This is a genomic window from Kineobactrum sediminis (genome assembly GCF_002868715.1).
In the GTDB taxonomy this organism is placed as follows: domain Bacteria; phylum Pseudomonadota; class Gammaproteobacteria; order Pseudomonadales; family Halieaceae; genus Kineobactrum; species Kineobactrum sediminis.
Genome location: NZ_PKLZ01000001.1, coordinates 287,432 through 402,774, shown reverse-complemented (window position 1 = coordinate 402,774; position 115,343 = coordinate 287,432). Strand labels below are relative to the sequence as shown.

Annotated in this window: 102 protein-coding genes and 1 tRNA gene (2 of these 103 running past the window's edge); 66 read left to right on the top strand and 37 right to left on the bottom strand. The window is 59.0% G+C overall.

The window, feature by feature from the left end; translation table 11 throughout:
• Positions 1-601 carry the 5' portion of a GNAT family N-acyltransferase gene (locus CWI75_RS01785; protein WP_101519743.1) on the bottom strand. It extends 38 nt beyond the left edge of the window, so only the first 601 of its 639 coding nucleotides appear in the window; its start codon is at positions 599-601; the stop codon falls past the left edge of the window.
• A gap of 385 nt (positions 602-986) precedes the next feature.
• Here CWI75_RS01785 and CWI75_RS01780 point away from each other — a divergent pair, with 385 nt between their 5' ends.
• From CWI75_RS01780 to CWI75_RS01730, 11 genes are all read left to right on the top strand, one after another.
• Positions 987-3,323: a TonB-dependent receptor gene (locus tag CWI75_RS01780; protein ID WP_101519742.1), complete on the top strand. Its 2,337-nt coding sequence runs from the start codon at positions 987-989 to the stop codon at positions 3,321-3,323.
• Positions 3,324-3,445: 122 nt separating this feature from the next.
• The gene (locus CWI75_RS01775) at positions 3,446-4,978 is read left to right on the top strand and encodes a flavin-containing monooxygenase (protein ID WP_101519741.1); all 1,533 of its coding nucleotides are present in this window, start codon (positions 3,446-3,448) and stop codon (positions 4,976-4,978) included.
• The gene (locus tag CWI75_RS01770; protein WP_101519740.1) at positions 4,962-6,575 is read left to right on the top strand and encodes a phytoene desaturase family protein; all 1,614 of its coding nucleotides are present in this window, start codon (positions 4,962-4,964) and stop codon (positions 6,573-6,575) included. Before CWI75_RS01775 ends, CWI75_RS01770 begins: the two co-directional genes overlap by 17 nt.
• A gap of 9 nt (positions 6,576-6,584) precedes the next feature.
• The gene (locus CWI75_RS01765; RefSeq protein WP_101519739.1) at positions 6,585-7,154 is read left to right on the top strand and encodes a carboxymuconolactone decarboxylase family protein; all 570 of its coding nucleotides are present in this window, start codon (positions 6,585-6,587) and stop codon (positions 7,152-7,154) included.
• A 40-nt stretch (positions 7,155-7,194) separates the two neighbouring features.
• Complete coding sequence (locus CWI75_RS01760; protein WP_101519738.1) at positions 7,195-7,998, top strand: SDR family oxidoreductase; 804 nt, start codon at positions 7,195-7,197, stop codon at positions 7,996-7,998.
• A 101-nt stretch (positions 7,999-8,099) separates the two neighbouring features.
• Positions 8,100-9,086, top strand: a complete 987-nt coding sequence (locus CWI75_RS01755) for an AraC family transcriptional regulator (RefSeq protein ID WP_101519737.1) — start codon at positions 8,100-8,102, stop codon at positions 9,084-9,086.
• Positions 9,087-9,261: 175 nt separating this feature from the next.
• Positions 9,262-9,783, top strand: coding sequence for a 5-(carboxyamino)imidazole ribonucleotide mutase (gene purE, locus CWI75_RS01750; RefSeq protein WP_101519736.1), 522 nt, complete (start codon positions 9,262-9,264; stop codon positions 9,781-9,783).
• On the top strand, positions 9,780-10,886 hold the full coding sequence (locus CWI75_RS01745; protein ID WP_101519735.1) for a 5-(carboxyamino)imidazole ribonucleotide synthase: 1,107 nt from the start codon (positions 9,780-9,782) through the stop codon (positions 10,884-10,886). The genes purE and CWI75_RS01745 overlap by 4 nt, the downstream gene beginning before the upstream one ends.
• Positions 10,879-11,826: a sodium-dependent bicarbonate transport family permease gene (locus tag CWI75_RS01740; protein ID WP_101519734.1), complete on the top strand. Its 948-nt coding sequence runs from the start codon at positions 10,879-10,881 to the stop codon at positions 11,824-11,826. The genes CWI75_RS01745 and CWI75_RS01740 overlap by 8 nt, the downstream gene beginning before the upstream one ends.
• A gap of 2 nt (positions 11,827-11,828) precedes the next feature.
• The gene (locus tag CWI75_RS01735; protein ID WP_101519733.1) at positions 11,829-12,131 is read left to right on the top strand and encodes a P-II family nitrogen regulator; all 303 of its coding nucleotides are present in this window, start codon (positions 11,829-11,831) and stop codon (positions 12,129-12,131) included.
• Between the two features lie 113 nt (positions 12,132-12,244).
• Positions 12,245-12,562, top strand: coding sequence for a YqcC family protein (locus tag CWI75_RS01730; protein WP_101519732.1), 318 nt, complete (start codon positions 12,245-12,247; stop codon positions 12,560-12,562).
• 81 nt (positions 12,563-12,643) lie between these two features.
• Here the strand turns inward: CWI75_RS01730 and fadA are convergent, their stop codons facing one another.
• The 10 genes from fadA to CWI75_RS01680 all read right to left on the bottom strand — a co-directional run bounded on the left by fadA (position 12,644) and on the right by CWI75_RS01680 (position 26,459).
• Complete coding sequence (fadA, locus tag CWI75_RS01725; RefSeq protein WP_101519731.1) at positions 12,644-13,819, bottom strand: acetyl-CoA C-acyltransferase FadA; 1,176 nt, start codon at positions 13,817-13,819, stop codon at positions 12,644-12,646.
• A gap of 35 nt (positions 13,820-13,854) precedes the next feature.
• Positions 13,855-16,002: a fatty acid oxidation complex subunit alpha FadB gene (gene fadB / locus CWI75_RS01720; RefSeq protein WP_101519730.1), complete on the bottom strand. Its 2,148-nt coding sequence runs from the start codon at positions 16,000-16,002 to the stop codon at positions 13,855-13,857.
• A 136-nt stretch (positions 16,003-16,138) separates the two neighbouring features.
• Positions 16,139-18,031 carry an SLC13 family permease gene (locus tag CWI75_RS01715; RefSeq protein WP_101519729.1) on the bottom strand — a complete coding sequence of 631 codons (1,893 nt, stop codon included), beginning with the start codon at positions 18,029-18,031 and terminating at the stop codon, positions 16,139-16,141.
• Entirely contained in the window at positions 18,031-18,951 is a 921-nt protein-coding gene (locus CWI75_RS01710; RefSeq protein ID WP_162299964.1) for a PA2778 family cysteine peptidase, read from the bottom strand. The genes CWI75_RS01715 and CWI75_RS01710 overlap by 1 nt, the downstream gene beginning before the upstream one ends.
• A 61-nt stretch (positions 18,952-19,012) precedes the next feature.
• Positions 19,013-19,384 carry a PA2779 family protein gene (locus CWI75_RS01705; protein WP_101519727.1) on the bottom strand — a complete coding sequence of 124 codons (372 nt, stop codon included), beginning with the start codon at positions 19,382-19,384 and terminating at the stop codon, positions 19,013-19,015.
• Between the two features lie 191 nt (positions 19,385-19,575).
• A complete protein-coding gene (locus CWI75_RS01700) occupies positions 19,576-19,770 on the bottom strand; it encodes a hypothetical protein (protein ID WP_101519726.1) in 195 nt (64 codons plus the stop codon).
• 69 nt (positions 19,771-19,839) lie between these two features.
• Positions 19,840-21,087 (bottom strand): ribonucleotide-diphosphate reductase subunit beta, encoded by a 1,248-nt coding sequence (locus CWI75_RS01695; RefSeq protein WP_101519725.1) that lies wholly within the window; start codon positions 21,085-21,087, stop codon positions 19,840-19,842.
• Between the two features lie 61 nt (positions 21,088-21,148).
• Positions 21,149-24,034, bottom strand: coding sequence for a ribonucleoside-diphosphate reductase subunit alpha (locus tag CWI75_RS01690; protein ID WP_101519724.1), 2,886 nt, complete (start codon positions 24,032-24,034; stop codon positions 21,149-21,151).
• A gap of 308 nt (positions 24,035-24,342) precedes the next feature.
• Complete coding sequence (argF, locus tag CWI75_RS01685; protein ID WP_101519723.1) at positions 24,343-25,260, bottom strand: ornithine carbamoyltransferase; 918 nt, start codon at positions 25,258-25,260, stop codon at positions 24,343-24,345.
• A gap of 32 nt (positions 25,261-25,292) precedes the next feature.
• A complete protein-coding gene (locus CWI75_RS01680; protein WP_241521036.1) occupies positions 25,293-26,459 on the bottom strand; it encodes an aspartate aminotransferase family protein in 1,167 nt (388 codons plus the stop codon).
• 224 nt (positions 26,460-26,683) lie between these two features.
• Between CWI75_RS01680 and grxD the strand changes: the two genes are divergently transcribed.
• The gene (gene grxD / locus CWI75_RS01675) at positions 26,684-27,013 is read left to right on the top strand and encodes a Grx4 family monothiol glutaredoxin (protein WP_101519722.1); all 330 of its coding nucleotides are present in this window, start codon (positions 26,684-26,686) and stop codon (positions 27,011-27,013) included.
• Between the two features lie 38 nt (positions 27,014-27,051).
• Here the strand turns inward: grxD and CWI75_RS01670 are convergent, their stop codons facing one another.
• Complete coding sequence (locus CWI75_RS01670; protein WP_101519721.1) at positions 27,052-27,693, bottom strand: 2-hydroxychromene-2-carboxylate isomerase; 642 nt, start codon at positions 27,691-27,693, stop codon at positions 27,052-27,054.
• A 90-nt stretch (positions 27,694-27,783) separates the two neighbouring features.
• Here CWI75_RS01670 and CWI75_RS01665 point away from each other — a divergent pair, with 90 nt between their 5' ends.
• The 11 genes from CWI75_RS01665 to lipB all read left to right on the top strand — a co-directional run bounded on the left by CWI75_RS01665 (position 27,784) and on the right by lipB (position 37,670).
• On the top strand, positions 27,784-29,037 hold the full coding sequence (locus CWI75_RS01665) for a glutamate-5-semialdehyde dehydrogenase (RefSeq protein ID WP_101519720.1): 1,254 nt from the start codon (positions 27,784-27,786) through the stop codon (positions 29,035-29,037).
• The gene (gene nadD, locus CWI75_RS01660) at positions 29,034-29,702 is read left to right on the top strand and encodes a nicotinate-nucleotide adenylyltransferase (RefSeq protein WP_101519719.1); all 669 of its coding nucleotides are present in this window, start codon (positions 29,034-29,036) and stop codon (positions 29,700-29,702) included. The genes CWI75_RS01665 and nadD overlap by 4 nt, the downstream gene beginning before the upstream one ends.
• 28 nt (positions 29,703-29,730) lie before the next feature.
• Positions 29,731-30,066 (top strand): ribosome silencing factor, encoded by a 336-nt coding sequence (rsfS, locus tag CWI75_RS01655; protein WP_101519718.1) that lies wholly within the window; start codon positions 29,731-29,733, stop codon positions 30,064-30,066.
• The gene (gene rlmH, locus CWI75_RS01650; RefSeq protein ID WP_101519717.1) at positions 30,066-30,536 is read left to right on the top strand and encodes a 23S rRNA (pseudouridine(1915)-N(3))-methyltransferase RlmH; all 471 of its coding nucleotides are present in this window, start codon (positions 30,066-30,068) and stop codon (positions 30,534-30,536) included. Before rsfS ends, rlmH begins: the two co-directional genes overlap by 1 nt.
• Positions 30,537-30,572: 36 nt before the next feature.
• The gene (gene mrdA / locus CWI75_RS01645; protein ID WP_101519716.1) at positions 30,573-32,420 is read left to right on the top strand and encodes a penicillin-binding protein 2; all 1,848 of its coding nucleotides are present in this window, start codon (positions 30,573-30,575) and stop codon (positions 32,418-32,420) included.
• Positions 32,413-33,552: a rod shape-determining protein RodA gene (gene rodA, locus CWI75_RS01640; protein ID WP_101519715.1), complete on the top strand. Its 1,140-nt coding sequence runs from the start codon at positions 32,413-32,415 to the stop codon at positions 33,550-33,552. The genes mrdA and rodA overlap by 8 nt, the downstream gene beginning before the upstream one ends.
• An 18-nt stretch (positions 33,553-33,570) precedes the next feature.
• Positions 33,571-34,698 (top strand): lytic murein transglycosylase B, encoded by a 1,128-nt coding sequence (gene mltB / locus CWI75_RS01635; RefSeq protein ID WP_101519714.1) that lies wholly within the window; start codon positions 33,571-33,573, stop codon positions 34,696-34,698.
• Positions 34,695-35,504: a septal ring lytic transglycosylase RlpA family protein gene (locus CWI75_RS01630; RefSeq protein ID WP_101519713.1), complete on the top strand. Its 810-nt coding sequence runs from the start codon at positions 34,695-34,697 to the stop codon at positions 35,502-35,504. The genes mltB and CWI75_RS01630 overlap by 4 nt, the downstream gene beginning before the upstream one ends.
• A 70-nt stretch (positions 35,505-35,574) precedes the next feature.
• Positions 35,575-36,756, top strand: a complete 1,182-nt coding sequence (locus tag CWI75_RS01625; protein ID WP_101519712.1) for a D-alanyl-D-alanine carboxypeptidase family protein — start codon at positions 35,575-35,577, stop codon at positions 36,754-36,756.
• Between the two features lie 13 nt (positions 36,757-36,769).
• A complete protein-coding gene (locus CWI75_RS01620; RefSeq protein ID WP_101519711.1) occupies positions 36,770-37,039 on the top strand; it encodes a YbeD family protein in 270 nt (89 codons plus the stop codon).
• 4 nt (positions 37,040-37,043) lie between these two features.
• Positions 37,044-37,670 (top strand): lipoyl(octanoyl) transferase LipB, encoded by a 627-nt coding sequence (gene lipB, locus CWI75_RS01615; protein ID WP_101519710.1) that lies wholly within the window; start codon positions 37,044-37,046, stop codon positions 37,668-37,670.
• Positions 37,671-37,755: 85 nt separating this feature from the next.
• Here the strand turns inward: lipB and CWI75_RS01610 are convergent, their stop codons facing one another.
• Positions 37,756-38,286, bottom strand: a complete 531-nt coding sequence (locus CWI75_RS01610; protein ID WP_241521035.1) for a response regulator transcription factor — start codon at positions 38,284-38,286, stop codon at positions 37,756-37,758.
• Positions 38,279-39,655, bottom strand: a complete 1,377-nt coding sequence (locus CWI75_RS01605) for an ATP-binding protein (protein ID WP_146003526.1) — start codon at positions 39,653-39,655, stop codon at positions 38,279-38,281. The genes CWI75_RS01610 and CWI75_RS01605 overlap by 8 nt, the downstream gene beginning before the upstream one ends.
• A 161-nt stretch (positions 39,656-39,816) precedes the next feature.
• Between CWI75_RS01605 and malQ the strand changes: the two genes are divergently transcribed.
• From malQ to CWI75_RS01570, 7 genes are read left to right on the top strand one after another with little or no spacing between them, the layout of a single operon-like run.
• The gene (gene malQ / locus CWI75_RS01600) at positions 39,817-41,880 is read left to right on the top strand and encodes a 4-alpha-glucanotransferase (RefSeq protein ID WP_101519707.1); all 2,064 of its coding nucleotides are present in this window, start codon (positions 39,817-39,819) and stop codon (positions 41,878-41,880) included.
• The gene (gene glgB / locus CWI75_RS01595) at positions 41,877-44,132 is read left to right on the top strand and encodes a 1,4-alpha-glucan branching protein GlgB (protein ID WP_101519706.1); all 2,256 of its coding nucleotides are present in this window, start codon (positions 41,877-41,879) and stop codon (positions 44,130-44,132) included. Before malQ ends, glgB begins: the two co-directional genes overlap by 4 nt.
• Positions 44,129-46,246 (top strand): glycogen debranching protein GlgX, encoded by a 2,118-nt coding sequence (gene glgX / locus CWI75_RS01590; protein WP_101519705.1) that lies wholly within the window; start codon positions 44,129-44,131, stop codon positions 46,244-46,246. Before glgB ends, glgX begins: the two co-directional genes overlap by 4 nt.
• Before the next feature lie 21 nt (positions 46,247-46,267).
• Positions 46,268-48,721, top strand: a complete 2,454-nt coding sequence (locus CWI75_RS01585; protein ID WP_101519704.1) for a glycogen/starch/alpha-glucan phosphorylase — start codon at positions 46,268-46,270, stop codon at positions 48,719-48,721.
• Positions 48,722-48,762: 41 nt separating this feature from the next.
• Positions 48,763-50,031 (top strand): glucose-1-phosphate adenylyltransferase, encoded by a 1,269-nt coding sequence (gene glgC / locus CWI75_RS01580; protein WP_101519703.1) that lies wholly within the window; start codon positions 48,763-48,765, stop codon positions 50,029-50,031.
• A 15-nt stretch (positions 50,032-50,046) separates the two neighbouring features.
• The gene (locus tag CWI75_RS01575) at positions 50,047-51,681 is read left to right on the top strand and encodes an alpha-D-glucose phosphate-specific phosphoglucomutase (RefSeq protein ID WP_101519702.1); all 1,635 of its coding nucleotides are present in this window, start codon (positions 50,047-50,049) and stop codon (positions 51,679-51,681) included.
• Positions 51,682-51,706: 25 nt separating this feature from the next.
• Complete coding sequence (locus tag CWI75_RS01570) at positions 51,707-53,254, top strand: glycogen synthase (RefSeq protein WP_206604605.1); 1,548 nt, start codon at positions 51,707-51,709, stop codon at positions 53,252-53,254.
• Here CWI75_RS01570 and CWI75_RS01565 read toward each other — a convergent pair.
• Together CWI75_RS01565 and CWI75_RS01560 are read right to left on the bottom strand one after the other, a co-directional pair.
• On the bottom strand, positions 53,224-56,271 hold the full coding sequence (locus tag CWI75_RS01565; RefSeq protein ID WP_101519701.1) for an efflux RND transporter permease subunit: 3,048 nt from the start codon (positions 56,269-56,271) through the stop codon (positions 53,224-53,226). The genes CWI75_RS01570 and CWI75_RS01565 overlap by 31 nt on opposite strands.
• Complete coding sequence (locus CWI75_RS01560; protein ID WP_162299963.1) at positions 56,271-57,329, bottom strand: efflux RND transporter periplasmic adaptor subunit; 1,059 nt, start codon at positions 57,327-57,329, stop codon at positions 56,271-56,273. Before CWI75_RS01560 ends, CWI75_RS01565 begins: the two co-directional genes overlap by 1 nt.
• Before the next feature lie 285 nt (positions 57,330-57,614).
• Here CWI75_RS01560 and CWI75_RS01555 point away from each other — a divergent pair, with 285 nt between their 5' ends.
• A complete protein-coding gene (locus tag CWI75_RS01555; protein ID WP_101519699.1) occupies positions 57,615-59,198 on the top strand; it encodes a peptide chain release factor 3 in 1,584 nt (527 codons plus the stop codon).
• 10 nt (positions 59,199-59,208) lie between these two features.
• Here the strand turns inward: CWI75_RS01555 and CWI75_RS01550 are convergent, their stop codons facing one another.
• From CWI75_RS01550 to CWI75_RS01530, 5 genes are all read right to left on the bottom strand, one after another.
• Positions 59,209-59,694, bottom strand: coding sequence for a glutathione peroxidase (locus tag CWI75_RS01550; RefSeq protein ID WP_101519698.1), 486 nt, complete (start codon positions 59,692-59,694; stop codon positions 59,209-59,211).
• Between the two features lie 16 nt (positions 59,695-59,710).
• Positions 59,711-60,898, bottom strand: a complete 1,188-nt coding sequence (locus tag CWI75_RS01545) for a fatty acid desaturase (RefSeq protein WP_101519697.1) — start codon at positions 60,896-60,898, stop codon at positions 59,711-59,713.
• Between the two features lie 71 nt (positions 60,899-60,969).
• Entirely contained in the window at positions 60,970-61,812 is an 843-nt protein-coding gene (locus tag CWI75_RS01540; protein ID WP_101519696.1) for an endonuclease/exonuclease/phosphatase family protein, read from the bottom strand.
• Between the two features lie 135 nt (positions 61,813-61,947).
• On the bottom strand, positions 61,948-63,291 hold the full coding sequence (locus tag CWI75_RS01535; protein WP_101519695.1) for a glutamine synthetase family protein: 1,344 nt from the start codon (positions 63,289-63,291) through the stop codon (positions 61,948-61,950).
• Positions 63,292-63,379: 88 nt separating this feature from the next.
• On the bottom strand, positions 63,380-64,228 hold the full coding sequence (locus tag CWI75_RS01530) for a response regulator transcription factor (RefSeq protein ID WP_101519694.1): 849 nt from the start codon (positions 64,226-64,228) through the stop codon (positions 63,380-63,382).
• A 191-nt stretch (positions 64,229-64,419) separates the two neighbouring features.
• On the opposite strand from CWI75_RS01530, the gene CWI75_RS01525 reads away from it, so the two are divergent.
• Entirely contained in the window at positions 64,420-65,520 is a 1,101-nt protein-coding gene (locus CWI75_RS01525; protein ID WP_101519693.1) for an AraC family transcriptional regulator, read from the top strand.
• On the opposite strand, the gene CWI75_RS01520 is transcribed toward CWI75_RS01525, so the two are convergent.
• Positions 65,461-66,093 (bottom strand): lytic transglycosylase domain-containing protein, encoded by a 633-nt coding sequence (locus CWI75_RS01520; protein ID WP_101519692.1) that lies wholly within the window; start codon positions 66,091-66,093, stop codon positions 65,461-65,463. The two genes, CWI75_RS01525 and CWI75_RS01520, sit on opposite strands and share 60 nt — an antisense overlap.
• Positions 66,094-66,098: 5 nt before the next feature.
• On the bottom strand, positions 66,099-67,811 hold the full coding sequence (locus CWI75_RS01515; RefSeq protein ID WP_101520084.1) for a proline--tRNA ligase: 1,713 nt from the start codon (positions 67,809-67,811) through the stop codon (positions 66,099-66,101).
• 299 nt (positions 67,812-68,110) lie between these two features.
• Between CWI75_RS01515 and CWI75_RS01510 the strand changes: the two genes are divergently transcribed.
• From CWI75_RS01510 to CWI75_RS01420, 19 genes are all read left to right on the top strand, one after another.
• Complete coding sequence (locus CWI75_RS01510) at positions 68,111-68,527, top strand: HU family DNA-binding protein (RefSeq protein WP_101519691.1); 417 nt, start codon at positions 68,111-68,113, stop codon at positions 68,525-68,527.
• A gap of 197 nt (positions 68,528-68,724) precedes the next feature.
• Positions 68,725-69,042, top strand: a complete 318-nt coding sequence (locus tag CWI75_RS01505) for an FmdB family zinc ribbon protein (RefSeq protein ID WP_101519690.1) — start codon at positions 68,725-68,727, stop codon at positions 69,040-69,042.
• Positions 69,043-69,089: 47 nt separating this feature from the next.
• The gene (gene aspS / locus CWI75_RS01500; protein ID WP_101519689.1) at positions 69,090-70,871 is read left to right on the top strand and encodes an aspartate--tRNA ligase; all 1,782 of its coding nucleotides are present in this window, start codon (positions 69,090-69,092) and stop codon (positions 70,869-70,871) included.
• 101 nt (positions 70,872-70,972) lie between these two features.
• Complete coding sequence (ruvC, locus tag CWI75_RS01495; protein ID WP_101519688.1) at positions 70,973-71,491, top strand: crossover junction endodeoxyribonuclease RuvC; 519 nt, start codon at positions 70,973-70,975, stop codon at positions 71,489-71,491.
• A 49-nt stretch (positions 71,492-71,540) separates the two neighbouring features.
• Positions 71,541-72,158: a Holliday junction branch migration protein RuvA gene (gene ruvA / locus CWI75_RS01490; RefSeq protein WP_101519687.1), complete on the top strand. Its 618-nt coding sequence runs from the start codon at positions 71,541-71,543 to the stop codon at positions 72,156-72,158.
• Complete coding sequence (ruvB, locus tag CWI75_RS01485; protein ID WP_101519686.1) at positions 72,158-73,210, top strand: Holliday junction branch migration DNA helicase RuvB; 1,053 nt, start codon at positions 72,158-72,160, stop codon at positions 73,208-73,210. The genes ruvA and ruvB overlap by 1 nt, the downstream gene beginning before the upstream one ends.
• On the top strand, positions 73,207-73,656 hold the full coding sequence (ybgC, locus tag CWI75_RS01480) for a tol-pal system-associated acyl-CoA thioesterase (RefSeq protein ID WP_101519685.1): 450 nt from the start codon (positions 73,207-73,209) through the stop codon (positions 73,654-73,656). The genes ruvB and ybgC overlap by 4 nt, the downstream gene beginning before the upstream one ends.
• Entirely contained in the window at positions 73,641-74,351 is a 711-nt protein-coding gene (gene tolQ, locus CWI75_RS01475; RefSeq protein WP_101519684.1) for a protein TolQ, read from the top strand. The genes ybgC and tolQ overlap by 16 nt, the downstream gene beginning before the upstream one ends.
• A gap of 38 nt (positions 74,352-74,389) precedes the next feature.
• Entirely contained in the window at positions 74,390-74,782 is a 393-nt protein-coding gene (gene tolR / locus CWI75_RS01470; RefSeq protein WP_101519683.1) for a protein TolR, read from the top strand.
• Positions 74,779-75,552: a cell envelope integrity TolA family protein gene (locus tag CWI75_RS01465; protein WP_206604603.1), complete on the top strand. Its 774-nt coding sequence runs from the start codon at positions 74,779-74,781 to the stop codon at positions 75,550-75,552. The genes tolR and CWI75_RS01465 overlap by 4 nt, the downstream gene beginning before the upstream one ends.
• Positions 75,553-75,560: 8 nt before the next feature.
• The gene (tolB, locus tag CWI75_RS01460; RefSeq protein WP_101520082.1) at positions 75,561-76,850 is read left to right on the top strand and encodes a Tol-Pal system beta propeller repeat protein TolB; all 1,290 of its coding nucleotides are present in this window, start codon (positions 75,561-75,563) and stop codon (positions 76,848-76,850) included.
• A gap of 54 nt (positions 76,851-76,904) precedes the next feature.
• Positions 76,905-77,438: a peptidoglycan-associated lipoprotein Pal gene (gene pal / locus CWI75_RS01455; protein ID WP_101519682.1), complete on the top strand. Its 534-nt coding sequence runs from the start codon at positions 76,905-76,907 to the stop codon at positions 77,436-77,438.
• Between the two features lie 14 nt (positions 77,439-77,452).
• On the top strand, positions 77,453-78,379 hold the full coding sequence (gene ybgF / locus CWI75_RS01450; RefSeq protein WP_101519681.1) for a tol-pal system protein YbgF: 927 nt from the start codon (positions 77,453-77,455) through the stop codon (positions 78,377-78,379).
• 25 nt (positions 78,380-78,404) lie between these two features.
• Positions 78,405-79,097 carry a 7-carboxy-7-deazaguanine synthase QueE gene (queE, locus tag CWI75_RS01445; RefSeq protein WP_101519680.1) on the top strand — a complete coding sequence of 231 codons (693 nt, stop codon included), beginning with the start codon at positions 78,405-78,407 and terminating at the stop codon, positions 79,095-79,097.
• A complete protein-coding gene (queC, locus tag CWI75_RS01440; protein WP_101519679.1) occupies positions 79,081-79,782 on the top strand; it encodes a 7-cyano-7-deazaguanine synthase QueC in 702 nt (233 codons plus the stop codon). The genes queE and queC overlap by 17 nt, the downstream gene beginning before the upstream one ends.
• A 76-nt stretch (positions 79,783-79,858) precedes the next feature.
• A tRNA-Lys gene (locus CWI75_RS01435) sits at positions 79,859-79,934 on the top strand.
• Between the two features lie 211 nt (positions 79,935-80,145).
• On the top strand, positions 80,146-81,153 hold the full coding sequence (locus tag CWI75_RS01430) for a hypothetical protein (protein ID WP_146003525.1): 1,008 nt from the start codon (positions 80,146-80,148) through the stop codon (positions 81,151-81,153).
• 21 nt (positions 81,154-81,174) lie between these two features.
• Positions 81,175-81,765, top strand: coding sequence for a retropepsin-like aspartic protease family protein (locus CWI75_RS01425; protein WP_241521034.1), 591 nt, complete (start codon positions 81,175-81,177; stop codon positions 81,763-81,765).
• A 131-nt stretch (positions 81,766-81,896) separates the two neighbouring features.
• Positions 81,897-83,057 carry a DUF6607 family protein gene (locus CWI75_RS01420; protein WP_101519676.1) on the top strand — a complete coding sequence of 387 codons (1,161 nt, stop codon included), beginning with the start codon at positions 81,897-81,899 and terminating at the stop codon, positions 83,055-83,057.
• A 42-nt stretch (positions 83,058-83,099) separates the two neighbouring features.
• On the opposite strand, the gene CWI75_RS01415 is transcribed toward CWI75_RS01420, so the two are convergent.
• Positions 83,100-83,603 (bottom strand): LEA/WHy family protein, encoded by a 504-nt coding sequence (locus CWI75_RS01415; RefSeq protein WP_175580180.1) that lies wholly within the window; start codon positions 83,601-83,603, stop codon positions 83,100-83,102.
• A 145-nt stretch (positions 83,604-83,748) separates the two neighbouring features.
• Between CWI75_RS01415 and CWI75_RS01410 the strand changes: the two genes are divergently transcribed.
• Positions 83,749-84,129: an acyl-CoA thioesterase gene (locus CWI75_RS01410; protein WP_101519675.1), complete on the top strand. Its 381-nt coding sequence runs from the start codon at positions 83,749-83,751 to the stop codon at positions 84,127-84,129.
• Between the two features lie 110 nt (positions 84,130-84,239).
• On the opposite strand, the gene CWI75_RS01405 is transcribed toward CWI75_RS01410, so the two are convergent.
• Positions 84,240-84,938 (bottom strand): SDR family oxidoreductase, encoded by a 699-nt coding sequence (locus CWI75_RS01405; RefSeq protein WP_101519674.1) that lies wholly within the window; start codon positions 84,936-84,938, stop codon positions 84,240-84,242.
• Between the two features lie 220 nt (positions 84,939-85,158).
• Between CWI75_RS01405 and CWI75_RS01400 the strand changes: the two genes are divergently transcribed.
• Positions 85,159-85,740 (top strand): YtfJ family protein, encoded by a 582-nt coding sequence (locus CWI75_RS01400; protein WP_162299962.1) that lies wholly within the window; start codon positions 85,159-85,161, stop codon positions 85,738-85,740.
• A gap of 31 nt (positions 85,741-85,771) precedes the next feature.
• On the opposite strand, the gene CWI75_RS01395 is transcribed toward CWI75_RS01400, so the two are convergent.
• Entirely contained in the window at positions 85,772-87,217 is a 1,446-nt protein-coding gene (locus CWI75_RS01395) for a dynamin family protein (RefSeq protein WP_101519672.1), read from the bottom strand.
• 185 nt (positions 87,218-87,402) lie between these two features.
• On the opposite strand from CWI75_RS01395, the gene CWI75_RS01390 reads away from it, so the two are divergent.
• The 3 genes from CWI75_RS01390 to CWI75_RS01380 all read left to right on the top strand — a co-directional run bounded on the left by CWI75_RS01390 (position 87,403) and on the right by CWI75_RS01380 (position 90,389).
• Positions 87,403-89,022: a BCCT family transporter gene (locus CWI75_RS01390; protein ID WP_101519671.1), complete on the top strand. Its 1,620-nt coding sequence runs from the start codon at positions 87,403-87,405 to the stop codon at positions 89,020-89,022.
• Complete coding sequence (locus tag CWI75_RS01385) at positions 88,994-89,449, top strand: universal stress protein (RefSeq protein ID WP_101519670.1); 456 nt, start codon at positions 88,994-88,996, stop codon at positions 89,447-89,449. The genes CWI75_RS01390 and CWI75_RS01385 overlap by 29 nt, the downstream gene beginning before the upstream one ends.
• Before the next feature lie 97 nt (positions 89,450-89,546).
• On the top strand, positions 89,547-90,389 hold the full coding sequence (locus tag CWI75_RS01380) for an SDR family NAD(P)-dependent oxidoreductase (protein WP_101519669.1): 843 nt from the start codon (positions 89,547-89,549) through the stop codon (positions 90,387-90,389).
• Here the strand turns inward: CWI75_RS01380 and CWI75_RS01375 are convergent.
• The 9 genes from CWI75_RS01375 to CWI75_RS01335 form a co-directional block, all read right to left on the bottom strand.
• Positions 90,386-90,802 carry a nuclear transport factor 2 family protein gene (locus CWI75_RS01375; RefSeq protein WP_101519668.1) on the bottom strand — a complete coding sequence of 139 codons (417 nt, stop codon included), beginning with the start codon at positions 90,800-90,802 and terminating at the stop codon, positions 90,386-90,388. The two genes, CWI75_RS01380 and CWI75_RS01375, sit on opposite strands and share 4 nt — an antisense overlap.
• Positions 90,799-91,707 carry an NAD-dependent epimerase/dehydratase family protein gene (locus tag CWI75_RS01370; RefSeq protein WP_101519667.1) on the bottom strand — a complete coding sequence of 303 codons (909 nt, stop codon included), beginning with the start codon at positions 91,705-91,707 and terminating at the stop codon, positions 90,799-90,801. The genes CWI75_RS01375 and CWI75_RS01370 overlap by 4 nt, the downstream gene beginning before the upstream one ends.
• A 247-nt stretch (positions 91,708-91,954) precedes the next feature.
• A complete protein-coding gene (locus CWI75_RS01365; RefSeq protein ID WP_206604601.1) occupies positions 91,955-93,214 on the bottom strand; it encodes a cytochrome P450 in 1,260 nt (419 codons plus the stop codon).
• A gap of 38 nt (positions 93,215-93,252) precedes the next feature.
• On the bottom strand, positions 93,253-94,155 hold the full coding sequence (locus CWI75_RS01360) for an MBL fold metallo-hydrolase (protein ID WP_101519666.1): 903 nt from the start codon (positions 94,153-94,155) through the stop codon (positions 93,253-93,255).
• Between the two features lie 49 nt (positions 94,156-94,204).
• On the bottom strand, positions 94,205-95,269 hold the full coding sequence (locus CWI75_RS01355) for an LLM class flavin-dependent oxidoreductase (RefSeq protein ID WP_101519665.1): 1,065 nt from the start codon (positions 95,267-95,269) through the stop codon (positions 94,205-94,207).
• A 61-nt stretch (positions 95,270-95,330) separates the two neighbouring features.
• Positions 95,331-97,529 (bottom strand): TonB-dependent receptor, encoded by a 2,199-nt coding sequence (locus CWI75_RS01350; RefSeq protein ID WP_101519664.1) that lies wholly within the window; start codon positions 97,527-97,529, stop codon positions 95,331-95,333.
• Positions 97,530-97,603: 74 nt separating this feature from the next.
• On the bottom strand, positions 97,604-99,217 hold the full coding sequence (locus tag CWI75_RS01345; protein ID WP_101519663.1) for an AMP-binding protein: 1,614 nt from the start codon (positions 99,215-99,217) through the stop codon (positions 97,604-97,606).
• A 23-nt stretch (positions 99,218-99,240) separates the two neighbouring features.
• Positions 99,241-99,903 (bottom strand): TetR/AcrR family transcriptional regulator, encoded by a 663-nt coding sequence (locus tag CWI75_RS01340; RefSeq protein WP_101519662.1) that lies wholly within the window; start codon positions 99,901-99,903, stop codon positions 99,241-99,243.
• Positions 99,904-99,933: 30 nt separating this feature from the next.
• Positions 99,934-101,109 carry an iron-containing alcohol dehydrogenase gene (locus CWI75_RS01335; protein WP_101519661.1) on the bottom strand — a complete coding sequence of 392 codons (1,176 nt, stop codon included), beginning with the start codon at positions 101,107-101,109 and terminating at the stop codon, positions 99,934-99,936.
• Positions 101,110-101,265: 156 nt separating this feature from the next.
• Between CWI75_RS01335 and CWI75_RS01330 the strand changes: the two genes are divergently transcribed.
• From CWI75_RS01330 to CWI75_RS01315, 4 genes are read left to right on the top strand one after another with little or no spacing between them, the layout of a single operon-like run.
• A complete protein-coding gene (locus CWI75_RS01330) occupies positions 101,266-102,900 on the top strand; it encodes an acyl-CoA mutase large subunit family protein (protein WP_101519660.1) in 1,635 nt (544 codons plus the stop codon).
• 12 nt (positions 102,901-102,912) lie between these two features.
• On the top strand, positions 102,913-103,299 hold the full coding sequence (locus CWI75_RS01325; protein ID WP_101519659.1) for a cobalamin B12-binding domain-containing protein: 387 nt from the start codon (positions 102,913-102,915) through the stop codon (positions 103,297-103,299).
• A 34-nt stretch (positions 103,300-103,333) separates the two neighbouring features.
• On the top strand, positions 103,334-104,296 hold the full coding sequence (meaB, locus tag CWI75_RS01320; protein ID WP_101519658.1) for a methylmalonyl Co-A mutase-associated GTPase MeaB: 963 nt from the start codon (positions 103,334-103,336) through the stop codon (positions 104,294-104,296).
• Between the two features lie 35 nt (positions 104,297-104,331).
• Positions 104,332-105,132, top strand: a complete 801-nt coding sequence (locus CWI75_RS01315; RefSeq protein ID WP_101519657.1) for an enoyl-CoA hydratase/isomerase family protein — start codon at positions 104,332-104,334, stop codon at positions 105,130-105,132.
• 20 nt (positions 105,133-105,152) lie between these two features.
• On the opposite strand, the gene CWI75_RS01310 is transcribed toward CWI75_RS01315, so the two are convergent.
• Together CWI75_RS01310 and CWI75_RS01305 are read right to left on the bottom strand one after the other, a co-directional pair.
• Complete coding sequence (locus CWI75_RS01310; RefSeq protein WP_101520079.1) at positions 105,153-106,073, bottom strand: cation diffusion facilitator family transporter; 921 nt, start codon at positions 106,071-106,073, stop codon at positions 105,153-105,155.
• A 64-nt stretch (positions 106,074-106,137) separates the two neighbouring features.
• Entirely contained in the window at positions 106,138-107,463 is a 1,326-nt protein-coding gene (locus CWI75_RS01305) for a sigma-54 interaction domain-containing protein (RefSeq protein WP_101519656.1), read from the bottom strand.
• Between the two features lie 235 nt (positions 107,464-107,698).
• On the opposite strand from CWI75_RS01305, the gene CWI75_RS01300 reads away from it, so the two are divergent.
• From CWI75_RS01300 to CWI75_RS01275, 6 genes are all read left to right on the top strand, one after another.
• The gene (locus CWI75_RS01300) at positions 107,699-109,051 is read left to right on the top strand and encodes a cytochrome ubiquinol oxidase subunit I (RefSeq protein WP_101519655.1); all 1,353 of its coding nucleotides are present in this window, start codon (positions 107,699-107,701) and stop codon (positions 109,049-109,051) included.
• A gap of 2 nt (positions 109,052-109,053) precedes the next feature.
• A complete protein-coding gene (locus CWI75_RS01295) occupies positions 109,054-110,046 on the top strand; it encodes a cytochrome d ubiquinol oxidase subunit II (protein ID WP_101519654.1) in 993 nt (330 codons plus the stop codon).
• A gap of 13 nt (positions 110,047-110,059) precedes the next feature.
• On the top strand, positions 110,060-110,956 hold the full coding sequence (locus tag CWI75_RS01290; protein WP_101519653.1) for an MBL fold metallo-hydrolase: 897 nt from the start codon (positions 110,060-110,062) through the stop codon (positions 110,954-110,956).
• Between the two features lie 31 nt (positions 110,957-110,987).
• Positions 110,988-112,658, top strand: coding sequence for a bifunctional protein tyrosine phosphatase family protein/NAD(P)/FAD-dependent oxidoreductase (locus CWI75_RS01285; RefSeq protein WP_101519652.1), 1,671 nt, complete (start codon positions 110,988-110,990; stop codon positions 112,656-112,658).
• 4 nt (positions 112,659-112,662) lie between these two features.
• Positions 112,663-114,417, top strand: a complete 1,755-nt coding sequence (locus CWI75_RS01280) for a SulP family inorganic anion transporter (protein WP_101519651.1) — start codon at positions 112,663-112,665, stop codon at positions 114,415-114,417.
• Positions 114,418-114,517: 100 nt separating this feature from the next.
• On the top strand, positions 114,518-115,343 hold the 5' portion of the coding sequence (locus CWI75_RS01275) for an SDR family NAD(P)-dependent oxidoreductase (RefSeq protein ID WP_101519650.1). 65 nt of this gene lie beyond the right edge of the window; 826 of the gene's 891 nt are visible here — the first part of the coding sequence; its start codon is at positions 114,518-114,520; its stop codon lies off the right edge, out of view.

Here is a 115,343-nt window from a genome sequence, read left to right as displayed (position 1 = left end):
TGCACCGCGCCAGCCGGTAGTCCAGCGCCTCCAGATCCAGCAGATAGGGGGCGACTGGCCCGCAGTAGTCAACCTCGGGGCCAATGCGCTCGAATGTGACTCCAATCCGGGCAAGCATGCGCAGCAGGGGACGCTCCATGGCAGCATACCAGTAACGAATGCCGTGCTCCCGGCTATAGCGGTACATCGCACGGTAGACCGCCATCACCACGGTGCCGGTGCCACCTCCCCCGGGTGGGGTTCGGTAGCCCTGATTGAGCACGAGGCGGGACACTTCGCCCGCCGCAGTTGCGGGAGGCAGGGCCACTTCGTCGAATAGTGGGCAGTGTTGTTGGTAGGGCAGCCCGCCCTCTTGCCCCGGACATACCAGGCGGATCGCCGCTGCCACTTTGCCGTCCTGGTCGAATGCGGCGAAATGAACCGAATGGGCATCATAGGCGTCGCACTCGGCGTTATCCGGGTAGTTTTCGGCTGTGAGGAACCCGCGTTCCTCACAGTAAACCCGATAACGGAGGCGGTATATCGCCTGCAGATCCTGGGGTTCGGTGATAACAACAGTGCTAAACCAACTTGAAAACTGAAGGGTGCGAGGATAAGTCATATCACAAACTGTTCTCTACGGGGCTAATCCCGCTGCTTGAATTGGATGAAATGGGACCGCCGCATCCTGCTCAGGCCAGGACCGACAATAAAGGATCGCAGCGATCACTGCTAGCCGCTGCCAGATTTTTTTACACCCGACACCACTGCCAGGCCGCAACCAGTGGACAGACGCTGAAGAAACCGGCAACCCAAGGGTGTGCTGCACAAACGAGTATGTTTCTCGACACAGGTAAGTAGAGGGATTGCCCCTCCCTGCGCCCAAAAATCCGCAGTGACTGCACATTGCCTGCAGTAACTGAATAGTAGCGCCGCATTAATCCTGCCAATAATTGACCCAAGACAAAAATCATAACCATAAAAACCTAAGTCAACCGGGGGCAAACATGGTCCACTGTAAATCAGTAGCGTTCGCGGCACTGCCGTTATTAATATTTCCGAGTGCCTTACCTGCCTATGGGCAACAAGACCGAACATCGGCGTTGCTGGAAGAAGTGGTAGTTACCGCACGTAAACGTGAAGAAGGACTGCAGGATGCGCCAATCGCCATCTCGGCGTTTTCCGGAGACACACTCGAATATCGTGGTGTTACCAATATCGGGGAGATTGCCAGCTATACACCCAACCTGACATTCCAGAACAACCCGAGCTTCAGCGGCTCCAGTAATTCCGCGGCCGTTTATATTCGGGGTGTGGGCCAGAAGGAATTTCTGCCCACTACAGAGCCGGGAGTGGGCATTTATGTGGATGGGGTTTATATCGCCCGGTCCGTGGGTGCGATTCTGGACCTCGTCGATGTCGAGCAGGTGGAGGTGCTTCGCGGCCCGCAGGGCACGCTATTTGGGCGCAACACGATCGGTGGCGCAATCAGCCTGACCACCCGCAAGCCGGGACCCGAATTTCGCGGCAGCGCGTCCGTGACCGTGGGCGACGATAATCGCGCCGATCTCTCGGCGAGTATTGATATTCCGCTCAGTGACACACTGTATTCCATGTTGAGCGTGGCCAGCTTCAGCCGTGACGGCTATGTGACGCGGGAAGACGGTGTGGATCTGGGCGACGACGATACCCTGACAGGACGATTCGCCCTGCGTTGGCTGCCCTCCGCAAATCTCACAGTAGACCTTGCAGTGGACGCAACCCGGGATCGCGAGAACGGTCCCGCATTTACCCTGGTCGGCATTAACCATGGCAGTCCGATTGACCCGGACACGCCTCCCATGGCAGTCATTCACAATGTCGGCGCCAACCTCGCGGCTGGTGGTCCGCCGGTTCCTTGCGCAACACCCGATATGCCGCTGAACCTGGCCGTGCCGGGTTGCTACGATAACCGGTATATTCAGGGTGATGACTACAACGCAGGCACCGCTCCCGCGTTTTCGGAACTGGATCTGTGGGGCGCGAGTGCCAATATAAGCTGGGGCCTCAGTGAAAGCCTGGAGTTGCGTTCGATCACGGCATTTCGCGACCTGGACAGCCAGTTCTCCCGTGACGGGGATCACTCACCACTAGTGATATCCCAGTTCTTCGATGATCTGCAGCAGGAACAGTTCAGCCAGGAGTTTCAGCTGTTGGGTGAAACGCAAGCGCTGAACTGGATTCTTGGCGGCTACTATTTCAAGGAGGAAGGCGACAACATCAATCTGCTCGATTTCTCGATTTCAAGCTTCCGCAGTGGTGGTGCCTTCGACAATGAAGCCCGGGCCGCTTATGGCCAGCTCACCTATGACTTTGCCGTAAAATGGAGTGCTACGCTCGGCCTGCGTTATACAGAGGAGGAAAAGAGTTTCCTACCTGACCAGCAAATCATCAGCAATCCATTTGCCGGCAGCGGGCATCCCCTGCTCGATGCGCCGTTCATGCAGGCGGGTACGCGCGTGCTTCCCTTCGTGGAGAAGGAGATCGAAATCACCGAGACCACACCCATGGTGAGCCTCGCCTATCAGGCGAGCGACGACCTGATGATTTACGGGAGTTACTCGAAAGGTTTCAAATCAGGTGGGTTCACCCAGCGGGTGTTTCCTCCCATAGTGGCGGGGTTTACCGCTCCCGCCGGGACGCCGGATAGCGATCTTATTCCCACGTTTTTCCCCGAGTTTGTCGAGGTCTACGAACTGGGTATCAAATATGCTTCCGCCGACAATCGCTTTACCGTGAATGGCGCACTTTTTCATACAGATTATAAAGACCTGCAGGTCCAGGTCTTCACCAGTGTCGCGCCGGTCACTGAAAATGCGGGCAGTGCCAGTATTGACGGCTTTGAGCTGGAGGCCAAGCTGATACCCGGCAGGGGATGGTTGTTCGACGTGGGAGTGGGCTACATCGATGCCTCATACGATGAACTCGATGAAGCCACCGCTTTGTTCTCCAGGGACAATGCGTTTGAGCGGGTTCCTGAATGGACCATGAATATGGGCGCCTCCCGGGAATTCGGCCTTGATAGCGGGGCGGCCATTATCGCCCGCGGCAATGTCTCCTATCAGTCCCGGACCTATAACGACACCTTCAACTCTCCCGTCATCGCACAGGATGGTTACTCGGTACTCGATGCCAGTATCAGCTGGGTGAGCCCCGTCGACAAACACCGTGTCACATTCGGTGTAAAAAACCTGACCGACGAGGATTACTTTGTCACCGGGGTTGCCGGCGATGCCTTTCAGTCGCAAGAGGTTGTCGTAGCCCGGCCAGCTCAATGGTACCTGACCTACAAGATCGAGTTTTGAGTAGCAGCAAGGCTTGTCTTGCGCGTTGAGGGCCGTAACCGATGTACACGAACAGACCCGGCGCGAATACCTGAACCCGGTCGTTGTAACGGCAAACCACCGACCTGCGGAGATGTAAAAAAATGTCGATTAAAACCATATGTATCGTAGGTGCGGGATTCGGTGGGCTGAGTGCCGCCAGGGTCTTCGGCGCCATGGGATATGAGGTAACCATTTACGAGAAGGAAGCTGAAGTTGGGGGAGTCTGGTCGGCGTCCCGGCGCTACCCCGGCCTGACCACACAGAATCCGCGTTCGACATATGCGCTCTCGGATTATCCGATGCCGTCGGATTATCCCGAGTGGCCCAGTGGAGAGCAGGTGCAAGCCTATATGCATTCTTATGCAGTGTTCTTTGGTTTTCTTGACCGCATTCACCTGAATTCCGAAGTTACCGATGCGAGCTTTGAAGAGGGGGACATGCGCTGGGCAATCACCGTGCGGACAGCGAACCCAGCGGGTGGGGAGCAGTTCACAACAACGTATTTCGACTATCTGATCATTGCCAACGGCATATTCTCCGTTCCCATGGTTCCGGATTACCCCGGAGCAGAGGAGTTCGAGGCGGAGGGTGGACGGGTTTTGCATACCAGCCAGTTCAATGACAAACAAGCGGCCAGGGACAAACATGTTCTGGTGGTGGGCTATGGTAAATCCTCCTGCGACGTCGCCAATGCAATCGCTGATTCGACGGCGGCTACAACAGTAGTGGCACGCAACCTGATCTGGAAACTGCCAAAGCACCTGGCGAATGTGCTCAATTTCAAGCACCTCTTTCTGACCCGGCTGAGCGAAGCGCTCTTTCGGTATATTCGCCTGCGTGGCTTCGAGCGGTTCCTGCACGGCATCGGCAACCCGCTGCGCCGTGGCATGCTCGGTTCCATGGAGTGGGTTATTGAGCGGCAATTGCATCTTCGGCGGCTCGGCCTGCATCCCAACAAGCCCCTGGAAAGTATTGCGCGCTCAACGGTCAGCCTGGTCACCGACGGCTTCTATGAAAAGATAGAGTCGGGAGAGATAGGGATAAGGAAAAACGCGCAAATCACCAGGCTGGAACCGGGCAAGGCCATCCTCGATAGTGGCGAGACGATTCCTGCTGACCTGGTGATATGTGGCACCGGCTGGCGCCAGGTCTGTCCCTTTCTGGATGAGGCCATCATGCAGAAAGTCACCGACAGTGAGGGTAACTTCAGGCTCTACCGCTCTGTGCTCCCCATCGGTGTTCCACGATTGGCGTTCAATGGTTATAACTCCTCTTTCTTCAGCCAGTTGAACTGCGAAATTGCCGCCCTGTGGCTGGCGGACTACCTGAACGGCGGCATCGAGCTGCCCTCGCTGGAAGCGCAGAATGACTATGCCGACCGCAAGCTTGCCTGGATGGAGGCGAGAACCGACGGCAAACACTCCAAGGGTACCAATATCATTCCCTTCTCGATTCACCATATCGACGAGCTTCTCGACGATATGGATATAAACCTGGGTGTCCTGACACGTGTAAAGCAATGGTTTCGCGCGCTGGATCCCAGTGACTATGCACATATACTGCCCGGGCTGCAGAAGAAGTATGCGAGGCAAGCCGCCGTACCCGTCGAGCTCGGTTATGAAAAAGGCGTATGATTTTGTTCTCGTCGGCAGCGGGATAAATTCCCTCTGCTGCGCTGCGCTCCTGGCGAAGGCCGGCCATTCGGTTTGCGTACTCGAACGCAACGACTACCTGGGCGGATGTATCAAGACAGCGGAGATCACCGAGGAAGGATTCCGTCATGATGTCCTGTCGGGCTGGCATCCTCTATTTGTGACCTCCCCCAGCTACCAGGCACTGGGCGCAGATCTGGCGCGTCATGGCCTTGTTTATCTTAATACCGAAAAACCCACCGCGGTGGCGACCCCCGCCGGGGAGTCACTGGTTCTCAGCACCTGCCGCGAACAAAACATCGCCGTACTCAATGCACTTTGTGAGGGTGACGGCGACAGATATGCGCAAACCATGGCGGAAATGGAGCGCGACGCCGAACTTACTTTCAGCTTGCTAAGCAGTGAAATCTTCAGTTTCGCGACGCTTCGACTGCTGTGGCGGGAGTGGCGTGCCCGCGGCCTGGCAGGGCTCAATCTGTATGCAGGCGAAGCGATGGCGTCTAGCAGGGACTGGTTGGGACGCTATTTCAGGTCCGGTTTGGTCAGGTCATTGCTGGCGCCATGGATATTGCACACGGGGCTGGGACCCGAGGCCAATTTCTCCGGCGCCATGAGCCGGGTAATCACCTTTAGCCTCGAATCCGCAGGTATGCCGGTGGTCAAGGGCGGCAGCGATAACCTGGTACGGGCATTCCGCGGCCTGATTGAGGAGTACGGTGGTGAACTGCATGCTAACACTGACGTTCGGCGAGTTATGGTCGAAAACCGCCGAGCGCAGGGTGTGGAGTGCCTGCACAGGCAGTTCGGGAGTATTGAGGGGCCCCAGACCGTCAAAATAGAGGCCCGCAAGGCGGTTATAGGTAGCGTCACTCCACAGCAGTTGTATTTTTCTTTGCTGGAGCCCGAATGGGTGCCGGAAGCCGTGCGAGAACAGGCGGGGCACTTCCGCTTCGGCAACGCCTGTATGCAGATTCATCTGGCGCTGGACAGCATGCCGCAGTGGCGCGACCCTCAACTCGACGATGTGGCCATGGTGCACTTGTGCAGCGGGCTGGATGCGGTTTCCCTGGCCGTAACCCAGGCCGAGTGCGGCCTGCTGCCGGCAGAGCCGACGATCGTTGTGGGGCAGCCCACGGTCCTGGATCCTTCCCGGGCTCCTGAAGGTAAGGCCATTCTCTGGATTCAGCTGCAGGAGCTACCTTCGATTATACGCGGAGATGCAGCCGGGCAGATTGAGACGCCGGAGGACGGCCAGTGGACGCGGGAGATCGCGGAGCGTTATGCAGACAGGGTCGTGGCACGTATCAGCGAGCATATCCCCGGGCTTGAGGGCAATATACGCGGCAGGGTTGTGCTGTCACCACACGATCTCGAAAGCATTAATGCCAATCTTGTTGGCGGGGATCCCTACTCAGGGCACTGTGGTATGCAGCAGTTTTTGCTCTGGCGTCCATTGAGGGCATTGAAAAATCACGAAACACCGGTGCGGAACCTGTACCACATCGGTGCTTCTACCCATCCCGGTCCGGGACTGGCAGGGAATTCGGGTTATATGGTTGCCCGTGGATTATTATCTTGAGGAGTTTGTATGGCGCTTTTGAAACTGCATGAACAGAGTTCGATTTCTGATCCCGAAATCTTGGGGATATCCGAATGGGTCACGGAAATGGAAGGGAAAGTGCCCAACCATTTCCTGTTGGAGTTGAATTTCCCCGAATTCATGAAGGCCAAGCTCGGCGCTACCAAAGTCCTGTGGGAGTCGGGTGAGTTATCACCGGAGACTATCCAGCACATCGGCATTCTGGTTTCCCGCGCCAACGGCTGCGCCTATTGCACGGGGGCCTTCTGCACGATATTGGGCCACGGGCTCAATGCATCGGAAGCCTACGTGCAGGAGCTGGCGGCCGAGGGCATCTCTGCGGTCGGGGAAGTGAAAATCAAGGTCATGCTTGATTTCGCGCTGAAGGTAAATGACGAGCCGCGTTCCATCGATCAGGCAGATATTGATGCCTTGAAAGCCAGCGGCCTGACTGACAAAGGTGTATTGCAACTGGTGCACCTGGTCAGCGATTTTGCTTCTTACAACCGCCTTAATCTGGCACTCAAAACCGACTACGACTACGAGAATTTTGGACCGCAGGCTGGCCAGTCGGATTGACGGCCCGGCATTTGACTGAAGACTTATCGGGAGAAGTATTATGGGAAGACTGGACAATAAGGTGGCGATTATTACCGGCGGTGCCGCCTCCATAGGCAAGGCGATAACCAGCAAGTTACACGCGGAGGGGGCAAGGGTTGTGATTGCGGCACGCAGTGGGGACAAGGGTGAAGCACTGGCGACACAGCTTGGGGAAAGAGCCCTGTATGTGCAAACGGATATTACCCGGGATGACGATCTGCGGCACCTGGTCGCACGCGCCGTGGAGCACTTCGGCGCCCTGCATATCCTGGTGAACAATGCCTGTGTCTACGGCGATGATGGCGCGGAAACCACGCGGGACACCTGGCTTTCCACGCTCAACACCAATGTGATATCCGCTGCAATACTGGGAGAGACCGCGCTTGAGCACCTCGCCGCCGCACGCGGCAACATTGTGAATATCGGGTCGATTTCCGGACAATTTCCCCACATTGGTCGCTGGGCCTATCCCGTATCCAAGGCGGCCCTGCGGCATCTTTCGAGGACGCAGGCCGTGGAATACGCGGCTCGCGGTGTACGGGTAAACTCAGTGACTATCGGGCATTGCTGGTCGGACCCCTTTGAAGGTTTGACCGGGGACAACCGGGCACACGCCGATAAAGTGTCCACACCCTACAACCTGATGGGCCGGGTATCGAACGCGGAGGAGGTCGCCGCCGTAGTCTCTTTTGTTGCATCAGAGGAAGCTTCCTACATGACTGGAGGAGATGTACCCGTAGATGGTGGCTACGGGGCCATGGGACCAGAGCAACACTACCCCCTCATGCCGTTGTTGATGGAGGGGGACAGCGGTCACCAGTAGCGAGAGCAGCAAGCGTCCTCCGGCGCAAATATTTTATATTTGAAGTAACCAGATATCTGTGATATCACGACAACCAGGCGGCGCGAGGAAAGGGTACGGCGGTGGAAGAGATTGCAGACCAGACCCGGTTGATCCGAAGACCTGAATACAGGCTATTTCAGACCTCTGATCTGGATGAGGCCCGGTCCCGGGTCAGCCAGGTGTACTGTGACCATAGACTTTCCTCGCGATCTGGGAAGGTGGATGCCTTCTTGTATCATATGCCCTTCCGAGGCATCAGCTTTAACTATATGCAGTACGGCACTGAGAGCTGTATAGAGCCGGGCTATCTGAAGGACTTCTATCTCATCCAGCTGCCACTGCAAGGACGGGCGCACATCGAGAGCGGCGGCCAGGTCATAGAATCCGACCCCTCCCGCGCCTCGGTCATCAATCCCTCGGCTTTCACCAAAATGGTCTGGAGTCACGACTGCCGACAGTTTACGGTGCAGATTACCAAGGACAGGCTGGAGAGAATCGCCGCCTCATGTCTCGGTATGCCCGTGCAGGGTGCTCTTGTATTTGACACGGCCATGGAGAACGGCAACGCGCAACACGCCTCCTGGTGGCGGCACCTGTTATCGTTTATTTGCGAATACAGCCAGGAATGCAGTTTTTACCGCAATACCGAAATCCTGGAAACCGAGCTGGACAATATCATCAGGGCGCTTCTCTACTCATTGAATCACAATTATACCGCTCCGCTGTTGAACGATACGCAGACGGTGCGACCGCGTCATGTCAGGCTGGCGATGGATTACATCCATGGTCATATCTCGGAGAACCTGTCCATGGAGACGCTGGTGGAACTCACGGGCGTCAGCGAGCGTCGCCTGTACGAAGGGTTCAGGCAGTTCCAGAATATTTCCCCAATGCGCTATGTGCAGCAAACGCGGTTGCAGGCGGTTCGTAGTGCACTACAGACCTGCCGTGATACCAGTGTTACACAAATAGCCACCGAATACGGTTTTACCCAACTTGGGCGTTTCGCGGCTCTATACCGTCAGGTGTACGGCGAATTGCCCTCTGAGACTGTTGCACGCAGGTAGGGAGGAGGGCGGGATCTACGCAACCTCTAACCGAGAGGGGATGCCTGGGTAAAGTTACCTCAGGTATTGCCGATGAAAATTGATACTAAAATCGAATTTATCTTATCGAGGGTTTTAGGTAGGATGCTCTCCGCTATGACTTTGCCACCACCGTGGCCTGATGCGAGATTCAACCATGTCTGATAGCTCTGCCCCGCAAGCGCCACCGCTGGTCGCCATTATCATGGGCTCCCGGTCCGACTGGGAGACCATGCAGGGCGCCGCCGATACATTGACCAGCCTGCAGTTGCCCTTCGAGGTGGAGGTGGTGTCCGCTCATCGTACCCCGGATAAACTGTTTGCCTATGCCGACGCGGCCGAGGAGCGGGGGCTGCGGGTAATTATCGCCGGTGCCGGCGGCGCCGCGCATCTGCCGGGGATGATGGCCGCCAAAACCCTGCTCCCGGTATTGGGAGTGCCGGTGCAGTCCAAGACCCTGAACGGCATGGATTCGCTGTTGTCGATTGTGCAAATGCCCGCGGGAATACCCGTGGGTACGCTGGCTATCGGGGCTGCGGGCGCGGTCAATGCTGCGTTGCTGGCCGCTGCCATACTGGCGGGTAATGATCCGGCCCTGCGTGAACGCCTGCGGGATTTTCGTGAGCAGCAATCCAACAGGGTGTTGGCCGGACCCGACCCCCGGTTACCGCTATCATGAGGATAGGAATACTGGGTGGCGGCCAGCTGGCGCGTATGCTGGCGCTGGCGGGGACCCCGCTGGGCATGCGCTTTATGTTCCTGGCACCCGAAGCCGATGCGTGTGCCGCCAGCCTGGGTACCCATCTGCAGGCACCCTTTACTGACCAGGATGCGTGGGCGACACTTGCCACCGGGGCTGATCGGGTCACCTGTGAGCTGGAGCACGTGCCGCTCCCTACCCTGCAATATTTCCATCAGCGTGGCCTGCTGGCACCCAGTGACGAAGCGGTTGCCATCGCCCAGGAGCGCCTGCACGAGAAAGAATTGCTGAATAGGCTGGAGCTGCCAACGGCGCAATATGCCGCGGTGGATTCCGCGGCGGACATGGCCTCTGCACTGGCGATCACCGGTCTGCCTGCGATACTCAAAACCCGGCGCATGGGATACGACGGCAAAGGGCAGGCGATGATACGCGAACCCGGCGAGGCGCTTGCCGCGTGGCACAGTCTGGGAGAGGTGCCCGCCATTCTGGAATCCGTCGTACCGTTCGAGCGCGAATTATCCATTATCGGGGTGCGCGGTCGCGACGGCGTTTGCCGCTTCTGGCCGCTATCGGAGAACCGCCACCGCAACGGTATTCTGCGCCTGTCACTGTGCCGGCCAGGCAATCCCCTGCAGGCCCTGGCCGAGAAGTATTGTGAACGCCTGCTGGTCGCGCTGGATTATGTGGGTGTCCTGGCCCTGGAGCTGTTCCAGTGTGGCGATGAGCTGTTTGCCAACGAATACGCCCCGAGAGTCCACAACAGTGGGCACTGGACGATTGAAGGGGCGGTAACCTCGCAGTTTGAAAATCACCTGCGCGCAGTCGCCGGCCTGCCTTTGGGCTGCACCGAGGCCCGGGGACACAGTGCCATGGTGAATTTTATCGGCAACATGCCCGATTCAAGGCAGCTGCTGGACATCCCGGGATTACATTTGCACAGTTATGGCAAGTCAGCCGCGCCCGGTCGCAAACTGGGCCATGCCACCCTGTGTGGCGCTACCGCCGAGCAACTGGCTAAAAACACTGAGCGCCTGATCGAACTCGCCGATGCCGCCGAAGGAGCGCCCCCACATGCTTGATCCGGTAGTTCTGTTTTTCCTGCTCGGCGTTACTGCCGGGGTCCTGAAATCCGAACTGCGTTTGCCGGTACAGGTGTACGAGCTGCTCAGTATCCTGTTGCTGCTGGCGATTGGTATGAAGGGTGGCATCGAGCTGGCGAGGCAGCCTTTTTTTGAGCTGGTGCCACAGATGCTGGCGGTCATTGCCCTGGGCTTTGTACTGCCATTTCTGGTGTATCCCATACTCATGGGCCCCGGCCGCATGCCCCGGGCGGACGCGGCTTCTATTGCGGCCCACTATGGTTCGGTGAGTGTCGGTACCTTCGCCGTTGTCGTTGCCTACCTGGCTGCGCGGGATATCGCCTACGAGGCCTACATGCCACTGTTTGTCGTGCTGCTTGAGGTGCCCGCCATCCTGGTGGGTATTGCAATGGCAAAGGGGCTGCGGGGTACCACGGGCTGGAAAGCCTCTACCCACGAGGTGTTGCTGGGCAAGAGTATTGTACTGTTGGTGGGGGGGCTGCTGATCGGCTGGCTGGTGGGTGAGGAGGGCATCAAGCCCCTTGAACCGCTGTTTTTCCATCCATTCCAGGGCTTGCTGGCGCTATTCCTGCTGGAGATGGGATTGGTCACTGCCAGCCATCTGGGCAGCTTGCGTCGCTACGGCCTTTTTCTGCTGGCCTTTGGCGTAGTTACACCAATAGTGTTCGCCACTATCGGTGTGGTGCTGGGGTGGCTGCTGGGCTTGTCCATGGGTGGCGCCGTCGTGCTGGCCACCCTCGCGGCCAGTGCTTCGTATATCGCGGTGCCCGCGGCCATGCGTATTTCAGTGCCCGAGGCCAATCCGGCACTGTCCCTGGCGGCATCGCTTGGGGTGACTTTCCCCTTTAATGTGATTCTCGGTATTCCGCTGTATCATGCGCTGAGTGAACAGTTTTACCGTTATACCGGAGCATCCTGAGCATGCACAGGCACCGTCGTCGCCTCCTGACCATTGTTACCGAATCCGCTATCGAGTCCAGGCTTACCAAGGATCTTGATCGTTGGGGCGCCCACGGTTACACCATCACCGACGCCCGGGGCAAAGGTGCCCGTGGCATTCGTGAAGGTAACTGGGAGGGCAATCGCAATATCCGCATAGAAGTGGTGTGCGATGAAGATACCGCGCGGCATATTGCCGACCACTTGCGCGAAGACTACTACGATCATTACGCCATGATCCTTTACCACAGCGATGTTGAAATCATGCGACCGGAGAAGTTTTAACGGTGATGACAGCCGTTTACCCAGGTACGGTTGTAATTTTCCCCACGGCATGAGTTTATTGCCACTTTGGGTGCAGCTTCCCGCGCAGGGGCTGCCGCCAGCCGGAGACTCCCATGCGCACCGCCATAGCCACCACCCTTATTGACATAGAAGCCGAGCTGCGCCGCCTGTCCCTGTGGGACAAGGTGCCGCCTTCAAGCGAGGCGCTGGCATCCGTAGAGCCGTTCTGCATCGACACCCTCACCCTGCCCCAGTGGCTGCAGTTTGTCTTTTTGCCCACCCTGTACGAAATGCTGGAAACGGACGCTCCACTACCCGAGCGGTGCGCAATAGCACCCATGGCCGAAGAGTATTTCAGTGGTTCGGAGTTGGCCGTTAGCGGTCTGCTTGAGACATTGCGACGCATTGATACTCTATTGACCCGGGAGTGACGGCGCAAATGAGGCGCCGGCGTTATGGCCCGGCCGCTGTGGCCGGGCCATAAAACCGTTAACCGGGATTCAAGGTCCTGCTTACAGGCGCTCTACGACCGTGGTAATACCCTGGCCCAGGCCGATGCACATGGTAGCTACACCCAGGGTCAGGTCCCGGTCCTGCATGACGGTCAGCAATGAGCCGGTAATGCGGGTGCCGGAACAGCCGAAGGGGTGGCCCAGGGCAATGGCACCCCCGTGGACATTGACCTTGTCTTCCATGTCATCCAGCAGGTCAAGGTCCTTGAGCACCGGCAGCGCCTGTGCGGCAAAGGCCTCGTTCAACTCCACCATCTCGATATCACGGATGCCCAGGCCGAGCTTCTGCAGCGCCTTTCTGGTTGAGGGTACCGGGCCGTAGCCCATGATTGACGGGTCAACCCCCGCCAGGGCCATACCCCTGATCCGGGCAATCGGGGTCATGCCCAGTGCCTGTGCCCGCTCCGCAGACATTACCAGCATGGCGGAGGCCCCGTCCGACAGTTGCGACGAGGTACCCGCCGTTACCGTGCCTCCCTTGGGATTGAACACCGGCTTCAGGGCAGCCAGGCCCTCCAGGGTGGTTTCCGGGCGGATGGTTTCGTCACGGCTGATCAGGGCCAGGGCGCCCGCCTCGTCATGGCCCTCAATGGGGATGATTTCCCGCTCGAACTTGCCCTCAATGGTAGCCTTGTGCGCCAACTGGTGAGAGCGGTAGCCGAGCTGGTCCTGCTGTTCCCGGCCGATACCATGCATCAGCGCCAGATACTCGGCAGTCATGCCCATCATCCCGGCGGCCTTGGCCACATTCAGGCCCAGTTTGGGATTGGGATCCACCGATTCCGTCATCGGCAGGTGGCCCAAATGCTCCACGCCACCCACCAGGTAGACATCCCCCAGCCCGGCCATGATATTGGCCGCGGCCGTATGCAGAGCCGACATGGATGATCCGCACAGGCGATTAACGGTCTGGGCGGGAATGGTGAACGGCAGCTGTGCCCGCAGCACCAGGTTGCGGGCGATGTTGAAGCCCTGTTCCTCACGCTGCAATACGCAGCCCCAGATCAGGTCGTCAATTTCGTTCACGTCCAGCTTGTCGTTGCGAGCCAGCAGGCCCTTGATTACGCCGACGGAAATATCATCGGCGCGGACGTGGCGGAAGCACCCGTTCTTGGATTTACCCATGGCGCTACGGGCGAAGTCAACGATAACGGCGTCTCTTGGATTCAGACTCACGATAATTCTCCTTTGTTTACCAGGACGTTCCGGCCCTAATAGTAGGTTGCGCCAGAGGCCAGTTTGGCCCGCATGCCTTCCGTTATTTCATAGACCTTGCCCAGGTCGGCATACTTGTCCGACATGGCCGCAATGTAGTCCAGGCCCACTGTATCCATCCAGCGGAAGACGCCGCCGCGGAAAGGGGGAAAACCAAGGCCGTAGAGCAAGGCCAGGTCGGCTTCCGCGGGGGTGCCGACAATACCTTCCTCCAGGCAGCGGGCCATTTCCGTGGCCATTGGCAGCATCATGCGGGCCACAATATCTTCATCCGCGAACTCGGTACGCTCGCCGACCACCGGTTCCATCAGTTTGTAAGTCTCTTCGCTGACGGTTTTCTGTGGCTTGCCGCGCTTGTCCGGCACATAGGCATAGAAGCCCTTACCGTTTTTCTGGCCGTAACGCTGGTTTTCGAACATGACTTCCGGCGCCGACTTGAAATCCAGCTGCATCCGGTCTGGAAAGCCCTCTGCCATGACCGCACTGGCGTGGACGCCGGTATCAATGCCAACCACATCCATCAGGTAGGCGGGTCCCATAGGCCAGCCCCACCGCTCCATGACCTTGTCGACCGCCTGGAAGTCGGCGCCGTCGCGCAGCAACTTCGAAAAGCCGTCGAAGTAGGGGAACAACACCCGGTTAACCAGAAACCCGGGGCAATCCTTTACCACCACGGCTTTCTTGCCCATCTTGTTGGCATAGGCCACTGTGCGCGCTACGGCGTGGTCCGAGGTTTTTTCGCCGCGAATGACTTCCACCAGGGGCATGGCATGCACGGGGTTGAAGAAGTGCATGCCGCAGAAATTCTCCGGACGCGACAGGGCCTCGGCCAGCGAGGTGATGGAGATGGTCGAGGTATTGGAAGCAAGGATAGTGTCATCGCTGATGTGCTTTTCCGTTTCCGCCAGCACTGCGTGCTTGACCTTGGCGTTCTCCACCACCGCTTCCACCACGATATCAACGGCATCAAAACCGCTGTAGGTGAGGGTTGGATCAATACTGTTGAGTACCGCGCCCATCTCGGTGGCACTCATCCGGCCCCGGTCAACCCGTTTGGCCAATAGCTTGTTGGCCTCTTTCAGGCCGAGGTCGAGACCCTCCTGGTTAATGTCTTTCATCAGGATGGGCACGCCCTTGTAGGCGGACTGGTAGGCAATACCACCACCCATGATCCCGGCGCCCAGTACGGCAGCCCTGGCAACCTTGCGGTCCGCTTTCTTTTCCCAGTCCCGGGCTTTCTTGCCCAGCAGCTGGTCCGCCAGGAACACCCCTACCAGGGCCGCAGCCACCGGTGTGGTAGCCAGTTCAGCAAAACCCTGGGCCTCCACCTGCAACGCTTCTTCAAGACCCATGCCGCGCGCCTGTTCGATCACATCAACCGCTTTCACCGGCGCCGGGTAGTTTCTTCCTGCCTGCTGCTGCACCATCGACTTCATGGTGAAGAAGGCCATGGTGGCCTCGGTATCATTCAGCGGCAGGGGGCTGCTCTTCGCCTGGCGTCGGGCACTGTAGTCCAGCGTACCGGCAACGGCATTGTTCAACGTCGCCAGCGCCACCGCGCGCAGCTGTTCAGGCTCTGCAACGGCATCTACCGCACCCACTTTCATTGCTTTGTCGGCGCGCTGCTCCTGGGCAGTAGCAATCCAGGTGGCGGCTTCATCCACCCCGATAATCCGGGGCAGGCGCACTGTGCCCCCCCATCCCGGTAAAATGCCCAGTTTGGTTTCCGGCAAGCCGACTTTGGCTGCGGTGCTCATTACCCGGAAGTCACAGGCCAGGCACAGCTCGAAGCCGCCCCCCAGGGCAAAGCCGTTGATGGCGACGCAACTGGGAAAGGGCAGGTTTTGCAGACGATTCAGGTTGGCGTTATTGGCGCTGGTAAAGCCCTTGATCTCGTCTGCACCGGCGTCAAAAAGGCCGGTGAATTCGGTGATGTCAGCGCCGACGATGAAGACCGGTTTGCCGCTGGTGACCAGCAGGCCTTTTATGCCTGTTTCTCCCTCCAGCTTGTCCAGTGCGGCGGCGAGGCTGCTGACCGTGGCCTGGTCGAATTTGTTGACGGATTCGCCTTTCAGGTTGAAATTTAGCTCAGCGATGTCGCCGTCAAGGCGGTCAATAGTAAGCGCGTCACTTTGGTAGATCATGTCGCTGTCCTGTGTCAGTGGATCGGGAGGTACCGTTTGGTGCTGCCTGGAACAGTATAGCCGGGCGCGTAGTGTAACGGCGGAACGGGTCGGCGTGAACCGCCTTGAAAGCGCCTCTGCTGATTGCCCCGGGCCCCTAAAGGGGCCACACCACAAGCAACAGGGGCACACTTATGCCCACCACGAGCAATTCCAGGGGCAGGCCGAGACGCCAGTAATCACCAAAACGGAAGCCGCCGGGCCCCAGAATGAGGGTGTTGTTCTGGTGGCCGATTGGCGTGAGGAAAGCGCAGGAGGCCCCTATGGCAACCGCCATCAGGAACGAGTCGGGATTGACCCCGAGGGCGGCGGCAGTACCCAGCGCAATGGGGCACATAACCGCGGCGGTGGCCGCGTTGTTCATCAGGTCCGAAAGAAACATGGTGACCACCAGGATCAAGGTCAGTACCACCACCGCATGGCCCTGGGCGACGGTGGTGAGCAGAAAATGTGCGATCAGGTCGGCGGTACCGGTACTTGCCATGGTGCCCGCCACCGGTATCAGGGCGGCCAGCAAGACAATTACCGGCCAGTCGATGGCTTCGTACACGGTGCGCGGCGGTACTGTGCGCGTCACCATTGATGCCAGTACCCCGAACGCGAACGAAATCGCCGCCGGCAACAGCCCGAAAGCCGCGCCTCCGACCGCCAGCGCCATGATCACACTCGCCATCAGCGCCTTGCGCGGATTCGGAATGCGCAGCTCTCTTTCCGCCAGTGGTACGCAGCCTGAGTCAGTGGCAAATTCCGCGATTGCGGGTGTGGGGCCCTGCATCAGCAAAAGGTCTCCCGGGCGAATTTTCAGGGTGCGTAGCCGGCTTCTGGTGCGTCGGCCTTCCCGGGAAATGGCCAGCAGGTTAAGTCCGTAGCGGCTGCGCAGCTGAATATCACTGGCGGAACTCCCGGCGATCAGGGCGGCTGGCAGTACCACCAGCTCTACCAGTACGATTTCCTCGTCACCACTGGGCTCCTCTTCTTTGTCGTCGTCCTGTACGGAGTCCGGCTCAGCGGAATCCTGTGCCGTATTTCTCTGTGCCTGGATCGTTTCGGGCGTCTCGGGCTGTGCAGATTCCTCATCCGCTTCAGAGGAGGTGGGCTTAACCGATTCCTCCAGTTTCAGCCCCAGCCGCGACAATACATCCACCAGGGCATCAACCTCAGCCTCAATGACCAGAATGTCACCTTCGCGCACCCTGCGTGTGGGGTGGGGCGCAGTAAGCCTGACCTCGTTGCGTACCAGGCCCACAACCTGTGCGCCGGCCTCATCAAGCTCGGATTCCACGGCGCGCAGGGTCATACCCGCTGCCTTGCTGCGTGCGGATACCCGCGCCTCGGTCAGGTAGGCGCCCGTTTCAAAATCCGAAGGGCCCTGTTGTTTGCGCGCCGGGACCAGGCGCCAGCCAACCAGTACCACGAACAATACCCCGACAACCGCCACCGAAAGTCCCACCGGGGCGAAGTCGAACATGGCAAAACCGCTGCCCCCGGTTGCCTCCGCGCGATAACCAGCGACAATCAGGTTCGGCGGGGTACCTATCATGGTAGTCATGCCGCCGAGAATGGTACCGAATGCAAGAGGCATCAATATACGCCCGGGCGGCAGCTCAAAGCGCTTTGACATCTGCATGGCAACCGGCATGAGTAGTGCCATTGCGCCCACATTATTCATGAACCCCGACAGTGCGGCCCCAAGGCCCACCAGTGCGGTCAGGCTCAGCACCATGCCACCCTTTGCGGGTAATACGTACCGGGCGAGAACATCCACCGCGCCGGAGCTCTGCAAACCCCGGCTCAGTACCAGGACGCAGGCGACAGTGATAACCGCCGGGTGGCCAAAGCCGGCAAAGGCATTGGCGGGATCGATAAGCCCGCCAAGCACACAGGCCAGCAGGGCACCAAGGGCAACCATATCGTGGCGCCACCGTCCCCAGAAAAACATCATTACTGTGGCGAGAAGGATCCCGAGTATAAGGATCTGCTCGGTCGTCATCAGCGCGGTGCCGTGTCGGTGAGACTCAGGCAGGAATCGGGGTCGGCGGCTGCTGTTACAGTTTGTCGGCGTGTTATGTCTGCTGCTGTACTGCCCAGGGTGGCGGCAATGGCCGGCGGTAAATTCGCTGTTGTCGCCAGGGCGGGGGCGATGATGGCCTGCGCTGCATGCGGGCACCCGGCATGCAGCAGCAAATCGGCAAAGTTATTGCGCGCGGCAAGGTGCGCCGGGTTGTGTTCCAGCAGCCGATTATACAGGTGAGCCGCCGAGGGCAATGCGTCTGCCTGGCGGCGTGCATTAGCGGTACCGAAGACAATGTCGGGGTGGTCGGGCCAGCGCGCCAGCGCTCCTTCCCAGGCCTGCAGGGTAGTGTCGGGCGCAAGCAAGGGTTCATTTCTGGCGATCTCTATCGCCGCACTGTCGGCACTGATGCTGGCCGGCAGTTGGCCGGGTGGTAAAATGGCCATGGCCCAGTAGGCGCCCCTTCGCCAGCTGGCCATAAAGCGGGTGTAGGACTCCCACCGACGCTCTTGCGTGCCGGAGCGCAGCAGTACCCGCTGTCGTTGCGGATCGTAGCCGACAACCACCGCATAGTGCCACTGAGGCAGGGCGCTGATAGCAAGGTTCTGTAAGACCAGCACCGGATGACCCGCAGCCAGTTCGGTGAACAGGGCCTGGGGCGTTGCTGTCAGGATAAACGGTAGACGTTGCGCCCGTCGGCTTGCCGCCACCAGCTCCAGTTGCAGGCTACCTTCGCGGCCAGGCAGGTAAACCTGCCGGTTGAGTTCATCGGTGGTGATGGTCACGCCGCTCCAGGAGAGCACGGTAGCCAGTGCGGCGGGGCCGCACTGGTAGTCTTCCTGGGCAAAAAAGGGTACTGCGGACAGCTCTGTCGCCGGTATGTCAGGCGCAGGCGGCAATGTGGCAGTACACCCCGCCAGCAGGGCGAGGGCTAGCCAGAGAAATGGTCTCAGACGACTGCTACAGACCGGAGAACACGTTGGTAACGTCAAGAAGTTCCAGGACAATCAATACCACCAACACCACACCAAGAACACCGAGTATACCGCCGGCAGGCAGTTCGTCCATGTGTTGGGCCAGCATGGTGAGTTCCGCCGGGGACAACGCCGCCGCTCTTGCCATGGCATCTGCCGGGCTGACGCCCAATGTCACCAGTTGTTGCTGTACTACGTCGCGTGCGAACAGTGACTCAACTTTCGCCAGCTGCTGTTGGCGTTCGGTCTGGACAAAGTGATCGCTGTTGCTGATAACGGCGGCATGGGCAGTACCCACGGTGCTGACAATGGTAAAGACCAGGACTTGCAGGAAAATCAAAACTCGCGAAGTAAACATGGAATACTCTCTTTAATTATCGGATGTTTGGCAGAAACTACAGGCGCTTCCTGCCACTTGGACAAAAAGCTGACCAGTCCGCGATAGGGCTAACAGGAGTCTACAGGCGAAGTCATTGCTTGGGAAGCGAGTAGCCCGTGGGAATACGGCATTTATGCTGTATTCCCAGGGCGGTACCGAAGCGACCGGAGTTAGTGGAGTATCCGATTGCCGCGCATTTCTGCTTGCAGTTCATCCTGTTTGCCGGCCGCGAGCGCATCCTGCTGCTGAACGTGGGTGCGCAGGCGCCCGACAACACTGTTCATGACATCGATGGTCTGGCTGATCTGGTCCAGGGCCATGAGTACCGTTTCGGTATCTTTGGCGTCTTTTTCATGATTATCCATAGTAGTGCCTCCTGGTACTCCCTCGGGTGCTCGCCCCAACCGCAGCGTAGCGGCGAGGATTGTTATGATTTAATCCCAGTTCAGCGCGCCCCCGGTCTGGTACTCGATAACGCGTGTCTCGAAGAAGTTCTTTTCCTTGCGCAGATCCATGATTTCAGACATCCAGGGGAAAGGGTTCTGGACCCCGGGGAACTGCTCCGGCAGGCCAAGCTGCGACAGGCGGCGATTGGCAATAAACTGCAGATATTCTTCCATCATTGATGCGTTCATCCCGAGCACTCCGCGCGGCATCGTGTCTCGTGCGTATTCGATTTCAAGCTGGGTGCCCTCCAGAATCATCAGGATCGCTTCCTGCTGGAATTTGTCGGTCCAGAGGTGGGGGTTTTCCAGTTTGATCTGGTTGATGACATCAATGCCAAAATTGAGGTGCATGGACTCGTCTCGCAGAATGTACTGGAACTGCTCGGCGACCCCGGTCATTTTGTTGCGGCGGCCCATGGACAAAATCTGGGTAAAGCCGCAGTAGAAGAAGATACCTTCGGTGACAGCGTAGAAAGCGATCAGGTTGCGCAGCAGGATCTGGTCGTTGACGGTGGTGCCGGTGTTGAAGGTGGGGTCTGAAATCTCATGAGTCTGGCTCATGCTCCAGGCGGCTTTTTTGGCGACCGAGGGCACTTCCCGGTACATGTTGAACACAGCGCCCTCGTCCATACCCAGGGATTCAATGCAATACTGGTAAGCATGGGTGTGAATGGCTTCTTCGAAGGCCTGGCGCAGCAGGTACTGGCGGCATTCCGGGTTGGTGATCAAGCGGTAGATGGCCAGTACCAGATTGTTGGCTACCAGGGAGTCGGCCGTGGAAAAATAGCCGAGACTGCGCATGATGATTCGGCGCTCGTCGTCGGACAGGCCTTCCGGATTTTTCCAGGTAGCGACATCCGCGGTCATGTTGATTTCCTGGGGCATCCAGTGATTGGCGCACCCGTCCAGGTACTTCTGCCAGGCCCAGTCATACTTGAAGGGCACCAGCTGGTTGAGGTCGGCACGGCAATTGATCATTGCCTTTTCATCCACCGAAACCCGTGCGGCGCCCATCTCCAGTTCTTCGATGCCCGCGGCAATGTCCAGTGCCGCCAGAGCCCTGGCCGCTGCGGCGATGTTCTCCGCGGTTTCCGCTTCAACCGGCGCGTGTGCTGCCATGGCGGCGGCGGGTGCAGGCTCTGCCGCGACGGCAGGTGCGGCTGCAACAGGTTTCTCGACCGGCGGCGGGGCGGTGCTGGCGGTATCGTCGTTGTGGTAATCATCCCAACTTAACATGATGTCTTGTCCCTTTACTTGCTGTGGTCCTGATGCTGATCGGTGTGGTGTGGCGTTCCGCCTACTGGCAGGCCTCACAGTCCGGGTCATCCAGAGAGCAGGCCGCGGGCACCGGCGCGGGGCCTGCCGGCTGTTGCCCTCCCGAGGACACCTTGTTCAGGTTACCGGTACTGATGGTTGATTTCTCCGTGCCGGTGGCAGCCAGTGAACGCAGGTAATAAGTGGTTTTAAGCCCACTGTACCAGGCCATCCGGTACGTAATGTCCAGCTTCTTGCCGCTGGCGTTATTGATGTACAGGTTCAGTGACTGGGCCTGGTCTATCCATTTCTGGCGCCTGCTGGCCGCTTCCACCAGCCAGCGCGGCTCTACCTCAAAGGCGGTGGCGTAGATGGCCTTGAGGTCCTGCGGCACCCGATCGATTGCCTGCACACTGCCATCGTAGTACTTGAGGTCATTGACCATTACCCCGTCCCAAAGGCCGCGGTCCTTGAGGTCGTTGACCAGATAGGGGTTAACAACGGTGAACTCGCCGGACAGGTTCGACTTGACGTACAGGTTCTGGTAGGTCGGCTCAATGGACTGGGACACACCGGTGATGTTGGCAATGGTCGCGGTGGGTGCAATGGCCATGATATTCGAGTTGCGCATGCCCCGGGTTTTCACCAGCGCGCGCAGACCCGGCCAGTCCAGCGTTTCGCTCTTGTCTACCTGGATATAATCGGCACCGCGTTGTTGTATCAGGATATCCAGGGAATCGATGGGGAAAATGCCCTGGCTCCACAGTGACCCTTCGTAGCTGGAATAGCTGCCGCGCTCCGCGGCCAGTGCACTGGAGGCATCGATGGCGTAGTAGCTGATGGCTTCCATTGAACGATCGGCAAAGGCGACCGCCTGGTCGGAGCTGTAGGCGATGTGCTGCTTGTACAGTGCATCCTGGAAGCCCATCAGGCCCAGGCCTACTGGCCGATGACGGAAATTGGAGCGCTCCGCCTGGGGCACCGAGTAGTAATTGATGTCGATAACGTTGTCGAGCATGCGCACCGCAGTGCGGACCGTCTTTTGCAGTTTGTCGAGGTTGAGGCCGTTTTCGTCGACGTGCTGGGGCAGGTTGATGGAGCCCAGGTTGCACACTGCGATTTCATCGGCACTGGTGTTGAGGGTGATTTCGGTGCACAGGTTGGACGAGTGCACCACACCCACATGCTGCTGCGGAGAACGCAGGTTGCAGGGGTCCTTGAAGGTCATCCATGGATGGCCGGTCTCGAACAGCATTGCCAGCATCTTGCGCCAGAGGTTCTGTGCCCGAACGGTTTTGTGCACCTTCAACTCGCCGCAGCGGGCCTTTTCTTCGTAAAAGGCATAGCGCTCTTCAAAGGCACTGCCGTAGAGGTCGTGCAGATCGGGTACGTCATTGGGCGAGAACAGCGTCCATTCACCGTCGTCAAACACCCGCTTCATGAACAGGTCGGGGACCCAGTTGGCGGTATTCATGTCATGGGTGCGACGGCGATCATCGCCCGTGTTCTTGCGCAACTCGACAAATTCCTCGATATCCATGTGCCAGGTTTCGAGGTAGGCGCATACGGCGCCCTTGCGCTTGCCACCCTGGTTTACGGCGACCGCGGTATCGTTTACGACCTTGAGGAAGGGCACCACCCCCTGGGATTTGCCATTAGTGCCCTTGATATAGGCACCCAGGGCACGTACCGGGGTCCAGTCGTTGCCAAGGCCACCGGCGAACTTGGACAGCATGGCGTTGTCCTGGATGGCACCGTAAATACCGTAAAGGTCATCCGGCACCGTGGTCAGGTAGCAGGAGGACAACTGCGGACGTAGCGTGCCCGCGTTGAACAGGGTTGGGGTGGAACTCATGTAATCAAAGGACGACAGCAGCTCATAAAACTCAATGGCGCGTGCATTGCGATCATCTTCCTGGTTCGCCAGGCCCATCGCCACGCGCATGAAAAACAGCTGGGGCAGTTCAATGCGGACATCATTGCTGTGGATAAAGTAGCGATCGTACAGGGTTTGCAGCCCGAGATAAGTGAACTGCAGGTCGCGGTCGGGCAGCAGTGCCTGGCCCAGCCGGTCCATATCATAGGCGCGCAGGGCCGGGTCCAGCAATTCGAGTTCAATGCCGCGCTCGATGTAGGCGGGCAGGGCGCGCGCGTAGAGTTCGGTCATGTCTGCCTGGGTGGCCAGGTGGGCGATCCCGAGGAACCCCAGTGCTTCTGCCCGCAGGTTATCGCATAACAGGCGTGCAGCGACGTAGGTATAATTGGGCTCTTTTTCGATCATGGTACGGGCGGTGATCACCAGCGAGGTGCTGAGTTCGGCCGCCGTAACGCCGTCGTACAGATTGCGCAGTGCCTCGTCGAGAATCTGGCTGGCACTGACATCGGAGAGGTTGGCGCAGGCTTCGGTAACAATGGTGTGCAGACGCTCCAGGTCCAACAGTGCCCGGCTGCCATCGGGCTGGACGACGGTGATCTGTCCGGCCGCTTCCTGGGTGGCGGGGGATAACGCCTTTCTGGCGGCCCGCTTGCGGGCCTGCTCCTCACGGTAAATGACATAGTCGCGGGCAATTTTGTGCTCACCGGCGCGCATCAGGGACAGCTCTACCTGGTCCTGGATGTCCTCGATATGAAGGGTGCCGCCCGAGGGCATGCGGCGGCGGAAAGTGTTCGCGACCTGGTCGGTCAGTTTGGCCACGGTTTCATGAATGCGACTTGAGGCAGCGGCAGTACCGCCCTCCACAGCCAGGAAGGCCTTGGTGATGGCGACCGAGATATTGCTTTCCTCGAAGGGCACAACGGTACCGTTACGTTTGATGACGCGCAGCTTGCCGGGCGCGGTGGCGGCAATGTTGCCGCTGACCGGGTAATCTTCCGCATGTGACCCAGTGACTGCTGCGCCACTGACGGGCTGGGTAGTGTCTGCTTGCATGTGTGCTCCGTTGAAGTAGCGCTGATGGGCTTATTGTTGTGGGAAACCCCATATATGGGGGTGCCAACCGCTGTTGGGCACAAGATAATGCGATGAGAGGGGCATTGCAAGGGCGAAAGGCTGGGTTTATGTTGTGGATAACTTGTGCGTAGAGTGTCAGGTCTGCAGGCACTTACCCTGCAGCCCGCAGCTAGCCTAACTCGTTGGTAAAAGGCCGTCGGCAAAGACCGGATCAGGTCTCTATCGATTTATTTCTCATAAAAAGAGGGCCCTATATAGGGTCTGGTTATTAAGACTTGGCGCGCTCTTCAAGCGCGCTGGTTCAGCAGCAGAAACTCCATCAGTGCCTTCTGGGCGTGCAGGCGATTCTCGGCCTCATCCCAGATGATGCTATCGGCTGCATCCATCAACCCGGCGCTGATTTCCTCACCGCGATGAGCCGGCAGGCAGTGCATGTACAGCGAATTCTCTGCGGTGTGTCGCATCAGCTCGGCATTCACCTGGTAAGGCGCAAACTGGCGTGCCCGGGTTTTCTGCTCCGCTTCCTGGCCCATGGAGGCCCAGACGTCCGTTACCACCAGGTCGACGCCGCGAACACCCGCTATCGGGTCGTGGGTCAGTGTCACCCTGTCGCGATTGGCTTCCAGCAATGCCGTCCCGGGCTCGAACCCCGGGGGGCAGGCAATGCGCAGCTTAAAATCAAACTGACGGGCGGCATTGATATAGGACTGGCACATGTTGTTGCCATCACCTACCCAGCAGGCGGTTTTCCCCGCCATGGGGCCGCGGTGCTCCTGCCAGGTCTGCATATCCGCCAGTAGCTGGCACGGGTGATAGTCATCGGTGAGGGCATTGATCACCGGCACCGAGGAGTACTCGGCAAAGCGCTCCACAATATCGTGGCCGAAGGTGCGAATCATGACGATATCGACCATGGAGGAGATTACCCTGGCGCTGTCCTCAATGGGTTCACCGCGTCCAAGCTGGGTGTCCTGGGGAGACAGGAACATGGCGTGACCGCCCAGCTGGGCCATGCCGGCCTCAAATGAGACCCGGGTGCGGGTTGACGACTTGGCGAAAATCATCCCCAGCACTTTGCCGGGGAATTCGCGCTGATCCTGTCCGGCGCGATGCGCCTTTTTCATCTCGCTGGCGCGGGCAAGCAGGGCCTGCAGTTCAGCGGGAGTAAAATCCAGTAGGGTCAAAAAGTGCCGGGGTGAGGCCATGTTCGGTTCCTGCCAAGCGGTAATCGGGGGTGTCAGTCGAATTCCCGGATCAGGGTGATAAGGCCTGAGGCCAGTTCATCGAGTTCCGGGTCACTGATGGTCAGCGGCGGCAGCAGGCGAATCGTATTGGCCGCGGTGACATTGATCAGCAGGCCCGCCTGCAGGGCTTTGGCGACCAGTTCGCCGCAGTCGCGTCGCAACTGGATGCCGATCATCAGGCCGCGCCCGCGGATTTCCACCAGCCCGGGGTGGCCGGCCAGTCCTTCCTCAAGTTGTTGGCGCAGATAGGCGCCCGCCGCCGTGGCGCGGGGCGCAAGCTGTTCGCCGGTAATGGTATTAACGACTGCCAGGCCCGCGGCACAGGCCAGTGGGTTGCCGCCATAGGTTGAGCCGTGGTGGCCGGCGGTAAATACCTCGGCGGCCGGGCCGCGGGCGAGACACGCGCCAATGGGTACGCCGTTCGCGAGACCTTTGGCTGTGGTGATGATGTCCGGTGTCAACTCCATACCCTGGCAGGCAAAATAATGACCGCTGCGACCGTTGCCACACTGCACCTCGTCAAGCATCAGTAGCCACTGGTGCTGGTCACACAGGGCCCGCAGACCGTGCATGAATGCGGGGTCTGCAACGCGGATGCCGCCTTCACCCTGGATCGGCTCTACCAGCACCGCGACCACATCGGGATTGTTGCGAGCTATTTGCTGCACCGCGGCCAGGTCGTTGAAGGGCGCGCGAATGAAGCCGCTGACCAGTGGTTCAAATCCCGCCTGGATCTTGCGGTTACCGGTGGCGCTCAGGGTCGCCAGGGTGCGTCCGTGGAAGGCGCCTTCAAACACAATAATGGCGGGCTTTTTACGGCCTCGCTGATGCCCGTACAGGCGAGCAAGCTTGATCGCGGCCTCGTTGGCCTCGGCGCCGGAGTTGCCGAAAAATACCCGGTCCATTCCGGCTACCCGGGTCAGTGCTTCAGCCAGCGCATCCTGGGTGGCGATATGGTAGAGATTGGAAGTGTGGAGCAGGCGCCCGGCCTGCTCCTGGATGGCAGCGGTAACCGTCGGATGGGCGTGGCCGAGATTGGTTACGCTGATGCCCGATAGTGCATCCAGATAGCGCCGCCCCGCGGTGTCGTACAAATAAGTGCCCTCCCCGTGACTGAAAGTCACGGGCAACCTGGCATAGGTTTGCATCAATGCCGACACGGTCACGCTCCCTGTAAAACGCAAAAAGGCAGCGGTAGCTGCCTGATAAGGGGTGAATAATAGCGGTATCGGGGGTGCTTGGCAATGACTCTCCCCAGACATCGGCCGTGTCTATGGCAGCTTGTCGCGGGCCAGTGCCAAACCTGCGTTTTACACAGAAATCAGTTAAACTTACAGGTTCATTTACGGTCTCACCACCATCGACAATACAGGCTGGAAACACAATGGACACTATCGAGACGATCAAAGAGCAAATTGCGGGCAACGACATCCTCTTGTACATGAAGGGTTCGCCCAACCAGCCACAGTGTGGCTTCTCCGCGCAGACGGTGCAGGCGCTCATGGCCTGTGGCGAGCGCTTTGCCTATGTGGATATTCTGAGTAACCCGGATATCAGGGCAAGCCTTCCCAAATACGCCAATTGGCCGACCTTTCCCCAGCTGTGGGTCAAGGGTGAGTTGATCGGTGGCTGCGATATCATTATGGAAATGGCGGAAAGCGGTGAACTGCAAACCCTGGTGAAGGAAGCGGCGGCGACCCAAAGCGCGAGTTAATGCAGGTTGCCGTTGAGAGTATCAGCGGGATTCGTACATTATGAAGTCTTTCCCTGGTTGGCCAGCAATTGCTGCAGGCGGTGTTCCACCACTGGCAAGCGGTCATTGCCGAAATACAGGTCATCGTCATTGATGAACAGGGTCGGTGAACCATAGCCGCCCCTGGCAACCAGTTCGTCGGTGTTTTCGCGCAGGCGGGCTTTGAAGGCGGGGTCGCCAGTTGCCGCCACCAGGGCAGTGGCGTCGAGGCCAAGGTCAGTGGCAAGGGCGGCCAGTACGGTGGGGTCTGAAATATCCCGGTTATCTCCCCAGTAGGCGGTAAACACGGCCTTGGACCAGGCCACCAGCTTGCCTTGCTCCGCGGCGTAGAGGGCACCGCGCATGGCGTATGCGGAATTGACGGGGAACACGTCCGGGTGGTTGATCCGCAGGCCGCAGAGGTCCGCCCAGTCCTTCAGGTCTTTCTGGTAGTGGGCCAGGCGCCGGGGATTTGCGAACATTTTTTCCCGCGCGGCATACAATTCACGATTAACGGCATTGAATACGCCGCCCACCAGGATGGGTCGCCAGATAATGGGCACCTGCAGCCGGCTGGCAAGGGGCACTATTCTGGAGAAGGCGAGATAGGTCCAGGGGCTGGAGCAATCGTAAAAGAATTCGAGTTTGGGTGTGATGCTCATGAAGCCTCCGTTCTTTTTGCGTTGCAGCTTAGCACATGCGCCCCGGGCTTCAGGTATAATCCCGCGTTGCGAGAACGTCAGGCAGGTTGAATGAGTATTGAGCAGTACATGCGGGGTGTGGGCCAGGGTGCCCGGATCGCAGCGCGGCAAGTGGCGGCATCGTCGACTGCCCAGCGCAATGCTGCCCTGTTGGCGGTGGCAGCGGCCCTGGACGAATCCCGCGCGCAGCTTGCCGCCGCGAACGCGGATGATCTTGCCCGCGGTCGTGAGAGCGGCCTGGACCCGGCCTTGCTGGACCGGCTGGAGCTTACCCCCGTGCGAATCGACGCCATGCTCGAGGGCTTGCGCCAGGTGGCGGCGTTACCCGACCCCGTCGGTAGCATCAGTGACGTTAATACCATGCCCAGTGGCATCCGGGTCGGGCACATGCGAGTGCCTTTGGGTGTTATAGGCATCATCTATGAATCGCGCCCGAATGTAACGGTCGAGGCTGCGAGCCTGTGTTTGAAATCCGGTAATGCGACTATCCTCCGCGGCGGCTCCGAGGCGCTGGCCTCCAATTGCGCCATAGCCTCCTGCATTTCCCGGGGCCTGGAGGCCTCGGGCCTGCCGGCTACGGCGGTCCAGGTGGTCGACACCGCCGACCGGGAGGCGGTCGGCGCACTGATTACCATGGCCGAGTTTGTTGATGTCATCGTTCCCCGGGGCGGCAAAAGCCTCATTGAGCGAGTCAGCCGCGAAGCCAGGGTGCCGGTGATCAAGCATCTCGATGGTGTCTGTCATGTTTATATCGATGCGGGTGCCGATCACCGGATGGCACTGGAAATCGCCATCAATGCCAAGACCCATCGCTATGGCACCTGTAATACGATGGAGACCCTGCTGGTGGCCGCAGCTGAAACGGCGCTGTTGCCCGAGCTGGCGACTGCGCTGCGTGCCGCCGGCGTTGAACTGCGCGGCTGCGAGCGCTGTCGCACGGTTGTGCCGGATATGCTTCCGGCGGTGGAGCAGGACTGGTTTGAAGAATATCTCGCGCCGGTGCTCGCGGTGCGCGTCGTCGAGGGCCTCGACGAGGCCATGGACCATATCAACCACTACGGCTCCCGACACACTGACAGTATTGTCACCCGGGATCATGCCAATGCGATGCGTTTCCTGCGAGAGGTGGATTCAAGCTCCGTCATGATCAACGCCTCGACCCGCTTTGCCGATGGTTTCGAGTATGGACTGGGCGCGGAGATCGGTATCTCCACAGACAAGCTGCATGCCCGCGGCCCGGTTGGGCTGGAGGGGCTGACATCACGTAAATACGTGGTTTTCGGCGAGGGGCAGGTCCGCCGTTGACCGTCACTACCCCGACAGACCGGCCGATTGCCATATTTGGTGGTACCTTCAACCCGATTCATCATGGCCATTTGCGTTCCGCGATCGAGCTGGTTGAGCTGCTCGGGCTTGAGCGCCTGCACCTGATGCCCAGCGCACTGCCGCCGCACCGGGAGGCGCCTGGCTGCCCGGCCGAACGCAGGGCCGATATGGTGGCGCTGGCAGTCGCCGGCGAATCCCACCTGGTGTGTGATCGTCGGGAGCTGGCCCGCAGCGGCCCCTCGTGGAGTATCGACAGCCTGGTGGAGCTGCGCGCCGAATATGGCGCCGCTCGCAGCTTGTGCCTGGTGATGGGCTGCGATGCGGTGCTCGGGCTGGAAAGTTGGCACCGCTGGCAGGAATTGCTGGATTTCGCACATATCGTTGTCATTGCCCGCCCGGGATGGCAGTTTCCCGAAAGTGGTACTATCGCCGACTGGCAGCGGCAACATCGGCTGGCGGACGCCGCCAGCCTGGGCCAGGCGCCAGCGGGAGGTGTTTTGCTGCTGGAATTGCGGCAGCTCGCCATTTCCTCAACCGAGATACGCGATCTACGCCGGGCGGGCCGCTCGTCCCGTTACCTGCTGCCTGATCCCGTGCTCGATTATATTGAAAAATTTCAGCTCTATACCGATGCTGATCATTAACCCCAAGACCCGGAGAGATTAAACCTGGATGGAAGCTGACGCTCTGAAACAACTGGTCATCGATGCTCTTGATGATCTCAAGGCGGTAGACACCGTCACCCTGGACGTCACCGAGTTGACTGACGTCATGGATTACCTGGTTATTACCAGTGGCACCTCCAGCCGACACGTAAAATCGCTGGCGAACAATGTCTGCATGGAAGCGAAGAAGCAGGGCATGCGGCCATTGGGCGTTGAGGGCGATGATACCGGCGAGTGGGTGCTGGTGGATTTTGGCGATATCGTGGTTCACGTGATGCTACCGGAAACCCGGGCTTTTTATGATCTGGAGCGGCTTTGGGTTGATGTTCGCCCGGAGGCCTGATGCGACTGACGGTCATCACTGTAGGTGGCAAAATGCCCGGCTGGGTAAAAGAGGGCGTGGCGGAATACGGCAAGCGCCTGCCCAGGGATCTGCGGCTGGAGTGGCGCGAATTATCATTGGCTCGCCGTGGTAGCGACAGCAAACCGGAACAGCTGCGCGCCCGGGAAGGAGAGCAGATAATCAGGGCGGTGCCCTCGGGTGACCGGGTGGTTGCCCTGGACGTGCAAGGCGATAGCTGGAGCACTCCGCAGCTGGCACGTGAACTGACGGCCTGGCAGATGTCCGGGGCGAATGTCAGTCTGCTGATCGGTGGTCCGGATGGACTTTCCCCGGAATGCCTTGCCCTGGCAGAGCGCCGCTGGTCTCTGAGTGCACTCACCTTGCCGCACCCTCTGGTGCGGATTCTTCTTGCCGAGCAGCTCTACAGGGCTTGGACAATCACGGTCAACCACCCGTATCATCGCGCCTAGGCGTTACGGGCAGTTACCAATCGGGCACAGCTCAACATGGCACAGCATATTCCTTTCAGAGACCCCGGCCAGGCAATCGGGATCTATGGCGCCCGCACCCTGGTCGCGGTGCTTATCGTGCTGTCCCTGCTGGCCATCATCCTGCTGCGCTACTACGACCTGCAGATTAATGACTATGAAACCTATCGCACCCAGTCGGAACGCAACCGGGTTCAGCTACAGCCGCTGCCGCCCAAACGCGGCCTGATCTACGACCGCAACGGTGTATTACTGGCAGATAATCGCCCCAGCCACATTCTGTCCATCGTGCGCGAACGGGTAACTGACCTGGAGGGAACCCTGGCGGAGCTGCAGGCACTGGTGCCGATCTCTGGAGCGGATCTGGAAAATTTCCAACAGAAGCTGCAGCGGCGCAGGCCCTACGAACCGGTACCCTTGCGATTTCGCCTCACCGAGGAAGAAAGAGCACTGCTGGCGGTGAACCGGCATCGACTGCCTGGTGTCACAGTAGATGCGCAGCTGGTCCGTCACTATCCGCACGGGGAACTGTTTGCGCACGCCATTGGCTATGTTGGCCGCATCAATGAGCAGGAGTCACAACAGCTGGACGAGCGTAATTACCGGGGTACCTTCCATGTAGGGAAAGTTGGCGTGGAGAACTTCTACGAAAACATGCTGCATGGCGAAGTGGGCTACCAGAACGTGGAAACCAACGCCCACGGTCGTGTACTGCGGGTGCTGGAGCGCCACGACCCGGTTCCCGGGGCCGATGTTACCCTGCATCTGGATTTTGACCTGCAGAAGACTGCGTTTGAGGCACTGGGTGAACAGCGCGGTGCCGTCGTGGCGATCGACCCCAAAACCGGTGGTGTGCTGGCGCTGGTGTCGACGCCGGGCTTTGATGCGAACCTCTTTGCCAATGGGATTAGCGGCGCAGACTACAGCCTGCTGCGGGATTCACCGGATATGCCGCTGTTTAACCGCGCGGTACAGGGGCAGTATCCACCGGGATCCACCATCAAACCGATGATGGCGATGGCGGGCCTGGGTTCCGGCCTGGTAACGACGGAGACCACGGTGCCGGACCCGGGCTGGTACCGTTTGCCGGGTAATTCCCGGCGCTACCGCGACTGGATCCTGAAAATCCGTGGCACCGGGCATGCCCCGCACGTGGCGCTGGAGATGGCGATAGCGGAATCCTGCGATACCTATTTTTACGACCTGGCCCGCCGTCTCACCATCGACGGCATGCACGAGTATTTACAGCATTATGGCCTTGGTGAGCGCACCGGCCTGGATACCACCAACGAGCGCCCGGGTGTACTGCCATCGACCGATTGGAAGCGCGATGCCATGGGCCAGCCCTGGTACCCCGGCGAAACCCTGAGTGCCGGTATCGGCCAGGGTTACATGTTGGCGACCCCCATGCAGCTGGCCGTCGCCACTGCGGTGTTGGCAACCCGGGGAGAACAGAGAGTACCGCGCCTGCTGCGGTCGATCGCGGGTGAGGCGCAGTCGCCACCATTGGTGACCACCATGGCTGCCAACGACGAGCACTGGACCGCGGTTCACCAGGCCATGCGTGCCGTAGTGCATAGTCCCAGGGGTACCGCCCGCAAAATCGGCCAGGGTATGCCTTATGAAATCGCCAGCAAAACCGGCACTTCGCAGGTTATCGGTATCGCCCAGAATGCGGTGTATATTGAGGAAGAGGTGGCGGAGCGGCACCGTAATCACGGCCTGTTTATCGCGTTTGCACCTTACGAAGCACCTGTTATTGCGGTAGCGGTGATCATTGAAAACGGCGGTGGTGCCTCGGCGGCATCGCCGGTCGCCCGCAAGGTGCTTGATTCCTGGTTGCTGCGGAGCCCTGCCGATGGGTGATTATGTCCGCCAGCTTCCAGAGGCCAGTGCCGACCTCGCCCGGCGCCCCAGCCTGGCACTGCGGCTACACATTGACGTACCGCTGTTATTGCTGCTGCTGATGCTGACCTGTTTCGGGCTGATCGTTCTGTACAGCGCATCCGGAACGCAGCTGGGCGCGGTGGTGCGCCAGGGACAATATTTCGTGGTGGGTTATGTGGCCATGATCGTGGCGGCACAGATAGATTTACAGCGCTATCAACGCTGGGCGCCGTGGTTTTACCTGCTGGGCGTTGGTTTGTTGCTGGCGGTAATGTTTGTCGGCGTCGGCGCCAAGGGCGCCCAGCGCTGGCTTGATATTGGCGGCTTTCGTTTCCAGCCCTCGGAGATCCTGAAGCTGGTCATGCCGCTGGCAGTGGCATGGTACCTGGCCTCGAGAGCGCTTCCGCCACGATTCAGTTCGGTGGCTGCCTGCCTGGCGCTTATTGCTTTACCCTCGGCACTGATCCTGTCGCAGCCGGACCTGGGTACCGCCCTGTTGATCGCGGCCAGTGGTCTTTTCGTGGTGTTCATGGCCGGCCTGAGCTGGCGCTACATCGGCGGTGTAGTGGTGGCCGTCTTTTTATCCGCATGGCCGGCATGGATATATGTGCTCAAGGACTACCAGAAGCAGCGTATCCTGACCCTGCTCAATCCGGAAAGTGACAAGCTGGGTGCCGGCTGGAACATCATCCAGTCGAAAACCGCCATTGGCTCCGGCGGCTGGGAGGGCAAGGGCTGGCTCAATGGTACCCAGTCGCAACTGGATTTCCTGCCGGAGAGCCATACTGATTTTATTATCGCGGTGCTGGCGGAAGAATTCGGCCTCCGGGGTGTGCTGGCGCTGATGGGTATTTATCTGCTGATCATCCTGCGGGGTTTCTGGATCGGCTTCACCGCCAGTACGATCTTTGGCCGCATGGTTGCCGGTAGCCTCACGCTGACTTTTTTCGTGTATGTCTTTGTTAATATGGGCATGGTTGCGGGACTGCTGCCTGTGGTCGGTGTGCCCCTGCCATTGGTCAGTGCAGGTGGCACTTCGGTGGTAACATTAATGGCCGGGTTTGGTTTGCTGATGGCAGCAAGTACCGAACAACGCGGCTTGCTGCACTAGGCCGGAGGCTGCAAACGCATGAGTAATTCACATGGGAACCCTAAGGGAGCGCCGTTAAAGTGGAGTCTGGCGTTACTGGGCTTATGGTCTGCGCTGGCGACGGGTTCGGTGAGCTATGGTGATCATCCCGCTGCGCTTGCGCTGGTTGAGCAGCTGGTTGAGGAAGAAACGACGGAGCCGGGCTTTGACCGTGATTATCTGCTGGAGATCATGGCCTCAGCGCAGCGCCAGGACCGTATTCTTGAGGCCATTGCGCGTCCCGCGGAAAAGGTCAAGCCCTGGCACGAATACCGGCAGATATTCCTGACGGAGCAGCGTGAGCGCGAAGGGCTTCAGTTCTATGCGGCGCACCGCGCCACCCTGGAACGCGCGGAAACCGAGATGGGCGTTCCCGCTGCCGTTATTGCTGCCATCATGGGTGTGGAAACCTATTACGGACGCATTACCGGTAATTACCGGGTGATTGACGCCCTTGCCACGCTGGCCTTTGATTACCCCCGCCGCTCCGGCTTTTTTACCCGGGAACTGAAGAGCTATCTGCTGCTTACCCGCGAGCAGGGCCTTGATCCCCTGAGCCTGAACGGTTCCTACGCCGGCGCCATGGGTTACGGCCAATTCATGCCCAGCAGCTATCGAAGTTATGCGGTGGATTTTGATGATGACGGTGTCATTGATATATGGCGGAACCCGGTGGATGCTATTGGTAGTGTGGCTAACTATCTCAGGCGCCACGGCTGGCGATCCGGCGAGGGTGTTGCAGTTGCCGCACAACACGGTAGCGACGTAGCAGGCGCGGCAAGTCCGAAAGTGCCGGACCCTGGGATCCCGGACCCCGGGGTGCCGGACCCCGGAGTGCCGGAACACTGGTTTAACGCCGGACTTGTGCCGGAGAGGACGGTGGAGGAGTTTACCCGGGCCGGGTTGCAGCCCTTGAGGCCCCTTGACCCGGGTGCAAAGGTAACGGCCATGCGTTTTGAAGGCGCCGACGGTGACGAACACTGGCTCGGGCTGCATAATTTTTATGTGATAACGCGCTATAACCACAGCGCCATGTATGCCATGAGCGTACATCAATTGAGCCAGCGTCTGGCAGAGGGAGTAATGCAGGGAGTAACGCGGGGAATAGTGCAGGGAGCAGGGCAATGAACCTCACGGCGCGATTGTGCCTGGTGGGTTTTGCCCTGGTCATCGCAGGTTGTGCCGCCCGGGGGCCGACGCCGGCGTCTTCCCCGGGGGAGCGCGGCGCCGTGAGCGATGGCGCGCCGCGGGTTGTTATCAGCCCTGAACAGGTAAAGGATGCGGTGCCAAGGCCGGACCCGATCCTCAGTCTCGGCAATCTGAGCCCTTACACCGTGCTGGGTAAAACCTACCAAATCATGCCGAACCTCGACAATTACCGGGAGCGCGGCATCGCCTCCTGGTACGGCACAAAATTTGACGGCAGGAAGACGTCCAACGGCGAAATATTCGACCTTTACGGTGCCACCGCGGCGCACAAGACCCTGCCCATTCCCTGCTATGTGCGGGTGACAAACCTTAACAACAACCGCAGTATTGTGGTTCGGGTTAATGACAGGGGTCCATTCCACAGCGACCGGCTGATTGATTTGTCCTACGGCGCCGCTACCAAGCTGGGTTTTGTGGACCAGGGCACCGCTCCGGTTGAGGTCGAGTTGATTAACCTGGCCGGGATTGATGACCGCCGGGGTACTCCCCTGGGCAGCTATCGGTATGTGCAGCTCGGCGCCTTTGGTTCCGAGACAGCCGCCCAACGGTTACGGGAGGAGCTGACCACCGTATTGACATTACCAGTGGCGGTCAGCCCGGTCGACACAGGCAATGGATTACTCTATCGGGTGCGTATTGGTCCCATGGAGAGCAGTGAGGAAATAATGCTGGTCCAGCAACAACTGGAGGCGAGCGGTTACAGTGGCGCCCAGTTATTGCCGTGATAGCAACGGCGCGCTGGCAATGGCCAGTTGACACACGACTATTTTTTACTTTTACAGGTTTTCTGTTCTTATGAAACGTTTTGTATTTTTTAGCCTATTCATCACCATGACCTCAGTGGCTTCCGCCCAGGTCGCAACAGTCAAGGCCGCCGACATAGTGCCGGCACCACCGCAGGTTGCGGCCGAGGCTTATCTGCTGATTGATGCGGATACCGGCAGTGTTCTGGTTGAACACAAGGCCGATGAACCAATGCCCCCAGCCAGTCTGACCAAGATGATGACCGCCTATGTAATGGCCAGTGAAATCGAGTCCGGCCGGGCGAGTGCTGACGATATGGTTACTGTCAGCCGCAACGCATGGTCACAGAATCCGGTATTTGCCGGTTCCTCTCTGATGTGGATAGAGCCGGGCAAGGACGTATCGCTGCACGATCTCGAACGGGGCATCATTATCTCTTCCGGCAACGATGCTACCGTGGCAGTGGCGGAGTATCTGGCGGGAAACGAAGAGGCCTTTGCCGATATGATGAACGGCCATGCCCAGGCACTGGGGATGACCAACTCCGTGTTCGTGAATTCCCATGGCCTGCCCGCGGCGGGCCAGGTAGTTACTGCGCGAGACCTGGCGACCCTGGCTGCGGCCATGATCGAGAACTTCCCGGAACACTATGCGCTCTATAGTGAACGTGAATTTACCTACAATGATATTCGCCAGTACAACCGCAATAGCCTGCTCAGGGAAGACGCCTCGGTTGACGGTATCAAGACCGGTTATACCCGGGAGTCCGGTTACGGGTTGGTGGCCTCCGCGGAGCGGGATGGGATGCGTCTCATCTCCGTGGTCCTGGGTACCCGCAGTGCCACCGCCCGCAAGAATGAAACCCGCAGCCTGCTCAATTACGGTTACCGCTTCTTCGAAACCGTAGACCTGTTTGACACCGCACAAGTGCTTGCCGAGCCGCGAGTGTGGAAAGGATTGCAGCAGACGGTGACACTGGGTGTGCGTGACGCGGCGCGGGTAACCCTGCCTCGTGGGCAACGCGAGCAGTTGCAGACGGAGCTGGTGCTGCCGGATACATTTGTTGCCCCGATTGCCCTTGGCGATGAGCTGGGTTCGGTGCGCCTGACCCTTGGCGATGAGCTCGTGTTTGAGGCCCCGGTGGTCGCTCTTGAACCGGTTGAGCGGGCAGGCTTTTTTGCCCGCATCTGGGACAGCATCAAAATGTGGGTCAGCGCCCTGTTCAGTGTTTAACCGGAGTTGTCCAATGAGTGAACAGGAGCCCCCGAAAATCGAATTTCCCTGTGACTACCCGGTCAAGGTATTGGGAAACCGTTGCCAGGAATTCCGGCCGGTGATTCTCGAGGTTTTCGAGCGCCATGCGCCGGGCTTTGATCCCGGCACCATTACCACCAGGGACAGCCGTAAAGGAACCTTTGTCGCCATGACGGTCATTATTACCGCCACCGGCCCGGTCCAGCTCAAGGCCCTGCACGAGGACCTCATCGCTACCGGTCTGGTAAAAATGGTGATCTGACCCTATGGCAGATCTTGCCTTTAGAGTGCTGGGCGAAGTGGATTACCTGGCGACCTTCGAGGCCATGAAAAAATTCACCGACGCTCGCTCCTCCGATACCACGGATGAACTCTGGCTATTGCAGCATCCCCCGGTATATACCCAGGGCCAGGCGGGCAAGACCGAGCACCTGTTGGCACCGGGAAGTATTCCGGTTATCCAGGCGGACCGGGGGGGCCAGGTCACCTATCATGGCCCCGGACAGTGGGTTCTCTACCTGCTGGTCGATTTGCGTCGGCGCCAGTTGGGGGTTCGGGCCCTGGTAACCTTGATTGAGCAGAGCCTGGTGCAGTTATTGGCGGAATACGGTATCGAGGCAGCTCCGCGAGCCGATGCGCCCGGGGTATACGTCGCCGGTTCAAAAATCGCGGCGCTGGGGCTGCGGGTACGCCGTGGCTGCAGTTATCACGGCCTGGCGCTGAATGTGAATCCTGACCTGGAACCTTTCCGCCGCATTAACCCCTGCGGTCACGCCGGTCTTGAAGTTACTTCAATGGCGGCCTGTTTGCCCGATACGCCATTGGATATGACAGTTATCGGTGAGCGGCTACTGGCTATTGTCGGGGAAAATCTACCACCGGTTAGCGCGTAGCGCCCGGTTTCGGGCGCGACTGCCGGTACCAGCGGGGTCGGCATGAGGATAGCTATTGTGGCCGGCGCTGGAACATGGAAATGGGCTAGCGCCTTACCGGGCGTTTTTGCAGCTTGCGCTGCAGCGTGCGCCGATGCATACCCAGGGCGCGAGCGGTTGCAGAGATATTGCCCCGGTTTTCATTCAGCACCCGCTGCATATGCTCCCATTCCAGGCGTTCCAGGGAGTGTGGTTGCACCGGTACCTCATTGCCCGGCCGTTTGCCGCCGAATGCCAGCAGAATTTCCGCCACGGTTGCGGGTTTGCACAGGTACTGGGTGGCGCCCAGTTTGATGGCGTCCACTGCTGTGGCAATACTGGAATAGCCGGTGAGGATCACCAGCGCCGCGTCCGGCGCCAGTCTCCGCAAGGAGGGCACGGCGGCAAGACCGGACTGTCCGGGCATGTTCAGATCCAGCAGGATGTGCGTGGGTGCAAATCCGGCACAGTTTTCCAGGGCTTCTTCTGCGCTGGTACAGCACCGGCATTCAAAGCCATGGCGGGCAAAGCCGCGTGCCAGCACCTGGCTGAAGGTGGCATCATCATCCACCAGTAATATGCGTCGTTGCTCAGGCACCCTCGCCCCCCACCGGTAACGTAAGCGTAGCGATGGCACCGCCTCCGGGTGCATTGGCGAGTTGCAATTGTCCGCCATGGCGCTCGGCGGTGGCCCTAGCCAAAAGTAAGCCGATGCCCAGCCCCGTACCGCCCCTGTTCTGGAGGGCGGCGCGATGCTCTGTCAAGGCAGCAGTCCCAAGTCCGTCGGACCCGGCGCCAAGACTGCGGAGCAGGCTTTCCTGCACGCCCGGACCATGATCCCGAATGGCGATCTGCACTGTTTTCCCGGTCCAGTTCACGGTCACTTCTATTGATTCGGAACCGGTATCAGCTGCGTTGTTGAGTAGATTCTCCAGGGCCTGGGGGAGAGTCTGGTCGAAGGCGATCATCGGCACCGGCCCGGTGCCGGCAATAATCACTCGACAGGACACCCGTGGTCGTCGCGCCGACCAGTGCTCCACCACCGTGCGGGTAAAACGATCCGTTGCCCTGACTTGCCGCGCACCGGCTGCGGACAACTCTGCGGTATCGCTAAGCTCAGCCAGGGTTCCACGACACTGCAGCAATTGCTGGCGCAGCAATTCAATATCCTCCCGTGCCTGTCTGCCAAGGCTTTCATCCTGCTGCAGTTCTTCTACCAGCAGAGTCATCGTGGCCAGGGGTGTACCCAGTTCGTGAGCGGTGCCCGCCGCCAGGCTGGCGACCGCGAGAATCTGGTCATGACGCAGACGATCCTCCCTGCGCTCCATTTCCCTCACCTCCTGCTCCCGCAGTACGGCCGCCATGCGCACCACAAAAAACGTGATCAGGCCGGCGCTGAAGAGGAAGTTGAACCACATGCCGAGGCTGTGAATGCTGCCCTGGGCATGACCCATTGCCGCATGCGGCGAGAACAACGGAAACGGGACCCGGAAATACAATAGCAGGCTGTAGGCGCCGACAGAGGCCGCCGCAACCAGCCAGGTGTAACGCCAGGGCAGGACTGCGGCTGCCACCACAAGCGGCACGATGTAATAGGAAATAAAGGGATTGTCGGCACCACCGCTGTAATACATCAGGGCACTCCAGCCGATCACATCAACCATGAGTTGGGCCAGGAATTGCAGATTGCTCACATCGCGCGCACGGGTGCTCCACCACAGGCTGGCTACTGTGAGCAGTGCGAGTATGACCAGGCTGGCAGCCATACCCCGGAGGCTGGCCGTAGTTTTACTCACCGTCAGCACATAGGCCAGTACGCCAGCCTGGCCCAGCAGTGCGATTGCTCTTATCGCCAGCAGGCTGCGCAAGTTGGCGAGCGAGGGGCTATAGGCGGAGTCAGTGGCCAGGGGCCTGGAAGTTTCCACCATCGCATTATAGCGGGACGGGTCGTCGGACGGCAGTGGCAATATGCCGCAGTGGTGGCAGGCTTCCAAGTCCAGCAGCGTGATGAAAAATGTATTGCCCCCAAAACCTGCCCATGGGCTGACTTTCTACTATGCTAAGTTGAACCTTACATTCCCGGTGAGATGGGTACAGGTATGGATTTGATGTGGCTACGGAACCCGCCATGACTGAAATGGAAAGACTCTTATCTCTGTGCGGCATTCCGGGTGATTACCTTGATTATGGTGGTGAGCGGCGCCAGGTGCCGTGGGAGCACCGTCTGCGTGCACTGAAAATAATGGGCTACGAGACGGAGGATCCCGATGCGGTTGCAGCGGCCACTGATCGTCTGGCGGCGGAGCCCTGGCGACACTGGTTGCAGCCGGCTTATGTGGTATCCATCGCAGCGCCACTGGTGACCCTGAACTGCACAGCCGCGCAGCTATCGGCTCTCCTGGCCTGGGAGTTGCAGCTTGAAACCGGGGCAACGATGAATGGCCAGTGTCTGCCGGCAGAGTTGCCCGAAGTAGGTGATTACCTGGCCGATGGTGAGCGCTATAGCGCCCGCCAATTGCCGTTTCCCGCCCTGCCGCCCGGTTACCACACTCTGCATGTCGTGGATTGCCAGCGGCAGGAAACGGCTACAGTGATAGCTTGTCCCGAGCGGTTTTATGGCGGCGATACCGAGTCGGGATCGCGCATGTGGGGTGTCAGCTGCCAACTCTATACCCTGCGTTCGGCGCGTAACTGGGGAGTGGGTGATTTTACCGACCTGATGGAATTGCTGGCGCTGGCGGCTGCGGCCGGCGCCGACCTGGTGGGATTGAATCCACTGCACGCTCCCTGCAGCGCCAGCGATGATGCCGCCAGCCCCTATAGCCCATCGGACCGCCGCTTTCTCAATCCATTGTATATTGACCCGGAGCAGGAGCCGGAGTGGCAACTGATTGCACCGCAATTGGTAACCGCCGCCTGGCAGCAACAGCGTGACCAGCTGCAGGCCGCGCCGCTGGTGGATTATGAGGGAGTTAACATCCTCAAATACGCTGCCTTTGAGTTGCTCTATAGTGCCTTTTGTCACCAGCAGCTGGCGCAAGACACCGCAAGGGGAAAAGCTTTCCGGGAGTTCCGGGCTAACGGCGGTGAAACCCTTGAGGGGTTTGCTCACTATGAGGCCAGTTACAATATCTGGGCCTGGCGGTACCGCCAGAACACCGGTTTCTTTGCCTGGCTGCAGTGGCTGGCCGCGGAGCAGCTGGCCCGCTGCCAGCAACGGGCGGATGAGGTGGGTATGCGCCTGGGGCTGATGCAGGATCTCGCCGTCGGCGCGGTGGGTCAGGGCTGTGAAGTGCAGCAGTCCCAAACTCTGTATCTCACCCAGGCGAGCATTGGTGCGCCCCCGGATCCCTTTGCGCCCAATGGCCAGGATTGGGGTTTGCCGGTGCCGCACCCTCAGCGATTACGGGACCAGGGGTTTCGGTTTTTCACTGACCTGTTGCGACATAACATGGCCTCCAGCGGCGCGCTGCGTATTGATCACGTGATGGGCCTGATGCGCCTGTGGTGGTGCCTGCACGATACCGAAGACCCGGCCGGGCTCTATGTCTATTACCCCTGGGATGACTTGCTGGCGCTGTTGCGACTGGAGAGTTGGCGTAACGAGTGTGTCGTGATCGGCGAGGATATGGGTGTGGTGCCGGAAGCGTTCCGGATTACGATGGGTGAGGGCGGGATGTTGGGCAACCGGTTGTTTTATTTTGAACAACACCCGGATGGGCGCTTCCGCGCACCTGCCGAGCAACCTGCCGATGTATTGCTGATGGTTACCAATCACGATGTACCCACCCTGGCTGACTGGTGGCAGGGCAGTGACCTGCAGCGTCGTTATGACCTCGGTTTGACGGCAGATGCCGCACTCCTGGCGCAGCAACAACAGCAAAGGCAGGTCGACCGTGAGCAGCTACAGTATTGGCTGGCGGACGCCGGATTGCTGCCGCCTGATGTGGGGCCGACATTTGACATGGCGCTTTGTCATGCTATTCATCAGTGTTGCGCCCGCAGTCGGGCACACCTGCTGCTACTGCAGCTGGAAGACCTGCAATTGCTTGTCGAACCGGTAAATATCCCCGGCACCTCTCGGGAATATCCCAACTGGCGTCGTAAGCAGGTCATGGAGTCTGCCCGGCTGTTTGCCGATACCTCAATACAGGCGCTTTTGAGTGCCGTCGATAAGGAACGAAGACAGTGAAGGTAAATGACACTCGCTACCAACCCACCCTGCATCAGGGTGAAATCGAAGCGCTTGTAACCGGGCGCCATGCCAACTGTTTTGCGGTACTCGGCCTGCACAATCAACAGGCCGGTGCGGGGCTGGTGGCGCGCGCATTACTACCCTGGGCACAGAGTGTGGCGCTGGTCAGTCGCGAAGATAACCGCAAGATAACCCGGCTGCAGCGCGTTCACGCGGAGGGGTTGTTTGAGGCGAGCATTCCCAGCCGGCAGCACCATTTTGATTATTACTGGCTGGTCACAACGGCGACCGGCGATGTGATGGTCGAGGACCCTTACAGTTTTCCACCAGCAGTGTCGGACCACGATTTCTACTATTTTTGTGAAGGTACCGAGGAGTTTGCCTACCGTCATCTGGGTGCCCATCCTCGCGTGCTCGAAGGTATTGAAGGTGTCCTGTTTACCGTCTGGGCTCCCGCGGCCCTGCGGGTATCGGTGGTGGCCGATTTCAATGGCTGGGATGGGCGCCAGCATGTGCTGCGCAAACACCCGGCCTCGGGAGTGTGGGAAATTTTCATCCCCGCGGTTACCGATCAGACCCTGTACAAATATGAAATCCTGGCCGCCAATGGTGCCGTGTTGCCGCTAAAGGCAGATCCCTATGCCCGATCCATGCAGCATCCCCCTGAAACCGCCAGCCGGGTACTGTTGCACGAAGGCAGTTACTGCTGGTCGGATGACGACTGGATGGCCGCGCGGGAGGCGCAGCACCAGCATCCGGTATCCATATACGAAGTGCACGCAGGGTCCTGGCGGCGGCGCAGCGAGAACAATCGCTATCTCAGCTACACGGAACTCGCCGACGAGCTGATTCCCTACGTTGTTGAACAGGGCTTTACCCACATTCAGTTGATGCCGGTGAGCGAGTACCCCTTTGATGGCTCCTGGGGCTACCAGCCGGTAGGTCTGTTTGCTCCCACAATCCGCTTTGGCACGCCGGATGAATTCCGCGCTTTTATTGATCGTTGTCATCAACACCAGATCGGTGTTCTGTTGGACTGGGTGCCCGGGCATTTTCCCAATGACCCCCATGGCCTGGGGCGTTTTGATGGCTCTGCCCTTTATGAACACGAGGACCCTCGCAAGGGGCTGCATCCCGACTGGGACACCCTGATCTATAACTATGGGCGCAGCGAGGTGGTCAGTTTTCTGCTGAGTAACGCCATTTACTGGCTGGAGGAATATCACATCGATGGATTGCGGGTGGATGCGGTCGCCTCGATGCTGTACCTGGATTACAGCCGACAGCCCGGCGCCTGGCTGCCCAACGTACATGGTGGCCGCGAGAATCTCGAGGCGATCAACCTTATCAAACAGGTCAATGAGCGGGTACACGCCCATTATCCGGGGGTAATGATGGTAGCCGAGGAATCCACCGCCTGGCCCGGGGTTTCACGCCCGGTTGCTACCGGGGGGCTGGGGTTTGACTTCAAGTGGAACATGGGCTGGATGAACGACTCGCTTTCCTATATGGCCCGTGATCCCATCTATCGACCCTATCACCATAATGAACTGACCTTCAGTCTGGTGTATGCCTGGGATGAGAATTTCATTCTCTGTCTCAGTCACGATGAGGTGGTACACGGCAAGGGGGCACTGGTGAGCAAGATGCCGGGAGATGATTGGCAACAGTTTGCCAATCTGCGCGCCTATCTGGGTTTCATGTGGGGTCATCCCGGTAAAAAGCTGCTGTTCATGGGCGATGAGTTCGCCCAGCGCCGGGAGTGGAATCACGATCGTGAACTCGACTGGTTCCTGTTGCAACATGCCTCCCACAACGGTGTTGCGCGGCTGGTTCGCGATCTGAACCGGCTGTACTGCGACACGCCTGCCCTGTACGAAAATGATTATGAACCCGCCGGTTTCAAGTGGGTACAGCACGACCGCAGTCAGATCTCGGTATATGGGTGGCTGCGCTTTGCCCTGGATAAGCGGCAACACCTGCTGGTTGTTGCCAATATGACCCCCGAGGTACACCACAATTACCGGGTGGGCGTACCCGAGGTCGGTTGGTATCGCGAATGCCTGAACACGGATGCTGCCGAATACTGGGGCAGTGGCCAGGGCAATATGGGCGGTGTTGAAGCCCTCGCGGAACCGTGTGACGGGCAGCCCTGCTCGGTCATAGTAACCGTCCCTCCGCTGGCCACTGTGATGCTGGCGTTCGACGGCGTAGATGACAGCGATCATTCCAACGGGAGTAAGCAATGAAAATCCTGGCCGGTGACCCTTATCCCCTGGGGGCGACCCACGACGGAGACGGTACCAATTTTGCGCTCTTTTCCGCCCATGGGACGGCAGTGGAGCTGTGTTTGTATGACTCGGCAGGCAAACAGGAAACAGGGCGGGAGATGTTGCCCGAGCGTACCGGTGATGTCTGGCACGGCTACGTCCCGGACGTTCATCCGGGCTGTTGTTATGGCTACCGGGTTCACGGTCTTTTTGAGCCTGGCGAAGGGCACCGCTTTAATCCCCATAAACTGCTGCTGGACCCATACGCCCGCCAGCTGGCCGGGCAGTTCAGCTGGAATGAGGCCCACCTGGCCTATCCACCTGATGCGTCCGGCCTGGATCTGGCATTCGACACACGGGATAACGCCGAATGGATGCCCAAGGCCGTGGTGGGCGAACGTATAGAATGGTCCAACAATGCCAGGACTCCGCTGGTGCCGTGGCGGCAAACCGTTGTTTATGAAACTCACGTGCGGGGCTTTACCATGTGTCACCCGGATGTGCCGGAAGACCAGCGCGGCACCTTTGCCGGCTTGTCCCAGCCCCAGGTGATCGATTACCTGAAGGCGCTTGGCATTACCAGTGTCGAGTTGATGCCGGTGCATGCTTTTATCGACGAGGCACATCTCCTGGAAAAAGGCCTGACCAATTACTGGGGTTACAATACGCTGTCGTTTTTCTCGCCGCACCAGGCCTATCTTGGCAATAGCGACGCTGCCGGGTTCAGGCAGATGGTGGACCGCTTCCACGAGGCCGGCCTGGAGGTGATCCTGGATGTGGTGTTCAACCACAGCTGTGAAGGTAATCATTTGGGTCCGACACTGAGTTTTCGGGGTCTGGACAACTTCTCGTATTACCGGCTGGACCCAAAAGACCGGCGCTTCTACGTTAATGACAGTGGTTGCGGCAATACCCTGGATATTCGCCATCCGCGGGTGTTACAGCTGGTTACCGACAGTCTGCGCTATTGGGCCGGCGCCATGGGTGTTGACGGTTTTCGCTTTGACCTGGCAACCGTGCTGGGGCGCGGCCAGCGCGGGTTCAGTACCGAGGCCACTTTTTTCCAGGTGCTGTCCCAGGACCCGCTGCTGTCTTCCTGCAAACTGATAGCCGAGCCCTGGGATATCGGCGCACACGGGTATCAGTTGGGCCATTTTCCCGGCGGCTGGAGCGAGTGGAACGACCGTTATCGGGATACTGTACGACGCTTCTGGCGTGGCGATAATGGCCAGTTGCCTGAACTGGCGCGGCGGCTGCATGGCTCGGGGGATCTGTTTGAGCGCGCCTGCAGGCGCCCCCGGGCCAGTATCAACTTCATCACCAGTCACGACGGCTTTACCCTGCGTGACCTGGTCAGCTACAACGAGCGCCACAATGAGGCCAACGGCGAGGATAATAACGATGGCCATCCTGAGAATCTCAGCAATAACTACGGTGTAGAGGGCCCCAGCGATGACCCGGAGCTGGAGGCGCTGCGGTGGCGGCAACAACGTAATTTCCTGGCGACGCTGGCGGTGTCCCAGGGCGTACCCATGCTGTTGGCGGGGGACGAACGCGGGCGCACCAAGGAGGGCAATAACAACGCCTACTGCCAGGATAACGAAATCAACTGGCTGAACTGGACCGATACCAGCAGCGAGTCGACAGAGCTGGAAGCCTTTACCCGGAAACTACTGGCGCTGCGCCGGCGGTTCCCGGTATTGCAGGCATTTGAATACCGGCATCTCCCCAGTGACTTCAGTGATGACAGCATCCAGTGGCTGCATGCGGAGGGTGGGCTGATGCAGGAAGAGCACTGGCATGACGAAGAGCTACAGCTGCTGGGCTATCTCCTCACCGAGAATCTCTCCACTGACAGCAAAGAGCTGCGTTGCCTGCTGGTAATTCTTAACGCTGCCATGGAGGACCGGCAGTTTATCCTGCCGCGGTCCGTGTCGGATCACTGGTATCTGATTGTCGATACCGCTGACCCCTCTGCCGACGCTGTTACCGAATTTCCCGCACAAGAGAGCGTTGAACTGATGGCCTGTTCCCTGAAAGTTCTCACCAGTAGCCACGAGGCGGCAGAGCGCGCGATGACTGCCTCGCCATGATTATCCGGAGTAATTGTATCCATGAATGAAGACCTCGCCCGCGCCCTGGAAGCGACCACCCTGGATGAAGATTTACTGCGTCATTACAGTCTTACGCTCGGGCGTGACGATAATGATGGCTCACATTTCTACCTGTACCACGCGCTGGCGCTCACGGTCAGGGACCGACTGGTGGCGCAGTGGCGTGACACCCGTGACACTTATCAGCAGAAAGAGTGCAGAAGTATCAATTACCTGTCACTGGAGTTTCTCATGGGGCGCACATTGAATAATGCCCTGCTCAATCTTGACCTTGAGCTGCCGGTACGCAAGGCACTGCAGTCCTGGGCCTGCGATCTGGAGGCGGTGGAACAGGAAGAGCTTGATGCCGGATTGGGTAATGGTGGCCTGGGACGCCTGGCGGCGTGTTTCCTGGACAGCTGCGCTACGCTGCAGCTGCCGGTCACCGGCTATGGGCTTCGCTACCAGTACGGCATGTTTCACCAGCGTATTGAAAATGGCTATCAGGTCGAGCTGCCCGACCGTTGGTTACGACATGGCAATCCCTGGGAAATTGAATGCCCTGAGGCCACCCGGCGGATCCGGTTTTTTGGTTATTCCGAATCTTACCGCGATGGTAACGGCGATATTCGTCAGCGCTGGGTGGATACCCAGGACGTGCTGGCGGTCCCCTACGACATCCCCATACCTGGCTATCGCAATGGTACCGTGAATACCCTGCGCCTGTGGGCATCGCAAGCCACGGACGAATTTGATCTCACCGAATTCAACGCCGGCAGTTACACCGATGCGGTCGCGGCGAAGAACCAGGCAGAGCAGATCACCATGGTACTGTACCCCAATGATGCCAGCGAACAGGGGAAGAGCCTGCGCTTGCGCCAGCAGTATTTCCTGGCCTCTGCGAGCTTGCAGGATGTGCTCGCAAACTGGGTGGCTACAGCCGGCCACGACTTCAGTAATTTTGCCGCTCGCAACGGTTTTCAGCTTAACGATACCCATCCCACTGTGGCTATCGCAGAGCTCATGCGCCTGCTGATGGACGAATACCGGGTCGGCTGGAACGAGGCCTGGGTGATTACTACCTCGACCATGGCCTACACCAACCATACCCTGCTGCCGGAAGCCCTGGAGAAGTGGTCGGTGAACCTGTTTGGCGATATGCTGCCGCGGCTGCTGGAAATCATCCACGAAATCAATGCGCGCTTCCTCTCGCGGGTAGCCGACAAGTGGCCGGGGGATCAGGATCGCCAGGCCCGCATGTCCATTATTGAGGAAGGTGATGAACCGCGGATTCGCATGGCCTACCTGGGCATTGTGGGTAGCCATTCAGTCAATGGCGTAGCCGCGCTGCACACCCGCCTGCTTACCCGGGGGCTATTCCGTGATTTTTATGAGTTGACGCCCGGCAAATTCAATAACAAGACCAACGGGGTAACCCCCCGACGCTGGCTGGCGCATTGCAATCCGCGCCTCAGTGCACTGCTGGACGAGACCATAGGCCGGCAGTGGGTAACGAACATGGACCAGCTGCAGGGTCTGGTCGACTATGCCGATGACGCCGCTTTTGCCGAGCGCTTCATGGACATCAAACAGGCCAATAAAGCCGCCCTGGCCCGACTGGTGGAGACCAGCTGCGGCGTCGGTTTCAGCACCGGGATGATCTTTGACGTACAGGTAAAGCGGATACACGAATACAAGCGACAGCTACTCAATGTGCTGCATGTCATACTCCTTTACAGTCGTCTGCTACACAACGATACCGCGGGGCTGCATCCGCGCTGTGTTCTTTTCGGTGGCAAGGCGGCGCCCGGTTACGCCATGGCCAAGCTGATCATCAAGCTGATCAACAATGTGGCCACGGTCATCAATCGGGATCCGCGTCTGCGTGACTGGCTGCGAGTGGTGTTTGTACCGGACTACAGCGTGACCACAATGGAGGTGATTTGCCCGGGTACCGACCTCTCCGAACAGATTTCCACCGCGGGCAAGGAAGCCTCCGGTACCGGCAATATGAAGTTCATGATGAACGGCGCGGTTACCATCGGCACCCTGGACGGCGCCAATATCGAAATTCGCGAGGCAGTAGGGGAAGACAATTTTTTCCTGTTCGGGCTTACCGCGGAAGAGATTGAGACCCGGCGTCAGCATTACGATCCAGAGGGCATTATCGCTGTTGACCAGGGTTTGGCGCAGGTCATGCAGCTGCTTGAGAGTGGCCACTTCAACCTGTTGGAGTCGGGAATTTTTGCGCCTTTAATCGCGGCCATACGCAACCCGGGTGACCCGTGGATGACGGCGGCGGATTTTCGCAGTTATGTAGACGCCCAGCAGCGGGTCGATGACCGCTTTACCGATCGAGCCGTGTGGGCGCGGATGAGTATTCTCAACACTGCCTGCAGCGGTCGTTTTTCCAGTGATCGTACTATCAGCGAGTACCGCGATGACATCTGGTACGCCGACAAACGCAGGGATTAGCCCAGCGGGGCCCACCGCCATAGACTTTCGGGAGCACAGCCATGGAAGACCAGAACCCGCGTTATGTTAGCAGGCTCACCCGCGATACGTTCGCCCTGGTACTGGCCGGTGGGCGCGGTTCGCGATTACACGAGCTGACCAGTTGGCGTGCCAAACCGGCACTGTATTTCGGCGGCAAATACCGGGTAATTGATTTTCCTCTATCCAATTGCGTGAATTCCGGTATCCGGCGTATCGGTGTCCTGACCCAGTACAAGGCCCACTCCCTGGTACGCCACCTGGTGCGCGGCTGGAGCCATTTCAAGAAGGAGCTGGGAGAGTATGTTGAAATCCTGCCCGCTTCACAGCGCTTCTCCGAAGACTGGTATAAGGGCACCGCCGATGCGATTTACCAGAACCTGGATATTATCCGCGCGGAAATGCCCAGGTATGTGATGATTCTTTCGGGGGATCATGTGTACAAGATGGACTACGGACCGATGCTGGTAAGCCATGTGGAATCCGGTGCCGAAATGACAGTCTGTTGCCTGGAAGAAAGTGTCGCCGAGGCGGCCGGTGCGTTCGGGGTGTTGCAGGTAGACAGTCGTTACCGGATTACCGGCTTCCAGGAAAAACCCGCGCATCCCGCCGAAATACCCGGCAAGCCCGGCTACACCCTTGCCTCCATGGGGAACTATGTATTTAACACCGAGTTTCTGTTTGACTGCCTGATAAAGGATGCAGCCAACCCGAATTCGACCCATGATTTTGGTACGGACATTATCCCCGCCCTGATGGAGCAGTATCCTGTACATGCCTATCCGTTTCGCGACCCGGTCACCGGTGGTCGGGCCTATTGGCGCGACGTCGGCACCCTGGACTCGTTCTGGCTCGCCAACATGGAGTTGATCGGCATATCGCCGGCCCTGGATATCTACGGCAAGGGCTGGCCCCTGTGGACTTACCAGGAACAGCTGCCCCCCGCCAAGTTCTCATTCAATGAGGAGGGGCGTCGCGGTATGGCGGTCGACTCAATGATTTCTGGCGGCTGCATCGTGTCCGGTAGCGAGGTTGTCGAATCCGTTCTTTTCTCCAATGTGCGCGTTCACTCCTATTCCAAAATCACCAACTCGGTGATCCTGCCGGAGGTGGAGATCAAACGGGGTGTTAAAATGCGCAATGCCATAGTCGATCGAGGCTGTGTCATTCCCGAGGGAATGGTGATCGGGTTTGATCCGGCGCAGGATCGTGCCAATGGCCTGCGGGTTACAGAGAGTAACCTGGTGCTGGTCACCCGGGGTATGCTGGGACAACGAGAAGGTTTCGCTTGATAGCAGGGATACGCGATGTCAGTTATGAAAGTCAGTTCGCAGCCTATTCGGGGGCAAAAGCCCGGTACCTCGGGCCTGCGAAAAAAAGTTCAGGAATTTATCGGCGAGCACTACCTGGAAAATTTTGTGCAGTCGATTTTCAATGCCATGGGCGAGTGCGGGGGCCGGGTACTGGTGATCGGTGGTGACGGCCGCTATCACAACCGTGAAGCGGTGCAGGTCATCGTGCGTATGGCCCTGGCCAATGGCTTCCGTCGTTTATTGATAGGGCAGGGAGGGCTGCTGTCGACGCCAGCGGCATCCTGCCTGATTCGTAAATATGGCGCCGATGGTGGAATCATCCTGTCCGCAAGCCACAACCCCGGTGGCCCGGACGGCGATTTTGGAATCAAGTTCAATGGTGCCAATGGCGGCCCGGCCAGCGAAGCTGTCAGTGCGGCGATATGCCAGGCCAGCGTGGTGATTGATCACTACCTGATCACCGATAGCCCGGATATCAACCTGGACAGTCCGGGTGAGCACACCGTTGGCGACGCCACGGTTGAGATAATTGACCCCGTTGCCGATTACGCAGAGTTGATGGAATCACTCTTTGATTTCCCGAAAATTGAGCACCTGCTGCAACAGGGTGGCTTCACCCTGTGCTTTGATGCAATGCACGCAGTCACCGGTCCCTATGCCGTTGAGATTCTGGAGCGACGCCTTGGCGCCCAACCGGGTACGGTAATTAATGGCGTGCCACTGGAGGACTTTGGCGGTGGTCATCCGGATCCCAATCTCGTCCATGCGACCGAGCTGGTCAGGCGGATGCGGGGCGACAAGCCACCTGATTTCGGTGCCGCCTCGGATGGTGACGGTGACCGCAACATGGTGCTGGGTAGCAGCCTGTTCATCAATCCCTGCGACTCACTGGCGGTCCTTACCGCGAATGCTCACCGGGTACCGGGTTACCGTAACGGACTGGCCGGGGTTGCACGTTCAATGCCCACCAGCCCCGCGGTCGACCGGGTCGCCGCGGCGCTGGATATTCCCTGTTATGAAACTCCCACCGGCTGGAAATTTTTTGGCAATCTCATGGACGCCGATAAAATAACCCTGTGTGGAGAAGAGAGTTTTGGTACAGGCTCCAGTCATGTGCGCGAAAAGGATGGCCTGTGGGCCGTATTGTTCTGGCTGAACCTTGTAGCCGAGTTGAACCAGTCTGCCGACACGATTGTCCGGGAACACTGGCAGCGGTTTGGTCGTGATTACTTTACCCGACACGACTATGAGGAAGTGCCCGCGCAGCAGGCAGAGGCGCTGATGGATGAATTGCGGCAGCAACTGCCGTCCCTGCCGGGACGTTCCAGCCACGGCCACACCATTGTTGCCGCCGATGATTTCAGTTATACCGATCCGGTCGACGGCAGTGTCAGTCACAGCCAGGGGTTACGCCTGCAGTTTGGCAACGGAGAGCGAATAGTGCTCCGGCTTTCCGGTACCGGCACTTCCGGGGCCACCCTGCGACTCTACGCCAACAGCCATGAGCCCGATCCGGACATGCTGGGCATTGATACCGGTAAAGCGCTCGCCTCTCTGCTTGCCGCGGCTGATACCATCGCCGGTATCAGCCGTCACCTGGGTCGCGATGGTCCGGACGTCATCACATGAGGGCTGCACACACTGAAGGCCGCCGATGAAGATTCTCATGGTGGCCGCCGAAAACGGTGCCCTGCCCGGTGGCAAGGTGGGGGGTATGGGCGATGTGATTCGCGACGTACCGTCTGCGCTGGTACCGCTGGGCCACGATTTGACAGTGCTGACCCCGGGTTACCAGCATTTTTCCCGCTACCAGGACGCGGTACAAACCGCGATCATTGAAGTGCCCTTTCGCGGTGGTATCGAATCTGTGACATTGTGGGCATTGCCGCCAGACCCTCGTCATCCGGGAGTTAATTACCGTGTACTTGAGCATCCCCTGCTGGCGCCCTGTGGTCCTGGAAAAATCTACTGTGATGATCCCCCGGGGCAACCCTTCGCCATGGATTCCTCCAAATTCGCCCTGTTCTGTGCGGCCGTTGCCCAGGCTCTTGTGCAGGATAAGCTGCCATGCCCGGATGTCCTGCATTTACACGACTGGCACACTGCAATGGTGGCACTGCTGATACATTTTGACCCGGCCCTGGCCAGCCTGCAGTCGGTTCACAGGGTTTATACTATCCACAATCTCGCTCTGCAGGGCATTCGCCCGGTGGCTGGCGACGACTCGGCGCTTACCAGCTGGTTTCCATACCTGGGCTGGGACCACGAGCTGATAGGTGACCCGCGTTATCCGGATTGTTTCAACCCCATGCGCGCCGGCATCAACCTGTGCCATAAAGTGCATACCGTGTCGCCCACCTATGCCGCTGAAATCCAGACGGATAGCCAGGGAGAGGGCCTGTCCGGCGACCTGCGCCGGGCAGCGGCAGAGAGCCGGCTGGAAGGTATCCTGAACGGCTGTGAATATCCCGGAGACAGCGCCGCAACCGATTTTGAGACACTACTTGCTGCCGCCCGGCGCGAGTTGTACAAATGGCAGGCCGCCGGTACCGCGGTTACCGCCGACCGGACCCTGGCGCAGATAGCGCACTATCTGGAAAGCGGCAGGCGGCCGTCGTTACTGGTCACTTCCGTCGGCCGACTGACAGACCAGAAAGTCAGTTTGCTGAAAACACCGATGGCGGACGGTCTCAGCTGTATGGAGCATCTGCTACAGCGCCTGGGCGAGGATGGATTGCTGATCATGCTGGGCAGCGGTGATCACCAATACGAGCGGTTTTTTGCCGAACTTGCCGGTACGGCCACCAATTTCATTTTCCTGTGCGGTTTTTCCGAATCGTTTGCAGAATCCCTGTACGTAACCGGGGACCTGTTTCTGATGCCAAGCTCCTTTGAACCTTGTGGCATCAGCCAGATGCTGGCGATGCGCGGTGCCCAGCCCTGCCTGGTGCACGCGGTAGGAGGGCTTGCGGATACGGTGCAGGACGGGGTTAATGGCTTCAGTTTTGGGGGTGCCGATGCCCCGGAGCAGGCGGCTCGCTTTTTACAGCGCTTCTCCGAGGTGCTGACCCTGCGGACACAGCACCCCGAACACTGGCGGGATGTATGTGAGCGCGCAGCGGCGGCCCGTTTCCAGTGGGCGGATATCGCCCGTGCCTATGATGACCGGCTCTACCGATCCGGGTTGGCGAATAAGCGATAGGCCGCGGGCACAATATAGAGCGACAGGAACGAACCCAGCAACATTCCGCCGATGACCGCCAGCCCGAGGGGTACCCTGCTCTGGGAGCCGGCCCCCAAAGCCAAAGCGATAGGCAGTGTACCCAGCACCGTAGACAGGGTGGTCATGAGGATGGGCCGGAAACGCGCTGCAGCTGCCTCCTCCACCGCTTCCGCGATACTGAGGCCACTGTCCCGGCGCTGGTTGGCAAATTCCACAATCAGGATGCCGTTTTTGGTCACCAGGCCGATCAGCATTATCAGGCCTATCTGGGAGAAGATATTCAGGGTCTGGCCGAAATACCAGAGCGTGATCAACCCCCCGGTAATCGCCATGGGCACAGTCAACATGATTGACAGCGGATCGCGGAAGCTTTCGAACTGGGCCGCCAGCACAAGATAAATCAGCACCAGGGCAAGCCCGAATACAAACACGAGGCTGTTGCCTGTGTCCGCGAATTCACGCGACTCGCCGGCCAGTTCAGTGGCATAGGTGTCGTCGAGCACCTCCGCGGCAATTTCGCGCATCGCCTGAATACCGTCGGCCAGCGCCGCGCCCTCTGCCAGGGCGGCAGAAAAGGTCGCCGCGGGGAATCGGTTAAAGCGATAGAGCACGGGCGCTGTGCTCTGTTCACGAATACTGACGAGGTTGTCTATCGGGATCATGCTGCCATCTCCCGAGCGCACCAGCAAACGCGACAGGTCGCCCGGCGCATTGCGCCCTTCACGGTCCATCTGTCCGATGATTTCGAACTGCTCGCCGTCGCGCAAAAAGTAACCATAGCGCTGGCCGCTGAAGGATGCCTGGACAGTATCACTGATTTCCCGAACGCTAACCCCCAGGGTGTCTGCCCGTTCGCGATCTATATCCAGCACCAGTTCCGGCTGATTGAATACCAGGTTTACATCAACAAAACCCAGTGCGGGGTGCTCGCGGGCACGCTCCATGAACTGTGGGATCATTTCGCGAATTTTTGCCACGTCGGTATGCTGCACCACAAACTGTACGGGCAGGCCGAAACTACCCACATTAATGGTAGGTATCTGGCGCACGAATGTCTGTATTTCAGGGGTTTTAACCAACGCCCGGGTGAGTTCCGCTGCGACTTCCGTCTGGCTTTGCTCGCGTTCATCCGGATTCTTGAGGACTATCCGGGAAAAACCGGTGTTGGTGGTCATTGAGGCGCCAAAGCCGGGTGAAGTGACTGTGAATACGGCTTCCACGCTCTCGCCCACGGCTTCCTGTACCGTTTCGCCGTAAGTGCCCATGGCGTCGTACATGTAGTCAAAGCCGGCGCCCTCGGGTCCTTTGGCCTGCACTATCAGCATACTGCGATCTTCAAGGGGTGCCAGCTCTTCAGGCAAGGTAGTGTAGATGGCTATGATCACCCCCAGGCAGGCCAGGAGGATCAGCGGTGTCCAGCTGCTATGGCGCAAAAACCCCTGTAGCGAGCGGCGATAGTTATCGGACAGTGCGACGAAGAACGGTTCGGTACGGCGGTGAAACGCGGGCGCCTGGGGCCTGTTTTTGAGTAGTTTTGCGCACAGCATCGGAGTCAGGGTCAGCGCGATAAAGGAAGAAATGATCACCGCGGCAGCCAGTGTCACCCCAAACTCACGGAACAAGACCCCGGTCAGGCCGCCGAGGAAGATCAGTGGGGCGAACACCGCGGTCAGGGCTAGGGTGGTAGCGATTACCGCGAAGAAAATTTCCTTGACGCCATCGGCCCCGGCGATTTTCGGTGCATCGCCACGCTCGATGCGTTTATAAATGTTCTCAACCACTACAATGGCGTCATCCACGACCAGCCCGATCGCCAGCACCATGCCCAGTAACGTCAGGATGTTGATGGAAAATCCGGCCAGGTAGAGAATGAAGAAGGTGCCGATCAGTGAAATGGGAATGGTAATGATGGGAATGATGGCGGTGCGCCATTCCCGGAGAAAGGCAAAAATGGTGCCGCAGACCAGCAGCAGCGCAAGGAACAGGGTCTGCACCACTTCCCTGATACTGGCGCGGATAAACTGGCTGTCGTCAAAGCCGATAGCCACGTCCACATCGTCGGGCAGATCCTGTTTGATGATCTCCAGGCGGCGGTAGAACTCATTGGTGATGGCAATTTCGTTGGCGCCACTTTGTGGGCGCAGAACCACCCCCACCATGGTGATCCCATCGCGACGCAGCAGGGTGCGCTCGTTCAGCGGCCCTATTTCAGCGAAGCCGACATCGCGGAAACGCACGACATTATCGCCCTCACGCTTGATCACGCGATTATCGAACTGCTCGGTATCGTCGTTCAGGCGCCCCAGCGTGCGGATATTGAGGTCGATGCTGTCACCTTCAATGCGCCCCGTTGGAAGTTCCACGTTGGCCGCCCTGAAAGCCTCGCGGACCTCCATGGCGGTGACCTGGTGTGCCGCCATCGCATCCGGGTCCAGCCACAGTCGCATGGCGTATTCCCGGTAGCCCCAGATATCCACCTGGCCGACGCCGCTGATTGTTTCAAAGCGTGTCTTGAACAGGTTGTCAGCCAGGGCACTGAGTTCGAGCAGGCTGCGCTGGTCGCTGCGCACGCTGAGGAAAACGATGGGGTCGCCGTCCGCATCGGCCTTGGATACGGTGGGTGCCTCGGCGTCACTGGGCAGGCGTCGCATCGCCGAGCCCACGCGATCGCGGATATCGTTGGCGGCGCGCTCCAGGTCATCGCCCAGGTCAAATTCAACGGTGACCGTGCTCAGCCCTTCCCGGCTGATGGATCGCATGGTGCGAATGCCGGATACGGTATTGAGTTCCTCTTCCAGGTTTTCGGTAATCTGGCTTTCCACCACAGCGGCATTGGCACCGGGATACGCCGATTGCACAGCAATAATGGGCCGTTCGGCGGCCGGGAATTCCCGCACCCCCAATTCACGCATACCGATAATGCCAAAAACAACAATAACAATGGACATGACAGTGGCCAGCACCGGCCGCTGGATGCTCAATTCATGCAAACGCATCAGCTGACATCCGGCGCATTGATGATGGTCACCGGTTGCCCCTCGCGCACACTCTGGACCCCGGAGGTGATGATTTCGGCACCGCGGCTCAGTCCCTGCAAAATTTCGACGTGGCTGCTGTCACGACCACCCGTTTTGACGGTTCGGCGTACCGCAACACCATTCTCAACAGTGAACACCGAAACTGCATCAAGGCTCTGCATTACGGCGACGCTCGGGATCACGAATGCTTCCTCTGCGCGACTTACCAGCTCTACCCGTGCATAGTTTCCGGGGAGCAGCGTGCGGTCGGGATTCTCCACGTGCGCTCGCACGGTCAGGGTGCGCGTCGCCAGGTCTACCTGTGGGTCAATCGCACGAACCACGGCATTAAAGGGCTCTTCATGACCTGCTACTTGCAGTGACAGCGGCATGCCCGGCACTATCAGGGAGCGGTAACGTTCCGGCACATTGAAATCAACATTCAGGGAGGTAATGGTCTGCAGGGTGGTGATCAGCGTATCCGGCTCGACCAGGTCTCCCATGCTGATATGGCGCAGGCCCAGGGTGCCGGCGAAAGGCGCGCTGATCCTGGTTTTGGCCAGGCGTATCTGCAGGCGCTCGACGTCTGCTTCCAGCACGGAGCGCTGGGTTACCGCGTCATCCCGCGCACTGGCGTTAACCGAGCCCTGCTCAAACAGGTTGGTCAGGCGCCTGGCATTGGTTATCGCCAGTTTCAGTTGCTCCTGCAGCGAACGCAATTCCGCCGCCAGTTCACCCGATTCTATGGTCACGATCAGGTCTCCCGCGGTGACGCGCTGGCCATCGGTGAAATTGATGCTGTCGACCTTGCCCCGCAATTCGCTGTGCACGCTGATGGATTGCTCCGCCACCAGGGTGCCGTTGAAGACCAGGATATGTTCAAAAGGTTGCGGTTCAACCCGGGCGGTGCGCACGGCGGGCGCGCCGCGCTGCTGCGGCGAAGCAGTAGCGGGCTCTTTCATCATCGGGGCAATTTTTGGCCAGCTAATAGCGCCGACGAGGATCGCTGCAGCTGCCACAACTAAAAGTTTTTTCATGGTATCCATATGCTGAGGAAAGGAATGAGCCGTTTTCTGGCGTGCGAAGTATACGCGATCAGGGCGGATTTAGCCCACATGACAAGTGATATGACAGGAAGCCCGGAACGGCGGGGCGGGGGCTTGCCCGGTTGAAGGGTGGGGCTGTCAGCGGCCCCGCTTGTTTATGAGGCCAACATCAACGAATATAGCGCCCAATCATGACCTGCCAGCGGACAGTTCTGTGAACGCCTTACAGAAGATACTGTCACATGGGTTCGCGCACAAACCAGAAGACCTTAACTGATGTCAAATCTCTCCATCCCGTATGAAGTCTCCCGTAGACGGACTTTTGCGATTATTTCCCACCCCGATGCGGGCAAGACCACAATCACTGAAAAGCTTTTGCTGCTGGGCAACGCCATCCAGGTGGCGGGCAGTGTCAAGGGCAAGCGTGGGCCCCACGCCACCTCCGACTGGATGACGATGGAGCAGGAGCGGGGTATCTCGGTGACCTCATCGGTCATGCAGTTCCCTTACGGCGGTCGCATCGTCAACCTGCTGGACACGCCGGGCCACGAGGACTTCTCCGAGGATACCTATCGCACCCTCACCGCGGTCGACTCTGCACTGATGGTCATAGATGGTGCCAAGGGGGTGGAGGACCGCACGGTCAAGCTGATGAATGTATGCCGGTTGCGCGATACCCCCATCTTCAGCTTCATCAACAAGATGGACCGCGATATTCGCGACCCCGTTGACCTGCTGGATGAAATCGAAGAGGTGCTGGGGATCCAGGCGGCCCCCATCAATTGGCCGATCGATATGGGCAGGGATTTCAAGGGCGTTTACAACCTGTATACCGATGTCATTCACCTGTTCACACCCGGCCAGGGCAGCGTGCTGCCGGATGACAAGCGTATTGATGGCCTGGCAAGCGATGCCGCCCGCGCTTTGCTGGGCGAAAATTATGACAGCTTCCTGGAAGAGATAGAGCTGGTACGCGGGGCCAGCCACCAGTTTGAACTCGAGGCTTTCCTGGCGGGCAAGCTGAGCCCGGTGTTTTTTGGCACGGCGCTGAGTAATTTTGGTGTGCGGGAAATGCTGGATGATTTTGTACAGTGGGCACCAGCACCCCTGGGCAGGGAAGCCGTGGAGCGTCATGTCAGTGCCGATGAGCCGGGCTTCAGTGGCTTCGTTTTCAAGATCCAGGCCAATATGGATCCGCGCCATCGCGACCGGATTGCCTTTATGCGGGTATGTTCCGGGCAATACGAAAAGGGCATGAAAATGCTCCACGCGCGACTGGGCAAGGATGTCCGGGTTGCCGACGCAGTAACCTTCAAGGCCGGTGAGCGCACACTGGTGGAAGAGGCGGTTGCCGGTGACATCATCGGCCTGCACAATCACGGCACTATCCAGATCGGCGATACCTTTACCACCGGTGAGCGCCTGCAGTTCAGTGGCATCCCGCATTTTGCGCCGGAACTGTTTCGCCGTATTCGCCTGCGCGACCCGATGAAGTCCAAACAGTTGCAGAAAGGCCTGCAGCAGTTGTCCGAGGAGGGTTCGACCCAGGTATTTTCACCGCTGAACTCCAGTGACCTGATTGTCGGTGCCGTGGGTCAGTTGCAGTTTGACGTGGTGTCTTACAGGCTGGCGGACGAGTACAAGGTGGAAGCGCTTTACGAACCGGTAAACGTGTACACCGCACGCTGGGTGTATTGCAGCGATGCCCGCAAGCTGGAGGATTTTCGCAAGAAGGCGGCAGACCAGCTGTCGATCGACGGCGGCGGCTACCTGACTTACCTGGCTCCCAGTCGGGTCAATCTGGCGTTGATGGAGGAGCGTTGGCCCGACATCGATTTTCGGGCAACGCGAGAGCACTGATCACGGGCGTTCAGCCCAGCAGGGCCTCGATATCGTCGGCGATGTCCTCGGGTTTGGTGGTTGGCGCATAGCGCTTGACCACTTCGCCCTCGCCGTTGATCAGGAACTTGGTGAAGTTCCACTTGATACCCTGGGAGCCCAAGGTGCCCGGTGCTTCTTTTTTCAGGTACTTGAATAGCGGGTCAGCACCGCCACCATTGACCTCGACCTTGCCGAACATCGGGAAACTGACCCCATAGTTCAGCTGGCAGAATTCCATTATTTCATCGTTATTCCCGGGATCCTGCTTGCCGAACTGGTTGCAGGGGAAGCCGAGGATTTCGAAACCCCGCTCATGGTATTTTTCATACAACCCTTCAAGGCCTGCAAACTGGGGGGTGAAGCCACATTTTGATGCGGTGTTGACCACCAGCAGTACCTTGCCGCGGTATTTGTCCAGGCTCTGCTCTTTCCCCGCGGGGGTCTGGCAGGTGAAATCATATACCGTGGTCGCCATGGCTTTATCCTCGTTGTCAGGTGGCGGGTTCCGCATGCACCTGCAGTTGCAGCTGTTGCAGGATTACGCCGAGTCGCTTGCGCTGGTTTTTCAGTGAGTATTCCAGTTCTCGCAGCTTGCTGCGCAGGGCGGCCCGCTCCCAGCCGTCGAGCATCTGCTGGCGCCGGATTTCCAGGACACCCTCCAGTTCGGCTACCTTGCGCTCGTAGCGGTCCGTTTGCAAGCCGCGCCACTGATTGACGAAGTCGGTAAACAGCTGGTACTCGCGCTCCAGCATTTCGCGGAGAGTCTCGCTGCCGGCCCGTTCATCAAGCTCGCGCCGTGCCCGGGTGAATTGTGCGTCGACAATGGCACGCTGGATCTTGAAGTCGGGAACCCGGGTCAGGTTGCTTGCCAGCCCGAGCTTTGCGCATAGCGCGATCAACCACTTGGTGGGATCCCACTGCCACCAGCGGATACCGTTACGGTAGTCGGTCTGAAAAATATGGTGGTAATTATGGTAGCCCTCGCCATAGGTCAGGAAGGCGAGGAAACCATTGTCCCGGGCGCTGTTGCTCTCGGTGTAGGGACGGCTGCCCCAGAAGTGCGCGAGGGAGTTGATAAAGAACGTGACATGGTGATTTACCACCAGGCGCAACAGCCCCACGATCAACACCGTGCCAATGATGTCGCCGTGCCAGATGCCCAACAGCAGGGGCAGGCCCAGGTTCATGGTCGTGGTCAGTGCCACGTAATGTTTGTGCTGCCACATCACCACATTATCCCGCTGCAGGTCGCGGGCATTGCTGAAGTCGTTGTCGCCGCTGGGATAATTGCGCAGCATCCAGCCCATATGGCTGAACCAGAGACCTCGACCTGCCGAATAGGGATCCTGATCGTCGTCGTCTACATGGCGGTGATGGCGGCGATGATCCGAGGCCCAGATCAGGATGCTGTTTTGCAGCGCGCCGGCACCCCATAGTGCAAAAAACCACTTCAACGCCGGGTGTGCCTGGTAGGCTTTATGAGCCCAGAGGCGGTGATAGCCGCCGGTGATTGACAGGCCATTCAGGTACAGGAAAGCCAGTGCCCACAGCCACTGAAAGCTGTCGTAGCCCCGGTGCAGGCCCCAAAAGGGGACCAGGATCAGGGCCAGCAGGGGGAAGCCGACAAAAATCACGACGTTTGCCGTGATCAGGGGCGGCTTTACAGATTGTTTGGTCATAAGCAGGTAAGGCTCTGGTCGTTCATGGAATCAATGGGTAATAGTAGCGTTTTGGGAATCAAAAGTCGCGCTCAGCTGATCTTCAGGCTAACCAGCAGCGGGTTGTGGTCGGAGCTGCGCACTGGCACCGCATTGGCGCTGTTGGCTTCGAGTCCGCGGGTCAGGATATGGTCCAGCGCCTGCCCGAATACAGTGCTGCGCAAGTCCGGGCTGAATGCCACTGCCCGCAGGCCGTGTTCATGCATGAAATCAGCTACCGCGGCGACGCGCCCTTCACGCCAGGTATTCAGGTCGCCCGCGATCAGCACTGGCCCACGATGTTGCCGGATCAGGACGGACAGCATGTCCAGCTGCTGCCGGTAATCCTCAAGCCCGAAGGTGAAGTTCACCGCGTGAATATTGATCGCCAGCAGGCGTTCCTCGCGACCCGCGAGTGGATACTCGGTAATCGCCATGGCCTTTGGCGTGCCGAGCCACGGCTCCCGGGATTCCAGGTCACACTCCAGGCTGGCCTTGCTGCTGCTCAGGGTCATTACACCGGTAATGGTCTGGCCGCGACGATAGCCCGGGGCAAATGAATGATGTGCAGCCTCGGGCAGCACCTCCGGAATCGCGGCATCGCTCGCAGCTTCCTGAATGAAGGCCAGTTCGACGCCCTGTGCCAGTTGCCTGAGGTCCTGTGCCCAGTCGCGATTACCCGCCTTCTGGATGTTCCAGCTGATAATCTGGAGCTCGGGCCCGAGTGGTGGCTTGAGTGTGCCGGTGCTGTTAGCCAGGGAGTTGTTACCCAGGCCCGCGGCGCATTCCTGCAGTGACGTGATATCCGCCTGTGCTGTCGTACAGAACAATGCAAATGCCGCGGCTGCTGCCGTTATGCGGGCGCCACGAAACAAAAGGGCGGTTATGGGAAACATGGTATCGATGACACCTGCCTACGCGACTGGTTAGCCTGAATGGTATATTTAGCACTCTTTCAGCAGTCTGCAAAGAGCAACGCCGAACCTCTTTCGAACATGTTTGCGGCTTAAGGTTCCCCCTTTGTCGCCGAATCAGGTTCTTTCAAGGTAGGACTGGTACTCGAGCAAAGAAATGCGATGGGCGAACTCGGCCACCTCCTGCTCCTTGGTCAGGGTGAATATTCGCTGCAGTTCTCCACCCAGTGCGGTACGGATAAAGTCCGAACCACGAAATCGTTCCAGCGCTTCGTGCATATATTTCGGCAGCGAACTGTTTTTCTGAGAGTAACCGTCGCCGCGAGTGGGCTCGCCGGGTGAAGTCTGCTGTTCGATGCCATCGAGCATGGCGGCCAGCAGGACCGCGAACAGCAGATAGGGGTTGCTGTCGGCGCCGGCGACCCGGTGTTCAAGGCGTCGGGCGGCGTGAGAACCCGCGGGCACCCGCACTGCCACGGTACGGTTCTCATACCCCCAGCAGGGATAAGTGGGCGCATGGCTGCCTGGCTGAAAGCGCCGGTAACCGTTGAAGCCAGGGGAAAATACGATCATGGAGTCAGCCATGTGCTCCATACAGCCGGCGATGGCGTGGTGCAGCAGGGGGGTGCCGCGCTCGCTGCCATCATCAAAAACGTTGTTGCCGCGCTGGTCCAGTACGCTGCAATGTACGTGCATGCCGTTGCCTGCCTCGTTTTCAAACGGCTTGGGCATGAAGCTGGCAACCAGCCCATGCTTGTGGGCGACGCCCTTGATGAGCCGCTTCATCATCAGGATCTGTTTGGCGGCCAGAACCGGGCTGGGTACGTGCTGCATGTTGATTTCATACTGTGAAGGTGCCGATTCCTTGACGACGCCGTCGAAAGGCAGATCCTGCAGCTCACAGGCCAGGCGCAACTCCTCCATCATCTCCCGGTGCTGGTTGAGCACGTCGAGACCGTACATATTGCCGCCAATGGGGTGACTGCCCGCAGGGGATGGGCAGGTATGGAGGGGGAGTGTGTTATCCCAGCGGACCAGGCTGAACTCCAGTTCCGCGGCCACGACCGGGGTCCATCCGTGTTTCTGGAAGCGGGCAACCACCTGTTTGAGGACATGGCGCGGATCCCCCAGATAGGGCTCGCCATCGGCATTGAACATGGACAGCATAACCTGGCCATGCTGGCTTCCGGGGGACCAGGGGGTGGGTAGCAGGGAGCCTTCTACAGGGCGGCAAATACCGTCGGCGTCGCCGGATGCGAATACCAGCTCCTCGACGTCCCGACCCCAGATGTCGAGGCTGAGTGCTGTTTTGGGTAGCTTGAGCTCGCCGTCGAAGATATTGCCCAGCTTGTGTCGCGGCAACCATTTGCCACGCATGATGCCGTTGCAGTCAGGAAGCAGTGCTTCAACCGTGGTTATCTCCGGATGAGCCCGCAGGAACCAGTCGGCTTCAAGGGACATTCGGACACCATGCATTTGTTGCAGTAGGGCGCACTATCAGGCTTTTGCCGGCCTCTCTCAATAACCAAGCTGGGTTAGCGCGGCCCGCCTAACGGGCCGGGGACATGTAGATCTGCAGCGGGTCAGCGCCAGCAGCCTCCCCCAGGCAGGCCATGGAGTTGATGAACAGTGAGAACAGGTCGGTCTGGGAGCTGACATCAAGTTTGCGGTAGATACTCTTGCGATGCCTGCGCACGGTTTCCAGGGCAATGCCCAGGCGCTCGCCCGAGGTGTCGGTGCCATAGCCCCTGAGCATCAGTTCGAGGACATCCTTTTCCCGCGGTGACAGTAAAGAGCTGCCAAAGGTACGAAAGGCGAGATCAATCTGGTTATCAATACCTGGCTGGATCAGGTGGGTAACGGCAAAATCACCGTGCTGGCTGTGTGACCTGAGTAATTCTGATACCGGTTCTGCGAGCAGGTACAGGGCCTCGTAGTCCTGTTCGGTAAATTCACCGTGCCGGGGCAGCCGCATCATGGACAGGTTGATTACATTACCCTCCTGTAGCCGCGACAGGTAGATCGCCTCGTCAACGGTGCCAGTGGCAGCATAGTAATCACGGTAGTATTCTGATTCCCGGAGTTTGCCCGCGGTGATTCGCGACAATCGATAGAATTTTGAGCGAGGCTGGTTCATGGAAGCCTGGTAGAACGGGTCCTCCCGATAGGGGCCTTCCAGATAGGTGTCAATCTGCGAAGGCACCGCCGCCGCCGGTATCTGGTGATACAGCACCTGTGGTGGTAAGTCCCGCCGGTATAGCCAGATTTGAGGGTAGTCGAAGGCTACCTGTCCCTGAATAGCCTCGACCAGTGCGGGGAAAAATCGCTCGGAGCCAAGAGCCGAGATCGCGAGGGAGAGATCCCGATTCCACTTGCTCAGCTGATTGATGTCGGTCATGTCGCTTTGCCAGCCAATTTTTCCCGGAAGCCGCATAGTGAGCAGCTGCGTTGCGCTTGTCAAATATCCTCGTGTCATCCTGAAATCTGCAGCCGGTTCAACAGGCTGCCCGGGATTACAGTGCAGAACTTTTGATGCCGGGGCCGAGGCCGCTATACTTTGCTGAAGATAATTAGAAGGAGCACGACCTCGTGGCTGTTCGCACGCCCAAAAGTATCGGGCAAAGTATGGAGTTTCCGGTCCCCGCCGCACTGACCCGTGGCTTGCTGGCCAACATCGACACTCGGGGTTTATCGAAAGAGCGGCTGCTGTGGCGCGCCGGCTTTGCCCACGACCCCTTGCGTGACAGGGCCCAGACCGACAGGGCGAGTCCGCATCAGTACAGTCGTTTATGCGCAGAGCTGTTCCGGCAACTGGACGACGAGACTATGGGAGCCATGCCCGATGCGCCGACCCCGCCGGGCACCCTGCGCCTGATTGCGCTAAGCATGCTCAGTAGTCGTCAGCTGGGGATGGCGATGCATCGCGCGATGGAATTCAACGCATGTTGCCGCGCGCGCAAACAGCGTCCTGAAGATAACCGCCTGCAGATTGACAGCAGCGGCCGCGAAGCCACTCTGACCTATATTGGGCGGGACGTACATCCGCGGCACCAACACCGGGTGCTGGCGGGCCTGGGCGTCTGGCTGCGCTTTTGCGGGTGGCTGATAGGCCAGGAAATTGATGTTACCAGGGCCTGCTGTGCCGGGCCGCAACCGCCCGTCATGGACACGTTGCGTCATTTCTTTCCCGGCCCCATCGTATTTGATAAAGGCAGCAACGCGGTGACCTTCAGTGCCCGTCATCTCGAGGCCGATATCCTGCGCGACGAAAGCCAGCTTGCTATCTTCATGCCGCTGGCGCCCTACTTCCTGTTACTGGCGCCCGACGCTGCCCACTGCAGCACCACCGCGCGGATACGCCGTATTCTGGGAGATGACTTTCGCCGTGAGTTGCCCACATTTGAAGCGCTCACCGGCTTGTTGAACATGTCGGCCCGCACCCTGCGGCGGCGTCTTGAGCGCGAGGGGATGTCCTACCAGCGGATAAAGGATAATGCGCGCCGGGATCGTGCCATCGCGTTATTGCGTACCCGCAGCCAATCGATCAGCGCCGTCGCCGAAGACCTGGGCTTCAGTGACCCGAGTGCGTTTCACCGGTCTTTCAAGAAATGGACCGGCCAGTCTCCCGGTTCATTTCGCGAAGACAGGCTGGCGCGACCAGGGCAGGGGGCCGGTGCGCCAGTTCTGTGACCAGGCCTGGTACACCTTGTTGCTGTAACGACGGCTGCCTGAACTGCCGTTATACGCTGCAAGGGCGCGGTGCAGGTCACCTTCTTCCCGCTGCAGGTAGAACTGGAGAATGCGGCAGCCGTACTCCAGGTTAGTGCGGTTGAGGGTGAGATTGTCATCCTCGCGGCCGATTTCTTTCTTCCAGAATGGCATAACCTGCATCATGCCCTGGGCGCCAACTCGGGAAATCGCAAAGCGATTGAAGTGGCTTTCCACCTCAATAACGGCCAGTACCAGTTCCGGGGGGAGGGTGGCGCGAGCGGCCGCCGAATGTGCCTGGCGCAGCAGTTCAAGGCGTGCGGCGGGATCTTTTACAAACTTTTGCAGGCGCGCGGACATGTCCACCAGCCAGACCTCTGCATCGTAACGATCCTCAAAACTGTTCGCGCTGTTGATGGCCTGGTCAAGAAAGTCCCTCAGAGCAGCGCGTTCCGTGCTGTCTTCGGGTTGGCTGAGAGCCTGCTGTGGTGTCAGCATCAGGCCCAGCAACAGGGCCAGGGCCGCACTGGCGAAAAAACGACGGCAAGACAACATCCGGGTTACTGCTGCAGGCGCTCGAGTATCGCAGCCAGGGCAGTGTCCCGGGGGATCATGGTTGAGTCACTGTCCCTGCGCCCCTTGTATTCCAGGTTGCCCTCGGCCAAAGCACGATCACCAATGACCAGTCGGTGGGGGATGCCTGTCAGCTCCATGTCTGCGAACTTCACTCCGGGTCGCTCATTGCGATCATCCAGCAACACATCGACGCCAGCCTCGCGCAATTGCTGGTAGAGAGCGAGGGCGCACTCGGCGACGATCTCCGATTTCTGCATGTTCAATGGCACAATGGCCAACTGGAAGGGTGCCATGACCGCGGGCCAGATAATGCCGCGATCATCGTGATTCTGCTCAATGGCTGCCGCCACAATCCGGCTTACGCCAATCCCATAGCAACCCATGGCCAGGGTGGCGCTGCGGCCATTTTCGTCGAGGACGTTGGCGTTCATCGCCTCGCTGTACTTGCGACCCAGCTGGAAAATGTGCCCGACCTCAATGCCGCGCTTGATTTGTAGCGTACCGATGCCGTCGGGGCTCGGGTCGCCTTCGCACACATTGCGCAAATCCTCAACTCGCGGCAATGGACAATCCCGGTCCCAGTTCACACCCGTCAGGTGAATGCCATCCCGGTTGGCGCCACAGACAAAATCCGCCAGTTGAGCGGCACTGCGATCGACAATAATCGGTGTGGGCAAGCCCACCGGTCCCAGTGCGCCAAACCCCGCGCCACACAGCGCGCGCACTTCTTCCTCGGTGGCCATGGTGAGTGGATTGCCCACGCCAGCCAGTTTTTCCGCCTTCAGGGTGTTGAGCTGATGGTCGCCGCGCAGCACCAGTGCGGCCAGCTCACCGGGCTCTTCCCCCGCTACCATGAGGGTCTTTACGGTGGTTGCGGGATCGGCACCCAGTTGCGCGGCCAGTTCGTCAATGGTGCGGATGCCGGGAGTAACCACTTCCGCCATATTGGTGCCGGGAGCGGGGCGTTCGCCGGCAGCCGGCAACGCCTCGGCCATTTCAACGTTGGCGGCATAAGCGCTGCTGTCGCTGAAGGCAATATCGTCTTCGCCGGAATTTGCCAGCACGTGGAATTCATGGGAGGCGCTGCCGCCGATGCTGCCGGTATCGGCAATAACGGGGCGGAAGTCCAGTCCCAGTCGGGTGAAGATACGACTGTAGGTGCGGTGCATGACCTGGTAGGTCTCTTCCAGGGAGGCCTGGTCGATGTGGAAGGAGTAGGCATCTTTCATCAGGAATTCCCGGCCACGCATGATGCCGAAACGCGGCCTGATTTCATCGCGCACCTTGGTCTGGATCTGGTAGAGATTCAGTGGCAGCTGTTTGTAACTTTTGACTTCATTGCGGACCAGGTCGGTAACCACTTCCTCGTGGGTGGGGCCCAGGCAGAAATCCCGCTGGTGACGATCCTTGATCCGCAACAACTCCGGACCGTACTCTGTCCAGCGTCCCGATTCCTGCCACAGTTCGGCGGGCTGCACTACCGGCATGCTGACCTCGAGAGCGCCACTGGCATCCATTTCCTCGCGCACCACCTGCTCGACCTTGCGCAACACCCGTAGCCCGAGTGGCAGCCAGGTGTAAAGTCCCGCCGCCAGTTTCCGTATCAGTCCGGCTCGCAGCATCAGCTGGTGGCTGATCACCTCGGCATCGGCGGGGGTCTCTTTTTGTGTGCTTATCAGGTATTGGCTGGTGCGCATTTCGGGGTCCATGCGGGCTGCGGGAGGGGTGCTCAGTTTACGTCCGAACGTGGTTGCGGTACAGGGGCGGCGGCCGGTGATTGCATGGCGCAGTGATATCGGCGGGCAGACGATGTGCTTTTCAGGCACAAAAATGGCTAAAAACCATTGAAATAAGGCTTTTTTGAGTATGGAAACGCTAAAAGGCTTGTACTGTAGTGTCTGATGTTTAATATCGAGCGTAAGCCTGGTGGCAGCGAGGATGGCCAGTCCGGCTTGAATGTGGGTTTCATTTAAATTGAAGGAAGGTTGGGAACACTATGGCTACAAAAAAAGCAGCAGCAAAAAAAGCGCCGGCCAAGAAAGCGCCGGTAAAAGCGGCGGCAGCCTCCAAGGCGGCACCGGCCAAAAAGGCGCCCCCCGCCATTAAAGAAAAGATGACCAAAACCCAGATCATATCCACTATTGCCGAAAACACCGAGCTCAGCAAAAAGCAGGTTGGCGATGTGATGAATGAGCTGGAATCCCTGATGGCTCGCAGCCTCAAGAAGCGTGGCATCGGCGAGTTCACGCTGCCCGGCCTGATGAAAGTCGTTACCGTCAAGCAGCCCGCCAAGAAAGCGCGCAAGGGTATCAATCCCTTTACCGGCGATGCCACCGTATTTGCCGCCAAGCCCGCCAGCGTCCGGGTCAAGGTTCGTCCGCTGAAGAAAATGAAAGATTTCGCGTTGGAATAAGCCACCACGACCGGCTCCCTTCGTCTTTGTGACAGGAGTCGGGCATCTCGATAGGACGCCCCCTTTGCCTTTTGGTGCGACGGGGTGCCTCCACCGCCTTAAATACGTCTTGCTTCAGTGTTGGCGTGCGCCCTGCCTTAGGGTAAAATCCGCCCCCGAATTCCTGTCCCTGTGTTTACTACTGACGAGTACACTCCATGCCGATATACGAGTACCAGTGTCAAGCCTGTGGCCATCTTCACGAGGCCCTGCAAAAAGTCAGTGACGCACTGCTGGTGGATTGCCCTGCCTGCGGAGCGTCCGCATTGAAAAAGAAGGTCTCCGCCGCCGGCTTTCGGCTGAAGGGTGGCGGCTGGTATGAGACTGACTTTAAAACCAGCGGCAAGAAAAACCTGGTGGCAGGGGGCGATGACAAGAGCCCGGCACCGGCCGCGACAACTACCCCCGCGGCAACCCCGGCTGCCACCGGCGGCGGCAGCACCTCCAAGGGCGGCGAGTCAAAAAGCGCCAGCTGATACTCCGGTCCTGCGGGGCCTTACTGAGATAGGACGGAACCTGAATTATGCGCAGCGACTATTGTGGCGCCCTGGGCACAGCCAATATCGACGAGACGGTCACCCTTTGCGGCTGGGTTGATCGTCGCCGCGATCATGGCGGCGTCATATTTCTCGATCTGCGCGACCGTGCGGGTATCGTCCAGGTGGTTTTTGACCCTGACACCGAGGAGCACTTCAGGCGCGCCGACAGCGTTCGCAGCGAGTATGTGCTGCGGGTGACAGGGCGGGTGCGCGCCCGCACGGAAGCTACCGTTAACCCGGCCATGGCAACCGGGCAGATAGAAGTGTTGGGCAAGGAGCTGGAAGTTCTCAATAGTGCGGCCACACCGCCTTTCCAGCTGGATGAATATACCAATGTGGGTGAAGACGTGCGCCTGCAGTACCGCTACATGGATCTGCGCCGGCCCGAGATGCAGAACCGGTTGATTCTGCGTGCGCGGGTGACCACGGCGGTGCGTAATTTTCTCGACGCGGAAGGGTTTCTCGATATCGAAACCCCGATTCTTACCCGCGCTACCCCCGAGGGTGCCCGCGACTACCTGGTGCCGAGCCGCACTCATCCGGGGCACTTCTTTGCCCTGCCCCAGTCCCCCCAGTTGTTCAAGCAGCTGCTGATGGTGTCGGGCTTTGACCGCTATTACCAGATCGCCAAGTGTTTTCGCGATGAAGACCTGCGGGCGGATCGGCAGCCGGAATTCACCCAGATCGATATCGAGGCATCGTTCCTGGAAGAGGCGGATATTATGGCACTCTGCGAGCGCATGGTGCGGGAACTGTTCAGCACCGTACTGCAGGTTGAACTCGGCGCTTTCCCGAGCATGGCCTGGTCGGAGGCGATGGAGCGGTTTGGATCGGACAAGCCGGACCTGCGTATCCCGCTGGAACTGGTTAGTGTCGACGACCTCATGCAACAGGTGGATTTCAAGGTATTCCGCGGCCCTGCCGATGACCCCCAGGGCCGTGTTGCCGCGCTCAGGGTTCCTGGCGGCGCGGGTATCAGCCGCAAGGAAATAGACGATTACACCCGTTTTGTCTCCATCTATGGTGCCCGCGGCCTGGCCTGGATCAAGGTTAATGACCTGGCAGCGGGCGTTGGAGGTCTGCAGTCACCTATTCTCAAATTCATGCCCGAGGCCGTTGTCGCTGAAATGATGCAGCGCCTGGGTGCCAGTGACGGCGATATCATTTTCTTTGGCGCTGATCGCCGCGCCGTTGTTAATGAGGCGCTGGGCGCACTGCGGATCAAGGTGGGGCACGACCAGGGGCTGGTCAGCGATGACTGGGCGCCGTTGTGGGTGGTGGATTTCCCCATGTTCGAAGACGACGGTAAAGGCGGTTTGACACCTCTGCACCATCCTTTCACCGCACCTGCCTGCTCGCCTGAGGAGTTGGTGGCCAATCCCGCTGCCGCATTGTCGCGAGCCTATGACATGGTGCTTAACGGCACCGAGCTGGGTGGTGGCAGCCTTCGTATTCACCAGCGTGACATGCAGGAAGCGGTATTCCGTATCCTGGGAATCGAACAGGTTGAAGCCGAAGAGAAATTTGGTTTCCTGTTGCAGGCCCTGCAATATGGCGCGCCACCCCACGGGGGTCTTGCCTTCGGCCTTGATCGCCTGGTAATGCTGATGACCGGCGCCCAGTCCATCCGCGATGTGATTGCGTTTCCGAAAACCCAGACCGCGCACTGCGTGCTGACTGATGCCCCCGGCGAAGTCAACGAGCAGCAGTTGCGCGACCTGAGTATCCGGCTGCGCCAGACCCGCGAAACGCCCGACAGTCCATAGCCTGCCGCGTCCGCCAGAGCAGTGCGGCAATGGTTGGAGTGGCGGCAATAATACTGTAGATTTATACAGATCATGAATTCTGGGTAGCGGGCGGATACACTATGGCGGTCATCCTCGGGATAGACCCCGGTTCTCGCAAAACGGGGTTCGGCATCATCAATTACACCGCCGGTCGCAGTGAGTACATTACCAGCGGCGTTATTCGTCTGCCGGCCACGGACTTGCCGGAGCGGCTGCGCGTTATCTACCTGAGTGTGCTGGAGCTGGTGGAGCTGCACGGGCCGGGTGAACTGGCGATAGAGCAGGTGTTCATGGCCAAGAGCGCAGGCTCCGCACTCAAGCTCGGCCAGGCCCGGGGCGCCGCTATCGTCGCTTGTGTGGCCCGGGACATGGCGGTTGCCGAGTATTCGGCGCGGCAGATCAAGCAATCTGTGGTGGGTACGGGTGCCGCCGACAAGAGCCAGGTCCAGCACATGGTCAAGGTGCTGCTGAAGCTGCCGGCAGAGCCACAGGAGGATGCCGCGGACGCGCTGGCGGCAGCCCTGTGCCATGCCCACACCCGGCAAAGTATGATTAACATGGCCGGCGCGACCTCGGTGCGACGGCGACGGATGCGTTAACCCGGCAGTGGGCGCATTGAACAGGGCTATCAGGAGTGAATGAACAGCAATGATTGGCAGGATTCGCGGCACCCTGGTGTACAAGCAGCCCCCGGACATCCTGGTGGACGTAGCTGGCGTGGGCTATGAGGTCCAGGTGCCCATGAGTACACTGTTCCAGCTGCCCGGGCTGGGTGCCGATGTCACTTTGCTTACCCACTTTGTCGTTCGCGAAGACGCCCAGTTGTTGTATGGCTTCATTGACGAGCGCGACCGGGCCCTGTTCCGCCAGCTGATCAAGGTCACAGGCGTTGGCCCCAAGCTGGCGCTCACCATTCTTTCCGGTATGGATGCTACCCAGTTTGCCCGCTGCGTGCAGCACGATGATCTTTCTTCGCTGGTGGCTTTGCCGGGTGTCGGCAAGAAAACCGCGGAGCGGCTGCTGGTGGAAATGCGGGATAAGCTGAAGAGCTGGCTGGGACAGTTGGCCGACGGCACCGCCCCGGCGATGGCGGGGGCCGGTTTCAGCAGGCCGACTGACCATGTCGCCGATGCCGAGGACGCGCTGGTTACACTGGGCTACAAGCCGGCGGAGGCAAGCCGCATGGTGGCGGCGGTAAATGACGACGGCATCGACAGCAGCGAGGAGTTGATTCGCCGGGCCCTGAAAGCGGTGGTAAGTCGCTGATGATTGAAACAGACCGCCTTATCGCTCCCCAGGCCAGTGGCGATCGCGAGGAAGTCCTGGATCGCGCCATCCGTCCCAGAACCCTGGAGGAATATGTCGGCCAGCCTGCCGTATGTGACCAGATGGCCATTTTCCTGCAGGCGGCCCGCGGGCGCCGGGAACCGCTGGATCATACCCTCATCTTCGGCCCTCCCGGACTGGGTAAAACCACCCTCGCCAGCATTATCGCCAATGAAATGGGCGTTTCGCTAAAAACGACGTCCGGGCCGGTGCTGGAAAAAGCCGGTGATATCGCCGCACTGATGACCAATCTCGAACCCGGCGATGTACTGTTTATTGATGAAATCCACCGACTGAGCCCGGTCGTTGAGGAAATCCTGTATCCGGCGATGGAGGATTACCAGCTGGATATCATGATTGGCGAGGGTCCCGCCGCGCGCTCAATCAAGCTGGACCTGCCTCCTTTTACCCTGGTGGGCGCCACCACCCGCGCGGGTTTGCTGACCTCGCCCCTGCGCGACCGTTTCGGTATCGTGCAGCGGCTGGAGTTCTACCAGGTGGCTGACCTGGCGTCGATCGTGTCGCGGTCCGCCGCCATTCTCGGCATCCGCATCGACAGCCATGGTGCCACCGAGATTGCCCGCCGCGCCCGCGGTACCCCTCGTATCGCCAATCGCCTGTTACGGCGGGTGCGGGACTACGCCGAGGTGAAAGCAGATGGCCACATCAGCGCCGACGTGGCAGACCGGGCACTGGATATGCTGAGCGTTGACCGGCTGGGCTTTGACCACCAGGATCGGCGCCTGCTATTGGCGATGATCGAAAAGTTTGACGGTGGCCCGGTTGGGGTCGACAGCCTTGCCGCGGCCATTTCAGAAGAGCGCGGCACCATCGAGGACGTACTGGAGCCGTACCTGATCCAGCAGGGCTTCATGGTGCGCACGCCCCGCGGGCGCATGGTCACCCGCAATGCCTATCTGCATTTTGGCCTGCCCGTTGGCTTGGCTGCCGGGTCGAGCTCGGCGGAGACCGGGTCGAGCGATAAGCTATGAAAACGGCGGAATTTTCCACGATGCTGCGTGTCTATATCGAAGACACCGACGCGGGTGGTATTGTTTATTACGTCAACTACCTCAAGTTTATGGAACGCGCGCGAACTGAATTCATGCGCAGCCTGGGCTTTGGCAAGGATTACATTTTCAACCTGGACCTGATGTTCGTGGTAACGCAGGTGGCGATTCGCTATCACCGCCCCGCGCAGCTGGATGATATGCTGGAGGTGGGCGTAAAAGTTACCGAATTGCGCGGTGCGACCATGATCATGGCCCAGGAAGTGCATCGTGAAGGGCTGCTGTTGGCAGCCGCCGATGTCACCGTGGCGTGCGTGGACCGCGCCGGCATCACGCCGCGACGCTTGCCCACAGAGATGCTGGAATCCCTGCGCCTTGCGCAGGGCAACGGGAACGCAGGAGAGCCCCACACTTGGAATCACAACTAAGCATTATTGACCTGATCTTGCAGGCCGGCTTCACAGTGCAGCTGGTAATGCTGACGCTGCTGCTGGCGTCCATGCTGTCCTGGTACATGATCGTTCAGCGGTTCATCTACTTCCGCAACAGCCGGGAAGAAATGTTCCAGTTTGAAGAGCGTTTCTGGTCCGGTATTGATCTGTCGCAGCTGTACCGCGAGGGCAACGAGCGCGCGGCCGATGGCCAGACTATTCTGGGTATGGAGAGTATCTTCAGGTCTGGCTTCAAGGAGTTTTCGCGCCTGGCCAAGCAGCAGGAAATGGATTCCGAGGCAGTGATTGAGGGCTCTCGCCGGGCCATGCGCGTGGCACTCTCACGAGAGGAGGAGCGGCTGGAAAAGCACCTGTCCTTCCTGGCTTCTGTGGGTTCCACCAGCCCCTATATCGGCTTGTTTGGCACGGTGTGGGGTATCATGAACTCGTTCCGGGGTCTGGCAACTACCACCCAGGCGACCCTGGCGACTGTGGCGCCCGGTATCTCCGAGGCGCTGATAGCAACCGCCATGGGCCTGTTTGCCGCTATTCCGGCAGTCCTTGCCTATAACCGTTTTGCCAGTCGCATGGACATGTTTGTGAGCCGTTACGATACCTTCGTCGACGAGTTCTCCAGCATCCTTTATCGACAGGCTTACGCCGTTCGCGCCCGCGATAAGAAGGCGGGGTAGCGGTTACCGTGTCCAGGAACCGTAACAAGCACCGCGCCATGGCAGAAATCAATGTCGTGCCCTATATTGATGTGATGCTGGTGCTGCTGATCATTTTCATGGTCACCGCCCCGATGCTCATGCAGGGGGTCAAGGTCGATTTGCCCACTGCCAATGCGGAGCCCGTAGACGAGCAGGATAGCGAGCCGCTGATCATTTCCATCGATAGTACAGGTCAGCTGTACCTCAACCTGGGTGAAGACGAAAAGCAGGCGCTGACGCTCGCAACCATTACCCAAAGAGTAGGTGCGGTCATGCGGCGCAGCCCCAAAAAGCCCGTACTGGTGTGGGGTGATCGCGCAGTGGCCTATGGCGAGGTGGTGACCCTGATGGCGGCCCTGCAAGAGGCCGGCGCGCCCAGCGTTGGCCTGGTGACCGAGCCTCCGCAGTGAGTAGACCCGTGTACGCTAAAACCGGCGCGCCACGTATTGTCGTGCGACCGGCACTGGTTACCGTGCTCCTGCATGTGCTGGTGATTTATCTGCTGGCCGCCAACTGGACCAGTTCCGAGGAAATGGTGGTGCGCCCCAAGCCCGCTCCCAAAGTGATCAATGCGAAACTGGTTGATATCAGTCAGTTTCAGGCCAAGCCCGAACCTAAACCGGTGGAAAAACCGAGACCGAAACCCGAGCCCAAGCCCGCACCAAAACCCAAACCCGAGCCCAAGCCCAAACCCAAACCGGAGCCTAAGCCAGAGCCCAAACCAGCGCCAAAGCCCAAACCCGAGCCGAAGCCAGCACCCAAACCCGAGCCCAAGCCGGATCCCGGGCCCAGTCAGGCGGAACTGGCGGAGATGGCGCGCCAGGAGGCGGCAAAGAAAGCCGCCCAGGAGCAGGCTGCGGCAGCGGAGGCAACGGCGAAAGAGATGGCGGCCAGCTATGCTTCCCTTATCCAGCAAACCGTGGAGGGTCGCTGGAGCCGGCCGCCGAGTGCCCGCAATGGCATGGAAGTATTGTTGGCCATACAATTGATACCCACCGGTGAGGTGATTAGCGTTACGGTGCTCAAGGGCAGCGGCGATGACGCTTTTGACCGTTCGGCAGTGAATGCCGTAGAGCGTGCGGGCAGTTTTCCCGAGCTCAGGAACCTGCCGCCCCGGGAGTTTGAGCGGAACTTTCGGCGTTTCAGGCTGCTATTCAGACCAGAGGATTTACGTTACTGATGAAACACATGAGTGCACTGTTATTGGCGGCCCTGATGCTCGTGAGTATCGGCACACGGGCCCAGCTGGTTATTGAAATCACCCAGGGTAGGGACAACCCCACTGCGATTGCCGTGGCGCCCTTTGCCTGGCAGGGTACTGGCCCTGTGCCGGAGGATGTCGCCCAGGTGATCGACGATGACCTGGCCCGCAGTGGCCAGTTTGATCCGGTAGCCCGGGGCGATATGCTGGGCCGGCCGAGCAGCCAACAGGAGGTGTTTTACCGCGACTGGCAGGCGATTAACGCGGAATATCTGCTGATCGGGCGAGTCAACGTCACCGATGAGGTGCAGATGCGGATTGAATACGAGCTGTTTGACGTGGCCCGGCAAACGCGTGTTCTGAACGGCTACGAAGAGGGTCATGTGAATGAGGCGCGGATGCTGTCCCACCGGGTCGCTGACGAAGTGTACCAGCAGCTCACCGGTACTCGTGGTGCCTTTGCCACTCGCCTGCTCTATGTCTCCGTTACCCGGGTGCCCAACGGTAAAGACTACTTTCGCCTTACCCTGGCCGACTCGGATGGGGCCCGGCCCATTGTACTGCTGGAGTCGCGCGAACCGATCCTCGCGCCCTCCTGGTCGCCCGACGGCAAGGAAATTGCCTACGTTTCCTTTGAAACCAGTCGCCCGGCCATATTTCGCCAGGACCTGGCCAGCGGTGCCCGGGAGCAGCTCACCAACTTCAGGGGCCTGAACAGCGCCCCGGCCTGGTCGCCCGACGGCAATACCATGGCGATGGTGCTGTCCAAGGACGGCAATCCGGATATCTATCTCATGGATCTTGGCACCCGGCGCCTGACCCGTATTACGCGGCACTATGCCATTGATACCGAGCCCACCTGGATGCCTGACGGCAACGCCCTACTGTTCACCTCCGATCGTGGTGGCCGCCCGCAGATATACCGCTACGATTTGCGCAGTGGCGCTACCACCCGGGTGACCTTTGAGGGCAGCTATAATGCGCGCCCTCGCATGGCTCAGGACGGCCGCAACCTGGTGCTGGTACACCGCAGTGGAGAGGGTTTCCATATTGCCCTGTACGACATGGAAACCAGCCGTTTACAGATATTGACAAATACAGAGCTTGATGAAAGCCCCAGTATCGCACCCAATGGGTCTATGGTATTGTATGCTACCAAATCCGGCGACCGGGGCATTCTTGCCGCAGTCTCCGTGGACGGTGGAGTGAAGTTCCGTTTACCGGCGCGCGAGGGCGATGTCCGTGAACCGGCATGGTCACCCTATATGAGCCGCTGAACACGGTTTTGAAACCACTGATACCAACAATTAAATTGGAAGGATGAAAGCACAATGAAACAACTCCCTGTTGCTGGCAAGACACTCACCCTGCTCTTCGCAGCAGCATTTCTCGTGGCTTGTTCAAGCAAGGATACCAAGGAAGCCGATGCGGCTGCCGTCGCTGCCGCCGAAGCCGAGGCGCGCTCCATGGCCGAACGCTCTGCCGCTACTGCCGCTGCCAACGCCGCGAATGCCGAACAGCAGCGCCTGCAGGATGCAGTCGCCGCTGCCGGTAATGTATTCTACTTTGAATACGACAGCTCTACCCTGACGCCCCAGGCCCAGGACGCTCTCGATGCGCATATCGCGCTGCTGAACAACAACGATCGCAGTGTGCGCCTGGAAGGGCACACCGACGAGCGCGGCACCCGTGAGTACAACATGGCTCTGGGCGAGCGTCGTGCCAACGCTGTTCGCGACTACATGGGCGTTAGTGGTATTGCCAGCTACCGTATTGAAACGGTCAGCTACGGTGAAGAACAGCCTGTCGCATACGGTTCCGGCGAGGCCAACTGGTCGCAAAACCGTCGCGTTGAACTGAAGTAAGTACCCGGTAGACTATGCGTTATATCAGTAAAGCGCTGATTGCAAACGGGCTGGCCCTCGCGGTCGGTCCGTTCTGTATTGCGGTTCAGGCGCAGGATTACATCGACGTGGAAGCCGAAAGGGCAGCCGCTGCCGAAACACAGCCAGCCGGGCGCGCTGATCCTTATGGTGCAAAGCCGGCTCAGTCTTATCCGACCACCAGTTATGGTATCGGTGCTGCAGCGGGCACTCAGTCCCAGAGCGCTGCCAATAATAACCCCCAGGCCAATATGGCTGTTGCAGATAGAGGCGGCAATGCGGGCCAGTTACTGCTTCAGGTGCAGCAATTACAGCAGGAAGTGATGCGCCTGAATGGCCTCGTTGAAGAGCAGGGCCACGAGATACGCATGCTCAAGGAGAAGAGCCTCGAGCGTTACCTGGACCTGGACCGGCGTATCAGTCTGTTATCTGGTGGTGAGGCAGGAGCGGGTTTGCCGGTTATGCCCCCCGCGGGATCTGCGGCAGTCGAACCCGTGGCATCGGCAAATGTTGGCAACAATGCCCCTGTTGAACAGCCCGGTGAAGCACAGGCCTATCAGGCAGCTTACTCGCTGGTAAAGGCGCAGCAGTTTGACGGCGCCGTGCAAGCCTTTCAGCAATTTCTGCGCGATTACCCCGCAGGCCGTTTCACGCCCAACGCCCATTACTGGCTTGGTGAACTGTATTTGGTGACCACCCCGGCAGACATGGAGGCATCGCGACAGTCCTTCATGTTGCTGCTTGATCTCTACCCCAATGACTCCAAGGTGCCCGACGCTTTATTCAAGCTTGGCCGTATTCATTACGACAAAGGCAACCGCGAACGCGCGAGAGAGTTTTTTGATCGGGTAATACAGGATTTTGGTACGTCCCGTAGTGCGGCAGTAAAGCTGGCACAGGACTTTATCAGAGAGAATTACTGACCTCCCTGGCCGGTAATCGCAGCGCATGACAACTTTGCTTTCTCCCCTGTCGCAATCGGTATCCACCAGTGCGGCGCTAACGCTGCGTATTACCGAGATCTTTTACTCTCTCCAGGGCGAGGCCCGCACGGTGGGCCTGCCCACGGTGTTTGTGCGCCTGACCGGCTGCCCCTTGCGCTGCGTGTACTGTGATACCGCCTACGCATTCAGTGGTGGTGAAATGCAAAGCCTGGAGCAGATTGTCACCGCCGTAGCGGCCTACCAGCCTCGCTACGTGACCGTTACCGGTGGCGAACCTCTGGCCCAGAAAAATTGCCTGCCCTTGCTGGTGGCGCTGTGTGACGCGGGCTACGAGGTGTCACTGGAAACCTCCGGCGCATTGCCGGTGGCCGGCGTCGATCCCCGCGTATGCAAGGTGCTGGACCTGAAAACGCCGGCGTCTGCCGAGTGTCATCGCAATGACTACGGCAATATCGCCCTGCTCACCCGCAACGACCAGGTCAAGTTTGTGATCTGTGACCGCGAGGATTACGAGTGGGCGCGCTTCAAACTCGACGAATACCAGTTGCCCGGCAGGGTTTCGGACGTGCTGTTTTCCCCCAGCCACGGCCAGCTCCATGGCCGCGACCTGGCGCAGTGGATTCTCGACGACCGGCTGCCGGTGCGCCTGCAGCTGCAACTGCACAAACTGTTATGGGACGATGCACCTGGACACTGAACACAACAACGCCGGCAAACGTGCGGTTATCCTGGTCTCCGGAGGCCTGGATTCAACCACGGTGCTGGCCATGGCTCGCGCCCGGGGCTATCGCTGCTACGCACTGAGCTTTGACTACGGCCAGCGCCACCGCGCCGAACTCTTTGCCGCTGAGCGCGTCTGCGCCGCACTGGGTGACGTTGAGCACAAGGTAGTCAAGCTGAACCTGGACAGCATCGGCGGCTCCGCCCTGACCGATACCGCAATTGCCGTGCCGGAGGAGGAAACCGCCGGTATCCCGGTAACCTACGTGCCCGCCCGTAACACCGTATTCCTGTCCATCGCCCTGGGTTGGGCGGAAGTGCTGGCTGCGGACGATATTTTCATCGGCGTCAATGCCGTGGATTACTCAGGCTACCCGGACTGTCGTCCCGAGTATGTGGCCGCTTTCCAGACCATGGCCAATCTGGCCACCCGGGCTGGCGTGGAGGGGCAGACGCTGACGATCCACACCCCGCTGATGCATATGGGCAAAGGTGATATCATCCGTGCCGGCCTGGCATTGGGGGTGGACTATGCGCTTACCGTATCCTGTTACCAGGCTACCGACGACGGCCTGGCCTGCGGCAAATGCGATGCCTGCCGCCTGCGCCGGGAGGGGTTCCGTGAAGCCGGGGTCCCGGACACGACTCGCTATCTGTCGTAGAGGATTAATGATCACTTCTGCAGTAAAAAGCACTTGAGTTTTGCCGCCAGATCCGTAGTATACGCACGTTCTTTCAGGGCCGTTAGCTCAGTTGGTAGAGCAGTTGGCTTTTAACCAATTGGTCGCTGGTTCGAATCCAGCACGGCCCACCATACAAGCAAAAAATGCCACCCCAAAAGGGTGGCATTTTTTGTTTGTGGGGCTGCGCTCGTCTGGAGAGAGCCCACTGGTGGTCGTCACCGGCCTCATGCCACTTCATTGACCCTGCCATGCCCGCCTTAGTAGCATGCAGCGCAGGCCCTCCGACGGATGGTCCACGATAACAACAATTTGCGGTCCATCCGGACCGGTGAGGGGGGCATCATGACTGAGCATCTGAAGCAACCGGGCTTTAGGGAGCGGCTGGCCCAGCTTGGCTACCTTTTGAAGCACACATTCACACTGATCGGTCGCGATCCCGGCATCATCCGGCCATGGATTCGAATGACAGTCTACGGGCTGATCATGATCAACGTTTTCTTCCTGGGCATCCTGGCGATTACACTGGAATTTGGCGGAACAGGCACTCTCCTGCTGCTGGCGGCTGTATCGATGTTCTTCTACAAGCATTTCTATTACACACGGCAGGAGATGCGACAGAGCTGGCTGGTCAGTGAAACCCTACAGGGAAGGCAGCGAGGTGCCGGGGAGGCGGGCACACGGGTTGCCGAGCTCAAGTCGATTGTGCGGAGCATCGGGTGGATGGACATACTGGTGGCCTGGGCGATCAACATGGCGCAACGCAGTGCGAAAGCCGGTGCGTTGGTGCGGCTGTTCATGAAGGGTATCGAGGAAGTATGGGATCTGCTGAACCATTACCTGTTGCCTTCCGCGGCCGTGGATGGCTATGGTGTACGGGAAGGCGTTTCCCGGATGAAAATACTGCAGGACAATGTCCCCGAAACACTGGTCGGTGTGTTCGGAATCGATATAGCATCCCGTGCAGTGGGCGCAATCATGGGCCCGGTGTATTTCATTCTGATCCTGCTGGCCCTGGGTCTTGGCTTGTGGGTGGGCGAATCCGCTCCGGCCTTTTACGCGGGAGACATCAGGTCCATGTTGAATGGCGTGGAGGCGGAATTTCTGCCTGCGACGATGCACTTTTCCTGGCTACCATTGCTTCTCGCAATCTGGATCGGGAAGATGGGCAGCATGGTGCTGGAGAGAATGACCACATCAGTCAAAGTGATCTATTTCTCCATTTTCTATATGCGGATCACCCATCCCGACGACATCATTCCCGAGATACGCGGGGATCTGGATGGCTACCTGAAGATGGAGGACCCGGCCCCTTCTCCCGTCACGCCAGCGGGTGACGCAGTGCCGGAATGACCGGGAGTCGCAGTTCAATCAGTGCCATGCCCCACGAACGTAGCAAGGGAACCGACGCGTGGCAACGGAGTCTCAACAGGCATGACAGATCCGCTCAAGCAACAGCGGCGCATGGGGCTGGGCATGCAGGTAATTACCTGGGTATTGATCCTGGGCATGCTGAGCTGGTATTTCACCGGCCTCATCGATCGCCAGCACAACCCGAACCAGCAGGTGACGACCATGCTCGTCGAAGATGGCGTGCGCGAGGTGGTCCTGACGCGTAACCGCCAGGGGCACTACGTCACCAGCGGGGCGATCAACGGCCACCCGGTCGTATTCCTCCTGGACACAGGTGCCACGGGCGTGGCGATTCCCATGCACGTCGCCGAGCAACTGGCGCTGCCCCGGGGCCGCGCCTTTGTCACCCGCACGGCCAATGGCGACAGCACCAGCTACGCGAGCCGCCTGGACAGCGTCAGCGTCGGCGACATCAAACTCCATGATGTGGAGGCCGGGGTGGCCACAGGACTGCGCACTCGGGAGGTGCTGCTTGGCATGTCCTTCCTGCGCCACATCGAGTTCACCCAGCGCGGCGATACGCTAACCCTGCGTCAGTACCCGCCAGGGTGAAGCGGTCAGGGCGCCCGGCGCAGCCCTGCTGGCCCGATTACACGCCCCTGACGAACCCTCCGCTTGAGAGCTATACTCTTCGCTGGTCCGCTCCCACGTAATAATTTCGGTTTCGGAGGCAATACAGCCCGATGAATTTACCTTTTAAAACCCCAGCCATTAGCGGCATGCTCAGCGTTGTATGGTTGTTCCTGTCTGTTGCGCTCAACGCACAGGAATATGACAAGCAAGAACGCGTCGATTGCAACCAGTTACGCCAGTACATCTTCAGTTGGCAATTTATTGATCAGTGTGGGATGCAGGTCCGCGGCGGCAGTAGTCGCGGCGCGGATGTGACCTTAGCGGAGGAGCCACATCCCGATTGGCTGGCGTTGCAGGAACCGGGGATTAAGGATTTCCAACTCGATCGTCGGGCCATATTGGCCATGGCTGGCCCCTATCGCACCACTTTCGATTTTCTGGAGATTGTCGGCTATCGCCCCGACTTCAAGCCGGCGGCTCCCTATCAATCCTGGGGCACCGAATATGTCTATGTGATTGCGGACACAGGTGATTTCATCAGCTTACAGCACATCATGGTGATGATGTACAAAGAGGAAGATGGCACGGTCTCCGAGCCGCTGGTGATGAAGCACTGGCGGCAGGATTGGCAATATGAAAAACGCGACATCCTTGTCTATGCCGGGAACAGTGAACGCGAACACCAAAAGTATTCAGCCGGGAAGTCTCGCGGTACCTGGGCACAAGCAGTTTATCAGGTGGACGATTCTCCGCGTTACGAAGCCATCGGTCGGTGGCGGCACTTGCCCAATTTTTCAACCTGGGAGAGTGAGGAAACCTGGCGACCATTGCCACGCCGTGAGTCCAGCGTTCGCGACGATTACGACGTATTAATCGGCACCAACAGTCATACCATTACTCCCGCCGGCTGGGTACACGAGCAGGAAAACTACAAGACACGGCTGAATGCGCAGGGCCAGCCGGAAGGTGACGCGCCGTATCTGGCAAAAGAAATCGGCGTGAACCGATATGAGCGCATCAAGGATTTCGATTTTGCTGCCGGTGATCGTTACTGGCAGCGCACGGCCTCTTTTTGGGCGGATGTTCGCGAATCATGGCGAGAAATCATTGATAGCAACAAGCGCTTCACCCTGAAAAAATCGGTCGATGGGGTGCCGCTGTTTTCGCCACTCTTTGCCTATGCACAAGAAGTTTACGATACCGATGATTACGAGGCGGCGGAGGGAAAAGCCTTTATCGAAAACACGTTGCGCGCCTACGTTGAAGAATAACCGGGATCGGGTTTTCGCCTGGCCGCTATCCCCGGGAAGTGATCAGCGCGTGCCGAGGTCCAGCTGACCCTCGCGGCTCACGCGCAGGGTTCCGCCAAATCCCTTGCGTGACAGTTTTGCGTTGAGCCGGTAGGGCAAGCTTTCCTCCGCCGGGTTCGATATCAGGTCGCGAATCAGCGCGAGTGAGCCGAACATGCCCGCGGCCACTTCAAGCTCGGCCACGCTCTCACTGTACGCATTAACCTTCAGCCCCTTGTTACTGACGCCGGACAGCACTTTCGAGTCGCGGATGAATACGTCGTAGGCCATACCCTGGATTTCCAGGGGAATCGGGTTGGGGTTGACTATGCGCAGTCGCACCAGGAATCGTGCCTCCATACCCTGGCTCGGCATGGGTTCGAGGCCAAGGAGTTCGATCCCGGGCTTGTCGAAGTCCATGCCCCCGATGCTGGCGCAGCCTGTGGCAAGCATAAAAGCCAGCGCGAGCAGAAACCCCGCCAGTCGTGTTGAAGTCGGAGCGCCACTGGATTGTTTCCGGATATTCATGAGCCACACTATTGAGTTGAAAGCCGCTTAACAATATCTTTTATCAGGAGGGCTTTTGCAATAGTGTCACACACCCGGCACGTCATTTCGGCCAGCTATCGCATCGGGCCGTTGTTTTCACGCCATAAGCAGGAAGGGCCAAACGATGAAGTTTTACTCGCGCAAATGGGTCAAGCCGGAAAACCTCAACCCCCACGGCAGCCTGTTTGGTGGCCAGCTGCTTAGCTGGATAGATGAGGAGGCAGTGATCTTCGCCATGTGCCAGCTCGGTGACAATCGCCAGCTGGTGACCAAGTTCATGTCCGAGATCAACTTCGTCAGCTCGGCGCGCCAGGGGGATATCATCGAGATGGGTGTTGAAGTGAGCGCCTGCGGCCGCTCTTCGGTGACCTTGCGCGCAGAGGTGCGTAACAAGATCACCAGGGAGACCATCATTTCCATCGATCGCATCGTGTTTGTCAATCTGGACGCGGAAGGGCGGCCTGCACCTCACGGGTATCTCTGGCCGGGGGAAGATATCAGTTAGGTTCTGGTCCGGCACTGTCGACGGGATGTGTGGGTCTGTGGGGCCGGGTGTGATTTTCGACACGACCCCCGGATTGCCCAGCTCGCATGCTAAATCATCACGACCGGCTCTCAGTCCGTGTCCTCAAGCGCAGGCGTCGGCCGTACCAGGATCTCGTTGACGTCCACGTTCGGTGGCTGCAGTAGCGCCCAGGTCACTGCCCGGGCGACATCATCCGGTTCCAGTGCATTGTCCGGGGGCGTATCGAAGAAGCCCGTATTAACCATGCCCGGCTCTATCAGCGTTACCCGGATGCCGCTACCGCGCAGCTCCTCCCGCACGCCGTAGCCGATTGCGGAGACCGCCCACTTGGTAGCGCTGTACATGGAGCCGGGGATTGTCGTGCGACCGGCGGCGGAGCCGGTCAGTAGCAGGTGGCCGCGGCTCTCACGTAATGCCGGCAGGCAGCACTGCAGGGTTAGTCCGACGCCATAGATATTGGTCAGGATCATGTCGCGCCAAGCTTCGGTATCGGCACCGCTGAAGCCTCCGGCGGAGCCGCCGCGACCCGCGTTGGCGAACACGGCGTCGATCCGGCCGAAGGCCGCGAGACCGTCATCGACCATGGCCTGCTGGTCTTCCAGGCGCTGTACATCGCACTGCGCGATACAGGCGCGCTTGCTGCCACCCAGCTCATCCTGCAGCTGCCTGAGCTTGTCCGCGGAGCGTGCCGCGAGAATCACCCGATATCCTGCGTGCGCAGCTGCCTTCGCGGTCGCGGCTCCGATGCCGGACGACGCACCCGTGACCAACAAAACCGGATCTGCCATGGCCTGTGCTCCCTCGTCAGAATGTTTTCATGCAGTATAGACGGTGTAAACGGCCGGCGACGGACTAGACTGTGACGGAACATGAGGGAAGAGAGTTGTCGATATCTGCAAGCATGGTTAGACTCGAGGTTAGCCTTTGTTAACCGGCGACTGCCTGCCTTGCGGGAATACGATGCGGTTGATTGAGAATTTTGCGACAAGACGCCGGTGGGAGACTGAGATGGCAAACGCTTCAGGACAATTAAAGCGGTGGCTATTGGGGGGATTTCTGGTGCTCGGTATTGGCAGTACTCAGGCAAGCTCGCCGCTCACGGCAGGCCAGCCATTGCCGCCCCTGTTAATCGACAACCAGGGCGAACTCCTGCTTGAGGACGGTCGTCGCCACTTCCAGTCCTGGCATTCGGACAGCGGACTCGGGCAGCCGCAGGTTATCCAGTATATGGCCGCGCGCATCTCCACCAGCAAGCTTAACGAGCCCCTGACCGACGCCCTCAAGGGCGCCGAATTTCCGCCGGGTACGCTGCGGGTTACCACGATCCTCAATCTGGCGGACGCCGTCTGGGGTACGCGCGGCTTCGTGCTGGGTGAACTGGAAAGTAACAAGAAGATGCACCCGGAAGCCATCCTGGTTGCGGATGAATCCGGTGCCGGGCTGGAGCAATGGCAATTGGCGGCAAAGAACTCCGCCATTGCCGTGGTCTCCCCGGACGGGGTCATCGCACTGGTCCACGAAGGCGCGTTGGACAGCGCCGGGATCAGCCAGGTGCTGGCCATGATCCAGGGCTGGATCGAGCCGCAGTAGTTGCCAGCACTGTTTTTCCTGAAAGCGGCAGTCAGCGCGATTGCGTATCCGACGTACCCGAGGGACTGGCGTACTGATCATTCAGCGACTGCACAAACTCGTCGGCCTCCGCCAGTACCTTTTCCAGCTTGCGCCGCTGCAGCGGCCCCCAGCCGCGCGGCGATGCGCTGGCCAGGGAGCTCCACCAGCCCTGGACATTCCAGCCAAAAGCCCGCTCCACTGCCTTGCGATCCCGGGCCGGCTCCTCTTCGCTGCGCTGCAAGCGCCGTAACACGCTGCGCCCCGCCAGTTCCCGTAATTTGCTGTGCAATAACAGAATCAGTACCGCGGCGATCGCCACCACCGCAATCTGGTATTCCATCTCCAGGCGGGCAAAGGGTGTCAGGTAGAAACCCTCCCAATGGCCTCCCTGCCAGCTCCACCACGCCAGCAGCCCCGCCAGCAACGCGAATACCGAACCGCTGAGCCACAGGGTACGGCGGCGCCAGCTGCGGCGCGCCTCGGACAGCCGCGGTACCAGTACATCGCGGATATGCTTGGCGGTTTTTTCCAGCACGCCCACCACCCGGTAGGCTCGTTCCACCTCGACCTGGCGGATGCGCGCTTCGATATCGTCGAGGTCTTCGTCGCGCTTGCGCTCAAGGCGCTCCTTTACCTGCGGGTCCTCTACCTGGAGCGTTACATCGCGCGCATAGATGCGATAGAAGCGGCCGGCGGTCAGGCCTTGCTGGGCCAGGGCCCGTTGCCAGGCCGCGACCACTTCCTCGGGATTGTCCTCCCTCGCGGTGTTGTCGATCTGGTTCAGGATGTAGAGGAACTTGGTGGAATCCGCGCGCTGCACGGTATTGCCCACCAGGTGCTTGAGGGTGTCGGGCATTGCCCCGGGCTCGGGATGACGGGCGTCGAAAAAGACCAGAACCAGATCTGACAGGTCGATGATATGGTCGGTAATCATCAGCGTTGAATTACGCTGCATATCGGCATCAAAGCCCGGTGAGTCAATGAAGATCTTGCCGCGCAACGACTCCGCCGGCACCGTCTTCAGCTGCAGGTAGGAGTCCACCCGGCGGCCCTCGCCCGCAGCCACGTCCTCAATATCACGGCTGATCTGGTAGAACGGGAACCGCGGGTCGCTGTCCAGTGCCAGCCCCGGCAGCGAAGTGGAGGCAGAGCCGCTGCCAAAGCAGATGACGGTAAACTTGTCGTCCACCGCCTGGTTGCCGGTGCGTTGCAAGTCCTGCCCTACATACTGGTTCATGAAGGTGGATTTGCCGGCGGAAAAGGTTCCCAGTATCGAGATGACCGGCCACCAGGACACCTGCGTCGCATAGGAGTCATCGGGATCCATCAAACCGAGTTTGCGGGCGACCCGGTCCAGCTTCTGGAAACTCTGGACACAGCCCGCGAGGATCGGGTTTTCCTGCTTGAGGTGTTGCTCCAGGCGCTTGATTCGCTCCTGTGTCACGCTTTTTGCCATGCCAGCTCTCCGCAGTGAATACGCCTTCACTATAGAGACCTTCCCTTCCATGTGCCAACATGCATAAAACACCTTGCAATGCGTTGCTCGACCAATTGCGCGGGAATTGACCCCTGTCCCGCACCCGGTTGGCGCATGTGGTAGCGTAAGGTCTGGTGAATATTCTGGAATAATCGGAGGCTCATGTGTTGGAACGGCTGCAACGCCGCTTGGGACTGCAGACTATTCCCGGGGTTTTTTTCACCTCGGCCGGGATAGCCACGCTCTTTGTTGCCGTGGCGGTTCCCTTTGACGAGGCCGTTGCCCGGAATTTCGGGCTGCTGACCGGTTGGCTGGCCCGGAATCTTGGCTGGTTCTACATTCTCACGGTCAGTACCCTGCTGATCTTCCTGCTTGGCCTTGCGGTGAGCCGTTACGGCAATATTCGCCTGGGAGCAGACGACAGCCGCCCCGATTATTCGAACCTGACCTGGTTCACCATGCTGTTCGCCGCCGGCATTGGCACCATCCTGATGTTCTGGGGCGTGGCGGAGCCGGTATCCCATTTTGCCAATCCACCCTTTGCCGGCGTGCAACCTCGCTCGGAGCAGGCTGCCGGCGATGCCATGACGATCGCGCTCTATCACTTTGGCCTGCATACCTGGACCATCTTTGCCATGCCGGGACTGGCGATCGGCTATTTTGCCTACCGGCACAACTTGCCCATGCGTATCAGTAGCCTGTTTTATCCCATCCTTGGGGAGCGGGCGTTCGGGCCCTGGGGCTGGGCGGTGGATGTGGTTGCCGTATTGGGTACGCTATTTGGGGTGGCGACCTCCCTGGGGCTGGGGACTTTGCAGTTGAACAGCGGCCTCAATTACCTGTTCGGTATCCCGTCCACCGGCCCGGTCCAGGTTATTCTGATCGTGATCATCACCAGTATCGCAGCTACTTCGGTAGCCCTCGGGCTCGACCGGGGAGTACGCCGGCTGTCCCAGCTCAATATTGTGCTGGCCATGACCTTGCTGGCGTTCGTGCTAGCCGTGGGGCCAACCGTGTTTATTGCCGAGGGCATGGTGCAGAGTGTGGGAGATTATGTCGACGCCCTGCCGTGGCTGGCTTTCTGGACCGAGACCTTCACGGAGAGTGACTGGCAGCGACAGTGGACTCTGTTCTACTGGGCCTGGACCATTTCCTGGGCGCCCTATGTGGGTATTTTTATCGCCCGAATTTCCCGGGGAAGGACGATCCGCGAGTTTGTCGCCGGTGTGCTGTTTGCGCCCACGGCCTTCACCCTGGTGTGGTTCGGGATCTTCGGGTTATCCGCCATCCAGGTGGAGATGAGTGGCCAGGTCGCACTGGCCGAGCAGGTGCGGCAGGACCCTTCCGTCGCCATCTTTGCTTTCCTGGAAACCCTGCCGCTTGCAGGCGTGGCATCGGGCCTGAGTGTGGTCATCATCGTTATTTTCTTCACTACCTCATCCGACTCCGCGTCCCTGGTGATCGATATGCTGACCCGGCGGGACGATCAGCCCTCCCTGGTGCGCCAGCGCATCTTCTGGGCCGCGGCGCAGGGTGCTATTGCCGCCACCCTGTTGCTGGCCGGAGGGCTGGATGCCCTGCAGAATGTTATTACCGCGCTCGGTCTACCCTTCTGTATTTTGCTGATTTTCATGGCGGTGGCGCTGTTCAGGGCGCTGCGTGCTGATTATCGGGGTTACAGTATGAACGAACTGGTTCAGGGACGCGCCTTCCCGGAAGTGGAGGCTGCCTCCGAAATCACCCAGGAGAATGAGTATGTATCGGAAACTGTTGATCGCTATTGACCCGGAAGACGACGGCGAGGGCAAGCGTGCCCTGGAGGCCGCCATGGACCTGCTGGCCGAGGATGGGGAGCTTCATCTCGCCAGTGTCTACAGCCCGGGTGGTGGCGGGTTCTTCCCGCACGTTACGGAACAGGCGCCTGAGCAAAAAGAGGTCGAGGTCGGGGCAGTGCTGGATCTCCTGGTGCGCAAATACCTGCCCCTGAATCGCAGCGCAAACCTGCATGTACTCGCCGGGAACGCGGGTGAAAAACTGGTGGGCCTGGCGGGCCAGCTCTGTGCTGACCTGATGCTGCTGGTGTCCCGGGGCAGCAGTGGTCACTGGCCCTTGCGCCGGGCGACCGTGGAGTACGTCTCGGTTAATGCCCCCTGTCCGGTACTCGTGCTGCCGTCACTGGAGAAGTCGGAACAGGCAGACGGTTCAGCATAGCAGACAGCTGAAAAGTCAAAGAGTGGCCGGTCGTGCATCGGCGGCATGCTCATGGTAAATCAAGGTTTTCACATAATAGTAACCGGGAGTAAATGGTATGCAGGACCTTGATTTTACAGACAAGACCGTACTGGTTACCGGCGGCGGCGCCGGTATCGGCAAAGCGATTGCGGAGGCCTTCGCGGCCCGGGGCGCGGCGCTGGTGGTGGCGGAGATCGACCCGGAGCGGTGCCGGGAACTGGAAGCCGCGCTGTCGGAACAGGGGGTGGCCGCCCTGGTCTCCTGCACCGATATCTGTGACAGCACCGCGGTGAATACGCTAATGGAACAGGTCCGGCAACGGTTTGGAGGCCTGGATGTGCTGGTGAACAACGTCGGCGATTTTCTGGGCATTATCAAGCCTTTTGCCGCCTGCACCGATGAGGATCTCGACCGGCTCTACTCGGTCAACCTGAGGCATATCTTTACCGTTACCCGGGCAGCCATTCCCCTGCTACAGGCCCGCGGCAAGGGCGGCAGTATAATCAACATCTCCTCCATTGAAGCCTTCCGCGGCATTCCCCTGGTTACTACCTACTGCGCCTTCAAGCATGCGATTACCGGCTTTACCCGCAGCCTCGCTTTGGAGTTGGGGCCGGAGGGAATTCGCGTTAACGCCATCGCGCCGGAAACGACCGAGACCGCGCAAGTGCGCCCATCCGAGCTGATCGCGCCCGAACACCAGGCGCATACCCGGCGCTGGATACCGCTGGAGCGTTTCGGTACCCCCGAGGATGCGGCGGGTTGCGCATTGTTCCTCGCGTCCGGCCTGTCGGCCTGGGTGACGGGCACTACCATCAACCTCGACGGTGGCGCACTGGCGGCGGCGGGCTGGTACCGGGATCCTAACGATCTGTGGACCAACGTACCCGTGGTAACCGGCAATGGGTTCAACTTCTAGAAGGACGGCTCCTGCAGCCGGCGTTCATCCCGGGCAACAACGGTGAGGTCGCGCTGCAGATAGCGGGCCTCGCCATCCCGCAACGCGATGACATCCTGATAGCGGATGTACATGTCCAGACACAGCCCCTGGTCTTCCTGCTGGTAGAAATGTGAGGCGACACAGTATGTCTCGCCGCGGTAGAGGTTGCCCTGCCACTCGCCGCTGGTCTGCCCGAGCAGGTGAAAGGTGCTGTCAAACTGGCGCAGAAACTCGAGATTGGCAATGAATACGGTGCGGGATTCAGCCCGGAAGCCGGGCCCCTCCTGAGTAAATTCCGGCCACATGATAGTATCCATGGCGGCGAAATCGCGATTATCCACCAGCTGCGCATAACGCGCGGCCAGGGTTCCGGGCAGCAGGTCCTGGTTCATTGGCTTTCCCTGAAGTGGGCCACCAGTTCGGCAATAGTCCCCGCTACGCGTCCGGTGCCGTAGCCCAGTTCCTTCACGCCCTCGGGCTGGTAGCTGACGGTGGCGCCGCGGCCGGCAAACATGATGATATCCGGCAGCAGCGGGTGTTCCTCACTGCGGACCTCGAGGTCCTGGGGATTGCCCACGGCGTCGCACCACAGTTGAAAGTAGGCCTTCCAGCTCAGGTTCTGGTCCCCCACCAGATACGCCCGCCCACTTTCGCCATGTTCCAGCGCACCGAGTACGGCCTCGGACAGGGAAGGCGTGGTGATATGGTTGGTGCCCCCTTCCGGAGCAAACAGGGGCACGCCTTCCATCAGGCCCGCGGCGTAGAGGTAGTTGTAGTAAAGATGCTCGACCTCGAGGCCGGGCAAATGACCCAGTACAAAGGGGGCGTTCAGGCTGCAGACGGCAAAACTCTCGTCGCTCATGGCCCGGATGGAGTCATCGGCCAGCTTGCGTGATCGCACATAGGGGCTGACCTCGATCTTGTCCGGTGCCACCTGCGGATAGAAGGTGCCGATATAGGCCGCGCGCTTGATGCCCGCTGCCTTGGCGGCGGCGAAGAAGCGCGGAATGCCTTCGCTGTTATAACGCGTGTAGAACGCGTCCTCGGTCATCGAGCCGTCCTGGGGCAGCTGGCGAATGTCCACACCCGCGGCAAAGACCAGCCAGTCAAAGCCCTGGAGGCGGCCATCCGCGACATCATCGTCCACGTAGTGCGTGGGAATGAAGGGGAATCCGGCCAGCGCGGGTACCGATGGCGCGGAGCGCGCCATGAGAGTGACATCATGCCCCTTGTCCGCCAGAAATAATGCTGCGTGTCCGCCAATCAGGCCGGTGCCGCCCACAACCAGTACTTTCATGCGCTCTCTCCTTCATCAAGTCGTGCTGGATGCGCCAGCCATTTGGAGGCCGCGCAATCGAAGCTTGAGTCTATCGGGAACGGTGGACCGTTGCTAAGTGGTTGGCGGGTATTCGCTGGTCCTCGCAGCCAAAAAATGCCGGGCGGCCTACCAATCCATACGGAGCGTAAGAAAAGGAGGCTGTGGGACGCAGGTGACTCTCGGGGTCCTGCTCCGGTACCCTGTAGCTATTCGAGGGAGCGTGCCGTTACCAGCTGACCTGAAGCTGCTCGAGACCGCGGAACAGGAAACCAGGCCGCCACTGTGGATTATTGGTGTCTGCGCGCAAGTCGGGGAATCGCTCGGCCAGAGCCCTTAGTGCCACATCACCTTCCAGCCGCGCAAGTTCGGCTCCCACGCAAAAGTGGATGCCGCCGCCAAAGGCGAGATGGTGGGCTCCGGACCTGTCAATATCGAATTCGTCGGGTTTGGGGAAGACCTCGGGGTCGCGGTTGCCGGCGGCGAGTACGGCAAGCACCCGTTCTCCGGCCTTTACGGTCTGTCCACCGATGTCGGTATCGTGGAAAGCAGTGCGGTAAGTGGCGATCAGTGAACTCTCGTAGCGCAAAATCTCTTCAGTGGCGGCAAGTGACAGATTCGGATTACCGACGAGTTTGCGCCACTGCTCCGGGTATTGCTGTAGAGTTAGTATGCCATTGCCAATCATGTGCGCCGTGGTCTCAAACCCTGCACCGAACAGGGCAATGGCAACTGTCACCATTTCCCGCTCAGTAAGTTGGCTGTCGCCCTCGCGAGCGTTTAGTAACGCCGTGGCCAGGTCGTCTTGTGGGTGTGTCCGCCGGCGATCAAAAACTGATTTGAAAAATTTCTCAAGAAAGTCGATTTGACGATTTGCAAGCGCCAGTTCATCGGCATCAAGAGGTCGCATCTCAAGCACCAGAAAAGAGTCTGCAATTGCCTGGTTTAACTGATCCAGGAGTGAATCGTCGGCTTCTTCCTCACTGATCCCCAGCATGTTGCACATGACCAGAGTGGGCAGCCGGTAGGCGAAATCATGTATCAGTTCCATCGACTGGCGATCTACGAAGCGATCGAGCAGACGGTGGGTGATGGCCTCAACATCCGGGCGCATCTCTCGTACACGCTTTGCGGTCAGTGCTTTGGAAACCAGGCCGCGAATACGAGTATGTTTCGGTGGATCCTGATAAACAAAAACCTCGGATAACCAGCGATAGGAGGAGTGTGCAAAAACATCAAAGTCTTGCCCATAGTACAGCTGGATGTTGTTGATAAAATCGCCTTGGCCGAAATTCTTGCGGTCGATAATAATTGAACGCACATCCTCGTAACGAGTTGCTATCCAGAAGCCGGCATCATTCCAGGCAAGAGGTGTGGTACTGCGCAAGTTAGCAAAGGCTGTGTGAGGATCGGCAATGATGGCGGGGTCCCTGGGATCAAAATGTATTCGTGGGCGCGTGCCGGTGGTCGCTGCTTGCATTGTCATCATTTTTTCTCCGTTGGATATCGCATATCAAAAATGTCCTGTCAGGCGTCGCGCTCGAAGCAAGGAATGAAGCCGTTACCGCTTCGCTCAATCCAGATAAAGTGAGCACCCCCAAAGTGGGCTGGGACGAGGCGGGCATTAGTATCTGCGGCCAATGCCAGGATTTTCTTTCGGCTGGCTTGGGCAGCCGCCGAATCTTCGCAATATACGCTGTTCCAGTCGGGCTGAAATACCTGGGCAGGATGGTGCAGGATGTCACCCACAAAGAGGGCATGATCTCCTTTGCTGTCCAGGTGCAGAACGAGATGCCCCGGCGTATGCCCCGGGTAAACACTTACGGTCACTCCAGGCGTTACGCTATGTCCATCATCCACCAGTTGCGCTTGTCCAGCATCGAGAATTGGCTGCACACTGTCCTCGAAAACGTTGGTATTGACCTCAGCGCCAGTGGCGGAGGGGCGGGGGCCGTCTGTCTGGATGGGATCCCAATAGGTGCGCTCTATGCGGGAAAATAAATAGCGTGCTCTCGGGAAGGTTGGCACCCAGTGACCGCTCTGCAAGTGTGTATTCCAGCCGACATGGTCAATATGAAGGTGGGAGCAAATCACCACGTCGATGTCTTCAGGCTTGAATCCCGCGGCTGCCAGGTTGGCCAGAAAAGGTGTGTTCAGTTCACCGAACACGGGGATGCCTGGACGCTCTTTATTATTGCCGGCTCCAGTGTCATAAAGGATGGTCAGGTCGCCGGCCTTGATTACCCAACTCTGCAAAAAGGCATACAGACTGTTGCTTTCCGGCCGGTAGAAAGAATGAGGGATCTGCTCGACAAAACCCGCGAATTCGCAGGCATCAAATCCCGCGAAGAGTTGCTCGGGACTGGCGAATTCGCCTTGCCACTCTTCTATGTTATGAATCTCGAAATCGCCCGTAGTGAAGCTCAGCATATAGCATCCCCTTGGTATAGATCATCCGCTGCTGGCCTGCGCTGCGTCACTATAGGATGACACCCATGCGGCGCAGGATTGGCGCAATATCATTACCAAACCGCTGCAGATCCCGTTCATAGTCCTGCAATGTGATCATTACTGCATCTACTCCACTGTTATATATGGCTCGCAGCTGTTCGGCTACCATCTCGGCATCACCCAGTAATGGCAGGCCACCACCGCTGGCGGCAATCAGGTTCTCTGTGAATTCATCGAAGGAGCCACTCCCCGCACTGATATCGTTAAGCCAGTTGTGAGCGGCCTCGCCGTCCTTATGGGCTATGATCTTTTCCAATTCTGCCTGAGCCTCAGTTTCCGTATCGCGCCAGAGCAGGAACGGAAAGATCGCGGTCTTTACCCGGCGCCCCTGTGCTTCGGCTTGCGCCGAGATGGCGTCAACGAGGCGCGGCAACGCATCGATACTAGCGCCCGACATAAATGACCAGTCGCATAGTCGTGCAGTCATGGCTTGAGCGTCCGCAGAAACGCCGGCATTCGCAATGTCCGGCATTTTCTTCGGCCGCGGCAGTGATATTCCATCTTTGATTGAATACCAGTCCGAACGATGGTTTACCAGCTCACCATTATTATCCCAAAGACCACGCAGAATCTTGATGAATGCCGACGTGCGTTCATAGCGGCGACTGTGGTCATCCAGTGTCAGACCCATCATGTCGAACTCACGTTGGCTCCAGCCGCTGACAACATTGAGTCCCCAGCGGTCGCCGCTGATATGGGCAAGGGTTGCACCGATCTTGGCGATTACCATGGGATGGAACAGGGGGACATGAACCGTAGAGAAGATCTTGATGCGCTGGGTGGCGCGCAACAGGGCGGCAGCCCATGTGGTGGTCTCCAGTGATGTGCCTAGATAGTCGGTCTCACCACCGAATCCGCGCCAGCGACTGACCGGAAACAAGTACTCGAATCCCAAACTCTCCGCCAGTTGCGCAATGCGTTCGTTATTTGGGTACTGCCACTGCTCCGGGACAAGGCCGTGAGTAGAAATGGAGGGCATATTTGAGCAATTGGGCATGAACACGCCGAGGGCAAGTGGTTCTCTTCTGGACATTTACAATCCCTGCGCGAAGTTATTGAGGAAACCCCGCGTTAGCGGGGTTCCGGGGTCGTGATCAAAACTCGTATATCACACTGGCGCCATAGGTGCGCGGTGGCAGCATGGAGCCGACTCTGACTGAGTTGTAGAGTGGGGCCGTGATGATATTGTTGGAAATGATCTCCTCGTCGGCGAGGTTTCTGCCCCACAGGCTTAGCATCCAGTTGCCACCGGCGAAAGCATAGTCGGCACTGGCGTTGAGGAGACCATAGCCGTCCTGATAAGCATCTGCACGATTCCACTCGGTGAAGAAAATCTCATCCTGGTAGTACACTTCCCCGCGCAGTCTCAGTTCGCCACTACCCATGCTCGTTTCGTAATTAACTCCCAGTTTGGCGGTGTATTCGGGTGCATTTGGCAGGGTATTGCCGCTGAGGTCAGTTATGGCAAAGTTGTTGGCATAGTCACCGTTAAAAAACTCTTTGTATTCGGCGCTGAGATACGTCGCGAAGACATCGACGGAGAAGCCGCCACCCAGTGCGGCATTCAGTTCCAGCTCAATACCGTAGTTCTCGGCTTCCGCAGCGTTTATCGTGGTCACTGTGCTGGTAGCATCGACAAACGATATTTGCAGATCCTGGTAATCATAGTAAAAGCCTGCGAGTGCCCAGGACAGAGTGCCGTCTTCTCGACTCCATTTATAGCCCACCTCAAGCGCGTCGACTGTCTCCGGATCCAGAGGGTCGCTCAGGCTGCCGGTGTTGATGACACCAGATTTGAAGGCTTGAGTGTAGGTTGCGTAAAGCAGCGAATTGCTGCCGCTGCGATACTCAAGGGTCAGGCGTGGGGTGATGTCGTCCCAGTCGGCAGACTTATCGGTACTTATATCGATGCCCGCAGCGTCGAAGCGGAAAAAGCCTGTACCTTTCCGCTCCTCATAATTGTAGCGCAGTCCCGCTATAACCGTAAAACTGTCGCTCAAGGGATAGGTTATTTCCGCAAAGGCTCCATAGGCAGTAATGTCAACCTCCCCGTTCTGCTCGTAACGTCCGCTGTTAATAACATCGCCAATTGGGGTGCCACACAGCTCAGGCGCAAGCAGGAAACAGGAATTTTCGAGTGGCACCAGGACATTGCCATAAAGTTCTTCCTCCAGGTACATCACGCCTGCCAGGATGTCGTAACTGTCACCGGAGAAATTAAGCACGAATTCCTGGCTCACGGACTCGCTTTCTTCCACATAGTCGTTGCGGCCGAACAGGTTGACGGCGGTCGAGTCCAGGTCGTCCCGAAGGAAGCGATCGATCCCTTGAAGCGATGTAATGGAGCGGAGACTAAGGCTCTCACTGAAATCAAAAGTCAGCGTCAGAACGCCACCGTAGCCCTCTCGCTGGTTGATGGCCTCCTGGTCGGAGTAGATGTCATACAGACTGCCGCCGACATCAAAAACCGTTTCTCCACCAAGGAAGAGCACTGCGAAAGGGGCGCCTCCAGCTGAACCCGCGGAGGGACCAAAATAATGGAAGCCAAAATTATTGTCGTCCTCTTCGTAATACTGCAGTGACAGATTGGCATCCCATTTTGCGTCGGGTTTGTAGGCGATCGTTGCCCGATAGGCCTGGGCGTCGCGATCGTCAATATCCTCGCCACTAAACAAGTTGTCGCCGTATCCATCGCGCTTTTCAATCTTAGTGGCGAGGCGGACGCCCAGCTCAGGCGTGACCGGCAAGTCCACTGCGCCCTCGAAGGTTGTGAGACCGTAGTTGCCGGCTGTGAAGTTGGCAAAACCACCAAACTCCTCTCCGGGCTTGGCGGTGACCAGGTTGATAGCACCCGCTGTCGCTCCGCGACCATATAGCGTCCCTTGCGGTCCGCGTAGTACCTCGACCTGCTCCAGGTCAAACATGCCTGCCAGTTGGGCCGCCGGGCGCGGAATTATGGCGCCGTCCTGCAAGAAGGCCACTGCGCCTTCGCCGCCGATATCAATGCTGGTCATGCCAATGCCGCGGATGAAAACCCGGGCAAAACCAAACTGATCGCCAATGGACATGTTGGGCACGGCAACATGCATATCACGTACATTTTCGATGCCACCCGGACCCAGGGCTTCCGCCCCTAACACATTGGCGCCACCCGAAAAGTCGTCGAGACTCACCGCGCGCTTGGTCGCGGTGACAACCACTTCTTCCAGCACATTTTGTGCCTGCGCGGAACCGGAGAATGCCAGCGCGGCGAGGAGACCTGAACAAATCGCGTTTCTCTTATAAGTATGCATTTTGATGCCTCGGTTTTATCGTGATAGTGAGCGGCGTGAGTAATTTCCCTGGTGGATATTCCTGGTTCGTTTTCCTACAGTTTATCGCGGCGCAGTGATATGCCGTGAGCTTCACGATCCCAGGTGTCGCTGGTGATCCCCTCCGCACGCAGCAGGTGCTTCTGGACTTTTGCAGACGGTGTTTTCGGCAGCTCAGGTAGAAGCCGGATGTATCGCGGTACCATGAAGTACGGCATTTTCTCTGCCAGAAAATGTAACAGTGTTTCCGCATCCAGTTCCATGTTATCGACCTTTGCGACCGCAACCATGACATCATCCTCGCCCATTTCACTGGGTACGCCATACGCTGCGGCCTCCCGCACAGCGGGGTATGACACTACTTCGGCTTCGACTTCAAAGGAGGAGATGTTTTCGCCCCGGCGTCGAATGGCATCTTTGCGCCGGTCGACAAAGTAGAAAAACCCTTCCTCATCCATGCGGAAGCAGTCACCAGTATGAAACCAGCCATTACGCCAGGCTTCTGCGGTAGCTTCCGGGTTCTTGTAATAACCGTGGTTCATACCCCAGGGGCGATCGGTGCGGACCAGCATCTCGCCCACTTCTCCAAGGGGAACTTCGCAATCATGTTCATCTACCAGGCGTACTTCCACGCCGGCACGGACTTTGCCGCAAGTGCCGCGACGGCTGGGATTGGGTTCGGACACGATCGGTGAGGAAATTTCCGTCATATTGAAAATGGTATAGACGTCGATACCGAATCGCTCATGCATATCCAGGGCCGCTTCCGTGAATGGAACCATGAATGCCCTGCGCAATTTATGGTCGCGGTCGCCTGCGGACGGCGGCTGCTTGAGCAGGAAGGTAGCCATGACGCCCAACAAAAAGGCGGCCGAAGTGTCTGTCTCACGTACAAAGGGCCAGAACCGATCAGTGCTGAAATTCTGCATTACTGAAATCGAACCGCCGCGGGCCAGCATAACAAAAATGATACCCATGCCGCCGATATGGAACAGAGGCATGTTGATCAGGAATCTGTCGTCGCCGGAGATAAAGTGCCAGGTTTCGGGACCCGCATTGGTATAGAGATGTAGATAGGACGAGAGCACACCTTTGGACGGCCCCGTGGTACCGGAAGTGTAGATAATTGACTGCGTGTCCCAGGGCTCGATTGGACGTTCCAGCTCGGGCGGTTGCGCTACCTCGGCAGCGAGGTTGGCAAATGGCTCGCAGGGAAGGCTAATGGTGGCGGCGGCTTCGCCGGTATGGACTACTTTCTCCAGCAATGCGGTGTCCACCTCTTCCAGGCGTTCGACCAGGTCGCCGTGGGCTATCAACAGGCGCGCATCGGAATTGGCAAGGACATGGGCGAGCAATCGGCCCTTGTATGCAGTGTTGAAGGGAACAAACACGGCGCCCAGATAATTAATGGCGAAAAAGCTGAGAATTCCTTCCGCTCCGCCGAAAAGCCAGACCGCGACGTGGTCGCCCTGGCGGATCCCGCGCGCGTGGAGTGCGGCGGCCACTCCAGTGACCTGATGGCGCAGTTCTGCGTAACTCCACTGGCTGCCGTCCTCGAATATGGCGTAGATCTGTTCTGGTTGCACTGTCGCCCAGCGGTCGATCAGCTCGCGCACCACGCAGGCTTCTCTCGGTGGCACTCTCGGGTCCGTGCATCGGGTTGCTGTCATGGGCAAGGCTCCATTGTTGTTTGTCATTGCTCGGTCGCGCCGCTCTTGCCGCCGACATGCGTGCCGGCAAATCGTGGGCGCGGCAATACCAGGCGTTCTATACTCCTGATCAGGTGGGTAATGATCTCGGCTTCCGACCAGCGCCCACCGGGTTGATACCAGAATGCGACCCAACTCATCATCCCGCCGATGGTCGTGGCGGTAAGGACTGGGTCTTCAATATCGAACTGACCATTACTGTGTCCCTGGATCAGGATTTCCGCCAGGCGGTGGTCAAACAGGGAGCGTTTTTCGCGCACCTGGCGGGCCAGGGTGTGTTCCAGGTTTTTTTCCTCGCGCTGGTATACGACAATATGTTCCTGGTTTTCGATAATGATCCTGGCAACCTGATTCACTATCAGTTTCAGCTGGTCCCAGCTTGAGCCTTTGGTCAACAGACACTCCTCCAGCGCCTCCAGTGACAGCGTGATGCCTACCTCCGCGATGTCATAGAGGATCTCACCCTTGTTTTTGTAATAGCTGTATATGAATGGTTTGGTGACCTGCAGTTGCTCAGCAATGGCGTCGATGGTGGTCCCTTCATAGCCGGAGCGGAAGAAGAGGTGGCTGGCCTCGTCGCGAATACGACGGCGTTTGAACAGAGCCAGTTCTGCTTTCAGGCTCTTGCCGGGACGGGTTGCGGTCACGTCACTGTCTCTCTGACTTCACAGCAAGCCTCAGTACGCCATTTCCAGGACCGGCATGACGTCCGCAGCACCATTGACTGGGCGCGGGTTGGTGCGGGCCCACAAATCCAGCATCGTGTATTCCGCGATATGCCCCAGCTGATCTCGCTGTACACCCACTTCTGACAATGAGCGCGGCATGCCAAGTCCGCGAATGAATTCGTCGACGACTTCGCTGGCGGGACGGTTTGGCTCGCCAAAGCAGGCGCTGATCCGTCGTTGCCGGTCGCCATTGACCTTCTCGTTGAAGGCCAGAACTGCGGGAGCCATGATGCAGGAGCAGTAGCCGTGGGGAACATCGCATGTGCCGCCCAGAATATGCCCGATCGCGTGACTCAGGCCCATGGGAAGACCGGCGATGATGGGAATCATGGACTGCCAGACACCGACCTGGCACTTGAGGCGCGCTTCAAGATCACCCGGATCCCGCTTGACCCTGGGCAAACCCTCGGCCAGCAGGCGCAGGGCACATTCGGCTTGGCCATCGTAGAAGTCGTTTGATTGCAGTGAGCCCAACGCCTCCAGTGCGTGATCGACTGAGCGCACACCAGTGGACAGCCACAACCACTCAGGCGTGTGCACTGTCAGCGCAGGATCCAGGATCACGCTCACCGGTGCCATGCGTGGATGTTCGTATCCCTGCTTGTGGTGAATCTTTTCGTCTGTGGCGCCGCTGAGCGTATTGAACTCGCCGCCGGAGAGGGTGGTGGGGCAGATGACCACGGGGATGTCGGGTCCTTCAAACACAGGCTTGATAACATCGCCGTGATCATCGACATAGACATGGTAGGGTTCCAGATCGTCGTGTTCGCGCAGATCGTGTTTCAGGCACAGACTGACGATCTTGCCGGCATCGGTGATGGAACCCCCGCCGACCGTGACAATCATATCTGCGCCCGCTTGTCTGGCCATCTCGGCTGCGGCAAGTACGGCACTGCGCGGTGCGTGTGGTGGCATGCCGTCGTAAGTGCCGACAACCCGCTTGCCCAAGGCAGCCCGAATCTTGTCTATTTCTTCGGTGCCGGTATTCAGGGCGCGACTTACCATCAGGAAAACGCGGCTTGCGCCGAGCCGATCAGCTTCGCTCGCGATGGCACTGGCGGCGGGTTCGCCGATAAAAACTCTTTCGGTCGCAGTCAAGTGGACCACGCTTGTGGAAACGGCCATTGTGGCTCCCTAAATAGTGTTTATTCTTAGTTAGGCTCTGCAATACAAAGAGTAATCTTTTTTTACTCTCAGTCAAGAAAAAATATTTCGGGTAGACAAAGGAGGCCGCTGGTACTAAATTACGTCGATCAGCCTCAACCCGACTGCAGTAAATTTATGAACGCAAAAAACAATAAAGATAGGGTATGGAAATCGGCGTCAGGCCTCCCCCTTCAAAAGTTTTATAGCGAAGACGACATCCCCCAGGAGCAACGACAGCGTTTGGCGTCTGATCCGGGTATGGCGCCCTTTCACCGGGGTGCACACCCCGGTGGTTATCGCACCAAGCCCTGGCGAATTTTCCAGCTCAGTGGTTTTGGCAAACCAGAGGACGAAAACGAGCGCATTCGATTCCTGCTGGAGCAGGGAGAAACCGGGTTCATCATGGAACATGATCGCAATACCGGCGATCACTGTTACAACGTGGATCATCCGGATGTGGTGGCTCGACGCGAGGACGTGGGCCTCACCGGAGCGGTCATGCAGAGTGTTCGCGACATTGACATATGCATGAAAGACTTACCTTTGGAGACCAGTTTTGGGCATGCCGGCGGCGCCGTCGTGCAACACGCGCCCTTTGCCCTCGCAGGCTATTGGACCGTCGCGCGACACCGGGGTATAGATCTGGCGCGTCTGCCTGGCACCGGGCAGAGTGACTTTTTTCTCACTTACCTCGGCTGTGTGACCAAGCAGCAAATACCTACCGCGGCCGGACTGCGCTTTAATGCCGATATTATGGAATTTTGTGATAAGCACTTGCCCCGCTGGGTGCCCGTTTCCATAGCCGGCTACAACGGTGCCGATACTGGCCTCAACGCCTACCAGGAACTCGGAGCCCTGTTTGCAAACTCTGTGGAATATCTCGATGAAATCAAGCGGCGCAAAACCATGCCCCTGGAGAACGCCGCCCGCGCCTGTAGTGGTGTTAATTTTCGTGCTTCGATGGATCTTTTCGAAGAAGCGAGCAAGATGCGTGCGGCTCGTTTGATGTGGCAGCAGTTGCTCGAACGGCGCTACGGCATTACCAATCCAAAGGTCGCCAATTTGCGCATACACTGCGTTACGGCAGGTTCACGAATGACTTACCAGCAACCACTGAACAATATCGTCCGTGGTACGGTGATGGCGCTGGCCGCTGCGCTGGGAGGAGTGCAGTCTATGGGTGTGTCGGGCTACGATGAAGCTCTATCGATTCCCTCTGAGCACGCGCATCAGATGTCCGTGCGCATCCAGCAGATTTTACAGGAAGAAACCAACATCGAGGCAGTGACCGATCCGCTGGGGGGCTCTTTTTATGTGGAAACGCTGACAGCGGAGCTGGTCGAGCGGGCCTGGGAGTTCTTTGACGAAATCCAGGAGCAGGGGGGCTTCCTGGCCACACTGGATTCTGGCTGGCTGCACGAGCGGGCGGCAGAAAATCAAAGCGAGGATTTTCGCCAGCAGGAAAGTGGCGAACAGGTCATTATCGGTGTAACTGACCATAAGGATGATATCTCTCCATTTGAGGTCGATGGCTTCATGGGCGTGGACGATGCCTATGACGTGGCGCTGGAAAGGTTGCATGAGGTTCGCAGGACTCGCTACGAGGCTGGCGCGAGCCGGGCTCTGAAAGAACTGGAGACGGTGTGTCGCGATGGCAGCAATATAATGCCGGCAATGATGGATGCCCTCGAGGCGGAGGTCACGCTGGGCGAAATTGGCGACATTTACCGTTCCGTGTTTGGCGATTGGGCCACTCCCATACAGACCTGAGGCGACAGCGTAATGGATACAGCAGGCAAGAGAATTCTCATGGCAAAAACCGGGCTCGACGGCCACTGGCGCGGCCCAACAGTGGTTGCCAAGGCGCTGCGCGATGCGGGTTTTGAAGTCATCATGATAGGGATGGCCAGGCCCGAGGAGATGGTCCAGGCTAGTGTGGATGAGGACGTAGACCTGGTTGGACTCAATATCGGGGGCCATATCGATGTGGCGGTGCGGGCTATTAACATGGTGCGCGAGTCACGTCCGGAAGTGCCGATATTCGTGGGTGGTGTGGTCCCTCCGCACGCTAAACGCAAGCTGGAAGCATTGGGTGTGGAAGTTTATCCGCCTGGTAGCCAACTGCCGGATATCGTGGCGGCCGCCAGGCGTCTGACGGGTCTCGCTTGACTGTTCGTCAGAATCAGCTTCAACGGAACTGGCAATGCACGAGCAATTGAAGCAGCAGCTGGAGCATGCACAGGCAGGCGACCGAGGGGCGCTGGCGCGCTTGATCAGTGTCCTCGAGAGTGGTGGCAGTGATGCCGCCATTCTTGAGCGGTGTCTCAGGGCGAGGCATGGCGGTGGTTATACGGTCGGTATAACCGGCGCACCGGGTGCAGGGAAATCTACTTTGGTTAGTGCTCTGCTTGGGGAAGTGCTTGCCGAGCCTGGCCGGGTAGCGCTGCTCGCTGTTGATCCTTCATCGCCATTGAGTCGGGGCGCCCTGCTGGGTGACCGGGTACGCATGCAACCCCATGCTGGGTCGCCGGATGTGTTTATTCGCTCAATGGCGTCCCGCGGTCATCTCGGGGGGCTGGCCATGGCGACTCGTAGCGCCCGCCGTTTGCTTGAGGCGTGTGGCTGGCCCCTTACTTTGATCGAAACGGTTGGCGTCGGCCAGGTTGAACTGGACGTCGCATCGGCGACTGATACGGTGGTGGTGGTCCTTAATCCGGGGTGGGGCGATGAGGTGCAGGCGAACAAAGCCGGCCTTATGGAAGTTGCTGATATTTTCGTTATTAACAAGGCGGACAAGGCCGGGCTTGATGCGACCCGACGAGACCTGGAGGGTGCTCTGGCGTCACTGCCGCCGGAGCGGCGGCCGCAGGTATTGGAAACTATTGCTACCGAAGGCAAGGGTGCTGCAGCGTTGTGGCAGGCAATCAGGGATCATCGCGCCGCAATCACGGCGTCCGGTGAACTTGAGCAGCGGCGATTGGCTCAGGTGCGTTCAGAACTCAAGGGCATGATGGATGCCCTGCTCGCCAACCAGGTGCAGCGTTTGTTTGAGGGGCAAGACGCGCATGCACGGGTTCTCGCTGTCAGTGAAGGCAGTCTGGATATCGCGACAGCGAGTGACCAGATGCTGGACTTGCTATACGATCAGGCCGCCGGCAGGGTGTAGCCCTGAGTGTGGTAGTTAGAAAAGGGCAATATCAGATGACACAAACATCCCCACTGGAAATAGAGCACCGAGGCCCGGTTGACTGGGTAACTCTCAATCGGCCCGAGAGCGGCAACGCCCTTAACACCGCGCTGGTGGAGGATTTGCTGGTCTATTTTGAAGGCTTGCGGGAGCGCGAGCAGACGCGAGTGGTGGTGCTGCGCGCCCGCGGCCGCCATTTTTGCTCCGGGCTGGACCTGACTGACCCGGGATTTAACCCGCAGCCCCGGGGGCCGCACGCGGTGTGGAAGGTGCAGCGTCGTATCGCGGCCATTTACCAGGCGATGCGCGCCTGTCCGCAACCGATTATCGCGCTGCTGCAGGGCGCCGCGTGTGGCGGTGGCTTCAGCCTTGCGCTGGCGGCGGACATCCGCATAGCGGGCGAGTCCGCGCGCATGAACGCCGCCTACCTGGCCATCGGCCTGACCGGCTGCGATATGGGTAGTAGCTATTTTTTGCCGCGCCTGGTCGGCACTGCACTGGCGTCGGAGCTGCTGCTCACCGCGCGGTTTATCCACGCTCCCCGGGCGCTGGCGACCGGCCTGGTATCGGAAGTGGTCCCGGATAAGGAGCTGTCGCGGGCTGCCGAGCCTTATCTGGAGGATATGCTGCGGGCCACGCCGATGGGATTGCGGCTGACCAAGGAATCGCTCAACTACGCCATTGATGCCCCCAGCCTGCAGTCTGCCATGGCCATGGAGGATCGGCACCAGTCGCTGCTTGCCCTGAGCGATGACGCGGCGGAAGCTGCGCAGGCCTTTGTCGAGAAGCGCCCGCCGGTCTTTCGGGATCGCTGAATAGCTCCGATACTGGCAATTCAGTCGGCCAGGGAGGCATCCCGCACAAACAGCATATCCATGACAATCTCGGGTCGCCAGGCCCTGAGCACGGCGTCGCTGCGGCGGCGAATGGCATCGAGCTCACTCACTGACTCGAGCCGGAAATCCTCGCTGACCACCACATGTACCAGCAAATAGGTATTGCGACCACGTTTGGTGACGCGCACCTCCACCCGGTCGCAGGCGACCTCCGCCAGGGTGGCGAGCAGTTGCTGCTCGATCTCGGTCACCAGGGGCTCGGGCGGCGCCATCCACAGAATCTCGCGCATGCTGTCGCGGAGAATAACCAGTGGCACGGGCAGGGCGAAGATGACAATGCCGATCAGCAGCAGCGGGTCGACCACTGGCGCGTAATGGGCCCAGGCGGACCCCTCCAGCCACCACGCGAGCAGGAAACCGGCGAATACCGCAGCGCTGAGCAGGCCGTCGATCAGCCAGGTTCGGGATTCCACCGCAACCAGGTCCGAGCGAGTCTGGCGTCCCGCCCGGGCCATCAGGAACGCTACCAACAGGCAGCCGGCGGTGGCAATTGCGCCGTAGACTGTCGCCAGCCCGTATTCCGCGGGATTGCCGCCCAGCATCAGGCGTTTGATGGCCTCTACGCAGGCCCAGGTGCAGGCCACGAGAATGAACAACGCCTTGAACAGGTTTAACGCCGGTTCCATCGAGGTGTAGCCAAAGTGAAAATGATCGTCGTCGGGGCGTTCGGCGAGACGCGCCACCTTGATGGTCAGCAGGGCAACGCAGAAGGCGATCAATGAGTAGATACCGTCGAACAGAATGGCGTCGGATCGGGTCAGTAGCGCAAAGGCTAGTGCCAGCGCAATGAACCCGATGGAGCCGAACAGCGCCCAGCGCAGCGCGCGCTGTTCGCTGTGAACATGGAGTTGCTGACTCATGGTGCTCATCTGTGGTGTGTAAGGCAGCCAGTATAGGGTATAGAGCCTGTTGGTTGTATGCGGGTTAATGCTCCTGCAATACCTGCCCCAGCTTGCGGTACAGCGAACGCACGCTGATACCCGCAATACGGGCGGCTTCCGCCTTGTCTCCCTCACAGTGGGCAAGTAAGGTCTGCAGGTAATGAAGCTCCTGGCTCTTGAGGTCGCCCCAGCTGTCAGCTGCGGTATGCGCCGCATGCATGCCGGGGTCGGCTGCCAGGCAGCGCTCAATGACATGCTGGTCAATTACATTGCCGCGGGCCAGGATCAGGGCGCGTTCCAGGATGTTGCGCAGTTCGCGTATGTTGCCGGCAAAGTGCTCGCCCTGCAGGCGCCGTACCGCCGATTCGGTCAGGTGCAGGCGACGCTCGCCGGCCAGTTTCCCGAGGATGGAATTGGCCAGTAACGGCAGGTCCTCGCGCCGTTCCCGCAACGCCGGCAGGTGAATGGGAAAGGCGTTGATGCGGTAGTACAGGTCGCGCCGGAACTCGCCGCGCTCTACCAGGGCGGGCAGGTCCTTGTGGGTTGCACAGATCAGCCGAAAATCCGCGCTTTGCAGGGTGGTGCTGCCCACTGCGCGATAGCTGCCGGTCTCCAGCAGTCGCAACAGTTTCACCTGCATGCCCAGGGGTACGTCGCCAATTTCATCGAGGAACAGCGTGCCGCCGGCAGCGGTCTCCAGCAGTCCGGGTTTGTTCTGTGTCGCCCCGGTGAAGGCACCGCGAACATGCCCGAACAATTCCGATTCAAACAGGGTTTCCGGCAACCCGGCGCACTCCACGGTAACCAGGGGGCGGTCACCGCGGGTGCCGGCCTGGTGAATGGCCGCCGCGGCGAGTTCCTTGCCGGTACCGGACTCGCCCAGCAGCAGCACCGAAGTGTCGTGCGGCGCCACCAGGTTGATAAGTTCCACCAGCGTATTGAAGGCGGCGCTGCTGCCCACCATGTGGCGCGTACTCAATTCCGCGCTGGCAATATGAACGGGTTTCAACAGCTCGACAAATCGATGCAGCTCACCTGCCTGGTCATAAATGGGCAACAGTTCAACATCAACGTGCTGGCGACCTTCGGGAGTGCGATGAATGTGCAGCACCCGCTCTTTGTGCCCGCTCTCCCTGCAGGCAGCCAGCGGGCACGCTTCGCCGGCCTGGTCGCAGGGTACGTCGTAGCCGTGTGACACCTCGTAACAATGGGCACCGGTATCGGCAGCTATTTCACCGAAGCTGTCTACGTACGCGGCATTACTGGCGAGAATGCGATAGTCGGCGTCCATGAGGATGGCCGGGCAGTCAAAGCCCTCAAGCATCATGGCGCTGGTGGGGTCAGTATCGCTCGCGATGATATTCGTCATTGCCATATCCGTCATAAAGGGTTGTCAATAATGGCAAAAAACAAGAGGAGATGCCAGTCCACGGCTCGCGAGAGCCCTGGAGATTGGTGTAAATTTCAATAAAAACAGCGGCTTGCGCTATCCGGTTTTGGATTTCCAGAGTGGCATGTGGCTTGCAAAGCCGTAAGGAGCTATAGGTTAACTATTCCTGTGGTGCCGTTTCGCATCCGCGTTCCGGTAGGTAAGGAGAACATAAATGTTATTTGACCCCGTGGTTCTGGCCCGGATTCAGTTTGCCGCCAACATCAGCTTCCATATTCTGTTTCCCGCTATCACCATCGGCCTGGCATGGTTGCTGCTGTATTTCCTGTGGCGGGGAGTGCTGAGCAAAGAGCGCTACTGGGACCAGATTTACGCATTCTGGGTGAAGATTTTTGCCCTGAGCTTCGCCATGGGGGTGGTTTCAGGACTTACCATGAGCTTCCAGTTTGGTACCAACTGGCCCGGCTTCATGGAAAAGGCGGGCAATGTCGCGGGGCCACTGCTGGGCTATGAAGTCCTCACCGCGTTTTTCCTCGAAGCCTCTTTTCTGGGGATCATGCTGTTTGGTCGGGGGCGAGTGTCGGCGCGGATGCATTTGATTGCCACCACCCTGGTCGCGATTGGTACAACGCTGTCGGCATTCTGGATCCTCAGCCTCAATTCCTGGATGCATACCCCGGCGGGGTATTCCATTGAGAACGGTGTGATCATGGTCGAGAGTTGGTGGGACATCATCTTCAATCCCTCATTCCCCTATCGTCTCATGCACATGCTGGTGGCCTCGTTTTTAACCTGCGCCTTCCTCATTGCCGGCGTCAGTGCCTGGCGACTGCTGAAGGGCGTGGGAGGGCCGGGTACTCGCAAGGTCCTGCAGACAGGTATCGTGGTTGCCGCGGTTGCGGCACCACTGCAGATCCTGCTGGGAGATTTGCACGGCCTCAATACACTGGAGCATCAGCCGGCCAAGGTGGCGGCGATGGAAGCTATCTGGGACACCCAGCGCGGCGCGCCGTTTACCCTGGTGGCCTGGCCTGATGAGGGCACTCGCAGTAACCGGTTTGCCGTTGAAATACCGTATGCCGCCAGTCTTATTCTCACCCATAGTGCGGATGGCGAAGTGCAGGGGCTGAACGACTTCCCGGGCGAGCATCCCCCCGTCGCCATGGTGTTCTGGTCCTTCCGCGTTATGGTCGGACTCGGTGTGCTCATGCTACTGGTGTCCTGGTGGGGTTGCTGGGAGTTGTTGCGGCGCAGGGAGCCCGGTCGGCTGCTGTTACATGCTGTTTCCTGGATGACGTTTTCCGGCTGGGTAGCCGTGTTGGCGGGCTGGTATGTTACCGAAATCGGTCGCCAGCCGTGGATCGTTAACGGAGTACTGCGGGTGGCGGACGTCGCCGCAGACCATACCGCCGCTACAGTCGGCAGTACCCTGGTCGGCTACCTGTTGATGTACGTTTTCCTGTTGGCGTCCTATATTGGCGCCTTGCGGTATATGGCCCTCAAGCCCGCAGCGTCTCTTGGTGACGGTAAAGATACCGGCCGCCCCGTTCCCGTGCTGGAGGTATGAATATGGAGTACTGGTTACCGGTTATTTATATGGCGGTGATGGGCCTGGCGCTGTTCATCTATGTGATTCTGGATGGCTATGACCTGGGCGTTGGCATGTTACTGCCATTCGCGGAGGACGCCGACAAGGACATCATGGTGGCGTCGATTGGCCCTTTCTGGGATGCGAACGAGACCTGGATCGTGCTGGGTATCGGCGTCCTGCTTATCGCCTTTCCCACTGCACACGGCATTATTCTCAGCCACCTTTACCTGCCGGTGACGATAATGATCATGGGGCTGATCCTGCGCGGGGTTGCTTTTGACCTTCGGGTAAAGGCGGGGGACCATCGCAAGCGACTGTGGAACCGGGCCTTTTTTATCGGTTCCCTGGTCGCCTCAACGGCGCAGGGCTGGATGCTGGGTGCCTGGGTCACCGGGCTGCAGGGCGGATTGATAGGCCTGCTTTTCGGCGTTCTTATCGCCATCGCGCTGCCGGCACTGTATTTGCTGTTGGGCTGTGGCTGGCTGGTGATGAAAACCGAAGGCCCGCTGCAGTCCCTGGCGGTACGCTGGGCGCGGGTGGCCATCTGGCCGATGGGCCTGGGTTTGCTGCTGATCAGTATCTCCACCCCCCTGGTCAGCACTGTTATCGCCGACAAGTGGTTCAGCCTGCCCAATGCGGTTTTATTGTCGCCGATTCCCATAGCCAGCGCGTTGTGTTTTTTCTGGATACTTCATGTAGTGCACGGTGACAAGCTGCTGGAATCCAGGCATGGCTGGACAATGTTTGCGGCGACGGTAGGCATCTGTGTCGCAGCAACGCTGGGGCTCGCCTATAGCGTTTTTCCGGAAGTGGTGATTGGGCAGCTCACAATATGGGAGGCGGCATCGTCTGTCGATTCCCTGCTATTCACGCTGGTTGGTGTGGTTATTACCCTGCCGGTCATTCTGTTTTACACCGTTTATGTTTATCGCGTCTTTCACGGCAAGGCAACGGGGTTATCCTATGAGTAAGGAAGGAGTTCAAATGCAATCCAATATCGGTTTTGACGTGGAGCTGGCCTGCAAGCCGGAGGTGGCGGCGTTCTTTGACGAGGACACCAATACTTTTTCTTATGTCGTGCGCGACCCGGGCTCAAACGCCTGTGCCGTGGTCGATTCGGTGCTGGATATCGACTACGCGGCAGGGCGTATCACCACCGACAGTGTGGACAAGATCATTGATTACATCCGCCAGAATAACCTGGAGCTGGAATGGATTATTGAAACCCATGTGCATGCCGATCATCTGTCGGCCGCTCCCTATATCCAGGACGCCCTGGGCGGTAAGCTGGGCATAGGTGATCGCATCGTTACCGTGCAGGAAACCTTTGGCGACATCTTCAATGCCGGTACCGAGTTCGCGCGCGACGGTTCACAGTTTGACCACCTGTTTGCCGACGGCGACGAATATACCGTGGGCACCATGCGCTGCCATGTACTGCACACCCCGGGACATACGCCGGCCTGTATGGTACACGTAATGGGCGATGCGGCTTTTGTGGGCGACACCCTGTTCATGCCCGATGGCGGTACGGCCCGGGCGGACTTTCCCGGTGGCGACGCCAGGACCCTGTTTCGCTCCATTGCGCGAGTGTTGTCGCTGCCCGGTGAAGTGCGCCTGTTCATGTGCCATGATTACATGCCCGGTGGCCGTGAGGTCGAGTACGAGACCACGGTAGCCGCCGAGCGCGAGAACAATATCCATGTGCATGAGGGTATTACCGAGGATGAATTCGTGCAGATGCGTGAAAGCCGTGATGTCACCCTGGGGATGCCGCGCCTGATCCTGCCGTCACTGCAGGTGAATATGCGTGCCGGGCATCTGCCACCGGAGGACAGCAACGGCATGGTCTACCTGAAATTACCCATCAACGCGTTGTAGGCGAACACGCCCCGGACATTACGGAGAGATCATGGATATTCATCAACTCACGGATTCATTGACCGTGTCTGCCCAGGTTACCGCAGATGACCTGAACGCACTGGCCGAACGTGGCGTTCGCCACCTTATCTGCAACCGGCCGGACGGTGAAGGCCCGGATCAACCGGCCTTTGCGGAAATCAAGCGTGCGGCGGAAACCGCGGGTATGTCTGCCCATTACCTGCCGGTAACAACCGGTAAAGTCGGGGACGAGGATGCCGCGGAGTTTGGCCGGTTACTGGCATCACTGGAGGGCCCGGTGCATGCCTTCTGCCGCTCCGGTATGCGCTCGACCACCCTGTGGGCGCTGTCGCGCAGTCCCGACGAGCTGACCCCGGCCGAGATTGTCCGGCGTGGCAAGGCGGCGGGCTACGATATGAGTTCCGTTGTCGCCCGGCTGCTGGGTGAAGACGAAAGTGGCGGCCTGGTGCTGGCCGAATACGACGTGGTTGTGGTCGGTGCCGGCGCCGGCGGTATCTCGGTGGCCTCAAGCCTGCTGGCGCGGGATTCGTCCTTGTCAGTGGCGATCGTTGACCCCGCGGATATTCACTACTACCAGCCGGGCTGGACCTTTGTCGGTGCCGGCATCTTCAAGCCCTCTACCACGGCGAAAACCATGGCCTCGTTGATTCCGCGTGGCGCCGACTGGGTCAAGGCGGCGGTGGCGGCCTTTGATCCGGCCCGCAACGCCGTCATCCTGGAAGGCTGCCGGGTACTGCGTTACACGCGCCTGGTGGTGGCCGCCGGCATCAAGCTCGACTGGGATGCCATTGAAGGCTTGCCGGAAACCCTGGGCCGCAACGGGGTGACCTCCAACTACCGCTTTGACCTCGCTTCTTATACCTGGCAGCTGGTGCAGGAGCTGCAGGGTGGGCGCGCGCTATTCACCCAGCCACCCATGCCCATCAAGTGTGCCGGGGCACCGCAAAAGGCGCTCTATCTCTCGGCGGACTACTGGCGGCGCCAGGGGCGTCTGGCGAACATTGATGTCCAGTTTTATAACGCGGGGGCCGTACTGTTCGGAGTGCCAGAGTATGTGCCCGCACTCATGAAATACGTTGAGCGCTACAATGCTGGTCTCAACTTCAATCACAAGCTGGTGCGCATCGACGGTGATCGTCGCACGGCCTGGTTCGAGCAAACCGACGCGGATGGAAACCCCAGTGAAGTGGCAACGGAATTCGACATGATCCACGTGGTGCCGCCGCAAACGGCACCGGACTTCATTCGTGTGAGCCCACTCGCCGATGGTGCCGGCTGGGTCGATGTGGACCAGAATACCCTGCGCCACAAACAGTTTGATAATATCTGGGCGCTGGGTGACGTGATGAATGCGCCCAACGCCAAGACCGCCGCGGCGGCCCGGATGCAGGCCCCGATCGTGGCCAATAACCTGCTTGCGGACATGGGCCGGAGTAAGGGCGTTGCGCACTACAATGGTTATGGCTCCTGCCCGCTGACGGTGGAGCGCGGCAAGATCGTGCTGGCTGAGTTCGGTTATGGCGGCAAGTTGCTGCCCAGTATGCCGACCTGGTTGCTGGATGGTCGCAAGCCCACCCGGGCGGCCTGGTTCCTGAAGGAGCGCCTGCTGCCGCCCATTTACTGGAAGGCCATGCTGCGCGGTCGGGAGTGGCTGGCGACCCCGGTCATTGGAGAAAAATAGACTGATGCCACCATTCAAGCAGTTTGTCCCGATCCTGGATTGGGGACGCAGGTACAATCGGGAGTCACTGGCCAGCGATGGTCTCGCCGCCGTTATTGTCACCATCATGCTGATCCCGCAATCACTGGCCTATGCCATGCTTGCGGGGCTGCCACCCCAGGTGGGCCTGTATGCCAGCATGTTGCCGTTGGTGGCCTACGCGTTGTTCGGCACCAGTACCACATTGTCGGTTGGCCCGGTCGCGGTGGTGTCGCTGATGACGGCCTCGGCTATCGGCCAGTTCGCGGATGCGGGCACCGCCGCGTACATCCAGGCAGCGGTGTTGCTGGCCTTTATGTCCGGCGGCATGCTGTTGCTGTTTGGTCTTCTGCGCATGGGATTCCTGGCGAACTTTCTGTCGCACCCGGTGATCGCAGGATTCATTACCGCCTCGGGAATTATTATCGCGGTCAGCCAATTGCGCCATGTACTGGGCGTACAGGGTGGCGGCGATAACCTGGTGCACCTGCTGGACAGCCTTGCCGGTAGCGTCGAGACGTTGCACATACCCACCCTGGTCGTGGGTTCATTAACGCTGCTGTTTCTGTTCTGGATACGCAGCGGTCTCAAGCCTCTGCTGATGCGGCTCGGCATGAACGATTATTGGGCGGCCATGTTGACCCGCACCGGCCCGGTCATTGCCGTAGTGGCCACCAGTTACGCCGCCTGGGCTCTGGATCTCGGCAGTCATGGTGTGGCGCTGGTGGGTGCGGTGCCATCCGGGCTGCCGTCACTGCAGCTGCCTTCGATAATCCCCGGTGAGCTGAGCCAGCTGGCGGTGTCGGCATTGTTGATTTCCATTATCGGCTTCGTGGAGTCGGTCTCCGTTGGCCACACCCTGGCGGCCCGGCGGCGACAGCGCATCAATCCAGACCAGGAGTTGATCGGGCTGGGTGCCGCCAATATGGCCTCGGCGTTTTCCGGTGGTTACCCGGTAACGGGGGGATTTGCCCGTTCCATTGTCAATTTCGACGCCGGTGCGGCGACCCCCGCAGCGGGCGCATTCACCGCTTTCGGTATTGCGATTGTGGCGCTGTTTTTTACGCCTTCGCTTGCGTACCTGCCGCAGGCAACATTGGCCGCCACCATCATTGTTGCGGTGCTGTCGCTGGTTGATTTCTCGATTCTGCGCCGCACCTGGAATTACGGTTTCTCCGATTTCACCGCCGTGGCAATCACTATTCTTGTTACCCTGGGCCTGGGTGTGGAGATCGGGGTTGCCTGCGGTGTACTGGTATCGTTGGCACTGCATCTTTACAAAACGTCGCGGCCGCATATGGCCGTGGTGGGCGAAGTGCCCGGTACCGGGCACTTTCGCAATGTGGAGCGGCACAAGGTTATTACCCGCAGCGATATTCTTTCGCTGCGAGTGGATGAGAGCCTGTACTTCGCCAATGCCAATTTTGTCGAATCCCATATCTACAGCCTGCTCGATAAGCAGCCGGAGGTACGTCATGTCATCCTCCTGTGCACGGCAGTGAATGAAATTGACCTCAGCGCGCTGGAGGCCCTGGAATCAGTGAATCGACAGCTGGCGGATCGGGGTATTACGCTGCACCTGTCGGAAGTTAAGGGGCCGGTGATGGATGTACTGCGCCAAACCCATTTTCTTGATGACCTGAGTGGCAAGGTGTTCCTCTCCCAGCACGCCGCCGTTGCCCATGTTTCGGAACTGGAAGATGCCGGCCATGGCCCCGCGCCGCATAACTGGGAGATTTGATCCCGGCGGGACTTCCGCATTCTTTTACTGAGCCAACGGGGCAATATGGCCGTACATCTCTCGTGCTTCTTAAAAACCAATAACAGGTGATATGTCAGTTATGAGCAATTTCGCAGGAAAAACGGTAGTGGTATCCGGCGGCGCCGAAGGTATTGGCCTGAGCATTGCCCAGGCCATGGGCCGGCAGGGCATGAGCGTGGTGCTCGGTGATATCGATGCGGCGCAGCTGGAACTCGCCAGGCAACAATTGGAGGCGCAGGGTATTGATGTTCTGGCCTGTGTCATGGATGTCACCCGGGTTGAACAATGGGCGGAGGTGGCGGAACAGGCGGTTGCGCGCTTCGGCAAGGTGCACATGCTGGTGAACAACGCCGGCGTGGGCGCTATCGGCGAAAGCATTGAACGCAGTAACATCGAGGACTGGCGCTGGGTGGTGGATGTTAACCTGATGGGCATCGTCTACGGCACCCAGACCATGATCCCGCTGATCAAGCAACACGGTGAGGGTGGTTGGCTGGTGAATGTGGCGTCCATGGCCGGTATGGGCGGTGTGCCTTTTGCCGGCGCCTACACCGCCACCAAGGTCGCAGTGGTTGGCATGTCGGAAAGCTGGCATGCGGAATTGCAGCCCCATAACATCCAGGTGTCGGTGCTGTGCCCGGCCTTTGTGAAAACCCGGATCAACCTGTCCAGTCGCAACAGGCAGGCCGAGTATGGCGGCGAAAACGATGATGCGGCTGATTCAGCGAAGGGCAGCGCCATGGCTGCCCACATGCAAAAGGTGATCGACAATGGCCTCGCGGTCGAGATTGTCGGTGAGCGGGTTGTAGAGGCGCTGGTGGCCAATGAGCTTTATATTTTTACCCACCCCAATTACCGCTCGGTAGTGCAAAAGCGCTTCCAGGCGATTGACGCCGCCTTTGAAC

Coding starts and splice junctions, on each gene's coding strand:
- CWI75_RS01300 (WP_101519655.1), top strand. CDS start 107,699: ATGTTATTTGACCCCGTGGTTCTGGCCCGGATTCAGTTTGCCGCCAAC.
- CWI75_RS01700 (WP_101519726.1), bottom strand. CDS start 19,770: ATGGATAATCATGAAAAAGACGCCAAAGATACCGAAACGGTACTCATG.
- CWI75_RS01290 (WP_101519653.1), top strand. CDS start 110,060: ATGCAATCCAATATCGGTTTTGACGTGGAGCTGGCCTGCAAGCCGGAG.
- CWI75_RS01345 (WP_101519663.1), bottom strand. CDS start 99,217: ATGACAGCAACCCGATGCACGGACCCGAGAGTGCCACCGAGAGAAGCC.
- glgC (WP_101519703.1), top strand. CDS start 48,763: ATGGAAGACCAGAACCCGCGTTATGTTAGCAGGCTCACCCGCGATACG.
- CWI75_RS01410 (WP_101519675.1), top strand. CDS start 83,749: ATGAAGTTTTACTCGCGCAAATGGGTCAAGCCGGAAAACCTCAACCCC.
- CWI75_RS01545 (WP_101519697.1), bottom strand. CDS start 60,898: ATGACCAAACAATCTGTAAAGCCGCCCCTGATCACGGCAAACGTCGTG.
- CWI75_RS01530 (WP_101519694.1), bottom strand. CDS start 64,228: ATGACCGACATCAATCAGCTGAGCAAGTGGAATCGGGATCTCTCCCTC.
- CWI75_RS01285 (WP_101519652.1), top strand. CDS start 110,988: ATGGATATTCATCAACTCACGGATTCATTGACCGTGTCTGCCCAGGTT.
- meaB (WP_101519658.1), top strand. CDS start 103,334: ATGCACGAGCAATTGAAGCAGCAGCTGGAGCATGCACAGGCAGGCGAC.
- CWI75_RS01630 (WP_101519713.1), top strand. CDS start 34,695: ATGAACCTCACGGCGCGATTGTGCCTGGTGGGTTTTGCCCTGGTCATC.
- CWI75_RS01695 (WP_101519725.1), bottom strand. CDS start 21,087: ATGTTAAGTTGGGATGATTACCACAACGACGATACCGCCAGCACCGCC.
- CWI75_RS01620 (WP_101519711.1), top strand. CDS start 36,770: ATGAGTGAACAGGAGCCCCCGAAAATCGAATTTCCCTGTGACTACCCG.
- CWI75_RS01295 (WP_101519654.1), top strand. CDS start 109,054: ATGGAGTACTGGTTACCGGTTATTTATATGGCGGTGATGGGCCTGGCG.
- CWI75_RS01325 (WP_101519659.1), top strand. CDS start 102,913: ATGGATACAGCAGGCAAGAGAATTCTCATGGCAAAAACCGGGCTCGAC.
- CWI75_RS01510 (WP_101519691.1), top strand. CDS start 68,111: ATGGCTACAAAAAAAGCAGCAGCAAAAAAAGCGCCGGCCAAGAAAGCG.
- CWI75_RS01520 (WP_101519692.1), bottom strand. CDS start 66,093: ATGTTGTCTTGCCGTCGTTTTTTCGCCAGTGCGGCCCTGGCCCTGTTG.
- CWI75_RS01415 (WP_175580180.1), bottom strand. CDS start 83,603: ATGAATATCCGGAAACAATCCAGTGGCGCTCCGACTTCAACACGACTG.
- ruvB (WP_101519686.1), top strand. CDS start 72,158: ATGATTGAAACAGACCGCCTTATCGCTCCCCAGGCCAGTGGCGATCGC.
- glgX (WP_101519705.1), top strand. CDS start 44,129: ATGAAAATCCTGGCCGGTGACCCTTATCCCCTGGGGGCGACCCACGAC.
- ruvA (WP_101519687.1), top strand. CDS start 71,541: ATGATTGGCAGGATTCGCGGCACCCTGGTGTACAAGCAGCCCCCGGAC.
- CWI75_RS01400 (WP_162299962.1), top strand. CDS start 85,159: ATGGCAAACGCTTCAGGACAATTAAAGCGGTGGCTATTGGGGGGATTT.
- queC (WP_101519679.1), top strand. CDS start 79,081: ATGCACCTGGACACTGAACACAACAACGCCGGCAAACGTGCGGTTATC.
- CWI75_RS01350 (WP_101519664.1), bottom strand. CDS start 97,529: ATGCATACTTATAAGAGAAACGCGATTTGTTCAGGTCTCCTCGCCGCG.
- CWI75_RS01515 (WP_101520084.1), bottom strand. CDS start 67,811: ATGCGCACCAGCCAATACCTGATAAGCACACAAAAAGAGACCCCCGCC.
- pal (WP_101519682.1), top strand. CDS start 76,905: ATGAAACAACTCCCTGTTGCTGGCAAGACACTCACCCTGCTCTTCGCA.
- ruvC (WP_101519688.1), top strand. CDS start 70,973: ATGGCGGTCATCCTCGGGATAGACCCCGGTTCTCGCAAAACGGGGTTC.
- CWI75_RS01365 (WP_206604601.1), bottom strand. CDS start 93,214: ATGATGACAATGCAAGCAGCGACCACCGGCACGCGCCCACGAATACAT.
- CWI75_RS01550 (WP_101519698.1), bottom strand. CDS start 59,694: ATGGCGACCACGGTATATGATTTCACCTGCCAGACCCCCGCGGGGAAA.
- aspS (WP_101519689.1), top strand. CDS start 69,090: ATGCGCAGCGACTATTGTGGCGCCCTGGGCACAGCCAATATCGACGAG.
- fadB (WP_101519730.1), bottom strand. CDS start 16,002: ATGATCTACCAAAGTGACGCGCTTACTATTGACCGCCTTGACGGCGAC.
- CWI75_RS01420 (WP_101519676.1), top strand. CDS start 81,897: ATGAATTTACCTTTTAAAACCCCAGCCATTAGCGGCATGCTCAGCGTT.
- grxD (WP_101519722.1), top strand. CDS start 26,684: ATGGACACTATCGAGACGATCAAAGAGCAAATTGCGGGCAACGACATC.
- CWI75_RS01315 (WP_101519657.1), top strand. CDS start 104,332: ATGACACAAACATCCCCACTGGAAATAGAGCACCGAGGCCCGGTTGAC.
- malQ (WP_101519707.1), top strand. CDS start 39,817: ATGACTGAAATGGAAAGACTCTTATCTCTGTGCGGCATTCCGGGTGAT.
- CWI75_RS01775 (WP_101519741.1), top strand. CDS start 3,446: ATGTCGATTAAAACCATATGTATCGTAGGTGCGGGATTCGGTGGGCTG.
- mltB (WP_101519714.1), top strand. CDS start 33,571: ATGAGTAATTCACATGGGAACCCTAAGGGAGCGCCGTTAAAGTGGAGT.
- CWI75_RS01780 (WP_101519742.1), top strand. CDS start 987: ATGGTCCACTGTAAATCAGTAGCGTTCGCGGCACTGCCGTTATTAATA.
- CWI75_RS01735 (WP_101519733.1), top strand. CDS start 11,829: ATGCACAGGCACCGTCGTCGCCTCCTGACCATTGTTACCGAATCCGCT.
- CWI75_RS01380 (WP_101519669.1), top strand. CDS start 89,547: ATGCAGGACCTTGATTTTACAGACAAGACCGTACTGGTTACCGGCGGC.
- CWI75_RS01765 (WP_101519739.1), top strand. CDS start 6,585: ATGGCGCTTTTGAAACTGCATGAACAGAGTTCGATTTCTGATCCCGAA.
- CWI75_RS01355 (WP_101519665.1), bottom strand. CDS start 95,269: ATGTCCAGAAGAGAACCACTTGCCCTCGGCGTGTTCATGCCCAATTGC.
- mrdA (WP_101519716.1), top strand. CDS start 30,573: ATGGCACAGCATATTCCTTTCAGAGACCCCGGCCAGGCAATCGGGATC.
- CWI75_RS01360 (WP_101519666.1), bottom strand. CDS start 94,155: ATGCTGAGCTTCACTACGGGCGATTTCGAGATTCATAACATAGAAGAG.
- tolB (WP_101520082.1), top strand. CDS start 75,561: ATGAGTGCACTGTTATTGGCGGCCCTGATGCTCGTGAGTATCGGCACA.
- CWI75_RS01310 (WP_101520079.1), bottom strand. CDS start 106,073: ATGAGTCAGCAACTCCATGTTCACAGCGAACAGCGCGCGCTGCGCTGG.
- CWI75_RS01555 (WP_101519699.1), top strand. CDS start 57,615: ATGTCAAATCTCTCCATCCCGTATGAAGTCTCCCGTAGACGGACTTTT.
- tolR (WP_101519683.1), top strand. CDS start 74,390: ATGGCAGAAATCAATGTCGTGCCCTATATTGATGTGATGCTGGTGCTG.
- rsfS (WP_101519718.1), top strand. CDS start 29,731: ATGGAAGCTGACGCTCTGAAACAACTGGTCATCGATGCTCTTGATGAT.
- CWI75_RS01625 (WP_101519712.1), top strand. CDS start 35,575: ATGAAACGTTTTGTATTTTTTAGCCTATTCATCACCATGACCTCAGTG.
- CWI75_RS01770 (WP_101519740.1), top strand. CDS start 4,962: ATGAAAAAGGCGTATGATTTTGTTCTCGTCGGCAGCGGGATAAATTCC.
- CWI75_RS01370 (WP_101519667.1), bottom strand. CDS start 91,707: ATGAAAGTACTGGTTGTGGGCGGCACCGGCCTGATTGGCGGACACGCA.
- CWI75_RS01730 (WP_101519732.1), top strand. CDS start 12,245: ATGCGCACCGCCATAGCCACCACCCTTATTGACATAGAAGCCGAGCTG.
- CWI75_RS01395 (WP_101519672.1), bottom strand. CDS start 87,217: ATGGCAAAAAGCGTGACACAGGAGCGAATCAAGCGCCTGGAGCAACAC.
- CWI75_RS01405 (WP_101519674.1), bottom strand. CDS start 84,938: ATGGCAGATCCGGTTTTGTTGGTCACGGGTGCGTCGTCCGGCATCGGA.
- CWI75_RS01575 (WP_101519702.1), top strand. CDS start 50,047: ATGTCAGTTATGAAAGTCAGTTCGCAGCCTATTCGGGGGCAAAAGCCC.
- CWI75_RS01535 (WP_101519695.1), bottom strand. CDS start 63,291: ATGTCCCTTGAAGCCGACTGGTTCCTGCGGGCTCATCCGGAGATAACC.
- rodA (WP_101519715.1), top strand. CDS start 32,413: ATGGGTGATTATGTCCGCCAGCTTCCAGAGGCCAGTGCCGACCTCGCC.
- CWI75_RS01740 (WP_101519734.1), top strand. CDS start 10,879: ATGCTTGATCCGGTAGTTCTGTTTTTCCTGCTCGGCGTTACTGCCGGG.
- CWI75_RS01690 (WP_101519724.1), bottom strand. CDS start 24,034: ATGCAAGCAGACACTACCCAGCCCGTCAGTGGCGCAGCAGTCACTGGG.
- purE (WP_101519736.1), top strand. CDS start 9,262: ATGTCTGATAGCTCTGCCCCGCAAGCGCCACCGCTGGTCGCCATTATC.
- CWI75_RS01505 (WP_101519690.1), top strand. CDS start 68,725: ATGCCGATATACGAGTACCAGTGTCAAGCCTGTGGCCATCTTCACGAG.
- CWI75_RS01665 (WP_101519720.1), top strand. CDS start 27,784: ATGAGTATTGAGCAGTACATGCGGGGTGTGGGCCAGGGTGCCCGGATC.
- CWI75_RS01385 (WP_101519670.1), top strand. CDS start 88,994: ATGTATCGGAAACTGTTGATCGCTATTGACCCGGAAGACGACGGCGAG.
- CWI75_RS01540 (WP_101519696.1), bottom strand. CDS start 61,812: ATGTTTCCCATAACCGCCCTTTTGTTTCGTGGCGCCCGCATAACGGCA.
- CWI75_RS01330 (WP_101519660.1), top strand. CDS start 101,266: ATGAACGCAAAAAACAATAAAGATAGGGTATGGAAATCGGCGTCAGGC.
- CWI75_RS01585 (WP_101519704.1), top strand. CDS start 46,268: ATGAATGAAGACCTCGCCCGCGCCCTGGAAGCGACCACCCTGGATGAA.
- rlmH (WP_101519717.1), top strand. CDS start 30,066: ATGCGACTGACGGTCATCACTGTAGGTGGCAAAATGCCCGGCTGGGTA.
- CWI75_RS01565 (WP_101519701.1), bottom strand. CDS start 56,271: ATGCGTTTGCATGAATTGAGCATCCAGCGGCCGGTGCTGGCCACTGTC.
- CWI75_RS01570 (WP_206604605.1), top strand. CDS start 51,707: ATGAAGATTCTCATGGTGGCCGCCGAAAACGGTGCCCTGCCCGGTGGC.
- queE (WP_101519680.1), top strand. CDS start 78,405: ATGACAACTTTGCTTTCTCCCCTGTCGCAATCGGTATCCACCAGTGCG.
- CWI75_RS01560 (WP_162299963.1), bottom strand. CDS start 57,329: ATGAAAAAACTTTTAGTTGTGGCAGCTGCAGCGATCCTCGTCGGCGCT.
- CWI75_RS01375 (WP_101519668.1), bottom strand. CDS start 90,802: ATGAACCAGGACCTGCTGCCCGGAACCCTGGCCGCGCGTTATGCGCAG.
- ybgC (WP_101519685.1), top strand. CDS start 73,207: ATGAAAACGGCGGAATTTTCCACGATGCTGCGTGTCTATATCGAAGAC.
- CWI75_RS01715 (WP_101519729.1), bottom strand. CDS start 18,031: ATGACGACCGAGCAGATCCTTATACTCGGGATCCTTCTCGCCACAGTA.
- ybgF (WP_101519681.1), top strand. CDS start 77,453: ATGCGTTATATCAGTAAAGCGCTGATTGCAAACGGGCTGGCCCTCGCG.
- CWI75_RS01430 (WP_146003525.1), top strand. CDS start 80,146: ATGACTGAGCATCTGAAGCAACCGGGCTTTAGGGAGCGGCTGGCCCAG.
- CWI75_RS01745 (WP_101519735.1), top strand. CDS start 9,780: ATGAGGATAGGAATACTGGGTGGCGGCCAGCTGGCGCGTATGCTGGCG.
- CWI75_RS01705 (WP_101519727.1), bottom strand. CDS start 19,384: ATGTTTACTTCGCGAGTTTTGATTTTCCTGCAAGTCCTGGTCTTTACC.
- CWI75_RS01670 (WP_101519721.1), bottom strand. CDS start 27,693: ATGAGCATCACACCCAAACTCGAATTCTTTTACGATTGCTCCAGCCCC.
- lipB (WP_101519710.1), top strand. CDS start 37,044: ATGGCAGATCTTGCCTTTAGAGTGCTGGGCGAAGTGGATTACCTGGCG.
- CWI75_RS01305 (WP_101519656.1), bottom strand. CDS start 107,463: ATGACGAATATCATCGCGAGCGATACTGACCCCACCAGCGCCATGATG.
- CWI75_RS01760 (WP_101519738.1), top strand. CDS start 7,195: ATGGGAAGACTGGACAATAAGGTGGCGATTATTACCGGCGGTGCCGCC.
- argF (WP_101519723.1), bottom strand. CDS start 25,260: ATGGCCTCACCCCGGCACTTTTTGACCCTACTGGATTTTACTCCCGCT.
- CWI75_RS01335 (WP_101519661.1), bottom strand. CDS start 101,109: ATGGCCGTTTCCACAAGCGTGGTCCACTTGACTGCGACCGAAAGAGTT.
- CWI75_RS01280 (WP_101519651.1), top strand. CDS start 112,663: ATGCCACCATTCAAGCAGTTTGTCCCGATCCTGGATTGGGGACGCAGG.